Source organism: Bradyrhizobium sp. CB82 (genome assembly GCF_029714405.1).
Taxonomy (GTDB): domain Bacteria; phylum Pseudomonadota; class Alphaproteobacteria; order Rhizobiales; family Xanthobacteraceae; genus Bradyrhizobium.
In genome coordinates this window covers 1-115,343 of record NZ_CP121651.1, presented here as the reverse complement: position 1 = coordinate 115,343, position 115,343 = coordinate 1, and the positions used below count along the sequence as shown (strand labels likewise).

General features: G+C 60.3%; 89 protein-coding genes and 30 pseudogenes (1 of these 119 running past the window's edge). 51 read left to right on the top strand and 68 right to left on the bottom strand.

The window, feature by feature from the left end; genetic code table 11:
• Positions 1-303, top strand: the 3' portion of a protein-coding gene (locus QA640_RS44355; RefSeq protein ID WP_283043622.1) for a hypothetical protein. 69 nt of this gene lie to the left of the window's left edge; the window shows 303 of its 372 coding nt (coding positions 70-372); its start codon lies off the left edge, out of view; its stop codon occupies positions 301-303.
• A 532-nt stretch (positions 304-835) separates the two neighbouring features.
• Here QA640_RS44355 and QA640_RS44345 read toward each other — a convergent pair.
• On the bottom strand, positions 836-1,831 hold the full coding sequence (locus tag QA640_RS44345) for a putative zinc-binding metallopeptidase (protein ID WP_283043620.1): 996 nt from the start codon (positions 1,829-1,831) through the stop codon (positions 836-838).
• A 379-nt stretch (positions 1,832-2,210) separates the two neighbouring features.
• On the opposite strand from QA640_RS44345, the gene QA640_RS44340 reads away from it, so the two are divergent.
• Positions 2,211-3,020, top strand: a complete 810-nt coding sequence (locus QA640_RS44340; RefSeq protein WP_283043619.1) for a transglutaminase family protein — start codon at positions 2,211-2,213, stop codon at positions 3,018-3,020.
• A 91-nt stretch (positions 3,021-3,111) separates the two neighbouring features.
• On the opposite strand, the gene QA640_RS44335 is transcribed toward QA640_RS44340, so the two are convergent.
• The 3 genes from QA640_RS44335 to QA640_RS44325 all read right to left on the bottom strand — a co-directional run bounded on the left by QA640_RS44335 (position 3,112) and on the right by QA640_RS44325 (position 4,091).
• A complete protein-coding gene (locus QA640_RS44335) occupies positions 3,112-3,345 on the bottom strand; it encodes a hypothetical protein (protein ID WP_283043618.1) in 234 nt (77 codons plus the stop codon).
• Positions 3,346-3,535: 190 nt separating this feature from the next.
• Positions 3,536-3,832, bottom strand: a complete 297-nt coding sequence (locus QA640_RS44330; protein WP_283043617.1) for a hypothetical protein — start codon at positions 3,830-3,832, stop codon at positions 3,536-3,538.
• The gene (locus QA640_RS44325) at positions 3,825-4,091 is read right to left on the bottom strand and encodes a hypothetical protein (protein ID WP_283043616.1); all 267 of its coding nucleotides are present in this window, start codon (positions 4,089-4,091) and stop codon (positions 3,825-3,827) included. The genes QA640_RS44330 and QA640_RS44325 overlap by 8 nt, the downstream gene beginning before the upstream one ends.
• 345 nt (positions 4,092-4,436) lie before the next feature.
• Here QA640_RS44325 and QA640_RS44320 point away from each other — a divergent pair, with 345 nt between their 5' ends.
• The 11 genes and pseudogenes from QA640_RS44320 to QA640_RS44270 form a co-directional block, all read left to right on the top strand.
• Complete coding sequence (locus tag QA640_RS44320; protein WP_283043615.1) at positions 4,437-4,781, top strand: hypothetical protein; 345 nt, start codon at positions 4,437-4,439, stop codon at positions 4,779-4,781.
• Between the two features lie 833 nt (positions 4,782-5,614).
• The gene (locus tag QA640_RS44315) at positions 5,615-5,899 is read left to right on the top strand and encodes a hypothetical protein (RefSeq protein ID WP_283043614.1); all 285 of its coding nucleotides are present in this window, start codon (positions 5,615-5,617) and stop codon (positions 5,897-5,899) included.
• A 299-nt stretch (positions 5,900-6,198) separates the two neighbouring features.
• A complete protein-coding gene (locus QA640_RS44310) occupies positions 6,199-6,444 on the top strand; it encodes a hypothetical protein (protein WP_283043613.1) in 246 nt (81 codons plus the stop codon).
• A gap of 1,005 nt (positions 6,445-7,449) precedes the next feature.
• A complete protein-coding gene (locus tag QA640_RS44305; RefSeq protein WP_283043902.1) occupies positions 7,450-7,914 on the top strand; it encodes a helix-turn-helix domain-containing protein in 465 nt (154 codons plus the stop codon).
• The gene (gene istA, locus QA640_RS44300; RefSeq protein WP_283043863.1) at positions 7,869-8,759 is read left to right on the top strand and encodes an IS21 family transposase; all 891 of its coding nucleotides are present in this window, start codon (positions 7,869-7,871) and stop codon (positions 8,757-8,759) included. Before QA640_RS44305 ends, istA begins: the two co-directional genes overlap by 46 nt.
• Positions 8,759-9,530 (top strand): annotated as a pseudogene (istB, locus tag QA640_RS44295) (IS21-like element helper ATPase IstB); the annotation flags it as partial. The gene istA and the pseudogene istB, both read left to right, overlap by 1 nt.
• Before the next feature lie 706 nt (positions 9,531-10,236).
• Positions 10,237-10,623 (top strand): response regulator, encoded by a 387-nt coding sequence (locus tag QA640_RS44290; RefSeq protein ID WP_349253779.1) that lies wholly within the window; start codon positions 10,237-10,239, stop codon positions 10,621-10,623.
• A gap of 756 nt (positions 10,624-11,379) precedes the next feature.
• Positions 11,380-11,796, top strand: a complete 417-nt coding sequence (locus tag QA640_RS44285; RefSeq protein ID WP_283043611.1) for a hypothetical protein — start codon at positions 11,380-11,382, stop codon at positions 11,794-11,796.
• Positions 11,797-12,100: 304 nt separating this feature from the next.
• Positions 12,101-12,566, top strand: a pseudogene (locus QA640_RS44280) (transposase); the annotation flags it as partial.
• Positions 12,567-13,094: 528 nt separating this feature from the next.
• A pseudogene (gene ltrA / locus QA640_RS44275) lies at positions 13,095-14,353 on the top strand (group II intron reverse transcriptase/maturase).
• Between the two features lie 76 nt (positions 14,354-14,429).
• Positions 14,430-14,915, top strand: a pseudogene (locus tag QA640_RS44270) (IS630 family transposase); the annotation flags it as partial.
• A 687-nt stretch (positions 14,916-15,602) separates the two neighbouring features.
• On the opposite strand, the gene QA640_RS44265 reads toward QA640_RS44270, so the two are convergent.
• From QA640_RS44265 to QA640_RS44245, 5 genes and pseudogenes are all read right to left on the bottom strand, one after another.
• Positions 15,603-15,923, bottom strand: coding sequence for a hypothetical protein (locus tag QA640_RS44265; protein ID WP_283043610.1), 321 nt, complete (start codon positions 15,921-15,923; stop codon positions 15,603-15,605).
• Positions 15,924-16,042: 119 nt separating this feature from the next.
• Positions 16,043-16,560 (bottom strand): annotated as a pseudogene (locus QA640_RS44260) (TCP-1/cpn60 chaperonin family protein); the annotation flags it as partial.
• Positions 16,561-16,740: 180 nt separating this feature from the next.
• Complete coding sequence (locus QA640_RS44255) at positions 16,741-17,001, bottom strand: DUF1488 domain-containing protein (RefSeq protein WP_283043609.1); 261 nt, start codon at positions 16,999-17,001, stop codon at positions 16,741-16,743.
• Positions 17,002-17,527: 526 nt separating this feature from the next.
• On the bottom strand, positions 17,528-17,695 hold the full coding sequence (locus QA640_RS44250; protein WP_283043608.1) for a hypothetical protein: 168 nt from the start codon (positions 17,693-17,695) through the stop codon (positions 17,528-17,530).
• A gap of 140 nt (positions 17,696-17,835) precedes the next feature.
• A complete protein-coding gene (locus QA640_RS44245; protein ID WP_283043607.1) occupies positions 17,836-18,105 on the bottom strand; it encodes a hypothetical protein in 270 nt (89 codons plus the stop codon).
• A gap of 215 nt (positions 18,106-18,320) precedes the next feature.
• Between QA640_RS44245 and QA640_RS44240 the strand changes: the two genes are divergently transcribed.
• Together QA640_RS44240 and QA640_RS44235 are read left to right on the top strand one after the other, a co-directional pair.
• Positions 18,321-18,563 (top strand): hypothetical protein, encoded by a 243-nt coding sequence (locus QA640_RS44240; RefSeq protein WP_283043606.1) that lies wholly within the window; start codon positions 18,321-18,323, stop codon positions 18,561-18,563.
• Between the two features lie 304 nt (positions 18,564-18,867).
• A pseudogene (locus tag QA640_RS44235) lies at positions 18,868-19,544 on the top strand (Crp/Fnr family transcriptional regulator).
• Positions 19,545-20,012: 468 nt separating this feature from the next.
• On the opposite strand, the pseudogene QA640_RS44230 reads toward QA640_RS44235, so the two are convergent.
• Together QA640_RS44230 and QA640_RS44225 are read right to left on the bottom strand one after the other, a co-directional pair.
• Positions 20,013-20,383 (bottom strand): annotated as a pseudogene (locus QA640_RS44230) (signal transduction histidine kinase).
• A gap of 212 nt (positions 20,384-20,595) precedes the next feature.
• The gene (locus QA640_RS44225) at positions 20,596-21,264 is read right to left on the bottom strand and encodes a hypothetical protein (protein WP_283043605.1); all 669 of its coding nucleotides are present in this window, start codon (positions 21,262-21,264) and stop codon (positions 20,596-20,598) included.
• A 43-nt stretch (positions 21,265-21,307) separates the two neighbouring features.
• Here QA640_RS44225 and groEL point away from each other — a divergent pair.
• The 3 genes and pseudogenes from groEL to QA640_RS44205 form a co-directional block, all read left to right on the top strand.
• A pseudogene (gene groEL / locus QA640_RS44220) lies at positions 21,308-22,441 on the top strand (chaperonin GroEL); the annotation flags it as partial.
• A 724-nt stretch (positions 22,442-23,165) separates the two neighbouring features.
• Positions 23,166-23,762 (top strand): cytochrome P460 family protein, encoded by a 597-nt coding sequence (locus QA640_RS44210; protein ID WP_283043604.1) that lies wholly within the window; start codon positions 23,166-23,168, stop codon positions 23,760-23,762.
• A 64-nt stretch (positions 23,763-23,826) separates the two neighbouring features.
• Positions 23,827-24,203 (top strand): annotated as a pseudogene (locus QA640_RS44205) (nuclear transport factor 2 family protein).
• Positions 24,204-24,729: 526 nt separating this feature from the next.
• Here QA640_RS44205 and QA640_RS44200 read toward each other — a convergent pair.
• A pseudogene (locus QA640_RS44200) lies at positions 24,730-24,939 on the bottom strand (transposase domain-containing protein); the annotation flags it as partial.
• Here QA640_RS44200 and QA640_RS44195 point away from each other — a divergent pair.
• The 5 genes and pseudogenes from QA640_RS44195 to QA640_RS44175 form a co-directional block, all read left to right on the top strand.
• A pseudogene (locus tag QA640_RS44195) lies at positions 24,938-25,084 on the top strand (transposase); the annotation flags it as partial. The pseudogenes QA640_RS44200 and QA640_RS44195 overlap by 2 nt on opposite strands.
• Before the next feature lie 539 nt (positions 25,085-25,623).
• A complete protein-coding gene (locus tag QA640_RS44190) occupies positions 25,624-25,803 on the top strand; it encodes a hypothetical protein (RefSeq protein WP_283043603.1) in 180 nt (59 codons plus the stop codon).
• 313 nt (positions 25,804-26,116) lie between these two features.
• Complete coding sequence (locus QA640_RS44185; RefSeq protein ID WP_283043602.1) at positions 26,117-26,338, top strand: hypothetical protein; 222 nt, start codon at positions 26,117-26,119, stop codon at positions 26,336-26,338.
• A gap of 64 nt (positions 26,339-26,402) precedes the next feature.
• Positions 26,403-26,630, top strand: a complete 228-nt coding sequence (locus QA640_RS44180; protein ID WP_283043601.1) for a transcriptional regulator — start codon at positions 26,403-26,405, stop codon at positions 26,628-26,630.
• A gap of 1,250 nt (positions 26,631-27,880) precedes the next feature.
• Positions 27,881-29,224 (top strand): annotated as a pseudogene (locus QA640_RS44175) (IS5 family transposase).
• A gap of 228 nt (positions 29,225-29,452) precedes the next feature.
• Here QA640_RS44175 and QA640_RS44170 read toward each other — a convergent pair.
• The 7 genes from QA640_RS44170 to QA640_RS44140 form a co-directional block, all read right to left on the bottom strand.
• A complete protein-coding gene (locus QA640_RS44170) occupies positions 29,453-29,638 on the bottom strand; it encodes a hypothetical protein (RefSeq protein WP_283043600.1) in 186 nt (61 codons plus the stop codon).
• A gap of 575 nt (positions 29,639-30,213) precedes the next feature.
• The gene (locus tag QA640_RS44165; protein ID WP_283043599.1) at positions 30,214-30,861 is read right to left on the bottom strand and encodes a hypothetical protein; all 648 of its coding nucleotides are present in this window, start codon (positions 30,859-30,861) and stop codon (positions 30,214-30,216) included.
• A 105-nt stretch (positions 30,862-30,966) separates the two neighbouring features.
• The gene (locus QA640_RS44160) at positions 30,967-33,423 is read right to left on the bottom strand and encodes a hypothetical protein (RefSeq protein ID WP_283043598.1); all 2,457 of its coding nucleotides are present in this window, start codon (positions 33,421-33,423) and stop codon (positions 30,967-30,969) included.
• The gene (locus QA640_RS44155; protein ID WP_283043597.1) at positions 33,416-34,396 is read right to left on the bottom strand and encodes a toprim domain-containing protein; all 981 of its coding nucleotides are present in this window, start codon (positions 34,394-34,396) and stop codon (positions 33,416-33,418) included. Before QA640_RS44155 ends, QA640_RS44160 begins: the two co-directional genes overlap by 8 nt.
• A gap of 73 nt (positions 34,397-34,469) precedes the next feature.
• A complete protein-coding gene (locus QA640_RS44150) occupies positions 34,470-34,787 on the bottom strand; it encodes a hypothetical protein (RefSeq protein ID WP_283043596.1) in 318 nt (105 codons plus the stop codon).
• 78 nt (positions 34,788-34,865) lie between these two features.
• On the bottom strand, positions 34,866-35,057 hold the full coding sequence (locus QA640_RS44145) for a hypothetical protein (protein WP_283043595.1): 192 nt from the start codon (positions 35,055-35,057) through the stop codon (positions 34,866-34,868).
• A 139-nt stretch (positions 35,058-35,196) separates the two neighbouring features.
• Positions 35,197-35,691, bottom strand: coding sequence for a hypothetical protein (locus QA640_RS44140; protein WP_283043594.1), 495 nt, complete (start codon positions 35,689-35,691; stop codon positions 35,197-35,199).
• Positions 35,692-36,265: 574 nt separating this feature from the next.
• Between QA640_RS44140 and QA640_RS44135 the strand changes: the two are divergent.
• The 4 genes and pseudogenes from QA640_RS44135 to QA640_RS44120 form a co-directional block, all read left to right on the top strand.
• A pseudogene (locus QA640_RS44135) lies at positions 36,266-36,616 on the top strand (recombinase family protein); the annotation flags it as partial.
• Positions 36,617-36,622: 6 nt separating this feature from the next.
• Positions 36,623-37,972: a recombinase family protein gene (locus tag QA640_RS44130; RefSeq protein ID WP_283043862.1), complete on the top strand. Its 1,350-nt coding sequence runs from the start codon at positions 36,623-36,625 to the stop codon at positions 37,970-37,972.
• A gap of 142 nt (positions 37,973-38,114) precedes the next feature.
• Positions 38,115-38,759 (top strand): type IV toxin-antitoxin system AbiEi family antitoxin domain-containing protein, encoded by a 645-nt coding sequence (locus QA640_RS44125; protein ID WP_283043861.1) that lies wholly within the window; start codon positions 38,115-38,117, stop codon positions 38,757-38,759.
• On the top strand, positions 38,752-39,645 hold the full coding sequence (locus QA640_RS44120) for a nucleotidyl transferase AbiEii/AbiGii toxin family protein (protein WP_283043593.1): 894 nt from the start codon (positions 38,752-38,754) through the stop codon (positions 39,643-39,645). The genes QA640_RS44125 and QA640_RS44120 overlap by 8 nt, the downstream gene beginning before the upstream one ends.
• A 464-nt stretch (positions 39,646-40,109) precedes the next feature.
• Here QA640_RS44120 and QA640_RS44115 read toward each other — a convergent pair whose 3' ends face one another.
• Together QA640_RS44115 and QA640_RS44110 are read right to left on the bottom strand one after the other, a co-directional pair.
• Positions 40,110-41,507 carry an IS1380 family transposase gene (locus QA640_RS44115; RefSeq protein WP_283037453.1) on the bottom strand — a complete coding sequence of 466 codons (1,398 nt, stop codon included), beginning with the start codon at positions 41,505-41,507 and terminating at the stop codon, positions 40,110-40,112.
• 427 nt (positions 41,508-41,934) lie between these two features.
• On the bottom strand, positions 41,935-42,846 hold the full coding sequence (locus QA640_RS44110) for an SDR family NAD(P)-dependent oxidoreductase (protein WP_283043592.1): 912 nt from the start codon (positions 42,844-42,846) through the stop codon (positions 41,935-41,937).
• 563 nt (positions 42,847-43,409) lie between these two features.
• Between QA640_RS44110 and QA640_RS44105 the strand changes: the two genes are divergently transcribed.
• Complete coding sequence (locus QA640_RS44105; RefSeq protein ID WP_283043591.1) at positions 43,410-43,769, top strand: hypothetical protein; 360 nt, start codon at positions 43,410-43,412, stop codon at positions 43,767-43,769.
• Positions 43,766-43,909, top strand: a pseudogene (locus QA640_RS44100) (sarcosine oxidase subunit beta); the annotation flags it as partial. The gene QA640_RS44105 and the pseudogene QA640_RS44100, both read left to right, overlap by 4 nt.
• Here the strand turns inward: QA640_RS44100 and QA640_RS44095 are convergent.
• Complete coding sequence (locus QA640_RS44095; RefSeq protein WP_283043590.1) at positions 43,900-46,482, bottom strand: EAL domain-containing protein; 2,583 nt, start codon at positions 46,480-46,482, stop codon at positions 43,900-43,902. The pseudogene QA640_RS44100 and the gene QA640_RS44095 sit on opposite strands and share 10 nt — an antisense overlap.
• Before the next feature lie 385 nt (positions 46,483-46,867).
• Here QA640_RS44095 and QA640_RS44090 point away from each other — a divergent pair, with 385 nt between their 5' ends.
• Positions 46,868-47,671, top strand: coding sequence for a substrate-binding domain-containing protein (locus tag QA640_RS44090; RefSeq protein WP_283043589.1), 804 nt, complete (start codon positions 46,868-46,870; stop codon positions 47,669-47,671).
• A gap of 48 nt (positions 47,672-47,719) precedes the next feature.
• Here the strand turns inward: QA640_RS44090 and QA640_RS44085 are convergent, their stop codons facing one another.
• From QA640_RS44085 to QA640_RS44055, 6 genes and pseudogenes are all read right to left on the bottom strand, one after another.
• Positions 47,720-48,730 carry a 2Fe-2S iron-sulfur cluster-binding protein gene (locus tag QA640_RS44085; protein ID WP_283043588.1) on the bottom strand — a complete coding sequence of 337 codons (1,011 nt, stop codon included), beginning with the start codon at positions 48,728-48,730 and terminating at the stop codon, positions 47,720-47,722.
• Between the two features lie 146 nt (positions 48,731-48,876).
• Positions 48,877-50,481 (bottom strand): ethylbenzene dehydrogenase-related protein, encoded by a 1,605-nt coding sequence (locus tag QA640_RS44080; RefSeq protein ID WP_283043587.1) that lies wholly within the window; start codon positions 50,479-50,481, stop codon positions 48,877-48,879.
• 375 nt (positions 50,482-50,856) lie between these two features.
• Positions 50,857-51,018 (bottom strand): annotated as a pseudogene (locus tag QA640_RS44075) (transposase); the annotation flags it as partial.
• Positions 51,019-51,391: 373 nt separating this feature from the next.
• Positions 51,392-52,560 (bottom strand): annotated as a pseudogene (locus QA640_RS44070) (saccharopine dehydrogenase NADP-binding domain-containing protein).
• Between the two features lie 486 nt (positions 52,561-53,046).
• Entirely contained in the window at positions 53,047-53,268 is a 222-nt protein-coding gene (locus tag QA640_RS44060) for a hypothetical protein (RefSeq protein ID WP_283043585.1), read from the bottom strand.
• Between the two features lie 268 nt (positions 53,269-53,536).
• The gene (locus QA640_RS44055) at positions 53,537-53,725 is read right to left on the bottom strand and encodes a hypothetical protein (RefSeq protein ID WP_283043584.1); all 189 of its coding nucleotides are present in this window, start codon (positions 53,723-53,725) and stop codon (positions 53,537-53,539) included.
• Between the two features lie 152 nt (positions 53,726-53,877).
• Between QA640_RS44055 and QA640_RS44050 the strand changes: the two genes are divergently transcribed.
• Both QA640_RS44050 and QA640_RS44045 read left to right on the top strand, forming a co-directional pair.
• Positions 53,878-54,813, top strand: coding sequence for a recombinase family protein (locus QA640_RS44050; RefSeq protein ID WP_283043583.1), 936 nt, complete (start codon positions 53,878-53,880; stop codon positions 54,811-54,813).
• Between the two features lie 298 nt (positions 54,814-55,111).
• A pseudogene (locus QA640_RS44045) lies at positions 55,112-55,358 on the top strand (ribbon-helix-helix domain-containing protein).
• Between the two features lie 281 nt (positions 55,359-55,639).
• Here QA640_RS44045 and QA640_RS44040 read toward each other — a convergent pair.
• Positions 55,640-56,953 carry a glycosyltransferase family 87 protein gene (locus tag QA640_RS44040; protein ID WP_283043582.1) on the bottom strand — a complete coding sequence of 438 codons (1,314 nt, stop codon included), beginning with the start codon at positions 56,951-56,953 and terminating at the stop codon, positions 55,640-55,642.
• A 748-nt stretch (positions 56,954-57,701) separates the two neighbouring features.
• Here QA640_RS44040 and QA640_RS44035 point away from each other — a divergent pair.
• Positions 57,702-57,875, top strand: coding sequence for an ECF-type sigma factor (locus QA640_RS44035; RefSeq protein WP_283043581.1), 174 nt, complete (start codon positions 57,702-57,704; stop codon positions 57,873-57,875).
• 1,394 nt (positions 57,876-59,269) lie between these two features.
• Here the strand turns inward: QA640_RS44035 and QA640_RS44030 are convergent.
• On the bottom strand, positions 59,270-59,659 hold the full coding sequence (locus tag QA640_RS44030) for a hypothetical protein (protein ID WP_283043580.1): 390 nt from the start codon (positions 59,657-59,659) through the stop codon (positions 59,270-59,272).
• Positions 59,660-60,223: 564 nt separating this feature from the next.
• Here QA640_RS44030 and QA640_RS44025 point away from each other — a divergent pair.
• Together QA640_RS44025 and QA640_RS44020 are read left to right on the top strand one after the other, a co-directional pair.
• Positions 60,224-60,475 (top strand): hypothetical protein, encoded by a 252-nt coding sequence (locus QA640_RS44025; protein WP_283043579.1) that lies wholly within the window; start codon positions 60,224-60,226, stop codon positions 60,473-60,475.
• Positions 60,476-60,576: 101 nt separating this feature from the next.
• The gene (locus QA640_RS44020; protein WP_283043578.1) at positions 60,577-60,912 is read left to right on the top strand and encodes a hypothetical protein; all 336 of its coding nucleotides are present in this window, start codon (positions 60,577-60,579) and stop codon (positions 60,910-60,912) included.
• A gap of 327 nt (positions 60,913-61,239) precedes the next feature.
• Here the strand turns inward: QA640_RS44020 and mdoH are convergent.
• A pseudogene (gene mdoH / locus QA640_RS44015) lies at positions 61,240-62,879 on the bottom strand (glucans biosynthesis glucosyltransferase MdoH); the annotation flags it as partial.
• A gap of 147 nt (positions 62,880-63,026) precedes the next feature.
• Here mdoH and QA640_RS44010 point away from each other — a divergent pair.
• Positions 63,027-63,215 carry a hypothetical protein gene (locus QA640_RS44010; protein ID WP_283043577.1) on the top strand — a complete coding sequence of 63 codons (189 nt, stop codon included), beginning with the start codon at positions 63,027-63,029 and terminating at the stop codon, positions 63,213-63,215.
• A 166-nt stretch (positions 63,216-63,381) separates the two neighbouring features.
• Here the strand turns inward: QA640_RS44010 and QA640_RS44005 are convergent, their stop codons facing one another.
• Complete coding sequence (locus QA640_RS44005; protein ID WP_283043576.1) at positions 63,382-63,657, bottom strand: hypothetical protein; 276 nt, start codon at positions 63,655-63,657, stop codon at positions 63,382-63,384.
• 207 nt (positions 63,658-63,864) lie between these two features.
• On the opposite strand from QA640_RS44005, the gene QA640_RS44000 reads away from it, so the two are divergent.
• From QA640_RS44000 to QA640_RS43985, 4 genes and pseudogenes are all read left to right on the top strand, one after another.
• The gene (locus tag QA640_RS44000) at positions 63,865-64,725 is read left to right on the top strand and encodes a site-specific integrase (RefSeq protein WP_283043575.1); all 861 of its coding nucleotides are present in this window, start codon (positions 63,865-63,867) and stop codon (positions 64,723-64,725) included.
• A 6-nt stretch (positions 64,726-64,731) separates the two neighbouring features.
• Positions 64,732-65,911: pseudogene (locus tag QA640_RS43995) on the top strand (IS91 family transposase).
• Between the two features lie 951 nt (positions 65,912-66,862).
• Positions 66,863-67,805, top strand: a protein-coding gene (locus QA640_RS43990) for an IS630 family transposase (RefSeq protein ID WP_283043574.1) whose coding sequence is annotated in 2 segments (ribosomal slippage) — positions 66,863-67,198 and positions 67,200-67,805 — 942 coding nt in all. Because the reading frame shifts where the segments join, the coding sequence is not laid out codon by codon here.
• 322 nt (positions 67,806-68,127) lie between these two features.
• Positions 68,128-68,367 carry a hypothetical protein gene (locus QA640_RS43985; RefSeq protein WP_283043901.1) on the top strand — a complete coding sequence of 80 codons (240 nt, stop codon included), beginning with the start codon at positions 68,128-68,130 and terminating at the stop codon, positions 68,365-68,367.
• A 158-nt stretch (positions 68,368-68,525) separates the two neighbouring features.
• Here QA640_RS43985 and QA640_RS43980 read toward each other — a convergent pair whose 3' ends face one another.
• The 9 genes from QA640_RS43980 to QA640_RS43940 all read right to left on the bottom strand — a co-directional run bounded on the left by QA640_RS43980 (position 68,526) and on the right by QA640_RS43940 (position 76,871).
• Positions 68,526-69,209, bottom strand: a complete 684-nt coding sequence (locus QA640_RS43980) for a prolyl oligopeptidase family serine peptidase (RefSeq protein WP_283043573.1) — start codon at positions 69,207-69,209, stop codon at positions 68,526-68,528.
• The gene (locus tag QA640_RS43975; protein WP_283043572.1) at positions 69,206-70,438 is read right to left on the bottom strand and encodes a hypothetical protein; all 1,233 of its coding nucleotides are present in this window, start codon (positions 70,436-70,438) and stop codon (positions 69,206-69,208) included. The genes QA640_RS43980 and QA640_RS43975 overlap by 4 nt, the downstream gene beginning before the upstream one ends.
• 119 nt (positions 70,439-70,557) lie before the next feature.
• A complete protein-coding gene (locus QA640_RS43970; RefSeq protein ID WP_283043571.1) occupies positions 70,558-71,259 on the bottom strand; it encodes a FadR/GntR family transcriptional regulator in 702 nt (233 codons plus the stop codon).
• Positions 71,260-71,306: 47 nt separating this feature from the next.
• The gene (locus tag QA640_RS43965) at positions 71,307-72,065 is read right to left on the bottom strand and encodes an ABC transporter ATP-binding protein (RefSeq protein ID WP_283043570.1); all 759 of its coding nucleotides are present in this window, start codon (positions 72,063-72,065) and stop codon (positions 71,307-71,309) included.
• Positions 72,062-72,781 (bottom strand): ABC transporter ATP-binding protein, encoded by a 720-nt coding sequence (locus QA640_RS43960; protein WP_283043569.1) that lies wholly within the window; start codon positions 72,779-72,781, stop codon positions 72,062-72,064. The genes QA640_RS43965 and QA640_RS43960 overlap by 4 nt, the downstream gene beginning before the upstream one ends.
• Before the next feature lie 2 nt (positions 72,782-72,783).
• Positions 72,784-73,869, bottom strand: a complete 1,086-nt coding sequence (locus QA640_RS43955; protein WP_283043568.1) for a branched-chain amino acid ABC transporter permease — start codon at positions 73,867-73,869, stop codon at positions 72,784-72,786.
• On the bottom strand, positions 73,862-74,731 hold the full coding sequence (locus tag QA640_RS43950; protein ID WP_283043567.1) for a branched-chain amino acid ABC transporter permease: 870 nt from the start codon (positions 74,729-74,731) through the stop codon (positions 73,862-73,864). The genes QA640_RS43955 and QA640_RS43950 overlap by 8 nt, the downstream gene beginning before the upstream one ends.
• Before the next feature lie 148 nt (positions 74,732-74,879).
• Positions 74,880-76,085: an ABC transporter substrate-binding protein gene (locus QA640_RS43945; RefSeq protein WP_283043566.1), complete on the bottom strand. Its 1,206-nt coding sequence runs from the start codon at positions 76,083-76,085 to the stop codon at positions 74,880-74,882.
• Positions 76,086-76,214: 129 nt separating this feature from the next.
• Positions 76,215-76,871, bottom strand: a complete 657-nt coding sequence (locus QA640_RS43940) for an aldo/keto reductase (protein ID WP_283043565.1) — start codon at positions 76,869-76,871, stop codon at positions 76,215-76,217.
• Between the two features lie 670 nt (positions 76,872-77,541).
• Here QA640_RS43940 and QA640_RS43935 point away from each other — a divergent pair.
• Positions 77,542-78,024 (top strand): GNAT family N-acetyltransferase, encoded by a 483-nt coding sequence (locus tag QA640_RS43935; RefSeq protein WP_283043860.1) that lies wholly within the window; start codon positions 77,542-77,544, stop codon positions 78,022-78,024.
• 209 nt (positions 78,025-78,233) lie between these two features.
• Here the strand turns inward: QA640_RS43935 and QA640_RS43930 are convergent.
• From QA640_RS43930 to QA640_RS43920, 3 genes and pseudogenes are all read right to left on the bottom strand, one after another.
• Positions 78,234-78,901, bottom strand: a pseudogene (locus tag QA640_RS43930) (haloacid dehalogenase type II).
• 648 nt (positions 78,902-79,549) lie between these two features.
• Entirely contained in the window at positions 79,550-80,476 is a 927-nt protein-coding gene (locus QA640_RS43925) for a glyoxylate/hydroxypyruvate reductase A (RefSeq protein WP_283043564.1), read from the bottom strand.
• A 6-nt stretch (positions 80,477-80,482) separates the two neighbouring features.
• Positions 80,483-82,240, bottom strand: coding sequence for a dihydroxy-acid dehydratase (locus QA640_RS43920; protein WP_283043563.1), 1,758 nt, complete (start codon positions 82,238-82,240; stop codon positions 80,483-80,485).
• A gap of 416 nt (positions 82,241-82,656) precedes the next feature.
• On the opposite strand from QA640_RS43920, the gene QA640_RS43915 reads away from it, so the two are divergent.
• Positions 82,657-83,487, top strand: coding sequence for a citryl-CoA lyase (locus QA640_RS43915; protein WP_283043562.1), 831 nt, complete (start codon positions 82,657-82,659; stop codon positions 83,485-83,487).
• Positions 83,484-84,371 (top strand): annotated as a pseudogene (locus QA640_RS43910) (SMP-30/gluconolactonase/LRE family protein). Before QA640_RS43915 ends, QA640_RS43910 begins: the two are co-directional and overlap by 4 nt.
• Positions 84,372-85,042: 671 nt before the next feature.
• Here the strand turns inward: QA640_RS43910 and QA640_RS43905 are convergent.
• The gene (locus QA640_RS43905) at positions 85,043-85,468 is read right to left on the bottom strand and encodes a CoA transferase (RefSeq protein ID WP_283043561.1); all 426 of its coding nucleotides are present in this window, start codon (positions 85,466-85,468) and stop codon (positions 85,043-85,045) included.
• A gap of 306 nt (positions 85,469-85,774) precedes the next feature.
• On the opposite strand from QA640_RS43905, the pseudogene QA640_RS43900 reads away from it, so the two are divergent.
• Positions 85,775-86,911, top strand: a pseudogene (locus tag QA640_RS43900) (alpha-amylase family glycosyl hydrolase); the annotation flags it as partial.
• Here the strand turns inward: QA640_RS43900 and QA640_RS48500 are convergent.
• Positions 86,911-87,017 (bottom strand): annotated as a pseudogene (locus tag QA640_RS48500) (phosphohydrolase); the annotation flags it as partial. The pseudogenes QA640_RS43900 and QA640_RS48500 overlap by 1 nt on opposite strands.
• A gap of 304 nt (positions 87,018-87,321) precedes the next feature.
• Here QA640_RS48500 and QA640_RS43895 point away from each other — a divergent pair.
• A pseudogene (locus tag QA640_RS43895) lies at positions 87,322-87,723 on the top strand (DNA polymerase IV); the annotation flags it as partial.
• A 166-nt stretch (positions 87,724-87,889) separates the two neighbouring features.
• On the opposite strand, the gene QA640_RS43890 reads toward QA640_RS43895, so the two are convergent.
• The 4 genes and pseudogenes from QA640_RS43890 to QA640_RS43875 form a co-directional block, all read right to left on the bottom strand.
• Positions 87,890-88,108, bottom strand: a complete 219-nt coding sequence (locus tag QA640_RS43890) for a hypothetical protein (RefSeq protein WP_283043560.1) — start codon at positions 88,106-88,108, stop codon at positions 87,890-87,892.
• Positions 88,109-88,267: 159 nt separating this feature from the next.
• The gene (locus tag QA640_RS43885; protein ID WP_283043859.1) at positions 88,268-88,573 is read right to left on the bottom strand and encodes a hypothetical protein; all 306 of its coding nucleotides are present in this window, start codon (positions 88,571-88,573) and stop codon (positions 88,268-88,270) included.
• 183 nt (positions 88,574-88,756) lie between these two features.
• Positions 88,757-89,011 (bottom strand): annotated as a pseudogene (locus QA640_RS43880) (hypothetical protein); the annotation flags it as partial.
• Positions 89,012-89,286: 275 nt separating this feature from the next.
• Positions 89,287-89,718, bottom strand: a complete 432-nt coding sequence (locus tag QA640_RS43875) for a hypothetical protein (RefSeq protein ID WP_283043559.1) — start codon at positions 89,716-89,718, stop codon at positions 89,287-89,289.
• Between the two features lie 411 nt (positions 89,719-90,129).
• Here QA640_RS43875 and QA640_RS43870 point away from each other — a divergent pair, with 411 nt between their 5' ends.
• Positions 90,130-90,513 carry a PRC-barrel domain-containing protein gene (locus QA640_RS43870; RefSeq protein WP_283043558.1) on the top strand — a complete coding sequence of 128 codons (384 nt, stop codon included), beginning with the start codon at positions 90,130-90,132 and terminating at the stop codon, positions 90,511-90,513.
• Between the two features lie 270 nt (positions 90,514-90,783).
• Here QA640_RS43870 and QA640_RS43865 read toward each other — a convergent pair.
• The 3 pseudogenes from QA640_RS43865 to QA640_RS43855 all read right to left on the bottom strand — a co-directional run.
• Positions 90,784-91,257, bottom strand: a pseudogene (locus QA640_RS43865) (DDE-type integrase/transposase/recombinase); the annotation flags it as partial.
• 58 nt (positions 91,258-91,315) lie between these two features.
• Positions 91,316-92,844 (bottom strand): annotated as a pseudogene (gene ltrA / locus QA640_RS43860) (group II intron reverse transcriptase/maturase).
• Between the two features lie 661 nt (positions 92,845-93,505).
• Positions 93,506-93,921, bottom strand: a pseudogene (locus QA640_RS43855) (IS3 family transposase); the annotation flags it as partial.
• A 227-nt stretch (positions 93,922-94,148) separates the two neighbouring features.
• On the opposite strand from QA640_RS43855, the gene QA640_RS43850 reads away from it, so the two are divergent.
• Positions 94,149-95,531 (top strand): IS110 family transposase, encoded by a 1,383-nt coding sequence (locus QA640_RS43850; protein WP_283037969.1) that lies wholly within the window; start codon positions 94,149-94,151, stop codon positions 95,529-95,531.
• Between the two features lie 2 nt (positions 95,532-95,533).
• On the opposite strand, the pseudogene QA640_RS43845 reads toward QA640_RS43850, so the two are convergent.
• From QA640_RS43845 to QA640_RS43825, 5 genes and pseudogenes are all read right to left on the bottom strand, one after another.
• A pseudogene (locus QA640_RS43845) lies at positions 95,534-95,794 on the bottom strand (transposase); the annotation flags it as partial.
• Positions 95,795-95,981: 187 nt separating this feature from the next.
• On the bottom strand, positions 95,982-96,419 hold the full coding sequence (locus QA640_RS43840; protein ID WP_283043557.1) for a hypothetical protein: 438 nt from the start codon (positions 96,417-96,419) through the stop codon (positions 95,982-95,984).
• 349 nt (positions 96,420-96,768) lie between these two features.
• Complete coding sequence (locus QA640_RS43835; protein ID WP_283043556.1) at positions 96,769-97,194, bottom strand: hypothetical protein; 426 nt, start codon at positions 97,192-97,194, stop codon at positions 96,769-96,771.
• 280 nt (positions 97,195-97,474) lie between these two features.
• Positions 97,475-99,661, bottom strand: a complete 2,187-nt coding sequence (locus QA640_RS43830) for an ATP-dependent RecD-like DNA helicase (protein ID WP_283043555.1) — start codon at positions 99,659-99,661, stop codon at positions 97,475-97,477.
• Positions 99,662-99,980: 319 nt separating this feature from the next.
• Positions 99,981-100,925, bottom strand: a complete 945-nt coding sequence (locus tag QA640_RS43825) for a hypothetical protein (protein ID WP_283043554.1) — start codon at positions 100,923-100,925, stop codon at positions 99,981-99,983.
• A 1,156-nt stretch (positions 100,926-102,081) separates the two neighbouring features.
• Between QA640_RS43825 and QA640_RS43820 the strand changes: the two genes are divergently transcribed.
• On the top strand, positions 102,082-102,732 hold the full coding sequence (locus QA640_RS43820) for a hypothetical protein (RefSeq protein ID WP_283043553.1): 651 nt from the start codon (positions 102,082-102,084) through the stop codon (positions 102,730-102,732).
• Positions 102,733-103,025: 293 nt separating this feature from the next.
• Positions 103,026-104,198 (top strand): hypothetical protein, encoded by a 1,173-nt coding sequence (locus QA640_RS43815; protein ID WP_283043552.1) that lies wholly within the window; start codon positions 103,026-103,028, stop codon positions 104,196-104,198.
• 336 nt (positions 104,199-104,534) lie between these two features.
• On the opposite strand, the gene QA640_RS43810 is transcribed toward QA640_RS43815, so the two are convergent.
• The 4 genes from QA640_RS43810 to QA640_RS43795 all read right to left on the bottom strand — a co-directional run bounded on the left by QA640_RS43810 (position 104,535) and on the right by QA640_RS43795 (position 108,315).
• Positions 104,535-105,611: a relaxase/mobilization nuclease domain-containing protein gene (locus QA640_RS43810; RefSeq protein ID WP_283043551.1), complete on the bottom strand. Its 1,077-nt coding sequence runs from the start codon at positions 105,609-105,611 to the stop codon at positions 104,535-104,537.
• Complete coding sequence (locus tag QA640_RS43805) at positions 105,608-105,934, bottom strand: MobC family plasmid mobilization relaxosome protein (protein WP_283043550.1); 327 nt, start codon at positions 105,932-105,934, stop codon at positions 105,608-105,610. Before QA640_RS43805 ends, QA640_RS43810 begins: the two co-directional genes overlap by 4 nt.
• A 598-nt stretch (positions 105,935-106,532) precedes the next feature.
• Positions 106,533-107,519, bottom strand: a complete 987-nt coding sequence (locus QA640_RS43800) for a ParB/RepB/Spo0J family partition protein (protein ID WP_283043549.1) — start codon at positions 107,517-107,519, stop codon at positions 106,533-106,535.
• Positions 107,509-108,315, bottom strand: a complete 807-nt coding sequence (locus tag QA640_RS43795) for a ParA family protein (protein WP_283043548.1) — start codon at positions 108,313-108,315, stop codon at positions 107,509-107,511. The genes QA640_RS43800 and QA640_RS43795 overlap by 11 nt, the downstream gene beginning before the upstream one ends.
• Positions 108,316-108,697: 382 nt before the next feature.
• Here QA640_RS43795 and QA640_RS43790 point away from each other — a divergent pair.
• A pseudogene (locus tag QA640_RS43790) lies at positions 108,698-109,127 on the top strand (type IV secretory system conjugative DNA transfer family protein); the annotation flags it as partial.
• 143 nt (positions 109,128-109,270) lie between these two features.
• Here the strand turns inward: QA640_RS43790 and QA640_RS43785 are convergent.
• On the bottom strand, positions 109,271-109,684 hold the full coding sequence (locus QA640_RS43785; protein ID WP_283043547.1) for a hypothetical protein: 414 nt from the start codon (positions 109,682-109,684) through the stop codon (positions 109,271-109,273).
• 218 nt (positions 109,685-109,902) lie between these two features.
• On the opposite strand from QA640_RS43785, the gene QA640_RS43780 reads away from it, so the two are divergent.
• A complete protein-coding gene (locus QA640_RS43780) occupies positions 109,903-110,160 on the top strand; it encodes a WGR domain-containing protein (protein WP_283043546.1) in 258 nt (85 codons plus the stop codon).
• On the opposite strand, the gene QA640_RS43775 is transcribed toward QA640_RS43780, so the two are convergent.
• The 5 genes from QA640_RS43775 to repA all read right to left on the bottom strand — a co-directional run bounded on the left by QA640_RS43775 (position 110,133) and on the right by repA (position 115,343).
• On the bottom strand, positions 110,133-110,309 hold the full coding sequence (locus QA640_RS43775; RefSeq protein ID WP_283043545.1) for a hypothetical protein: 177 nt from the start codon (positions 110,307-110,309) through the stop codon (positions 110,133-110,135). The genes QA640_RS43780 and QA640_RS43775 overlap by 28 nt on opposite strands.
• A gap of 61 nt (positions 110,310-110,370) precedes the next feature.
• Entirely contained in the window at positions 110,371-110,682 is a 312-nt protein-coding gene (locus QA640_RS43770; RefSeq protein ID WP_283043544.1) for a DUF736 domain-containing protein, read from the bottom strand.
• A 1,000-nt stretch (positions 110,683-111,682) separates the two neighbouring features.
• A complete protein-coding gene (gene repC, locus QA640_RS43760) occupies positions 111,683-112,915 on the bottom strand; it encodes a plasmid replication protein RepC (protein WP_283043543.1) in 1,233 nt (410 codons plus the stop codon).
• A 197-nt stretch (positions 112,916-113,112) separates the two neighbouring features.
• Positions 113,113-114,132 (bottom strand): plasmid partitioning protein RepB, encoded by a 1,020-nt coding sequence (gene repB, locus QA640_RS43755; protein WP_283043542.1) that lies wholly within the window; start codon positions 114,130-114,132, stop codon positions 113,113-113,115.
• The gene (gene repA, locus QA640_RS43750; RefSeq protein ID WP_283043541.1) at positions 114,129-115,343 is read right to left on the bottom strand and encodes a plasmid partitioning protein RepA; all 1,215 of its coding nucleotides are present in this window, start codon (positions 115,341-115,343) and stop codon (positions 114,129-114,131) included. Before repA ends, repB begins: the two co-directional genes overlap by 4 nt.

The window sequence follows — 115,343 nt, the reverse complement described above, 5'->3', positions numbered from 1 at the left end:
GTAGCAACCATGGCGATTGGATTTGCCTGGGGCGGCTGGGTCACTGGGGAGACAGCTAGAATCATGCGCGTCACGGCGGAGACCAGTGGCCGGATGTCCGTCCTGGTACCGCTCTGTGTCGCCCAGTTCACTGCCGCGGACGGTGCTCTCGCCAAATTCAAGGCGGCCAGCCCTTATTCCAGGGAGAACGTCGTCAGCGAATTCGTGAAGAGTGTGGCGTCCACGAGCATGGATTACTCATTCGCCAAGGCTTGTGCCACCGGCATCGAGACAGAGCTCGCTAAGACGGCGACAAAGACCTGACGAGCCCATTCGTCGAGCACACGATCTGGAGAGCGAGTCCTGATGGCCCGTCAGACGCACTTTCTCGTTCAATCCTTTGACCCCGCGAAAGACGACCAGTTGAAGGCCGGTGCGCCGATTGTGTGCCGGACCGAGGAAAGCGCGCGTCGAACTGCCGAAAGACTTGCGTTGAGCAAGGCGGGGGTCGTTGCGTTCTCTACATGCTCGGATGCCGAGACTGGTGACTACGACGACAAGCCGATAGTGCTCTTTCGAGCAGGTCGGGTACCTCCTGAGTTCGATTCGATGCCTTGATGTCTATTTGACACCGCTTCTCCGGAATGCCTGCCGCATTTTCGGCGTTGTGCCCAGACCGGAATGCATTGCGGACGCCGCTTACGGCATTTTTTGGCTTATTGGCCTTCCGAATAGCCTGCGTATTTGCTTCGTAGCCGGCTTGTTGACCCACGATAACCATGCCTCCGTGCCAGCGAGATTGCTCGAGCCTCGGAAGCGCGAGCAGATCCGATAGATATCGCCTACAATCGACAACCTACCCGGCTGCCCTTGATCCTTGCCGATTTCTAAAAGCCGAAATCGCCATATGGACCAGGTGTAGTTTGCCTTTAACTGCGGGCGAAATGTCGAACGGGTACGCGTCGGCAAGACCCAGTGAACGGTTGAGACGGTTGATCGTCAGTGCGAGCGGACTCCACAACTCCAAAAGTGCACCAAAATCGACTTCGAGATAGGGATCGTTTAGCGTGTGCTTTGCGCGCGCGTCCAAAGACAGCGGAAGTCCCGCCAGGGAATCCAGGGTCGAAACGATATGTAAGAAGTGGGCGAAGGTTTCTGCCCAGTCTTCCCAGGGATGAGATGTCGCATACATGCTGATGTGACTTGTCGGGTCGTCAGACCGATCTTGACGGGCGTAATAGGCGGCAAGCGCAGCCTGGTAATTCTCGGTCTCGTCGCCGAACACCAGCCGAAAGGGCGATCGGAAGCCTCCTTCGTGTATCAGGGCATTCCAGTAGAAGTGCCCTATTTCGTGTCGAAAATGACCAAGAAGGGTGCGATAGGGTTCACGAAAGGAAACGCGCCTGATCTCGCGTTGCACATCGTCCGCCTCCGCAAGGTTGACCGTTATCAGGCCGGATTCGTGCCCCGTCAGGACCGGCCCATGCTCGTCGGACAGAATCTCGAATGCCAGCTGAAATCCACCCGCGGACGCGATGGGCAGGCGGAGCCGTCGCAGGTCGTAGATCAGTCTGCGCTTGGCTTCCTCCACGCGCGTCCAAAGCGACACATTTTGCGTATTCTGCGTGCTGGGAATGACCTGGGTCAGGGAGCAGGACAGGCAGTAGGGAGCCGACGCAACAGCGCGCCAATTGCAACCGATGATATTCCGGTTCACGCATTCAAGGGCACTTTCCATGCCGACCATTGCCATGTTCTCAGGATCGAACATTAACGGCTGCGTGCAGCCATTGCACTCGGAGGCCTCAAAAGCCGATAGCCGCCCGCAATGAGGACACTTGAAATCTCTCATGATCGCGCTCGGCCATTGAGGGCGATCAGCGCGCGCTGCCTCTTCAATGCGCGTTTCCTCAGAATGTCGGCGTCGGCCTCGCTCACAGTGCGACACTGGTGGGACGCTTTCTCGGACATAGGCCGTGCCAGCCAGGCCTGCGCCGGTTGAGTGGACATGGGTTTAAATTCGGATCGCATTTTCATCTTCAAGAAAGCCTTCAGTTTGAAGCGGGTTCCCGTCAGGTGTTGGACATGATCTCAACTCAATCGCGCACCCTGCTGGCCATCCGGGCTGCGATGTCATAGTGTTCGCGGTTGAGCGCTCGCGGCATTCATCGGTGACGATGCGCAGACAGGTCTTGCGACGTTCTCAATCGTCTCATTGGAGCCAGATCCCCATGAAAATCCGCGTTGGCTTCGAGATGATCTACGACTTTCCGCAACCGACACCTCTGATTGCAGTTGTCGGCACCCACTTCACGCGGGCATCCGACATCGTCGTGCCCGATCATCTTGTCAGCGAGCCGTCAGTACCGATCACGCCCTATCGCGACGGTTTCGGAAATTGGTGTAGCCGTCTTGTTGCCCCCGCCGGCCGCATGCGCCTCACAGCGGACGGCACGGTGCGAGACAGCGGTCTGCCCGACGTGATCGCATCATCAGCGCAGCAACATGCGGTGGAAGATCTTCCTCCGGACACTATCGTGTATTTGCTCGGCAGCCGGTATGTCGAGACGGACCGACTTACCGACGTGGCGTGGAAGTTGTTCGAGAAGACCGCGCCCGGTTGGGCCCGGGTCAAGGGCATCTGCGACTTCGTCCATAACCACATCGCTTTTGGCTACGAACACGCCCGCCCTACCAAGACTGCCTGGGAAGCGTTTAACGAAGGCAAAGGCGTCTGCCGGGACTATGCACATGTGGCTATTGCGTTCTGCCGCTGCATGAACATTCCCGCGCGCTACTGCACGGGCTATCTCAGTGACATTGGCATGGCACCTCCATATGCCGCCGGCGATTTTGCCGGCTGGTTCGAAGCCTATATCGGCGGGCGCTGGTACACATTCGATCCCCGTAACAACGTTCCCCGAATCGGTCGCGTGCTAATCGCACAGGGCCGCGATGCCGCCGACGTTCCAATCACCCAGACATTCGGACCCAACACGTTACTCAGCTTCAAGGTTTGGACCGACGAACTCGTCTGTTGAGCGCCGCAGCGGCGAGTTGGGCAATGCAACTGCCACCTCAGGCGCGGAACAGAATCCCTCACGGTTCAAACGCGCAACAAGGAGAGGTCTGTTACTTGGATTTATCGGCTTCGAAGATCAGTGCCGCCTGAAATAAGCGGCCCGCCTCCGTTCGGACCTCGACTGGAACGTCCGGGCGGTCTTCCTGACCCGCCAAATCACGTGCCAATCCTGCCAACGTGTGAGCCGCCTCCATCTCGGCCTCGCGCTGCGTGGAAAACTCTATTCCGTCTTCGTCGGGGTAGAGCTCCTGATCGTCTCTGATATCGAAGAAATATCTGATCATCATGAGCGCCCCGTTTTAGAGAATGTCGGCGCCAGCGCGAGAGGACCTGAACGCATATCCAGGTCTTCGCAGGTCAACGTCGCGGTTCGCTCCAGCTACATGATTGGGACCCGGCATGGCGTCCCTGCAATCATCGACTGTGGGCTTCCGCTCCCCCAGTCGAGCCGAGAGTGCTCGGCCGACGTTCGCCTTAGATCTCGTCCGACAGCCGAGCGAAATCGTCGAATAGCGCGGCCACCAGTGCGCGATGACGCGTATCCTCGGCAGGCAGACTTGCAGCATAGAGGTTGAGCACTTGGCGTGCCTTCATAGCCGCCTCCTGCCAGGACGCGGCAGGAACGGTCATCATGCGGTTTTCGAGATCAGCCTCGCACTCGCGCACCTCGCGCAGATTGGCCTCGACGTCAGCCAAGGCGCGGCGCAGGTCGGTGGCCTTCTGCGCGGCCATGCCGCGGCGCTTGTCGAGATCGACCGGCAGGTCAATCATGGGCGATACTCGCGTCCACAGCTTGTGCGTTCGCAAGACCGATCGAGCCGATCGACAGCATCTCAGTGGCGCCGCGGCCACTTTCGGCAGGAACGGTGATCATCGTAGCAATACGACGATAGGCTGAGAAGGTCAGCCCCTCGATCGTCTCCTCATCTGTGACGACCTCATAGGCGCCGGCCGGCAAGGCGCGCTCGATGCCGCGGATGCGGAACGGATGTTTGAAGGTGACGGTTGCTCGCCGCGAGCGGATGGTCATGCACGCTGCCTTTCGCAAGTGAAGCCCCAAACGATGCTGGCCGTCGCGACCATGCGCCGCTCGCGCGGCAATAGCCAGCACTATTGTGCCCCGCCCGCAAACGAAGATGTCACAGGAGCCGGCACCCGCGCGGCCACTTAACCCTCGCTATTGGTTCGGCACCGGCGTAGTGTCGCTGGCATCACCGCACTTCTCAACGGCTTTGACCGGTGACTGAGGGTCGGCTCCCGCCGAAGGCCTCGCAGGAGCGTTCGATGTCACATGGTCGCATCTCGGAGTGGATCGTGCCGCCGGTGATTGTTCCGCTGTTCCTGCTGCTTCTTGTGTGTGCGGCCGTTATCATCAATGGCTAAGCCAACACGCGTGTCGTATCTGGTCAGTGGGACCAACGAATATGGCAGCTCCAATATCGGCCGCGGCACCGCGAAGGTCGCGTTGCGCTTTGCGCTAAAATTGCTGCGCGAAGGCTACATGGACGTGAGGGTCTGCACTCCCCGCGGGCGGGTGCTGCAGTCCAACGAACTCGACGAACTCAAACTATTTAAGGAGAGTGACATGGCGAAGGGCCAGCAACGCGGCAATCGCGAAGCCAAGAAGCCGAAGAAGGAAAAGGCGAAAGTGATCGCGGCAGCGCCGAGCCGGAAGGATGCCGCTTGGCAGCCTGATTTCGGGCCTGCAAAGAAGAAGTAGTGGAACTGACACCCGGCAAGTGGAATGAAAGGCCTGCAATGGTCCTAGCGGAGGCCTTTCGAGCATGGGCCAGCAAAACCCGATCGAGGGGGAATTCAAATAGAAAGGACGTTCAGCATGACAATGGCTCGAACAGGTACATGGAGGGCCGCGCTTTTCCTCGCATCAGTGTTCGGTGCAGCGCCAGCGGCTTTCGCCGCGGAACCGAACTGCCGTTCAATCGAAAGCACCAGCGCGCGCCTCTCCTGTTACGACGCAGCCTTTCCTCCAAAAGCCAGGAGGCCCTCCGGGACCAGTGTCGACGCCTCGTCGGGGGAAAAGGACCCTTTCCTTACTGAAGAAGCCCGCACCGCAGCGAAGCTGAAGATTATTTGCCGTGGTTGCTGAGTTTCATGGCGGCCGGTGTATTCCAATAGCTCCAACTCAGAGGGTCAGTAGGATGACGCAGGACGATGCTAAAGGTCCTCGTCGCGTGGGCCGCCAGCGGAAACGTGCTCTTCACCTCGCTGGCACTGTGATAGATGAAAGAGCTGACGCCTCCGCGAGCTCCAAGGTCCAATCGACCAGAAAGCAGCGTCTGCTCGAAGGGCCCGCGGAGTTTCGAGCGGACCGCGTTGATCGTTCTAACGGGAGGTCCAGGGGCGACGAGTGATCTAGCCAAGTGCGAAGCCCTGGGCCAATTGGCAGATCGTGTGCGAGGGAATAAAACAAAGCGCTGGCTATGTCGCAGATAAAGGCGCAAGATCGCGCCGCCACCGAGCGGCCCGTAGCATCTATCGGTGGTGGATTGGACGCGAGTAGCGCTCCCGCTCAACCTGACAGCGGAGCACCCCATGTCGGCACGACCTATCCTGAAACAATCATCAACCTTCGAATACCGTCTCGCACAAGAGGCGATTAATTTGCGCCAACAGGCCAGCGGGATGCCCGCTGGCATCCGCCGCACGGAGCTCTTGCGAAAGGCTAAGCAGATCGATGTTGCAGGGAGGTTAACAAGTGCTGACCTTGCCGGGTCTACAGCCACCAATCTAAGCTTTTTCGGCAAAGCGATGAACCTCGACACCGCGCTGGACACTAATTCTCATCGGGATTTACTCTCACCCTCCCGGGGCTGGTAAGCCGCCGCCTGCGCTTTATTTAAGCGGGCGGCGTTTTTGTTGGTGTCGTAGTTTAGTCCTTCCAAAGAACCAGATGAGACCTGCGCGGCAGGCTACCTGCAAAGCCCTGCTAGGAACGACTCTCCGTTATCGAGATTTGGAAGTTGGTCTGTGGCGATACCGGCCTAAGGTCCCGCCATCCACCCGGGACGGCCCATTGTCTGACGCGCGTTGGGCGATGGGCCGGTTCTCGCAACTCCGTAGCGGCCTCAGCCGCTTAGTTCTATTTAGGAGTGGGCCGGTAGCGGAATCACTTTGTTATGGCAGAATCATTCGGGACTTCGTTTACGCTCGTTGACGTGACCTCGGACGACGGGGCAGTGCCAACCAAGCAGATGTGGCTCGCTTTTGCCAAGCCAAGTCAGGCGCTGACGCTAGTTCTTGCGGCCGTTCCCGAAGGCTGGACGGCGGACATCGTACCGGCGGTTCTCAATGAAAAGCAGCAAAGGCTATTTGACGAACTCAACCTAAAACCCGGTGAGATATACAAGCTCGCCCCAGAGTGAGCCGCTCATTAGGTCGCCGCTTTAAGCTGCCTTCTGCGGCGTGGTTGCACCGCCGGGCATTGCTGTCTGAATCATCAAAGGGTTCGCATGCCGCTCCAAGGTTGTTCACAATGGAAAACGGCAGTTCCTTTCACATCCTAGGCGACATCCCGGATATTCAGAGTCTGTTTTTGAAGACCATGGATCATGACCTCGGAACAATGTCTCCGGCGAGGTCGGCTTTATCGCTCATTCAGCCCTCGAACGGTTTATTAAGACCCGCCCGTCGATTTCCCGGGCACTCTGGCGGGAGACGCTGATAGACGCTGCTATCTTCCGCGAGTGGATCGTCAACATGGGGTACGACCAGCCGCGGCACGCATGGCACACCTTCTTGCCGAGCTGCGGCAGCGGATGGCCGCTGCAGCAGCGAGATCCGGCAGCCGTTCCATTCTGCCGTCCCCGTACCGCTGAACGAAGACGATGTTGCCGCCGTCGACATATCCGAGATCACGCAGGCCTTCCTGGAGCGCATGAAATAGCGACGCCACGGACTGGCCCGACGCACCCAGAAGAAAGCCGACCCGGTGCATCGGCGGTCTGAGCTGCGGTAGAGCACGCGACCAAAAAGCTGGCCCCAAGAGCGCCGCCGAACCTCCGTCGATTCATCATCGAACTAACCTCGTCGACGAATGGTGATCCGACTGCCCATCCGAGCGTGGGGCTTCATTCCGTCGCTGTCATCTAGTGTGGCCTGTTCTGTTCAAGAACTCAATTGCCCTGCTGAACCTAAGCGGACAGCGCATGGCCTTCGGCTGTCCGAATTTGACCGCTCATAGTTCTATTTACCGAATTTTGGCGCTCATAGTTCACCCTTATCATAGTTCAGTTCGGATCCTGGAACCGTCAGCTATAGTGGCAACCATCACCGGCAACCACGATGTCCGTTTGTCGCGCGCCATGGAAAACTGCCCCCTCGGCGTCACGAGGAATTGCCCCCTCCTTGGATAGCCGAGGAGAGAGCGAATGAACGAGGAACGAATCACGGAATGCTCGTCGTGGAGTGATCCACGGGGGCAGGTGATGAAGACGCCGGATGACGTGGCGGAGATGTTGCGCCTGAGGGCGTGCGGGTGGGGTCTGAAGCGGATTGCGCACCAGCTGGGCTGCAGTCATCACACGGTGAAGGACTACGTGGCGGCGGGCGGGGTGAAGCCGTTCAAGTCGCCTGAGCGCCCGAAACGGCTCGATGGCCTTGAGGGTTGGCTGCGCGAGAGGTTCATTCGGCATCGCGGCAATGCGGATGTGGTGCGCCAGGACCTGTTGGCCGAGCAAGGCGTGGCGGTCAGCCGGCGAACGCTGCAACGCGCCGTGCAGCCCTATCGTCAGGCGCTGAAGGCCGAGGCGCTGGCGACGACGCGGTTCGAGACGCCCCGGGCCGACAGCTGCAGATCGACTTCGGCGAGCGTCTGGTCGAGATCGGCGGGGTGAAGGTCAAAGCATTCGTGTTCGTGGCGACGCTCGGGCATTCGCGACGGCTGCATGTGCGTGCGTTCCGGGCCGAGAAGCAAGAGCACTGGTTCGCCGGGCTCGAGAGCACATTCACAACGTTCGGCGGCGTGCCGGAGGAAGTGCTGATGGACAATCCACGCGCGCTCGTGGTGCGCCACGACGCGGTGAGCCGGTCGGTTCAGTTTAACGACAAGCTCATCGCGTTCGCGAAGCATTGGGGCTTCCGTCCTCGCGCCTGCGCGCCGTATCGGGCGCGCACGAAGGGCAAGACGGAGAATGGCGTCGGCTACGTGAAGAAGAACGCGATCGCGGGGCATTCCTTCGCGAGCTGGGAGGCATTCGAGGCGCATCTCGCCGAGTGGGAGCGTGAGGTGGCGAACGTGCGTATCCACGGCACGACCGGCGAGGCGCCGATCGCTCGCTTTGCGCGTGACGAGGCACACCGGTTGAAGCCGCTTGGCGGGCAGCCGTCGTTCGGATCGTTGCGCGAACTGGCCCGCGTCGTCGGCAACGATTGTGCCGTCGAGGTCGACACGAACAGCTACTCGGTGCCGTGGCGACTGATCGGCGAGCGCGTGGCGGTGACGGTTGCGGCCGGCGAGGTGCGCATCCGCCATGGCATGCGCGAGGTTGCGGTCAACAAGCAATCGGAGGGTCGCCGGCTGCGGATCGTCGATTCCGCCCACCTCGACGGGGTTGCCGGTCGCAATGGCGCGGTCTGCCGACCGGCAATCGCGACACCGGCAGGGCCGGCGCCTTCTCCACTGCCCTCGTTGTTGCGCCCTCTTGCCGAATACGAAGCAGCGATCGGAGGGAGCTTCTGATGGCGCGCACAAGGAAGGCTACCGAAGCACCAATCGACCGGCTCGAGGCCATGCTGGCGCGATTGCAGCTCTCCGGCATCCGCGACCAGCTCGACAACCTGCTCGACGAGGCGGCGCGCGCGAACCTGTCGGCGCGTGAGACGCTGTTCCTGCTGTGCGAGCGCGAGATCGCGCGCAAGGATCATCGCCGCATCGAGATGGCGCTGAAACTCGCACACTTCCCAGCCGTGAAGGAACTTGCGGGCTTCGACTTCGAGGCGCAGCCGTCGATCGATCCGAAGCAGATCCGCGACCTGGCCGCGTCACGTTGGATCGCCAACGGCGAGAACGTGCTGCTGCTCGGCCCGCCGGGCGTCGGTAAGACGCACTTGTCGATCGCGCTCGGGCGAGAGGCGATCCTGGCCGGTTACACGGTGCAGTTCACCACGGCGACGACGCTGGTCGCTGGCCTGGCCAAGGCGCATGGCGAGCGGCGCCTGGACGAGAAACTGCTCGCGCTGGCGAAGCCAAAGCTGCTGATCGTCGACGAACTCGGCTACCTGCCGCTGGAGCCCGACGCGGCGCATCTGTTCTTCCAGTTGGTCAGCCGCCGCTACGAAACCGGCGCCATGCTGATCACGTCGAACCGCAGCGTTGCCGAATGGGGCACCGTTCGCCGATCCGGTGGTCGCCACCGCGATCCTCGACCGGCTCCTCCACCACAGCCACGTGCTGACCATCCGCGGCGACAGCTACCGGCTCCGTGCCAAGCGAAAGAGCGGCCTCATCCAGCCGCCCGCCGCTGACGGCCCTCCGGTCGGCTCCGCCTCCCTCCGTCCCGTCAGCGGCGGAGCCAACCTTCAACCGACATCACGAACCCGAGGGTGGGGGCAGTTCTTCATGACGCAAAGGGGGCAGTTCCGGATGGCGTTTGACAGTCCGTTAGGCGTCGGTGGCCGAGAGACCGGTTGCGCTCCCGCCTGCAGCATCAGGGAGCGCACGCCATGGGCGGAAGCAATCGGTACTACCAATACTTATTCGATACGAGAGCTGCGATTGTGCTAAGCAGGTGAAGACGCCCGCAAAACTCGTGGAAGCTTCGAAAGAAATACTGAACAGCTCCACGGTGGACACATTCTTCGGCCGGAAAACTCAAGAACCATTTCCAAAGTACACCGAGCGTCCGTTGAACCCAGGGGAGTGACGCCGTCATGCACCGCAACTATCGATCATTGGAGCAAGAGTGCCGCGTCAGGCGGCTCTGACGGGCCACGACAAGACTCGAAGAACTAAAGCAGATGGAGTAGGAGTACAAAGCGCTCGCTGATTCGCTGGAGCGTCCGCTGTCGTCAGAAGATCAGTAGGTGCCCTCCAAAAGGGGCTGATGCGGGACCCGCTCTATAGCCGCGCTGACGATCAGCAAGAGCGTTGTGTGCCGTCTCCTAGTCCTTCGCTGGGGAGAGGAACTTAGGTCCGATCTATCATGCTGGACATATTCTTGGTCGAAGACGAAGCGCTCATCCGAATGATGATCGCCGGGATGATCGAAGAGTTGGGGCACCGCGTCGTCGCCGAGGCCGGGAGCATCGAAGACGCTCAGCCGATAGCCGAGTGGTCTCAGTTCGATCTTGCCGTTCTCGATGTCAGCATCAAAGGGCACCTCGTTCTACCCATCGTCCATGCCCTTGAGCGACGGAAATTGCCGTTTCTGTTTTCGACGGGCTACGTGTCGCCCCAATTGCCCGAACATTTCCGCTCTCGCCCGGTGCTGCGAAAGCCATTCATGACGGAACAGCTCGGCAAGGCAATCGAGACAATCTTCCCTTCCCGCGGTTCGAGGAGTTCTCGCTGTCGCTCAATCCGGACAAGACCCGCCTGTAGCTGAGCGCTCAGCACCGTTTCTCGTTCCCCTTAATGGGCCCGTACAGTCCTTTCCAGCTCCTGCGACAGCACCTAGTCTAGCTCAGTGGTTTTGCTAGACCGTTCATGTCGCGTCGCTTCCGAAAGTGGACTTACATCGCCGTGCAAGCCTACCCAAGGAAGGGTACGTAGCTCCCGGCATGCAATCATCGACCACGGTCAAGATGCGGAATCGCGCCCTCAGTGAACCTGTGGTGGCCCAGTCCCGATCGCCCGCTTGCGGCCGCGAGGGCAACGCACCGCGGGATCGGACCCCTCAACGCCCCATAAATCGGCGTCAGTTAGCGCTAAAGCTTTGGAAATGCTAAAAAGGTCGACGCTGAGATGGGATTTTGCAGCCGGGTTCTCGGCCTATTTCGATTAATGCATTAACCGGGGCGATGGAGGCCAGCGTGAAGCTCACTCGAGCGCTGGAGATCGCGGGCAAGGCTCGGATCAGGCGGCGTATTGCGGCACCGAGTGATGCCGCCAGCGAGCGGGTGGCTCCGTCGTCTGAGCGGCCGAGTGCTGCGCGATAGCCACGGTCGTTTTCTAAAAGGCTGGATTGGTGGTCCTGGCAGACCACCGCGCGATGCTCTGCGAGAACTCTACATCGACGACCTGTTCGTGGCCTGGAAGCGGCATGGTCGGCGGGCGCTCCGACAAGTCTGCCAAGACGACCCGGCCACATATCTGCGCCTCATGATCGGCTTGGTGCGGAAGATGCGATCCGGTGACTGATATGGACGCGACACCGAACGAGCAGCTCGACGAGCGCATCGCCAAACGGAAGCGGCAGAACGTCCAGCGGGTACAGAGACATCGACAGCGGCGCCAGAACGGCGGCTGTGTCTTCACCGTCGATCTGTCCGGCGATGATATCAATCGACTGATCAAGGTCGGCCAGCTCTCCGCAAGTCATCGCGATGATCCCAGTGCGGTCAAGGTTGCGGTACTGCGCATGGCTGGTCTCGACGTCCATGCCAAAGATGGTGAACCACCGCCATTATCGCAGGAACCTGCAAAGCAGCACACGCTGTTGCCTCCTACTTGGTTTTCGGATCGTTGCAATCAGTGCCGACGTTTTGCTGGCCGCCTGGAGGCGTTTCCGGTCAACGGCCATGCTATTTCATGCCGAATGCTGGCAGAGCTGGCGTGACGCGCATCGAGACGTAGTGGCGCAATCTGGCGCAGTCGGACCAAGAGCAGAGTCGGCGTCAGCAGGCGCCATCACAGGCAAACGAGAGACGCAAAGGTGATCCTGTACAGGCAAGCTCTATCGGGAATGGCTGCGCGCCGCCGCAGACGAGCTTTCCTTCGCTGATGTCCTTTGCTGGCGGGACCTGAGAAAGCCAGGTACCGAGGGACTCCTAAAGCGGGATGGGGTTAGGTTGAATCGCTTTGGGATTCCCAAATCAGTGTGTTTCTGATTCACCATGCTGGCTGGAAGGAGGCCAGCATGGATGGGCAAACCTTATTCTCTGGATCTTCGCAAGCGTGTCGTAGCCGCGATCGAGGGCGGGATGTCCCGCAACCAGGCCGCCAAGCAGTTTGGGGTCGCGATCAGCACGGCGATCGGCTGGATGCAGCGGGTCGAGGAGACCGGTAGCGTCGAGCCTGGCCAAATGGGCGGTCACAAGCCGAAGGCGGTTTCGGGAGATCACGCGGTTTGGCTGTCGCAACGGATCAAGAACGGCGATTTCACCATACGTGGGCTCGTTGCCGAGCTTGCCGGACGTGGTCTGAAGGTGGACTACCACTCGGTGTGGGACTTCGTGCATGCCGAGAAGCTCAGCTTCAAAAAAAAGCGTGGCGGCTGACGAACGCGATCGACTCGAGGTCGCGCGGCGGCGAGCCCAGTGGACAAAATATCAAGGACGCGTCGAAGCTGAGCGGCTGGTCTTCATTGACGAGAGTGTGCTGCAGACAGCGGAAGGAGTTCAACATGAACTAAGACCGATGGTGAAGCTGCGTGAGAGATGGGGGCCGGCCCCCCGAGATCAGCTTTCAGGGGCGGGTCTCAAACCAATCCGAGCTGCTGCGGTAAAGAGCTGTGGTGGTGAGCGTCGGATCAGAAGTTCGGAATATACCGAGCAGGTGAGTGTCCGAAAGACGAACGAAAGTGAACCCTCCGAAGACGCGTCGTTATGAATCCAAGCGTCGTCAAAACCAGGACCGTCTCGTCATCCTGGGACAAGTCCGCCAGATGCCTGACGACTGGGCGGGCGGCGACCGGCGTAGAGGGGGCGTGAGTCGGACACAGGCTTTCGCGTGGAACTGCAGGAACCAGGCTCTTGATGCCAAGGGAGAAGCGCAAGCGGTGCCAACCGCGAGGCGAGAGTACCGATGCAAGAGACTGGGGCGGACCGATCCGTAGTAGCGTTGAGGGCCCTGTAATGGGGACGGAGCAAAGGGATCGGGTCAGGTAGTCGTACTCTTGGACCAACTGGAAACAGGATGACTTCGAACAGTGCGATAAACAAGCCGTTCTCAATTGAGAAGCGGCGAGTGTACGAAGCGTACAAGGCGGTCAAATCCAATCGCGGAGCGGCTGGAGTGGACGGACAGACCTTCGAGATGTTCGAGAAAGACCTTGCAGGGAACCTCTACAAGATCTGGAATCGGATGTCGTCGGGGACGTACTTTCCACCTCCGGTGCTCGCCGTCTCCATTCCAAAGAAGACGGGCGGCGAAAGGACTTTAGGTGTGCCCACTATCAGCGATCGGATCGCGCAGATGGTGGTCAAACAGATGATTGAGCCGGAACTGGAATCCATCTTCCTGCCGGACTCTTACGGTTACAGGCCGGGAAAATCGGCTCTGGACGCCGTGGGCGTCACGCGTCAGCGGTGCTGGAAATATGATTGGGTCCTGGAGTTCGACATCAAAGGACTGTTTGACAATCTCCCGCATGATCTTCTGCTGAAGGCGGTCCGGAGACACGTGAAATGCAAATGGGCGCTGCTCTACATCGAAAGATGGCTGACGGCATCAATGGAAAAGGACGGGAAGCTCGTTGAGCGGATCCGCGGAACCCCGCAAGGGAGCGTGATCAGCCCAATGCTGGCCAATCTGTTCCTGCATTATACGTTTGATCTCTGGATGGCGCGGACACATCCCGACCTTCCTTGGTGTCGGTATGCCGACGACGGACTGGTGCACTGCCGGACCGAGCAAGAAGCGGAGGCCTTTAAGGCAGAGCTTGGAGCGAGGCTGGAAGTGTGCGGACTTCAGATGCATCCGACGAAGACGCAGATCGTTTACTGCAAGGACAACAGGCGTCGGCGAAGGTATCCGAGGATCAAGTTTGACTTCCTCGGATATCAGTTCAGGCCGCGGCAGGTGGCAACGTCACAGCGGAAGGAGTTCTTCTGTGGATACACCCCGGCGGTCAGTCCGACAGCTTGAAGGCCATGCGAGCGACGATCCGAAGCTTGCACATTCCACGGCAAACGCCGGGGACGCTGGCTGAGATCGCCCAACAAATCAATCCGCTCCTCCGGGGGTGGATAGGTTATTACGGACGGTTCAGTCGTTCGGCGCTGTTCTCTCTGGTCGACTACGTCAATCAGAAGCTGAGGGCGTGGATCATGCGAAAGTACAAGCGGTTCCGGCTCCACAAAACCGGTGCTTCGCTGTTCTTGCGAAAGCTGGCTCGGAATAATGCGGAGCTGTTCGTACACTGGCAGTTGTTCGGAACGACCACGTTCACCTGATGGGAGCGGTGTAAACCGAGAGGCTCACGCACCGTTCTGCGAGAGGCCGGGGGAAATCCTCCGGCCTACTCACCCCTGGACCAGGACCGATATGGCGCCCTTGCGAGGATGGGCGCCGCGCGGGAGCAGACTTCACGCCAAGGTTCCCCACGGCCGCTGGAAGACCATGACTTTCCTGGCGGCCCTGCGTCATGACCGGATCGATGCGCCATGGTTCATCGAAGGGCCGATCGATGGCGCGAGCTTTCGCACCTATGTCGAGAAGGTCCTTCTGCCCGTCCTTCGACCCGGCGATATCGTCGTCTTGGATAACCTCGGCAGCCACAGGAGCAAAGCAGTTCGCCAACTCATCCGCTCCGTCGGCGCCAAGCTATTCTTCCTGCCAAAATACTCGCCCGACCTGAACCCGATCGAACAGGTCTTTGCCAAGCTCAAGCACCTGCTCCGCAAAGCCGCGGCGCGAACCGTCGACGCGGTCTGCGCCGCAATCGGCCATGCACTCGATGCCTTCACTCCTGAGGAATGCGCCAACTACCTCAAAAATTCAGGCTATCGAACTTAATGCCATCACGCTTAGACACTATGACGGTGCCAAAAAGGCAGGCGGCACCCCCGCGCTGTAGCGGCAAAAAAATGAGCCCAGTGTTGTGCTTGTGCTCTCTTCAACGACTAATTCGATCCCGATTGGTCCTAAAGCTTTGGAAGTGCTAAGCTATTGCGCTGAGGACAGGGCGATTTCGTAACCCTGTTCCTGTTAACGCATTACATTGGCGGTGAGGCCACCGTGAGGATTGATCGAGCGTTGCAGATCGCAAGTCAGGCCCGCGTCCGGCGATATGCTTTGCCGCCTGGGACTGGAGCGCCGACGCCAACATCGCCGTCATCCGAGCGTGATGCACGTGGTCGTTTTGCAGGGCCATGTTGGTGTGAGCCCTGGTCGGCCACCGCGTGTTTCGTGGGCGTTGAGCTTTTGCCGTGGGCTCGGTAGAGGCTCACTGCCTTGGAAGCTTTCTCGGCTACCGGCCGACCCCGTACAGAAGCACGACCCCGGCGAACGGATATCTCGCAAGTGAAATGACGGATTGACATATGGCCCGTTACAGAAGCGGAAGTTCCGCTCAATTGCCCTGGGCCAGGGGCGGCGCAAGCGATGGTCACAACAGCAATGCCGCTCACCGGCAATAGTCATGGCGCGCTCCCGTGCATGCGGGTCAGCTCGCGATCCCACGTCGCGGTGACAAACAATAGCTCATTTCGAGTTCAACGACGGCAGCTGGGCTTTGTTGAAGACTGTTACTGGCCGCACGTTGATCTTTGCGAGCTCGCGACGCTCCTCGTCCGACAACTGCCAATCCTCGCACTGACTGCAAAGCTGCCAGAAGACGTCATATAACTTGCTTCGAGCGACCTTGACGATTTCGGTGTCGTCGAATTCGCAAGAGTTCAGGAAGATTGGCAAGGCAAAACTGGTCTGATGGCTTTCGAATTGAAACGTCAAACGGATGTCCTCGCCTCGTTCGTTCGGCGAAATCATCTCAATGCGCGCGACCCTTATCTTGAATTTGCCCATTGTCTCACCTCGCTGGGTCGACCTTGATCGATCTTTCTGTATGAAATTATCACTTACGCTCTCAGACGTCGTGGTCTTCCTGCCGCAGGCGACGGGACATGAAGGAATCTCGTCGGGCGCAAGCCCTCGTTGCCGACCTTCTTCATGGCGTCGGAGACGAATTTGCCGATCTCGGCGTCGCCGTTGGCGGAGATGGTGCCGACCTGGGCGATCTCGTCGTTCGAGGTGACCTGGTGTTCTTCACGAGGTCCGCAACCACGGCGTCGACCGCGAGGTCGATACCTTGCTTCAAGTCCATCGGGTTCATGCCGGCGGCAACGGCCTTGGCGCCTTCCTTCACGATCGCAGCCGCGAGCACGGTCGCGGTGGTGGTGCCATCGCCGGCCGCGTCAGCGGACTTGGAGGCGACTTCGCGCACCATCTGTGCGCCCATGTTCTCGAACTTCTCCTCGAGCTCGATTTCCTTGGCGACGGTGACGCCGTCCTTGGTGATGCGGGGAGCGCCGAACGACTTATCGAGCACCACGTTGCGGCCCTTCGGACCGAGCGTCACCTTTACCGCGTTGTTGAGAATTTCGACGCCGCGCAACATGCGGTCGCGCGCATCGACGCCGAATTTGACTTCTTTGGCTGACATAGTGATCTCCGTTTTCAACTGGTCAGATCCCAAAGACCGCGCAACTTGCGAGTCCCTTGAGAGATGAGATTTAAATTGCGGGCCTCATCATTCGAGAACCCGGCTAGGCCGAATCCCCGGGGCAAGGAAAACTGGCTGGCGCTTACGCGGCCTTCTTCTTGGCGGACGTGAGTCTTCGTTTCAAAAATTAGCTGCGACCAGATCGTAAGAACCCCTGCTGCCGCGGACGTACGCCCGGGCAGCGGCGGCACATATCACATCACGATTGGAATCGAAGGCGTTCAGGAAACCCGATTCATTGGGGCGAGCGTCCGGTTGAAGTCGCCTCAGGGCGTCTTCCTCTATGAAAAACGATGCCTCCAACGCGCTATCGTATCCCCAAAAACGCACCGCATGCCGCGTTCGGTCATATGAACGACTATAATTTGGAAACTCGATCATGCTTGGATCCGATCAAGTTTACGCAACGGGAAGAGATGCTGAAAGCGGCCCGGCTGCGCTAAGCCGTAAATGGCTACTCTGGAATCGGATTACAACCTGCCCACGACAATTAAGTTACGACCACCCTCGTGATTCGGCGGAGCGTCATCATATTCCCCGTATCACCGCACGTCCCTGGCTGTTATCGGTGACTGAGAGTGTTGCGCTCCCACCGTTTTCAAAAGGCAGTCCCAATGTCCAATATCGATAGATTCGGTGTTCGTGAGTGGCTCGTTCCTCCGGTCTTGCTGCCGATCTTTTTCGGGCTGTTGATCGTTGCTGCAATGGTAATTCAGCGGTAGTCATCCTTATCGCATCGACCAAACAGCTAGTTGGCGCGGTGGAAATGACTAACGGGCTGAGTGTCCGACCGATCGCAGTTGGTGAAATGCTTTCACAAAGCGCGACCGTCGCGTGTACCTGCGCTCCATCCAAAAAGGGTGGCGGGCTTGTGCTCATGGCTGCAATCCACTTTCGTCGCCCTTGCCTAGTCGCGCGAGCTACTTTGCCAAAGCGTCACAGCCGCAACGAGCTCCGTGTAATCGGCGTCTTTGAATTCCCGATCCCAGCGCAGCAGCTCGTGGGCGATCTTATGCGGAGTGTGGGCGCGGAAGTTGAAGCCATCCGCGAGGTGCCGCGCGGCGGCGAAATCCATTGTTTCCTTCGTGAGGTCCTTCATAACTGGCTGGCGGCCCGCGATCAACTCAAGTTGCGCAAGGCGGTTCGTTGAATTCCAAAATGGCTGAAACCAGCCGGGGGCAGTTTTCCCAATGGCTGTCGAGATCTAGCGGTTCATCAACCATCGGATATGCCTGCGTCGATGCGCTGCGCGTCCGACAAATCGACCGGGCCGATCGGGACCACCTCCATCGCCAACCCGCGCGAGCCCTCCGTCGGCACCTTGATCATGGTGGCAATGCGGCGGAACGCCACGAACGAAAGGCTCTCGATCGCCTCCTCATCGGTGACGACCTCGTAGGCGCCAGCTGGCAACAGGCGATCGATACCCCTGATTCGGAAAGGATGTTTGAAGGTGACGACTTCACGTCGAGAACGGATGGTCATGCGCGCCCGCCTTTCGCAAAGACGCCAGCGCCGGCGCTGCCCGCGGAGCAGCATGCGCTCCTTCCGCCGCTATAGCCACCGCTTTCTTGCCCGTGGCGGATGAAATGCGCCTTCTCTCTCGTATCGCTGTTGCCACGGCCGGCCGGGTATCGCGCCGTCCACGAACTCTTCCAAGGAAACTTCTTCTCGCTAGCTGAGGCGCCGAGGCGAGGCTGTTGTTTTATCGGCATCTCGTCGCAGCTCTCACGCCCATCTGCGTTGAGAAGTTTCGACAAGCCGCTGATGCGTCGGCGAACTTGGTCGAAATGAAGAAGGCGACCTATGCATGGGACCAGAGCAAGTTCGTCGAAAAAGGTGGTTGGGCCACGATGCCGGGAAGCACTGAGCCAAACTCTGCCGTCGCAAAAGCTTGTGCCGAATCGCTTGGTAGCAAGAAAGCTGTGGAGCTGCGCGGATAGTCAGGCAAGTCGCGAGGCGGAAATCTGTCCACCCTCTCGACATGTCTTCATCTCGCGCCGTCGAGGGGGCGCTGCAAGGCGGACCAGACAGTCGTCGCTAGATGGTCATGCATCGAAATTCGTAGTATCGACTTTTGAACGAAGAACTCCGAGGAGGCCGAAATCCGTGAAGCCCACGGAACGCTTCCTCCTGTCATTTCAGTTCCCAATTTGCCCCACGCCACGCGTCTTCCAACAGGTGAACATCCGTTCAAACTGTGGTAGTATGACAGCGTTTTAAGGTCCAGCGAACGAGAGTCCTGCCTTGGTGAAAGCGGCGAAGGACTTGTTTGATCCAAGAGCCTTCCTTGCCAAGGTCGGGGCCGGAAAATCGATTTCTAAATTTGGCAAAGGTCAGAACGTGTTCGCGCAAGGAGATGTCGCGGACGCGGTATTTTACATTCGGGAGGGAAAGATCAAGCTTACGGTCGTTTCGGACCAAGGCAAGGAAGCCGTCGTCGGGATTCTAGAACCGGGACAATTCTTTGGCGAGGGCTGCCTCAATGGTCATCCATTGCGTATTGCTACTACTACGGCAATGGAGGCTTGTGTCATCACGAGAATATCGAAGACAGCGATGATTGCCGCGCTCGAAGGTAAGCCGAAGTTCTCTCAATTGTTCATGGCGTATTTGCTCGCGCGCAATAGCCGGATTGAAGAAGACCTGATCGACCAACTCTTCAATTCGAGCGAGAAACGCTTGGCGCGTCTGTTGCTTCTGCTGGCAAATTTCGGCAAGGAGGCCAGCTCGCAGCCCATTGGCGTCAATATCAGCCAGGAAACGCTGGCCGAAATGATTGGTGCGACCCGATCACGGGTTAGCTTCTCATGAATAAGTTCCGCAAGCTTGGCTTCATCTGCTACAATGGAAAGATCGAGGTTCATAGCTCGCTCCTGAACGCGGTTCTGCGCGACAAACCCGAGATAGACTGGAAGGACTGACCACCGCGCGGGCAAACCGGGCAGCGGGCCAAACGCGTGACATCACTTGAATAGCGCGCATTAGGGCGAACTGGACAAGCCGCCAGTTTGTCCTTGCTGGTCCAAGCGAATGACGGGCTAGGCTCTTTCGTCCAGATAGTAGATCATTTTCGTAATGGCCTCAGCACCGGCGATCCGCCTGCAACGTTGACGCTGCCGGTGAATATGAAACTCAACACCAAGGTGTCGATACTACCGGTGATCCGTTGACTATTCAGGGAAAATGGGAATCTCGCGTCCGAATGAAGGTCGGTCCCTCCGCCTTCCCTCCTACGCTCGACCATGTCGGCTACTCCCGCAAAACGCAGCCTGTAGCTGACGCTCCTTCGGGGGCGGCGAAATCGAATAGTCGTACTCTCCTCCTTGACGGGGCGATCACGACGGAGCCTGTTCGGCGACGTTTTTCGCCGCATGCTCGTGGTGCAGCTCTCAAGTCAGTCTATGAAATGCCGGCGGCAAAACCTCTCGCACGAGCTCACTTAGATCTAAAGCCTCGCCGCTTTCCGTAATGTCGAGAACAGAACCTCGATAGAAGGATGTTGCCGGCTGAACGCGGCTCCCCGCTGGTATTTTGCGCTCACAATCCGTTGGACCGCCGCAAGGTTCAGCTTCCCAAGCGCATTGTATTGGTCGCGGAGCAGACTTTGCCGTCCACCATGGTGCTCAGCAGATTCGGCCCAGACGTCCATCACTTTGCGGCCCTATGAACGCTTCGACGCGTTCAGTTCCATCCCGGGCAAAAAGCCGTAGCCCGTCCATGCTATGGGGCCGTCATCGACGATAAATTGTGTAAGTGACATCATGAGTCCCTTCCGCGTTTACTCACATCGGCAGTTCGTCCTGGACTGAGCCTCCCTCGTTTTCCCACCGCGACAGAGCGGCAGCGGCCGATCTCGCATCGCTAGGTGTATCCTTTGTTAAAGGCATCTTGTTGCAACCGACTTCATTCTTGGACCTGTGCTCCGTCAACAAGATGAAGTCGGCCCTCCAAGTCTTGAACTTACGGCTTTCCTCAGCGCTGGTCGAACCCTTGACGAGTTCGCCGGGCGCGGTTGCTCTTGCATGATGCTGCTGACATTTGAACATATGCAGAGCCCTTTCGTTTGAAGTCTCCGCGCATCCCGGCCAGTCTGATGATTGGGCAGGATAGACCTGGATATGGGGATCCAACGGCTGAATAACGAGCCCAGGAATAAATAAATAAGATTATCAAAAGCGCGCGCAAATAGGCTTCGCGTTCGCCCCCAGCCGGCTGGGCAAAAGAGCCGCTGCAGCGGATTGCAATCAGAAGCAATTCACTACCTTCTTCGACCGCATCGTAGTTGCGAGCGATGGCGTCGGCAGCAATTTGCCGCGAAGAAGCAAGCGCTCGAACAGCGACCGACCAGAACAAGCAGTCCCTCAGGCACGGTCTCATCGATGATGCTGACAGACAGAAACACCGCAATCGCGGCTCGGCGTTGGTTCGCATGCCGAGCTTTTGTTCTGTCGATCCAATCGTATTGGCGGCGGGATGGTAAATGAGATTGACTCGATTGGCCAAGAAAAGGATAGCAATTCGAGCAAAAGGCGTGCACCGTCCCGTGGACTTCAATTGCGGCGTCGGCGCGGAGCTGTATTTCAGCGTGACGCGCAAAGAAAATGGCTCCCGCGCCGTCCGCGTATCGCCGACGTCAATCAAGTTTGCAATCGAAGCAGTGTCGTCCGCAACGCTGAGTGGCACCGTCATCACTGTTGAAGAAGCCAGATCGCTCGAGACCGAACTCGAGGTCGTCGAGGGCATGCAGTTCGACCGCGGCTACATCTCGCCCTACTTCGTCACCAACGCCGACAAGATGCGCGCTGAAATGGAAGACGCCTATATCCTGATCAACGAGAAGAAACTCTCCTCGCTGAACGAATTGCTGCCGCTGCTCGAGGCCGTGGTGCAGTCCGGCAAGCCGCTGGTCATCGTCGCCGAGGACGTCGAAGGCGAGGCGCTCGCCACCCTCGTCGTGAACCGTCTGCGCGGCGGCCTGAAGGTCGCGGCCGTCAAGGCTCCGGGCTTCGGCGATCGTCGCAAGGCCATGCTGCAGGACATCGCGATCCTGACCGGCGGCCAGGCGATCTCGGAAGATCTCGGCATCAAGCTCGAGAACGTCACGCTCAACATGCTCGGTCGCGCCAGGAAGGTGATGATCGACAAGGAAAACACCACGATCGTCAACGGCGCCGGCAAGAAGGCCGACATCGAGGCGCGCGTGGCCCAGATCAAGGCGCAGATCGAGGAGACCACCTCGGACTACGACCGCGAGAAGCTCCAGGAGCGTCTTGCCAAGCTTGCAGGCGGCGTCGCGGTGATCCGCGTTGGCGGCGCGACCGAGGTCGAGGTGAAGGAGCGCAAGGATCGCGTGGATGACGCGATGCATGCGACCCGCGCGGCTGTCGAGGAAGGCATCGTTCCGGGCGGCGGCGTCGCCTTGCTGCGTGCCTCCGAGCAGCTCAAGGGCATCCGCACCAAGAACGATGTCCAGAAGACCGGCGTCGATATCGTGCGCAAGGCGCTATCTGCGCCGGCCCGCCAGATCGCGATCAACGCCGGTGAAGACGGCTCGGTCATCGTCGGCAAGATCCTGGAAAAGGAGCAGTACTCCTACGGCTTCGACTCGCAGACCGGCGAGTACGGCAACCTCGTCGCCAAGGACATCATCATCGACCCGACCAAGGTGGTTCGCGTAGCGATCCAGAACGCTGCCTCGGTCGCGGCGCTCTTGATCACCACGGAAGCCATGGTCGCCGAGGTGCCCAAGAGGAACGCAGGCGGCGGCGTGCCTGCGGGTGGCGGCGGCATGGGAGGCATGGGTGGTATGGATTTCTAAGTCAACCCGCTCATGGCCGAACGGCGGACAAGGAAAGGATGGACCGATTTCCAAGAGGCAGAACGACTATCTGCTCAAAAGAAAGGGCGCGTAAGTTGAGGCCCGCCTGCTCGCTATTTCTTGGAGCCCTAGCGTGGGGTCAGCCATCACCACATTCCCGCTAGCTCGACCAGCGACCGAGGCCGCGCGCGTTCCCGCCGCAAGCGCAGGAACGTTTCCTCGCAGCGTTTTCAGCTGGCCGATCGACTCCCGAACCGAAATGGAATCTGCTGTTCCCATCACCGCCCGGACCGTGGCTTTTATCGGTGACTGAGAACGCCGGTTTGCGCTCCCGCCCCACTCTAACAGGGAGCAACGCCGCAGCGGAAACGCCTCAAACAAGTCCAATCTCTTGAAGAACGACTATCCAACGAGGCGAAGCGCCTGCGTCAGGAAGCCAAATTGCTTCCGCTTGGCGCCTTGCGCGAAGCAGTTCTTCGGAAAGCGCAGCAGGTCCTATACGGCATCCCACATCAACCAATGGCTGGAGTCTCCGGGGCTAAGGCCGCCGACGTGAGCTGAGTATGTTGCCGATTCGAGGAAAGATTCGGCTAGGTCATGAAGAGCCCCGGCCGAGGCTTTTGTAGTGGGGACGGGACGGTCGAGCAAAAGCAGCAGCGCCAACTGGAGCACGGCTATCGCATTATAGCCCAGAGCGCTTGTGCTTGCCAAGAAAGGATCAGCCATGAAGCGCAAAAGCAAGTTGACGATTGCGATAGCCACGGTAGTGCTCGCCGGCCTGGGAGGCGCGGCCGTTTACGCGCAGGACAAGTACTCGCTCCAATCGCCGAGCGGGATCGCGTTCTCTGACTTCAAGGGATACGAGGACTGGGCGGTGGTCTCGTCTGCCCGGACCGATGAAGTGCTCAAGGTGATCGTCGCCAATCCGATCATGATCGAGGCGTACAAGGCCGGCGTTCCGGACAACGGCCAGCCCTTCCCGGACGGCTCGAAGATCGTGAAGCTTCCGTGGAAACCGAAGAAGAGCACGGAGGCGCCCTTCGTCGTGGATGTGCCAGACGTCTTCACGCAGGCTTTCGTCATCGAAAAAGACAGTAATAGCCGAAAAGCGGCGCATGGGGATACGCGCTGTTCAACTACGAAGCCGTATCCGACAAGTTCACGGCCGATCCCAGTCCTCAGACTGCGGACACGCGTGCCATGTGGCCGTGAAGGCGAAGGACCACATCTTTCACCCGTACCAGAAGCGCTGAACCGCGCGTGCCCCCCGCTGGAGTACACCTCCCATCGCGTGAAGCCCGGGAAATCTAGCGTTCGTTAGACGTTTCTCATTGACCGCCGCTACTGGCACTTGCATAGCCGGAAACGTTGGTGAGGAGATCGAGATGGATGATCGAACTGTGCGGCGAGCGTTGGAGCGCCATTGGGATGCTTCGGACGCGAGCGATTTCGGATCGAGCACGAGATATACCACGAGGGCGCTGTGCTTGAATATCCGCAATCCGGCGAGCGGATTTGCGGCCGGCACAACATTCAAGAGAGCCGGCTCGTCCAGCCAAACAAGAAGCGTTTTACGGTCCGGCGAATTATCGGGAGCGGCCATCTCTGGGTGACTGAATTCGTCCTTAGCTATGACGGCATCCCATCATACGCGGTGAGCATCATGGAGTTCCGCGAAGGACTGGTCGCCAACGAAACGCAATATTTCGCCGATCGGTTTGACCCTGCACTCTCGGCCCATCTTGATGAACGAGTGAGCTAAAAACCTTTTTCTTCGCGACTGCTCATGGCCCCAAGCAGCAGTTGGGGATCACTGCTATTCCGCCGCTGTCAGTGATAAGCAGATATCCGGCAAAACGGGCCAAATGATCGAGTGACCATAACGCGACATAGCGGCCCACTCGGCGCTATTGCAAAACACCTTTAGGCAACCGCTCAAGGGCGATCGGGTGCTGCGAGACGTTCAATCCTTCAACTCTGAGCGTGTTCCTAAGCGCCGGAGTGAGGCTTCTGGGATCGCTGGACGGTCGTATCTATCCGAGCTAGGCCGCGGACAGGGGCTCACCGATTCCACCGCTTGAGGAGTTCGGGATCTTCCTTGTGTGCATCCTGATGAGCTCCGTCAGGTTTTCGATGCCGAAGTCGGTGAACGCCATGACCTGGTCGTCACCTATGCCATAAACCCAGATGACGCCATCCTCTGTCCATTCCGTTGGCCACGTCTTCGCCGAGGTCTTTTGCGACGCGAACGATGGTGAAGACGGCATGAACCTTGTTGACGTGCATGGCTACGCCGCCTGGGCTGAGGACCTTGACGCAGGAGGCGTCCAATTCCAGGGCAACAACTCGTGCAGGCGGTTCTGCGGCATGTCGGCGATGCGCGCCAAGACGTCGGCAAGCCAGGCTTTCGGGTCGATGTCGTTGAGGCGCGCCGTCATGATAAGCGTGGCCATCACGGCAGCCCGCTCGGCGCCGCGATCAAAACCGGCGAACAACCATGGGCTGAGCGCTGAGGAGCGGCTGCAGATCCGCCAGGAGAGACGCGCGCCACTGCTGACCGACCTTGAGGCTTGGCTCCGGGCGGAATCTGCCCGGCTCTCGCGTTCGTCCAACGTGATTAAGCCGATCAACTATCTGCTTAAAGGTTCTCATAACAGATCTTTGGCTCTCGGGAGAAGCGGATGGCGTCGAACTAGCTCGTTTCGCCGGGGAGCTCCACAACCAACCAATTGTTCTTCTCCCTGATCTATCGAAATACGGGGACCCAGCATTGAGGCCGCCTCCGTTGGCAGTCGTCCCCCGCCGCACCCGCAGAGTTGAATTGACTCGACTGGTGGCCACAAAGGGAATCCGCTGTTTCCATCACCAGTCGGCCCGTGGCTTCTTTCGGTGATGAGAACGCCGGTTGCGCTCCCGCGGCACTCGAACAGGGAGCAGCTCCGTGACAGAGCGTTATCTCGCGCAGACAACCCTCATTAGAACAACGGCTCGAACAAGAGGCCGTTCGCCTCCGCATGAAAGCTCAGGGCAAGCCGCCCGGCGTCGAGCGCGAGCGCATAATGCGGAGGGCGCGACAAATCGAGAATGCGTGCGCATATCAACGAGTGGTTGCGATCACCAGGATTACGCCCTCCGAAATAAATCCCACTGAATCGCCCCGCGCCGCGCTGTCTCGATGGACCATGACCGAAATCGATGTAGGTCGCTTCCGCAAGGAAGCTGAGGAGTGCCGCCAACGGGCGCAGAAGACGATCGCCCCGATCGACAGGGAGGCATGGCTGAGGCTGGCCGCTGACTGGACCAAGCTGGCTGAGGATACAGAGCGCAGACGGAGCGCATTTGACGCGCATTTCGCGGGATAGCTGGTACGTCGTGGCTTCGCTCGTGTGGGCCGCTCTGGTGCTTGGTTGGCTGATCTTCGTCGCGGCGTAGAAACCGCGGCCGCCACGGCCGACGCATGGGAGCGGTTATCCTCGTGGCAGAGAGCGGCGGCCCAACGATGTTCGCCCGGGATGGGATGATGCGGGCGTTGAATGCGGGAAGCCGATTGAGGCCCGGAAGCGGCGGTGCCAAAGTATCAATTGATGAGGTGAGCCGTTCGCTTCCCCGAGTGGACAAAACTAAATCGGACTTGTCTGCCGGAACGTGCTATCGGCAGGGATGAAGAGATTGTTCGTGGCGCTGATCGTCGCATGGTCGCCCGCCACAGCCCAGACGATCGACCCGACTCCTCCGAAAGAGGAGCCTTCCTTCCGCGATCAGATTAAGGCCGCCCGCGCCAAAGAGAAGGCGGATGAAGCCAGTGGCCCTAAAGAACGTTGGTGGGACCGAGGCACCGATGGCCGGCGGCCTTGGGATACACCTGTGAAACCATCGGACAGGCTTCCAAAGCCCTGAGCGGGCGCCTTCCTGCGCCCAACCAAGCCGTTCCAAGCCGCATATCGAGGCCGGAGGCCATAGGATGAGTGACGATCGGGAACTTCGCCTAGCTGCCAAAGCGAACCGAGAGCGCCTTGCGGTCGCGCATCGCGAGGTGGTTATCCAAGAAGAGGTAAAAAATGCCGTTGATGTTCGCCAAAACATGGCGCGCCTCAAGGAACTGAGATTAGCCAAGGAAGCACAAGAGGCTCGGACGGAAATCTCCAAAGCAAACCAGCGCCCGGCACCCAAGCCGAAGCGATTCAGATAAATGGCCGCCTCATGTGTGGATGGCCCTCGGCTTGGCGGCCCGGGCAAAGCGGCAATCCTGCTGGTCGGCGGCCGGGCTCACGCAACAAGCTGAGCGAGGACTTTTTACTTCGGTTGCACGCAACGTGGTTGGAGCATGGAGATCGCGCTCTGGCGGCGATGGCGGTCAATGATCCCTCGAACTTTGTTCGCGTCGTTGCGAGCTTGATGCCGCGCCAGATCGATTTGAGTGTTGGCGTTGATGCCGAGCAGTTTGCCACGACCTTCCGGCAGGCGGTCGAGCTGCTGGCAACGAGCCGCCGATGTTGCCGCGAGGCAAGCGCGCGAAGGTCATCGAGGCGGAGGTGGTCGACGCAATAACCGAAGACCTCCGCCCGCGTCCGCAGCGGAGATAGGTCGTAGCGCTCACGGGGCTCATAACCGTCAGCGGCCACCTGATTTCGGCAATCTCCGCGTCACTGATCGTCGGCATCGAAGTCGCGCGGCAAAATAATTGGGATGAAGTCGAGGTGATCGAAGGTCGCTAGGCCCTGGCGAGAGGACGTGCGCGAGGTCGAGCGGGGGCTGCGCCCTTTGGGTTACACTGCAGTGGCTGATCATCTGCGCGAGAACGCGCGCTATCTGGAGCCGAAGCCGCACCGCCGATGGCCGCACCTCTCACACTCATCGCCGCCACCCAGGCCGGCGCAGACTTAGATCAACATGCGTGCCCGACGGGACAATCTTCTAAGTTTCGAGCATCCGGCGCACAAGCGGGCGGTGGCCCGGAAGTGCTCGCGCCGCTATCGGGCGCGTCAGCGGAATGGCGTCAAGTGCCTGCGTTCGAATTGGGCTGCGACGATCGACGCCTTTGTGCGAGCAGGCGTGCTGGCGGAGGAGCAGCGCAATGACGACCGGGCGATCGAGGCTGCCGTCGCTGTTTTATGCCGGCGGGGTTATCGCGCCATCAAAGGCGAACGAGAGACGCAAAGATGATCCTGTACAGGCAAGCTCTATCGGGAATGGCTGCGCGCCGCCGCAGATGAGCTTTCCTTCGCTGAGTCCTTTGCTGGCGGGACCTGAGAGAGCCAGGTACCTACCTAGTCGTCCGTGAACAAGCCTCTAAGCGATTGAGCGGGAGTCTGTTTTTCGGATGCGGAGGCATTTGAGATTGCAGGGATTGGGAGCTTGAGAAGCCCAAACCCTGCAATTTCGTTTTATGGATTTCCCTTCGCTGCGGACCATGATTCTGTGTTGCATCGGAGGGGGACGATGCGGCCGAAGAAGCATAAGACGACGGGATCGAACGATCTGTTCCGGGCACGGCTGGACCAGATCATCAACATGAAGCACGAGCTGGTTCTGCTCGCTGGCAAGGTCGATTGGGACTGGATCGACGGCGAGATCGCGCCGCTCTACAGCGAGAACGGCCGGCCCGGGATCGAGACCCGCTTCGTGATCGGGCTGCTGTTGCTCAAGCACATTTACGGGTTGTCCGATGAGGGGGTCTGCGAACGCTGGGTCCATGACCCGTATTTTCAGTTCTTCACCGGCGAAGAGTTCTTCCAGCACGTCTTCCCGCACGAGCGCTCGGACCTGAGCCACTGGCGCAAGCGGCTCGGCGACAAGCTGGAGCTTTTGCTGGCCGAGAGCCTGCGGGTGGCACACGAGGCCGGCGCGTTACGTGGCCAAGACCTCCAGCGGGTCACGGTCGACACCACGGTGCAGCCGAAGGCCATCACCTTTCCGACCGACGCCAAGCTGCATGCGGCCATCAATGGCCTCAACCGCCTGGCGAGAAGACACGGCGTCAGGCTGCGGCAATCCTATTCTCGCGTGGCCAAGGCCGCCGCGATGATGGCGGGCCGCTACGCCCATGCCAAACAGTTCAGGCGGCATCAGCGGCCAGTTGCGTATCTTGCGCAGCCGGCTGGGCCGGATCATCCGCGACATCCGCCGCAAGATCGGGGGCCAGCCTGTACTGGAGGAGGCGTTCGCCCTCCCGCTGAGCCGAGCCACCCAGATCCGCTCGCAGCAGCAGCGCCAGCGCGGCTGGAAGCTGTATTCCTTCCATGCTCCGGAGGTCGAGTGCATCGGCAAGGGCAAGGCCAGCGCACCTTACGAGTTCGGCGTGAAGGCCTCCATCGTCACCAACAACCGCCGGGCTCCCGGTGGCCTGTTCGTGCTGCACGCCAGGGCGATGCCCGATAACCCGTACGATGGTCACACCTTGCGGGACGTCCTTGACCGCACCGAGACGCTCACCGGCTGTTCGATCGAGCGGGCCTATGTCGACAAGGGATACCGCGGCCACGACGCACAAAATCCCCGTCGCGTCTTCATCTCCGGCCAGAAGCGCGGCGTCTTCGGTGTCATCAAGCGCGAGCTGCGCCGCCGCTCCGCCATCGAGCCCATCATCGGACACCTGAAGAAGAAGGTCACCTCGGACGCTGCTACCTCAAGGGCCGCGCAGGAGATGCCGCCAACGTCATCCTCTCGGCCGTGGGCCACAACTTCCGCCGCATCCTTGCCTGGCTCAGAGAACTCTTGTGCCTCTTCCTGTTCCAGCTATGGCGCATGCTCGCTTGTCCAGCCCCGCTCAATTCGGCTTCTTAACGGACGACTACCTAGGGACCCTCCGACTTGCCAGGTCCGGTGGCTTATCACGCTGGAGGGCATGACTTCTTCTGCGCCAGAAGTCGCCACCTTTGCCGGGCCATTCGGCTGCCGCGCTGGACTTCTTCTACCAAGAGCTAAGTTTCGTGCACAAGCTGGTTCAGCGTGCTCCTACTCGGTTGGCATAAGAGCCACGGTCGTTGTCTTCAGTGGCAAGCTGAAGTCATATCAGTGCAACGTTCGCCCCAACCGCGACCAGCCAGCACGCTGCATCCCCTCGCGGATAGCGCGCAAGACCAGCGCGAGGGTTTCAGCCTCGGTCAGCACTTCCACTTCGCCGTTCGAATGAATACGAAAGCCGACGCGTGGCTCACTCTCAAGCAACGTCTGGAGTTTCGTTTTCTTCTTTGTCATCATAATCTCCATTCGGCATTTCGCCGCCCTTACTCACAATGCCCGCAGCCGCGATCCGCGCGGCAGTCCAGCTCGGATCGGCGATCTCCTCAAGCGCCGCACGAACGGCATCGTCCACAACCTCGAAGCATTCTTCCTGCCGACGCATGGCAAGCAGGCGGTCTCGCCAGGCAGGTTGAGCAGTCGATTGCGCATGCCGACGAGAGTTTGCTCCAGATAGCGGCAGACGGATTCAAGCTGCACAAGTTGGCCTGCCTCGAAAGCGTCCTGGCGCTCCTCGCGGCGACGTTTCGCGGCCACAAGGCGCGTGCGCTCCTCAGTGAGTTTGCTACCGGCAGCTCCGCCACGACCGGCCGCAACCGAGCGGAGGTGCGCAAGGACCTCCCGACGCACCTGGTCGAGGTCGTATTTGCCGGACGACTGACGCGTAATCACGCCCTCTGCGATGTATTGATCGTACTGAGACCGCGAGCAGCAAATGTGGGCTGCCGCTTGCGCTATTGTTGCCATTTCCTTCCAACCCCTAATTTTGTACTGATCATTACAAAACTATTGCGGCCATGGCAACCCCGCTGTTACCCCCCTGCGAAAAGGACCCAATCTTTGCGAGCCAGCTGCATCTTGTGCCCGACCTTCGAAGAGCCATTGATCAAGATCCGGAAACCTGCGTTGCCCAGGCTCAATCGAATACCCCCGGCGACTTGCACCTTGCCGTAGGCTTCCGAATTGAGGCGACGCATTTGGATGATCCACTCTCGCCACGCTTCAGCTTCCGCCTCAGGGACTGTATGCAGCAGCAGCTCGGGCTCAACGACTGGACCAAATCCGAGGTCCTTTGTAGTCGACATGACCCGCAAAGCGGCTTGCTGTACCCGCTCAAGCGTAACGGATTCTGGAACGGCCAGCCGGTAACTCTGGCCCGCACGCACGAAAAAGCCAAGGTGAACCATCATCGCAAGTTCGACCGTCAGATCGCCCTCAACGTTCACGGCGATGGCCTGGTGCTGCTGTTCCAACTCGCCAAAAACGTACACGGCGGCGCATTCCAGATCAGGCACGAAATACTCGCAAAGAGGGAACACCCATTCCCGAAAGGAGGGATTGCGAAGCGCCTGCGACCAGAGGCCCTGAGCTTCTGCGGCCTTGACGAACCACGATCCGATGAATCGACAGTCGGGCTCACTTGCCCTTTCGATGACAACGTGTGCGATCTGATGCCCCATTCTTGTCCCCGTTTTAGAATATGAACTATGCAGCTGCCTGCGCTTCCCGGCACTCAGGCGGACCCTCTTGCATTCCTGCTCGCCACCGAGTTCGCCGGGACGCACTTACGTCTCCAGGCGCTGAACTAGCTTGGAAGTTGCTGCCAGCCCGACCCCAGACCACACTGGCCAGCTCAGGCTCCGCCTGCTCCTCATCCGTAACCAGCTCGAACGCTGCGAGCTCGCCCAATGCTGCTTCAATCCGTGCCCGCGCGTCGGCGAGGCTGGCGGCGTCAACCAACGCAATCCGAGATTTCTGCCCGGGCCTTTGGGTTGATAGCGGATCAGAGGAGTGTGACAGGCCCTTATAAATCTATATTTATAAGGGCCTGTCACACTCCTCGGGCGCGCGGCGGTGCCGTTGTCTTTATCAGAGGCGGTCACAGTCCTCCTGCGATTGCCCACCACGTCGAGGCCATCGCGGCTGTACGCCTTTCGGGCCGCCTGCGAGGTTGGCCAGAGGTCGGGATAGAGCTTCGCGGCATCCGCCGAGAACGCCGGAACAATGCCGCGCTCGATCATGTCATCGATCTTGTTCGGCTCCAGATCGGCAAACTCAGCCACGGCATCCAGCGCCAGCGGCACCACCGTGTCGCTCAGGATCATCCAGATCTCGACCGGATTCGCGGCTGACCGATTGACGCCGCGGGCTCGGCCGACGGCCTGCACGATTGCCGCCTCCGTCACGGCTTGCCTGATCAGCTCGGCTTCGGGCTGTTCGAACACCCGAGCGGTTAGCGTCACTTCAGTGCCGTTCTTCAGGCGAACGGCCCGCTCCTGGTCGACCATCGACTGCGGCCGGCCGCCAACGCGCTTCGGCGGCAGCGATCGCAGCGATATCGGCTTGCCCGTCAGCGCGGCGGCCATGTGCTCGATTGCATTCGGCGCCGGCAGCGGCCTGCCAATGGTGATGAGACATTCGACATCGCGCCACCGGTCGATGCCTTCGACCGCGTTGAAATGCGCGGTCTCCATGTTCGGCACCGCCCCGTCGAATTGCTCCTCGAGCTCCTTGTTCGTAATCAGCAGCGTACGACGGCCCGCAGCCAGTTTGCGGACCGTTTTGAGCAGGCGCTCCCGCTTGTTGCCGACACGTTTCTCCTCTGCGGCGCTCCGCTTTCCAGGGTCCAATTTTGATAATGAAGCCTTGCCGACCGGCAACCCGATGACTTGCGTCACGTGCTCGTGGGGCGCCATAACCTTCAGATCGAGTGCCACCTCGATTCGCGGGAAGAAATACTTCAGGATCTCCAGGTGGAGGGTCGCATCGAGCACAATGACCGGCAGCCCGGCGATCCGTTCATGGATGTCGCGACGGCCGTTGATCCGCAAGCAGAGTACCGTGCCGTCCTTGGTGTTCTTCATAACGATGCGCAGTCGACCTGTCGCCTCGTCGGGACCGGAGAGTAGCTCTTCGATGGCGCGCCACATTGCAGCGCGCTTGCCCAACTGCCCAAGAAACCGGAATTCCTTCACGCGAGCTTTGGCCGTCTCCTCACTGCTTTGCGGCGTCAGATCGACCTCGACCTTGCGCCGCCATTCCAGCTTCGCGGCAGCCGCACCCGACCCACCTTCGTACTTGTCGCCCGGCAGCAGGCCTGCCGCGAGAAGCGCGGCCTTGGTCAGATAGCCGTCCTCCCGCGAGTAGTTGCCGGCATCAGTCACCTGCACTCCTCGCGCCAGCGCGACCCCCAGCTTCAGCCGATCGATCAGGTCGGCCAGATGGGCAGTGTCGTCGCCATTCCTGTCATGGCCGTTGTTGCGGACCGGGAAGGTCTCGAGCTCAGCGTCGAGGGCATCGACTGCGATGTATGAGGACGAGAGCCCCGATTGCCAGAAGCTCTCGTCAATGACCACAAGCCCGACCTTCTTGGTCAGCGACTTGGGCGGCGCGAACAGATACTCATGCGCAAGGAAGATCACGTCAGCATGTTTCGCGGCTTCCTTCTGCGCTTGATAGCCGCACTCGTAATAAAACGGGCAAAGAATCGGTTCCTGGCCCCTGCGGCCCTTACGGCAAGCCGTCCGCTCGACGTTGGCCCCAATCGCCTCCGCGGCGGCAACAGCTTGCAGATTCAAGCACAGCGGCTCGCCGGTGGCGAGATCGTTGGCCTTCCGGGATTGCCAAAGAGCAGTTTTAATGCCCTCAGGCAGGCGCTGGCGCGCTTCCTCGTCCAATTTGTGGGTGGGAACGAAGACGAGAACTCGGTGCGGGATGCGCTTCCGTTTCTGCTTCTTCTTCCCGTCTTTTTTTGCCGCATACGTCTTCTTAGCTTGCTCGACATAACGGGCGATACCGGCGCGAGCTTGCTCCGATTTTCCGACGCCCGTGGGGACGCAGACCGCCTCCGGTTCCGGCACCGAACCGCCGTCGCTCCCGTGGAATCGAATTGCGCTCGTCATCTGCTGATCGATGATCTTGGCGCGCAGCATGTCGCGGGCAACCTCAACCGGCAGCGCATCCGACTGCTTGGCGGCATCCGGATCGAACTCATCGATGATCGCGCCGCGGAGCTCACGCATGCTCGGGCGAGCTCCCCAATTCGGCCAGCAGGAGGTCGTTGATGTCCTGACCAGGCGTGTCGGGCATAATCAGGCGAACGCGCTTGCCTGCGGCGAACCAGCGGTCGCGACATGTCGCGGCGGCGCGCTGCCCTGTCCCGCTCACGTCGTGATCGACGAGGATCGTGAGGCGCTGCACGGGCTCAAGGACAGGAAAGGTGGCGATTCCGTTGGCATCGAGCACCGACCAGGTCGGTCCCGAGCCAAGCAGCATCCCCGCGAGGCATGTTTCGACGCCTTCGCCGATCGCGAGGTCGGTCGAATTCGACGGCGAAAGCCGGATGACGCCGCCGCTCTTGGGGCCAAGGCTCATTGGCGGTCCGGCAGCGGCCGCATCGCGGGTCAGCTGCCGCCGGTGAACACCGACAGGCTCGCCCGTGATGATGTCCTGGATCAACGCGACCAGCGCTGGTGCCGTGGTGCCCCGCAACGGGCAGGCTGGATGGAAGCCCAGGACATCCAGCGCTTCATCAGGAACGCGGATGCCGCGGCGGCCGAGATAGCGCTCGGCCAGCGATCCGCGGAGCGGCAGCACGCCCGCCCAGATCTGGAGTGCACCACGAATCCGACCGGCATCATCGGCTTCCTCGCGATGAACCGGACGCAGAATCCGCGTGCTGGCGCCAAACGAAGGGCCCAAATAACGAAGAGCGTAATTGATGGCGTCGCCAATGGAACAACCAAGCTGACGCTCGAGAAAGCTGATGATGTCGCCACCACAGCCGTTCTCGTGATCGAACCAGAGGCCGGCATTGGAGCCCTGCAGGCTCAGAGCAAATGAACCGCGATTGCCCCAACGCATTTGCCGCGCAGTGCTGAGGCGGCGATTGGGCTCGCCGAGGAACGACTGAACGATCTCAGCTGCACGGGCGCGCAGTGCCTGACGCGCGCCATCGTCGAGCCTGCGACAATCGCGGACCGCGCTATTGCGCATGTTCACAGCCGGTGACCTGACCGCCCAGGGCGGCGACGATCTGATGAAACGCTGAGCGGGAACGTGTGTGCGTTCACGACTGCGTTCCCGGATGCTCGCGATCACGCATCAGGATCGCGTTACGCTCCGCCCGGCCACGGGCGCAATCCTCGCGGCGCTTGGCCTCAGCCTCGACGGCATAGGCCGACCGGCGGAGCTCGACCGCGATCTGGCGGATCGCGGCGATGCTCTTGGCGTCGTCAGACTTGGTGCCGCACACCGCGTGCCGCACGACAAACCTCATCTGCTTCAGGATCAGAGAGACATGGCGCGCAAGATCAATCGCGGGCGCGCTCCGATGAGCACGACCTTGCAGGCGATCGCCATCGAGAATATCATTTTTCCTGCCCATGACGGCCTCCTATGCCGCTCTGGTGACTGCTTGCATGAAAAACCGCCCCGGCCGGTCGCCGGAGCGGCTTTGATATGGCTAAGTTTGAAAGAGACGAGCGCGCTCGCAGTCGTAGATCAGCGTGATCCCGCAATAATCGACCGTCTTGAGCTTGCCGCGCTTGATATTGCCCCACGTCGTGACGCGGCCCGTGCCGGTCAGGCGCGACCATGCCGAAATCCGACAACCAAGCCGGACAGGCTTGTCGGACTTTTCCGTGTGGCTCGTCATCGCGACGTTTCCCTCCGTCAAGATCAATAACGAAAGGTCTCGCAGCTACGTGTGCTTTGGAAGGTTAAGTTGCGGACGATCTTCGTGGTCAGCGTAACGCCTGTTGCGCGCTAAGGTGCGGCCGAATGTCTTCCGAGGCTTAACGCCGCGTGCGCGAAGGCCGCCGCTGCATTGCCAATTGCTTCTTGAAAGCAAGCTCCGCTGCCCGAACGCTCCCATCCTTCGGCGGTTCAATTCCGGCGAAGGCGTGCAACTCGCGGATAGTTACAATCAAATGCCCGTGCTGATGAAAGCCGACACCATATTCCATCATCAAACGCATCAGGGGGTCCCACAGCTCTGACCGTTCGATGCTCTTCTTGTTCGGGTGCGTCAATTCCGGGTGGCTCACCAATGCTGATATGCTTGGAATGATCCACGATGACAGGGCGTTGAAATCGGGCAACTCTTGCAATTCTTCTGGAAACGTCCCCGCCTCTACCTGAACATAAGTCTGCGCCGCGCGGATCAAGTCGTGTAACCGTCCGGCCCTCCGCCATTTTGCATCGAAGTTCTTCGCGACAGGCTCAAGTGCCCTAAGCTCCTTGCGGCTGGCAGGCGGTGGCGGCGGCGTGTCGCGAGTGATCCAGTGCAAGATCACTATCTTATAAATTTTGTCGGAAAGTTCGCGCAGCTCTTCAGGCTCACGCTCGCCGAAGTGCCGTAAGATCGCTGGCAGGTGCCTGGGCGCAATCGATCGTGCGTGCGGCGTAGCCGCCGTGAACCACGCCGGAGGGGCCGGTGGCGCCGGTAGCGGCGCTGGCGGCTGGTCTCGTGGCGCCGATATCGGCGGCGGTGATTTTCTTCGGGCCATTGTCTCGACTAGCCCCACGGTGGAACACCTCGGCGTCAAGCCGCGGCTGATTTCGGCCGGAGCTTCACGCCGTCGACTATACGTTATGCTGCGGCGTGAGATCGTCCGCAAGTTAACGTGTACTCCATCTCAGTCGTGCGCCAGTTTCAAGCAGCGCGGTCGCTTACGTTCTGACCAGCGCCCATTCCACCGAAAACCCGCAAATGTCGCGCACGACTCCTATAATACCTCCGGATCAGCCCGAACCGGCCCTCCTTCGGTACGTGCGCGAGCTTGCAAAAAGGCTCGCGCGCGAGGATCATGAGGCCGAGATCACGGCCCGCCAAGCATCCCAACCTGCGATGAGCGAAGACACATGATCCGCGCTGTCATCTACGCCCGATTTTCATCCGACCGTCAGAAGGATCGTTCTATCGACGATCAGATTGCCATCTGCCGCGAGCTTTGTGCGCGCGAGGGCATGGCCGTGATCTCGACGTTCGAGGACCGCGCGATTTCCGGCTCAGCAGTGGTCAACCGCGCCGGCCTTCGAGGTTTGATGGAGGCGGCTGAATCGAGATCGTTTGACGTTATCGTCGCCGAGGACATGGATCGCATCTTCCGCGATCAGGCCGACTATCATAACGCTCGCAAGCGTCTCGACTATCTCGGGATCACTCTGCACACCGTCACTGGCAAGGTTGGCACGATCGACGGCGCCTTGCGCGCGCTCATGAGCGAGCAGTTCATCGAGAACCTGCGAGTGCATACCCGGCGCGGTCTTGAAGGTGTCTTGCGCGACGGCCGGCACGCTGGCGGACGCGCGTATGGGTATCGCGCCGTCAAAGATAAGCCCGGCGTATTGGAGATCATCGAAGAAGAGGCCGAGATCGTTCGCCAGATTTTTGCCGACTACATCTCCGGGAAGACCCCGCGGCAGATCGCGCATGATCTCAACGAGCGCAGCGTGCGTCCACCTCGTGGCAGGCTTTGGAACGGCTCGACGATCAATGGCCACGTCGCGCGCGGCGGCGGCATGATCTTGAACGATCTCTATGCTGGTCGCATCGTCTGGAACAAGGTCCGGATGCTGAAAGACCCAACGACCGGCAAGCGCCTGTCGCGTCCTAATGCGAAAGAGCAATACAAGACCGTTGAGGTGCCGCACTTGCGCATCATCGACGACACCACGTTCAATGCAGCGCAAGTCATCAAGGGCGAGCGCCGCCGCGACGCGACTCCGGCAACGGCACAACAGGGGCGCGCGCCGAAGCGAGTGTTTTCCGGATTGATCAAATGCGGCTCGTGCGGCGGCGGCATGTGTTCGGTCGGCAGCGATGCCAAAGGACTTCGGTTGCAGTGCTCGACGTATCGCGAAAGCGGATCATGCAGCAATGGTCGCCGCGTCTATCTCGACAGCATCGAGGCGCTTGCGATCAAGGGCTTGCGCCAGCACCTCGCGCATCCTGACGTAATCGCCTCATTTGTTGATAGCTACAATTCCGAGCGCAAGCGGCTCAAGAAAGAAGCGAGCAGCGAGCGCACCCGGCTGGAGCGGCGGTTCGGTGAGATCGGGCGCGAGATGAAACGGATCGTTGACTCCATCGTAATCGCGGGCATGCCGCCGCAACAGTTCGTCGCCCGGATGCAGGAGCTTGAGACCGAAAAGGCCAAGATCATGGCTGGGCTCGAAAGCGCCAAAGAAAGCGACAATATCATCGCCCTGCACCCCAAGGCGATCGACCGCTACAAGCGCGCCGTTGGGGAACTGGCCGACGAGTTGAAGCGCGGCACCCCCACCGAGTTTGCGACAATTCGCGAATTAGTGACGGCGATCATCGTGCATGCCAGCCCAAGCCGCCCGGGCGGTGCCGGAACCAAAGCCAATGCCGAGGATGATCGGAGCGTCCGGATTGACATCCGGGGCCGACTCGCTGCGCTCTGCGACAATCCGGCCCTGTTTCCGAACATGGCTATGTCGGGGGGATCGTTGGTAGCGGGGGGAGCATCTCGACCCCCGACGACACTGGTTTCTTCACGGTCCGCTGCTCGTCTATCCACCCCCCAGCGTGGAAAAGCGTAGTTTTGGTGCCCAGCAACCACCGACACGACGAACCGCTGTTTGTCCTTGTATGGTGGCGGTGGAGGAGCGGTATTACCCTGCCATGATACCAATTGTCGGGCAAAATGTGGACAAATCCGACATTTTGTATCATATTGCTACCATGCTGTCAGCCTCTGAGACCCAGCAAGATCGCGCCATAACCCTACTGAAGAAGCGGGGCATGCTTCGCCTTTCTGAATTTAGGGAGGCGGGCATTACGGCAGCAACCGTGTCGCGAATGAAAGAGAAGGGGCTTATCCTTCAACTCAGCAGGGGACTGTACCAGCTTCCAGATGCCTCGTTCGATACCCATCATGCGCTGGCTGAAGCCGCCAAGCTCGTCCCGAGAGGTGTTATCTGCCTCACCTCTGCGCTGGCGTTTCACGGACTAACCGATACGATTCCATCGCGCGTTTGGATGGCCATAGGAGCAAAGGATCGGCGGCCTCGAATCGAAGCCCCTCCCCTCCAATTTGTGCGTTTCGGGGAGAAGGTTCTAACCTCTGGCATTACACAGCAAAAGATCGAAGGTGTGCAGGTACGCATCTACAATCCCGCCAAAACAGTAGTTGATCTGTTTCGCTATCGGCGGAGCGCTGGAAAGCGCTATCAAAAGAGTCCCGGCCTCAATCTCGCGCTCGAGGGTCTCAGAGAAGCACTGCGGCAGCGCAAGGCAACCCCTGCCGAGATCGCCCGGTACGCAAATGAAGCAGGTATCTGGAAGGTCGTTCAGCCGTATCTTGAGGCTATGACCACCAATGCCTAAGAAGCCGAAACCTCCGATCAAGAACATGGGCGCGTCGGTTCGGGCGCGGTTGCTCAACCTCTCGAAACAGCGCCGTCAGCCGTTCGATTTGCTGCTCAACAACTACGTTCTCGAGCGACTCCTTTATCGCCTGAGTCAAACAAAGCATCACGACCGTTTCATTCTGAAAGGAGCGATACTGCTTACGAAGTGGTTCGAAGATCCGCTACGCCCGACAAGAGATTTGGACTTTCTGGCCATCGGCAATGACGATCAAGAGGAAATGGTGCGCATCTTCCAGGAGGTCTCCGCCGTCCACTTTAACGATGGCGTCGTTATTGATCCCGACAGCGTAAAGGTCGACCGTATCCGTGAAGAAACCGAATACGGCGGCCTGCGCATTACAGCCAACGCGATGATCGACAACGCCAAAATTCGGGTCGTGATTGACATCGCCTTTGGCGATTCCGTTGAACCGGGTCTTCAGGAAATGGACCTGCCGGTTCTTTTGGATTTTCCGGCACCACATCTTCGGGCCTACGCCCGCGAGACAGTTATCGCCGAGAAATTTCAGGCGATGGTCATGTTGGGCCGCGCCAATAGCCGCATGAAAGACCTGTACGATGTCTGGGTCTTATCGCGCAACTTCGAATTCAAAGACGGTAAACTCCCACGAGCTATTGCCGCGACATTCGCTCGACGCAAGACCGAAATTCCCTCAGAGATACCGGATGCGCTGACAACTGCCTTTGCGGAAGACCCAACGAAAGTTCAGCAGTGGAATTCATTCAGTGTCGACGTCGCGTTTCGGCCCGGCACGCTCGCTGACGTAGTCAAAGACTTATCCGCATTCCTAGTGCCTCACGCGTCGGCGGCACGCTCGCTCGGTGAAACAAGATCAGCGTGAGTGGACAATTCGCTCGCACACACGTAGCACGTTTCTCGCGCAGAGCAGTCGCTGACACCCGGAAACCCAAAGCGTGAGGCATGATGAAGGTCGGGTTGACGCTGGTCATTTGACGGTGTTGGTGTCGCTCATGGGGAGCTCCATCCTGGGTGAGGTTGACGGCACCTCGATTCTCAGGACGGAGCTCTCCAACGGCTATTGGGATCCCCTCGACTGACTACCGCCTTATCGGCTCTTGCCCCCGCGCAGCGGGCTGGAGCGCAGCGACTTTGTGCGTTGGCCCCGAATGCGACATCTAGCCCGCATTTCTCACATGGCCAATTGCTCTTTGACGAAGGAGAGGTGGATCGGCGGAAGACGATAAGGACCGTGGCGCCGAAGGCGCTGATAGCGATTTGGTTTTGAGTGTCTCCGTTGGGCCTTGGTGACGATGCCGCCGATTGAGCGCGTCGCAGCTTCGCGTGTCAGGCCGGCGAGGCGCGGGCTCGGGCGGCTTCGGCCAGGCGGCGCGCGGCGATGCTCCACTGTTGGGCGGCTGGGCAGGCCGAGGCCATGGCAATCTTGATGCGGCGGACGCTGATGCGCACCAGGGCCCCGATCTTGAGGAGCTTGAGGCGGATGGTGCCGCAGGTGGCATCCGCAAAGGTGGTTTCAGCCAGGCCGATGCGCCGCAGGGCACAGATCAGCACATAGGCCATCGAGGCGAACCACAGCCTGAGCTGATTGGCGCGCATGGTCGCTGCGGAAGTGCGGTCGGCGTAAAGGTCGAGCTGGCACTCCTTGATGCGGTTCTCCATCTCGCCGCGGGCGCAGTAGATGTCCTCATAGAGCTGTCGCGCGCCCGCCTCGCTGCGCTTGAGCGAGGTGACGACGAAGCGCGGATTGGCCTCGCCCTGCGTCCACTCCGCCTTGGCGACGACGCGGCGCCTTCGGCTCCAGGTGTCGAGCGTGCTCCACTGGAAGTCCTTGAAGCGGCGCGCCGGGCGGCCGGTCTTCTCGGCCGCAGCTTGAGCCGTTGCCAGTTCGTCTGCGATCGTGGCGACCAGGCGCGTGTTGCGGGCGAGCCCGAACAGATAGTCCACGCGGTTGTGCTCGCACCACGCCATCAGCGCCTCGCGCGCAAAGCCCGAGTCCGCCCGCAGCACGATGCGCACGAACGGCCAGCGGGCGCGGATCTGCCGGACAAGCCGCTCGACCTCCGCGATGCTGCCCGCGCTCGCGTCGATGTCGGAGGGGCGCAGCTTGGCCGCCAACAGATGCCGGCCGCAGAACACGTACAGCGGCAGATAGCAGTAGCAGTCGTAATAGCCGTGGAAGAAGCGCCCCTCCTGATGCCCGTGCAGCGGGTCGTCGGTGGCATCGAGATCGAGGATGATCTGCGCCGGCGGTCGCGTGTGCGCCTCCAGGAACAGCGTCACCGGCAGTGCCTCGATCGCCGCCGTGTCATGGGCGATCTTGTGATAGCGTGAAGGTTCGCTTTGGCTCAGCTCCAGCCGGTTCAGCGTCGACTTGCCGGCCACCGGTGCGCAGTCCCCGCGCCGGGCCGCAAGCTTGCCCGAAAGCACCGCCATCAGCGGATCGTGCCGCAATTCGTCATGGTCGTTGAGATCTTCATAGCCGAGCGCGATGCCGAAGACCCGCTGCCCGATCAACGTGCCGACCGCATGCTCGATCAGGTGCTGACGACGATGATCGCGAAAGCAATCCGCAAAGCGACCCACCAGATCGATCGCCCGATCCGTCGCGCCCAGCAGCAGCGCTCCGGCATCCGACGTCACCAGGCCAGCATCAAAGGCCGCTTCCACAGCCCGACCTTCAACCCTTCCAAAATCAAACTGCTCTGCGCTACACTCTGTTGGCATCGGGGCATTCCTTGAATCATCGCAAAGTCCTTCTCGCAAAAGAACTTTCGCTGATTCGCGCCCCGATGCGCCTCAACGCTGTGAAAAATGCGGGCTAGACCGCCCCGCGGGTGCTCCAGTCGTAGGGGCACACCGGAAGCGGCTCGCAGAGCGCGCGACCGACGCGTCGCCATTTTGCACTGCATGAGTCCGTTGCTGTGCCCATCACCGAAGTGGCGACACGCCTCATTGAGGTCCGTTCAACGGAGCATAGCTGACCGGATTGCTCGCGTTGAGTTCTTCTTGACCCTCAACTGATCCTCAGCAGGTCTGCTTGGGCGGCCAGTGTAGCTCCGCCGCTGGAGCGGCCCGCTGATGACTTGCGTAGAAGTTCATAGATTAACGCTGTCTGCCAGAGTCGAACGTTGCCATGACCTAACCTCGTTCCTCAAGACTTCGCCGTTGCGGGTATCTGACCGGGCTCGAACGGACCCGGCTCGAAGAAGCCCTCGATCGATTCGACCTTTGCGTAGTTCTCGGCGATGTTCTCGGGTGTCAGATGTGGATCATTGAAGCCGGGTCCCATGACGATAGCGATACGTTGGATTGCTCCAGCTTCCACGTTGTAGATGCGGTTCGTCTCTGAACAACCATCGCTTGCCAGCAAGACGATCGCTGGCGCAACAGCCTCAACCGGCATGGTGGCTTCGCTCTGCTTCAGCCAGGCGGGATCCGCAACCGCCGCCGGGTGCATCCTCGTATACCCGGCTGGCGAAATGGTGTTCACGAGAATCCCATGCTCGGCACCTTCAATTGCAAGAATGCGCATCAATCCGACGACTGCGCACTTCGCCGCCGCATAGGTGGCTTGGCCCCGTATTCCGAGCAGCCCGGCGACCGAAGTCGTGAGGATGATCTTCCCATAGTGCTGTGCGACCATGTACGGCCAGGCAGCCTTCACCGTGTTGACCGGCCCGCCGAGGTGCACGCGCCAATAGTGATCGAAATCATCAAGGGTGGCGTCCTCGAATAGCTGGCTTCCGCAGATACCAGCGTTGTTCACGAGAAGGTCTACTCTCCCGAAATGCTTGATGGTCGTCGCGATCAAGTCGCTGCCACCTTCAGGACTGGAGACATCGCTGTCATTCGCGATGGCCTCGCCTCCACGCGACCGAATGAGGTCGGCGACCTGTTCCGCTATCGTGGAGTCCTTCCCGAACCCCGATACGTCGGTCCCCAGGTCGTTCACCACGACCCGGGCCCCGCGTTCGGCGAGGAGTTCGACGTATGCCCGCCCCAGCCCGCGGCCTGCCCCGGTCACGACCGCGACCTTCCCCTCCAACGAAATTCGTTCCGTCATCTCGCTATCCTTTTCCGGCTAAGATTGAATGCGTCTGCGCGCAACCGTGACACCAAATGTCGGGGCGCTATGTCCCTTTGGCAAAGCCAGATTCACGTCCGCTTCCCCGGGAAGTTCCCTGATGTCCACACATGGCCCCGAGGGCGAAGTTGCACGCTCCTACGCTTGGGTCGGCTGTCGTTGGCGAAGCGGACCCATCTGCCACGAGCGCAATTGACCCCCAACAGACGGTTTGCCGGGTTAACTTTTGGTCTGGCGTCGCTCCGGTTCGGGGTGCACATTTGTTCTATCACCGCCCAGCACCGTGCTTTGATCGGTGGGAAGAACGCCGGTTGCGCTCCCGCCCAATTCAACAGGGAAAGGAGAGTGCCATGGGACGACGCTCACAATCCCGCATTGACGACGATCTGAACGCGGAAAGAGCCCGCATCATAGCGGAACTGGAAAATGCGCAGCCAGGACCGCAGCGTGATCTTCTAGACGCAAACTGCGTCAGCTCGAAACCACTTCTCGTATAGACGTGTGGCTGACATGATGATGCAGCAGGGTGGCGTTCGCGGTCGTTGGCAGTGTCGCTGGCGTCGCCCCCGGGCCAGCTCGAAATCAACCATTTTGAGCCAGTGATTGCGTCCCGCCTTTTCGATTCCATCGAGCTTCTTTCGAAGTCGACCAGGATTGTTGCCGATAAGTGCATCGCCGGCAGCCGACCGCGACCATTCGCTTCAGAACCTCATCCGGTCATCCGGCATGGCGACAGTTTTCGTTCCGAAACTGGGGTACGCCAGCGTCGCCAAGCTCGTGCATGTCTTGGTGGCGGAACGGCGGCCGTTCATCGATCTAGCTTTGAGCGGGGATTGCTGACGCACGACGAGGTGCTCGACGTGCTGCGCGAAAGCACAGAGTACCACGAGGAGGCCGCATGAGCCACTACTCGGCCCTCTCTATCCTGCGGCGCGGCCTGACGGGCAACCGACACTGGGCTCGCACGTGGCGCGAACCCCAGCTCTACGACGTGGTGATCGTCGGCGGAGGTGGACATCGTCTTGCCACGGCCTACCATCTGGACAATGAGCCAACGTCCGGACACGCAAGCTGTTGATCGCAGCCGGGCCCCGCTAGGACTCGGCCTGTGCCGTCGCCGACGCCTCTGTGGATCACAGTTCGCCGCTCCGCTCCGTCTCGCCTGGGCACCACTTCGCCCGCCGAAGCCATAAGGCTCGGCTGGAGCAGAACGGCGAACTCTTCGAGCGACAGCGGCGGAGAAAAAATGTAACCTTGCGCCATGGTCGCGCCGTTTTCGGCCGCGAACCGAAGATCTTCGGACGTTTCAACGCCTTCTACGACCGTTTCGAACCCCAATTCGTCTGCAAGTCCGAGCGCCAAGCGAAGGATCATCTGCTTTTCGCGATCTTCCGCGACACCCGCCACAAGCGTGCGATCGAGCTTCACGGCGTCGAAGGGGAGCCTTGCCATCGTCGACAGATTCGAATAGCCGGCTCCGAAATCGTCCATCGCGAAGCGTATGCCCAATTGCCTGAGCAGGCTTATTCTCTCGCGCACGACATCAGGATTGCGCATTGCGACCGACTCGGTGACCTCGATCTCGAGGTGTGGCGGCGGGAAGTCGGCCTCGCGAACGGTCGTGACGATATCCTTGATGAACAGCGGGTCCTCGATTTCCGTCGCCGCGACATTGACGGCGAGCACGAGGTTCGAGCCGGCCCGGATCAAGCCCCCGATTTCGGCGAGCGCGCGCCTGAGCACGAAGCGATCGATCTCCATGATGAGGCCGATCTCCTCCGCGATCTTGATGAAGCGCTGAGGAGGAATGTCGCCCTCCTTCGGGTGGTGCCAGCGTGCCAGCGCCTCCACCCCTAGGATGCGACCATCCACGCAGGACACCTTGGGCTGGTAATGGACGACGAGCTCTTCATTGCGGATCGCCAAGGCGAGATCGGTTTCGAGCGCATGGCGGGCACGCGCGACCTCTGCGAGATCCGGAGTGAAGAACGCGTAGGTATTGCGTCCCGAGTTCTTCGCGACGTACATCGCAAGGTCGGCGCGGATCAGCAGATCGTCATAACTTGTGCCGTGGGTGGGACAGATCGCAATGCCGATGCTGACGCCGATGGTCGCATGGTTGCTCTGGAGCTTGAAGGAAACTTGCAGCGTCTCGATCATCTCGCGGGCCCAGAGGCTCGCGGCCTCGACCGTCTTCACCCCAGCGATGATGGCGACGAACTCGTCGCCCCCGACCCGGGCGAGCAGACATTTGCCGGCAGGGCCCTTGGACGTCAGCAAATTGCTCAAGCGCTCGGCCACCATCCTGAGCAGCTCGTCGCCAGCCTTGTGCCCGAAAGTGTCATTGATTGACTTGAAGCCATCGAGGTCGAGGAAGAACAGCGCTCCGCCCTCTTCCGCGCCGATGAGCGCAGGCGCATCGACGCGCATCTTCTCCCGATTGGGAAGGCGGCTCACCGTATCGTAGAAAGCGAGCTGACGAATTCGTCGAGTACTAGCCTGCAAATGCGTCAGCATTCGCTCGAATGCGAGGCCGAGGCCGCGGACCTCGCCGATGCCCGTTGCGCGGAACGGCACGTCGAGATTGCCACCCGCGATTTCCTGTGCGGTCTTGGCGAGCGCTGAAAGTCCTTTCGTGAGGTGCCTAACGGCGGCCAATAGCGCGACGACCAAGGCACCGAGCGCCAGCGCCGCGGATGCCAGGAACTGCCACATCAGCGAACGCGTATGGGATGCGCCGATCTGGAACATCTGGTCGCGTGTCGTCGTCACGAGCGATGCGCTCGCAAACGTACACACCTTGAGCGTCGCCTCGTATTCGACACAGCGCGCGACGTAGTTGCCGTCATCCGACCGCTGCAGTCCGGCCAAACGCGTCTTGGCGCCGCTGAACCTCACCCCTTCAGGCCCCGCGGAAGACACGATCTCGTTGTCACCCGTGATGATGACCACGCCGGCGTTAGCTAACGAAGTGAAGTTCTCGAGAGTCCGCTCCGTGCGCCCGAGCGGTCGGATGGCGACAAGCGCACCGATAAGGTCGCCGAAGTCATCGAACACGGGCTCGATCGCGGTGTGCGCGATAGTGTGGCGCTGCGGCAGCCCGAGCGCTGACAATTCACGCAATTTGAGCTCATAGGTGCCTTCCTCACCCTGCGGGTGCGAGCGGCTATTGTCCTTGATGATCGCCCCAAGATTGACGGAGAGGGCGGTTCCCTCGAGCGCCCCGTTCAGAGCGAGGAGGTCGAGGGGCGTATTGGCACCGATCACGCGACCGGTTTCGTCGAAGGCGATCAGCCTTTCGAAGCCGGAGGTCGAAGCAACGATGCTGAGCAGCTCGCGGATAGTCACATCGTTGTTCGAGGCGACCGCCTTGGCGATATCGGCGCGCTGAGCGATCTGACGCAGGCGAGATGCGGTTTCCGCGCCCAGGACCTCGAGTCGCGCTCGCGCCAACTGCGCCTCGCCGTCGAGGCGATGAGCGAGCTGGTCTTCTGAGAGTTCACCCAGTGCCGCAGCCTGATGCCTCAGTTGCTGCTGCAGGCGTAGGGCCGTCAAGCCGCCGATGAGGCCGAGCCCAAGGACGCCGGTCGCGAGCACGACGGCAACAAGGCGCATGGCGATAGACGAGGGGAAACTCGGAACCCCGGACGGAACGGTCCAACGACGCCAGCGGGGTGGCGCCCTCGATGCCTTTGCCATATCCGTGTCAGTCGCCACCACTACCAGCACCCTGAACTTACGGGGGCTGGTCAATGTGCTCACTGAGGCCCCCAACTGAGCGTCTTCCAGGCGCCGATTTTAGGCGAGTGAAGCACCCTAAATCGTCTATTTATCGTCTATTTGTGGCGGGTTAATTAGCAAATGGTTTTTCGAAACCCTCAGATTTTGTGCTTTTTACATTCTGTCCGCCACACTGATGATTCCAAAAGGCACGGCGTTGCGACAACAGATGGTTTAGGTTTCTTTGCCAGATTGCGCACCTGGTTCGAAGGGGTTTGCCATGGCATTTTCGAGGATAACGGCAGCATTTTTGGGCCTCTGCCTTGCGGGGGTGAATGCCGCTAGCGCCGAAACACGTAGGCTCGACATCGTCGGGACCGGAGACGGCATCGATGTCCTGCGCGCCATCGCCGCGAGCTTCATGCAGCAGGACGGATCGGCACAGGTCGAGGTCCCGCCGAGCATCGGTTCTGGCGGAGGCATCGCGGCCGTGGGGTCCGGTAAGGCGATCTTAGGGCGCGTCGCACGCCGCCTGACCGACGCCGAAGCGGCTTCCGGCATCGTCTACAAGGCGATCGCCCGCCTGCCCTCGGCTTTCATCGTCCATCCCGGCTGTGGAGTGAGTGCCGTTACGAGCGATCAGCTCGTTGCGATCTATTCGGGCCGCCTTACGAATTGGAAGGAGCTGGGCGGAGCCGATATGCGCATCCGCGTCGTGCGGCGCGAGGACCAGGACAGTACTCTCACCGTGCTACGGGCCAGCATGCCCGGCTGGCATGATCTCGAGATCACCGAGAAATCGAAGACGGCAACAACCACACAGGAAGCGATCGAGACGGTTCGCGATGTTCAGGGCGCGATCGGCTTCGGTCCCTTCTCGCGGCCGTTGGAACAGGGGCTCACAGTGCTTCGCGTGGATGGCCACTACCCGACCGACGCGGATTATCCCTCGAGCGTGGTGCTGGCGCTGATCTATTTAAACACGTTGCAGGATCCGGACGCCTTGGCCTTTCTACGCTTTGCCGATGCGCAGAAGGCGGCCGACGTCATCACCAGCCTCGGTAGTCTGCCCGTCAAGCCGTGAGCCGGCCGGGGCTCGACGGCCGCCGGCGCTGCCGAGCTCGGCATCGGCTCACAGACCGGGGCGATGAGGCTGCTCCCGGCTTCGCCATAGACGGGTGATCTTGTCCATCAGCGATGGGGTTTGAGAGCTCGGCAGGAAAGGATCGGCGTAGCATTGCGCATTGGCCGAGCGCGCCTTGTTCTTCACGATCTCGACGAGACCAACGGGACCGGCGACGTAGACCGTATCCTCCAGCCCGAGCAGGGGCAGGTAGTGCGATGGGCGCCCAGGCCTGATCGGCAGGGTAGACCCGACCTCCGTCGTCGCAATGACGTCGCGGACACCGTCGTCAATCAGCCACTGCAACGAGGGAAGCATATAGAGATTATCGGCATCCCGGCTGCCGGCGACGACCGCCATCTCGCGGTTGCGCTGGGTCGAGCGCGCCGAGCGGGCGAGCGCCCAAATCGGGGCCCAGCCTGCTCCGCCGGCGACCAGCACCAGCGGTCCCTGGCCCTGTCGTAGATAGGCTTGTCCGAAGGGGCCTTGCACATGCGCCGCATGGCCGGGCCTGATGGCTTTGCCGAGCTGCCCCGACACCGTGCCGTCGGGCAGGCGCCGGATGTGGAAGACGAGTTCGACTTGCTTGAAGGAACCATCGAGCCTGAAGGTCGGACTGAACTCGCGTGCAGGATAGCCGGAAAACTTGACGCGCACATATTGGCCGGGCCGAAACTCGAGCGGCGCTGAGATCGTCAGCACGACTTCGGCGATCTCCGGCGAGAGCTCGTTGATCTCGGTGACGGCGCCCGCTCGCTTCATCGGTAGCGGCAATTCTTCGAATTCGATCTCAGCATCGCCCGCGACTGCGGCCTGGCAGGCGAGCACAGTGCGGCCATGGCCCGAACCGCCGTCATCGACCGAGCCCGAAACGACCGTCACCCGGCAGCTCTGACATTGTCCCGATCTGCAGTCGTGTGGAACGAGAATCGAGCAGCCGAGCGCCGCATCGATCAGGCTTTCGCCAGCGCGGGCTTCGACGAGCTTGCCGTTGATAACAAGCCGACAATGCCTCTTCATCGCGAGGCCTCTAGGCGCTGCGAATTTCTGCGAGCAGGCCGCTGCTGGCCGAGCCAAAAAGCGATCCGCGGACGAGCGCGAAGCCATGTTTCAGCGCGGCCGCGCCCTAGTGGCCTCTGGTCGAACACGTCGCCCCCATGAGACGTCTATTTCTGCGTGACGACACGCACCGGGCGGTTATGGCTCGCATGCCGCGTCTGTGTATGATCGAAGACAGCGACCCACATGTAGAGATCGTGGCCTGGCACGAACGCTTCGTCATATCTGCCATCGCTTTTCATGTTGCGCGTCAGCTCGAGTGTCCAATGTCCGTTGCTCCATCTTGACACCCCGGTGACATTGGCCCGCTCTCCGTCGTTGTCGCCGGCAATAATCACGCCGGGCAGGATCGTGCCAACGGGAATCCTCGCGTCGGCCTCTGGAGTGTAGCGTTCGCTCTCCCAGTCGAACATGTACCAGCGGCCGTTCTCGTCGTCGCTGCTGTTGGGATTAAGATCGAATTTGCCGAGAGCTGCGACCTGCGCTTTCCAGTCCTTGGGAAGCCGCAGAACCGTGACGGGCCCTTTGTCGTTCTTATGGATGAACTTGAAATTATACGAATAAAGAGAGCGACCAGGCTTGTTCCAATATCCCCCCTGGTAGCGGGCATCGTAATTTTGCTCGTCCAAGGTCGGGGCGTAGGGCGGGCCGATATATTGGCTGTCGACACGCCCGAGCATGCCTCCCCGCGATGCCTTCCATTGCCACATGTCTATGTAGCTGCCATCCGTCGTGTAGTGGAAGCCCCGGCCGTTGATCGGCATCGGTTTGCCGGGCAGCGGGTTGGCGCCGAGATCCGTCGCGCCTGCGCCGCCGAGCGATGGATTATCCGAGAAGATGACCGCCAGTTTATCCTCGTAGAAGTCTATGGCGTCTTGCAGGCCCGCACGCTCGTCGAGGACATGCCAGCCATCCTCTTTCTTGATGATCGGAATGCGGCGCAGGGAGCGCGTAGGATCCTCCCAGCGGAAGGCGAAATAGATCTTTTGACCGTCGTGCAAGGCGCGCACCTCCACGAGCGATTCGCCCGATCCGCCGAGATTGGCACCCTGCTGCGTGCGGATGAAGACGGGGCGCGCGCGCGACCAGGCGGGATCGCCCATGACGCCGTCCGGCTTGGGCGCGTCGCTCACCCTCGCGACGACGAGCGTATCGCGCGTCGCCCAGTCGAGCCCGGCGACGCCGCATGCGACTGCCAACCCGATTGCAGCGGCGACGAGAAGAGGCCTCGGCCGCACGGCCTTGGTAATCGCGAGCCGCGTCGGCCGAAACACGCGGAAAATTTGCAGCCAGCCGCCATAGAGATAATGCGCGGCGACATGCGCGAAAATATAGACGAGCGCGACGAAGGCGGCGGTCGAGTGGAGATAAGCCCACCAGCCGCCATACCCGAGATACATCATTACGCCCGTACCCGTGAGGAAGATCACGAGCGCATAGACGAACCAGTGCAGGATGATGTTGACAGCTCCCCACTTGAGGCGAGTCGGAGCGCGCATCGCGAGGATCCGCGTCTTCTTGGGGCTGTTGCGCTCGACGAGGCCGCTGCGCGCGAGGTAGGCAACATAGGCCGCCCCGCAGAAGAACACGGCGAGTCCCGCGAGGAAATGCCAGGAAAAGATCTCGCCCTGCGGCAGGACCGGAGCGAGCCATTTCGAGAAGGGGGCGTGCAGCGCGTCCGCTGCGATGCGTATGCCGGTAACGAGGCTCACGACGAACGCGAGCGCGGTCGCCCAATGGAGCGTTATCGTCCCGACATCCGTGCGTGGCGGGCCTTCTCGAGTCTTTGTTTGAGCGAGGCTTCTCTCGGTCAAGGCGTCGGCGTTCGTTCGAGCGGTGACATCGTTCATTGCATAAAGCTTATCCACGGTAAACCAGCAGAGCTACAGCATCCACCTTTTCGCTTCTGCCAGAAAAGCGGACTGCTGCGAACAAGCTACCTCGAGATATCATAAGTAACTTATCAAGTCTGGCGAGATTGCTCGTTTCGACAACTCGTCCCCAGTCGGCCGTCCTTTGGACGTTCGAAAAGGCGCGAGCATCACGAGGTTTCTGCGGGATTTCTGGTGGGCAGGTTTGCTTCCCTTGGTGACACCCTGCCGGTCGAAGACGATCAGGCGGCTGTTGGCGATGGCAACGCGGTTGGTGTAGCGCGATAGATAGGCGAGCATGGCCTCGGGCCCGGCCGAACGGCCGCTTGCGTAGACACCCCACTCCGCCTTGCGCAGTGGCGCCAGAAACGCTGCGAAGCACGAGGCGCAGCAGCCTAACTAACGAATTAAGCAAACGGCAGCTTTACGCTATGCTAGCTGAGGAGGTCAGAAACACTGGCTAGGAGCTCATCGCGACATCGTTGCGTCCGTGAGCGGTTCAGGTCGAACGCGTGCAGCTATTGTCGACAATTTCGGGGGTGTTGGTCAGGTTTACGCTAGCAGCTGCCCTCCTCGCCGGCTCGCAGTTTGACCCGTTGCAGACGTGGCTTTGTCTGTCGATATCCGTCTTGGACCAGCCGTAGGGAAGTTCCGCGCCCTGATCGAGTGGTCGCTATCCCGATAATCGGACATTCTCAACGCAGCCAAGAGGGGATGTCTCAAACACGCCGCTGCAGTTCTGAGCATTACCTCAACGCGCGCTGAAGGTGAGCCCGGCGCGCTCCTCCAGACGCTTGCGCAATGCCGGCCCCATCAGCGCCCCCGGCGTCCAGATGCCGCCCTCGCCCTGCACGTCGCGCACGAGGCAGAGAGCGCTCTCGGCGATCATCTTGCTGGTCGAGCCGTAGCCCGGATCGCGGTCACCCGTGACGACCGCCTCGACCCGTCGGCCATCCGGCAGCTCGCCCAGGAAGAGGATGTCGTAGAAGCCCTGCTCGCGTTCTTCCCGAGTCGGCCCTCTGCCGGGTTTGAGACCGCCGGTCCCGAACAAGGAAACCACCGTGGCAAACGTCTCGGTCGTCACGCGACCGATTTCCCCAAATCCCGGCGCGACCATCATCTCGTCGTAAACGAAGTTCGTGCCGTAGAGATGACCCAACAGGAAATTCGTGCGGTGCACGTTCTTGGTGTTGATCGGCGCCATCGGGAACGGCACGAGCCACGCGTTCATGCTCGGGTCGTATTCGGGGATGAGGCCGGACGGCTGGGACGGCCCGGTGAACCCCGGCGTCAACGCGAAGGGATCGGCCAGCAGCCGGATTAGGGCCGGGTCGCGCGCCGCGGCCGACAGCGTCGCCCGAGCGCTCGCCGCGGTGCCGCCCGACATGCCGCCTTTCACCTTGCGCAGGCGGGCTTTGACCCGCCGCGCCGGGGGCCGAATTTCTCGCGCGCCTTCTCCTGCAACGTGAGCACGCCGAGATCGAACGGAATGGAATCGAAGCCGCAGGAGAAGACGATGCGCGCGCCGGTCCGTTTCGCCTCTTCGTGATGGGCGTCGATCATGCGCCGCATCCAAGCCGGTTCGCCGCACAGATCGACATAGCCAGTGCCCGTGGCCGCGCAGGCCGCTACTAGCTCGGGACCGTAGAGCTGATAAGGCCCGACCGTCGTGATAATCAGGGCCGCACGCTCGCACATCGAACGTAGGCTGGCCGGCTCGCCGGCATCCGCCTTCACCAAAGGCAAATCGTCCGGTGCACCGATGTCGGCACGCACCTTCTTGAGCTTGTCGGTCGAGCGTCCCGCGATCGCCCAGGACGGCGCATCGTCGCCGCGACAGGACGTCGCCAGATACTCGGCGATGAGACGGCCGGTGTAACCCGTCGCACCATAGACGATGAGGTCGAAGTCCCGCTTCACGACGTTGGTCCTCCTCGAGACTGGGGAGAGCGCTGCCCCTTTACTATGACACCGTCAGGGAAGGGGCCCGACTTCGCCGGAACGATACGTTCGGAACGAATCTTCGGGCCACCGCGAGCACGCGGCCCTCGCAGCTTTCCAGCGCGATCTTCTGGGCGAGCATGATGTCTCCGATCGGCAGATCGCCAATCGGCAAGAAACACAACCCAGTCTTCAGGCGATTTCTCTCGTCGAGCTCGCACACGTTTGTCGCCGAACCCGGGTAAATCCTGTAGAGCTTTCCGCTCTCGCTCCCGATGACCTCGAAATATCCATTCTCCGCGAATTGCTTTTGTTGGGACGGCGACAGCCACTGCCGCAGAAGTCGCAGCGACCGGCCTTCCGGCGTCGATTCGGCGCCGTGTCTGATTAAGAGGGCCCCTATGGCTCTCCTACGCGAGCGTTCACTCGCCCGAAAGGGCGTAAAGCGCAACATGGCGCGGCCGGTTACCCGCCGACTAACCTTGGAAAGAACAGAGTTTCTTCTGCATTCGGGTCGAACGATCGGATTTGCGAGACCTGACCCGGCCCGGTCCTGACCGCGGCGGCGAAGCCGATATTCGTCAGCTCGTCGAACCGCTGCTCCGCCTTCGATAGTTCCTGTGCGTCCTTCGGGTTGAAAGGGTGACGGCTGTCGCCGGTGCGGTCCATCACGATCTGGATTGCCATGATTGCCCTCCCTCGCATTGCTGGATGACCAAGGACCTTGGCCGAGTATCCGGCGGAAATCTGGCAGTTTCAAGAGAAGAAGACGCCGTCGCGAACGTCGGGCTTGCGTCCATAGCGAGGCTGAAACCGAATAGAAGTGCTGTCCCGGTGGCACCCTACCGATGGTCATGAGTTTCCTTGGATCCATTTTTCCGGCGATCGGTGCCATCATGGTCGTTATGGGTGCGAGATGTCTCGACTGCGGGCCGCGTCGGCCTAAGGCGCTCCGTCAACCCAAGATGATGGCGTTCAGTTTCCGGATTTGAGTTTCCGCCACGATGTCGGCCTGGTCTCCAACCAACGGACATAGTCCAGCATTGGCTTCAGGTCCGGAGACGGCCAAAAAGGCAGCCTTGCTCTGCTCCAATGGCCCGAGAAAAGGCTTGATCGGCCGCAGGGCGTGAATGGCCAAAACCATCCACCTCACAATCGGCGAAATCATTTAAGTTTACCGAATGCGCCACGCCATCTGCTGCGGCGGAGCAGCCAAGCTTCGCCGGCGCAGCACGCGGCTGCCGGGACAGGGGGTATCGGGAGCAGGCCAGGAGATTGGCGGGATTATACATCAGAATGTCCAACATCGCCTCGACCATCGCGATCGCAGTCGAGCAGCAGGGATCTGCGACCCAGGAAATTGCGCGTAGTGTTCAGACCGTTGCTCAGGGCGCCGAGGAGGCGGCCTCCAGCGTCAGTCAAGTTAATCGTGGAGCGACGGAAACTGGTGTCGCCTTTCGGCGGCAAGGGGCATTCTGCCCGCTGGCATCGAACAAATGTAAATTCGTCGCCTACTACCGCGTATCAACCGATCGCCGAGGCAAGAGCGGCTTGGGCCTCGAAGCGCAGCGCAAGGCTGTCGAGAACTACCTCAACGGCGGCCCAGATCGTCGGCGAATTCAAGGACGTCGAGTCGGGCAAATACTCCGACAACCGGCCGGGTCTGGAAGCTGCCTTCACGGCCTGCCGTCTCATCGGGCAACGCTCATCATTGCCAAGCTGGATCGCTTGTCGCGTGATGCCCATTTCCTGCTATGGCTGCAGAAGGTCAAGGTGGACTTCATTTGCTGCGACGACCCGCACATGACACCGCTAACGCTCGGCATCCGTGCCGTCGTGGCGCAGCACGAGAGAGAACTGATCTCGACGCGCACCAAGGACGCGCTGGCTGCGGCGCGGCGCAAAGTCAAGAAGCTTGGCGGCCGCCGCTACAAGCTTGAACGTGATGCCAAGGGCGAGGTCGTCAAGGACGGTAAGGGTAAGCCGATCTACAGCCGCGTGCTGGCTAAGGGCTCAGCCAAGGCTCGCGCCGCTGATACACGGGCGCTGCAGGAACGTGCAGCGATGCGGGCTGCCGATATCGCACCGGCGATCAAGATCCTGCAGGAGGCTGGCGCAACGACACTGCGAGCCATTGCCGATGGATTGAACGCACGCGGCATCCCCACGGCGCGTGGACCAGGCGATTGGTCGCCGACGCAAGTGAGGCGCGCGCTCGAACGCCTACAATAATCAAAATAGTACTCGCTACCTCCCCTAGGTACCATGCCTACGTCGAATATAGGGAGTACACCCCCTGCAATGAGCATGGGACAAAAGTTCTTGCCCCGCCAGAGTGGCAATCCCTGTGGGCGGCGGCGACGTTTGACCGAAGCCTTCATTTCTGATTTTCAGGCGATCTGGGAAACAGCGCGTGGTGAACGTGTCGCACATCTGAACGTGTCGCACATCTGTTGTCCAGCGCGTGCTTGCGGCCGCCTAAGCCCTCGGCTCAAATGAAAGAGGCCCTAGAGGCGTTCGAGGACCATCTATGAAATCGCCCGTCGTCAAACGATCGATCGTCGTCGCCGGCCACAAGACCAGCGTCAGCATCGAAGACGCCTTCTGGAACGGCATGAAGGAGATCGCCGGCGCGCAATATGACGCTGTCGGAGCTAGTTGGAGAGATCGACGGCAATCGCCAGCAGGGCAACCTATCGCCAGCGATACGCCTGTACGTCCTCGACTATTTCAAGAAACGCGCCGTCGCCTCACCAAATCATGGACGCGATCATTAGCAAGCCGATCGCTGCCAGCGACCAGGTCAAGTGTGTGCAGCAGCCACGGAAAGTCGCGCGTCATGGGTCGTCCCCGTCCGAGAAAGGACGGCCCGGCGAGCCCAAGCCGGGAGTCGCAGCCAGGCTTCGCCAGTGAGAGAAGATGCCCAGGCGCGAAAACGGTGGGCGGCCAACGCCCTAGAAGGTTGATCCAAATCAAGGTAATCCCGCGGGAGCTGCGGGCGCGCATCGCCCATGCCGCGGCCCAGACTGGCTCCGATCCGCAGATCGCGTCCCCCTTTTCACCGCACCAACGAAGCAGCGGCGGGCTGCAATGCATCGGCGCCGAACCCTTCTGGCGGATGCCTGATGTGCCAGACCAGCGCAGCGGCGAGAACAATGGTGGCCGCGAGATTGTTGCCCCAGGCCTGCAAGACCAGGGGAAACAGCGGCAGCGACAGCAACATGAGAAGGCCCGCAACGGCCAGGGGCGCGCGCGGGCGCTCGTCGAAGGCGGCGCGATGCATGAGTACCGTCATCGGGAAGAACAGCCACATGAAGTAGTATTGCCGCGCCAAGGGTGAGGCCACCGTCATCAGGCAGAACAGGATGCCGAGCTCCTCGGCATCCGAGCGTGGCGTGCTCAACCGCTGTGGCGGCATCACCGCGAGGAAACCAAGCCCGAGCGCCGCCGATACCGCGAGCACGATCCAGTTCGCGGTCTTGTAGTCGACGTTGATCAGATTCATCGTGCGCGGCGGCTTGCTGGGCTCATCCTGATTCCAGTTGACCGGCCGCACCAGACGATGGGTCATGGCGATGATAGACTGATTGACCCACGACCAGTTCTGCTCGTTGCGCTGGCCAAAGCCCTTTTCCGAGCTCGACCCGACCATGCCCTGATACCACATCGCAAGTTCGGCCGCGTTGCGCTCGAAGCCGCGGATCGGCGCCGGCGCGACATAAAGAAGGATGCCGGTGAAGGCGATCGTGCTGACGATGGCCGCCCACTTCTGCCGCCAGATCAGATAGGGCAGCACCGCAATTGGAAACACCTTGATAGCGGTGGCGAGCGCGAACATGAAGCCCCCGAGCCAGGACCGCTGATGCTGCAAGCACCAGAAGCCCCACAGCATCATCGCCAGCAGGACGAGGTTCGGCTGGCCGAGGTCGAACATGTCGAACACGAAAGTCACGGTGACGAAGGCCGGCAGCGCTTCGAGCCAGGGACCGGGCTTGCGGCCCGATCCCGTCATGGCATTGGAGAGTATCCCCGTGTACCACCATGCCGCTACATTCAGGATCGACAGGACGGTGTAGAGCGCGATCTTGCCGAACCAACTCGGGAGCGCCAGCAGGATCGCCGGCAGGGGCGGATAGATGAAGTCAAACTGCTGATGGATGTCGCTGGGATAGAGCGGTCCACCGTGCAGCACCTGCTGCCCGGCCCAATACCACAGCGCATAGTCCTTGGTCTTGCCATGGCCGAAGATTTCCGGACCGAGGACGTCGACGGTCAGGATGAAGCAGCAGAACAGGAAGAGCAGGTCGAGCGGCGCACGCAGCGACAGACGCCTCGGCGCATAAGGTTTGGGTAACTTGTCGGTCGAAAACACGGTGTGTGGTCCAGCCCGGTAATGGCATAGGGACGTAGCAGACCGAGGGAGGCTCCCGCAAGGGTCGACCCGGCGCTGGCCGCGGCGCGGCTTCATCGCCCTTTCAACGTGGTCGAAGGCCCAGCATAGATCGCGGGTGTTCCTTTGTAACACCCCGATGCATCAAGATTCGTGCCACCCCGGCGCCGGTCAACACGGCCCCCTCCCAAAGGGTATTGCTGTTCATCCGGCCGATGGCCGTTACAGCCTCTTGCGCCTCATGCAGATTGTAAGCGTCTCGAATGCCGTCCCATGCGGTGCCGCGCTTCTTCCTGGTCATGCCCGCAATATGCCGTCGGAATCAGACGGGCCGCAACCTTGGCGGCCCGTTTTTGCGTTAGCCGGACGGCCCTCTTCAGGCGCGCCGACGTGATCGCTGTCCCACGATCAACGCCGCGTAGGCGATGTCCCGATGCTGTCGACAACCAACGTGTAAGTTTCCAATAGTCCATCTCCTCGCGGCCAAGCAGCCCGGAGACTAGTCGAGTCTCACCCGGGCCGGTCCGCACCTGAACCGGGAAACCGGAAATCGGGTCTGTGCGTTGTGTGCCGGGGTATCCCTCCTCGCCAGAGGGCATCCCCTCTCACTGGGCCCCAGCCGAATCGCAACGCCGGCTGGCTTAATTGGCGACAACACAACGCCGCCTGTTCGAAATAGCTACAGGCGGCGTTGTCCAGCCCCGGGAGGGAACTAACAAAATCCCGGACGATGGTCAGCCTGCACAGAGTATGCCAATCTTTTGTGACACTCGCGGACCCCGGCCAACGCCGTAAAATCGCCGAGCGCTATGCGGCTGGCGAGACCATGGCTGAGTTAGCGGCCGACTGTGAGGTCGGTGAAGCGACGATCTGGCGCGGCTTCAGCCGGCCGGCTAGACTTTAACACCATCTGAGTTGAGCTATTCGGATCACGCGTCGCCGCGGTGATTCCGACACAAAGGCCTCAGCTGGCGCCAGCCCCTAGCTGAGGCCTTTTCGTTGGAACCAATGTCCACCTTGGCACTTACGTGACTCGACTCCGGAGGAGCCGGGCCGTGGCCGAAGAGAAGGAAGCGGACCTCCCAAAACAACAGACGCAGGACCACGGCCCACGTTGCCCAACCTGCGCGGCCTTCCCCAAACTCACCCATACAATTTTGGACACTCGCAAGGGGGTCACCGTTCATCTGTACCGCTGCGACAAGTGTGGCGAACGCATCTGGAACGATTAAGACCAAATCGCCGCTCTCTCAGCTTTCCCCTCGGCTATTCCAAACACACAGGTCGCTCGCACTGATGTGACCCAGAAACAAAACGACCCCAGCCAGGGGGAAACTGGGGCCGTAGGAGTTCAACCCGCCTTCGGTCATGGTGTCAGGCAGGACCGAAGCATGAGAACGAACACCGCCCATTGCCACCTGTTCCTGGTTGCCACGACGAACGAGGGGTACCTCTTTAGGGTCGCTGCAAGGTAGTCTCTTCACACTCGCAGCACCGCGACCATCCCGCAGAGGAGCCTCAGCAGCGCCGGTCAGCCTAACCTACGTTAATCTCGGAGTTGAAACCGAAGGCGTGTATTCATTTTTGATCCGCGTGATCAAGGCCGCAAGGGCGTGTGCTTTACGCTGCACAGGCACCGATCAGCGCGGCGCGAATTATGTCTTTCATGAGCAGCACCCGTGCCCTCCGATATCGCAGATTAGCGCTCGCTTCTGGCGACAAGGCTAACACCGATCTGTTGCTTAAGCTCGCGGACGAATGCGATCGGGGGATTCTCTGCACCGCTGAATGGAGGTCAGCCCGGCTATCCTACAGTAGCTGGCAGCCGCCAAAAGAGGATGACGAGCAACGGTTTGCATGGGGCCCATTGAATTACGGTTGAAAGCCGTCCGAGCAAGGCCGCCCCGACGAATCGAAGCGGCCCTGTCTTTTGTTACCGCCTTAGCCGGCGGCATGTGCCGCCGGGCCATCTCCGATGTGAACGGTTCGTAAAATTCCTACCGCCGGTCTATGCGTTCGGCCGGTCTTCGCGAGCAATTTTCGACGAATACGCAGAGGTCTGCACACCGGATCGAAAGCACGGCGGATCACCTGCGATCCGCTCGGTCGGAGGTCGAAATGAGCTTGTCGGCGGTATTTGTGCGCAAAAGCGCAGCCCAAAGAAGCTTCGTGGCGCTCCGTTGGTTGCAAAAAGTGCGGGGTGCAAATTGCCATTCCAAACCGAACCACGAATTCAGCATAAAATGCACCGCCTGCGACCACCGCACCTTCTATAGCGAGTCCGATGTTGTCGTGATGCTAAAGAGGACTCCAGCGTGAGCTGGCGTAGAAGCTGGTCGTAGCCTTATCACCATCCACAGAAAAGCCCGCCGGATCACGTCCGGCGGGGTCCGCTCCGGCTTGGCCGTTGAGCGGATTTTTTGTTTTCTGGATGAGGTCGATCACTGGTGCGCGTCCGCTATTCTTGCGCTCGCCCACCGCAAGCTGGGGAAAACTTGCCGGTGCGTCAGCGCATCTGCATTTTTCGAATCGGCAATCCGTGCTCGCTCTGACGTAAAGGCTTTGAATTTCTGGGCATGTACGCGTGAGCCAGTTTGTCTCAATGCTTTTGCTTGCCACTGCCCTGTTTCTGACCTTGTGCGCCGGGGTGGCAGCTTGGCGCCTTTCGATCGAGAGCAACGTCGACATCACCGGCACGATCCCCCATCAGGAATACGGCTGGAGAGCGAGGACGAACAACTGAACGCCCTTTGCGCGCTCAACAACGGAGGTGCCAATTGAGCATCCTCTCCGAAATGCAATATCCGCACTGGCTGATGGTCGCCGGGACAGTTACTGGTTCTTCGGGTTTATCGGTCTAGCATTTCGACGCAGGCGAATGGGGAATGAGATCGGCTGATGACGGGTCGATGTCGGGCTGTAGGCGAAGATCAAATGACTCATCAACCCATCGCATCCCGCTTCGTCTTGAGAAAGGGCGCGGTGAAGGGGAAGTGGATGATCTGGGACAGACAGATTCGCGGGCCCGCCAGGTTGGAACGCGGCTTAGCTTGCGAATTGTCAGAAGAGCAAGCTCGGCAGCTGCTGGGACAGCTGAGAGGGCCCCGTAACAGCTCCGATCAGGCGGAATGAGATCCATCCCCTCCGGGGCGCTTCGGCGCGTCTATCCCGCGGGGAAAACAGCCGCGCTGCATTTCCGAATCAGCGAAAGCAGTCCTATTCCAATGGGCTGGGCTTCCGTGGGATGGCATCATGCAATTCAGCCGCATCATCAGTCCCCTGAAGGATCTGGAAGTGTGGAGCGCGAGCAGCGGCGGCTTCTCGTTCGTGATCAGCCATGAGGCCCCCACTGGCCCCGGCTTTCACGGCAGCTCCGGTTACATCGCAAGCTGGCGTCCCCTCTACGAGAACAAGTGCGCGATCAAGGTGGGCGGTTCGCCCTTCAACACCTTCGCCGATGCCGAGAATGCGTGCGAGGCTTTCCTGATGCACCTGACGCGATGACAAACGCCCGCAGGTTGCGGAAAACTGCCTCCGCTGGGGGGAAACCGGATATGTACAAGTTTGGAGTTGTTGCGCTGGCTGCGACACTGGCCGGATGCGCATTGCAGCGCGCGGAGATCGCTCAAGACGCGCGATCGCAGATGGTCGGAATGAGCAAAGAGCAGGTTTTGACCTGCATAGGCGCGCCAGCAAGCAAGGCCGCCGAGGGCGCCACCGAGGTTTGGGGCTACAACTCCGGAAACGGGATGACGGTTGTCGATGCGAGCTATGGCCGCTACGGCGGCACAACGGTCGGCACGAGCCGATTTTGCAACATCAACGTCGTGTTTGTCGGCGGCCAAGTCTCAGCTGTGAACTATACAGGGCCAACCGGCGGTCTCCTCACCGCTGGCGAGCAATGCGCCTACGCGGTCAACGCGTGCGTCAAGAAACAGTAGCTGGTCGTGGTCGGGCTGAAGGCGAAGGCCAAATGACTGACCAGCCCACAGTTTCCCGCTTCGTCTTGAGAAAGGGCGCGGCGGAGGGGCAGCTGACAGGAACAAGTAGCAGCTCCGATCGGGCAGAGTGAAATTCATTCCAGGGGGCGCTTCGGCGCGCGGGAACGTTTTGGCCAAACGGCGCCTCGCCGGCACGAGGCCAGCCGCTCTCATCCAACTCGTTGCGATCGGCGCCACTCGCAGGTCGTCAGCGCCTTTGCAACGACTCTATGCCGAACTCTACAGAACATAGTGAAAGGACGCTCCGCCAGACCGCGCCCGAGGCTACTATGACTGCCGCGAAGGCTTGACGGATTTCGATGTGTTTTGCCTTTCGGACATCCGCCCTTCCGCCATGGGCATACCGAGCGGCATTCGCATCGCATATTCCAGCAGTACCAGGTCCTTCAAAATCGCCAGCGTCTCGCGTGAAGACAGGCCACTGACCGCCTCCTCAAAAGTGTCGCTTTCCTCAATCCTTGCGCGCGCAACCGCGAGGTCAACATCGACCGTCCCGGACTTGCGAGGCCGCGGCACCAGCGCCTTTAGACTAGATGGCGCCTCAGGAGTTCAGGATTCTCTCGCAGGTCGGCCAGCGCACCAGCCGACTTGAGCGGGGCGGACGCGGCAAGCTCACTCGCCCGGGCCAGGACTGTGGGCGGAATATTGTCTTCCGGCGTCGCAAACAGCCGTGCCATGCTCGTCGATGCCGACGTGACAATTCCGATCGGAATGGCGAGCACGAGGCCCAGGATCATCGGCGACATCCAGAGCAACAACGGAACTGAACTGGCCGCCATCGCGATCCCGCTCAACGTCGGCACCGCCAATTTGCGATAGATTTCCTGCCGCGCGACGCCGCGATCGCTGCGACGCTGGACCTGCCAGCCCGCATCGTGGCCGAGCAGGATCTCCATCACCGCCGCGGACTGGAAGATCATCATTGACGGTGCGATCAGCGCGGCAAGCAACGTTTCTGCAACTACCGCCAGGAGGACGCGAAGCCCGCCACCGAAGGCACGCCGTTCCGCGCGCCGGACGAGCAAAGCGAGATATGCCAAGAGCTTTGGGAGAATGAGGAGCCCCATAGTTCCCGCAAAGACCCAGGTCGCACGCACGGGGTCCTGTGCCGGCCAGGTGGGAAACAGCGCAAACCCCTTGGGGAAGTATTCCGGTCGCACGAAATAGGCCTGCAACGAGATCATGATTCCGAGCAGCAGAAAGATAAGCCACAGCGGCGCCGTCAGATAGGCGCCGATCCCGGTTAATAAATGCAGCCGCGACACCCAGTGCAGACCGCGCGCTGGCAGGACGGTGAGGTGCTGGAGATTGCCTTGACACCAGCGCCGATCACGCGCGGCAAAGTCCAGAAGTGACGGTGGGACCTCCTCAAAGCTGCCGCCGAGATCGGCTGCCATGAAGATCCCCCAGCCGGCACGCCGCATCAGTGCGGCCTCGACAAAATCATGGCTCAGGATATGCCCGCCGAACGGCTTGCGGCCGTGCAATTCGGGAAGTCCTGCAGCTTGCGCGAATGCCTGCACGCGAATGATCGCGTTGTGCCCCCAATAGTTGCTTTCGCAGCCGTGCCACCAGGCATTTCCAGCGGCAATCAGCGGACCATACAACCGGCCTGCAAATTGCTGGAGGGGGGCGAACAGGGTGCGTCCGTTGACTATCATGGGAAGCGTCTGGATGAGCCCGGCCTGCGGATGAATTTCCATCGCATGCACCAGCCGAACGATGCTGTCCTCGCTCATCACACTGTCAGCATCGAGGATAATCATGTGGTCGTACGCACCGCCGAAGCGCCCGACCCATTCAGCAATGTTGCCGGATTTCCGGGCGGTATTGTCGGATCGGTGCCGATAGAAGAGATGGCCGGCGCCACAAGCCCGCTGCAACTCAAAAAATGCGAACTCTTCACCGGCACCAAATTGTGGGCCGGAGATTGCGTTGCCGCCTCAGAACTGCATGGTGCCGTGACGGCGGAAACGTCGTCTTTGTCTGAGCGCGCTTCTGAAGCCATTCCGCCCGATCCCAAGCAGTGATGCCCGCCATGGTCGAGATCGCGCATGGCGAAGGAAATCAAACGGTTGCGTAAGCAGGCTAAAAAAGCTGCGCGCGCCGCAAAGGCAGTCGCAGATCCCGAAGTTTCCGAGCAACTGCAGGCCCTGTCGCGCGCCTTCCAAAGTCAAGCCGACGTTCTGAAATCGAAAAAGAGAGCAGGCAAGAAGCGCTTAATCCGTGAAAAACGGCCGTAGCACGATGGGCGATTGGTTGGCTAGACAGGCTTCTTTCACCGATTTTCCCGTCGAAAACTGGATGCTATTGGCCTTCGCCGCTGCCGTGGTTGGAATCGCTTTCATTTGTGGCCGGTGACTGCTTCTGCCTGGCGACAGCCGGCAAGCAGACCCCTTCAGGGGCCATCTACGGGCCGTCTGAGATTATCCGATTGAGGTAGACGGCCGCAAGCTGGTGACGCTGCGCGACGCCGGCTCTCTCTATTCGAGCGGTTGATCGTCCTCCGTGGAATGTGAACGAGCAAATGTCACCGCCGCCGTAATCCTCCTCGGGCAGTGGTTGCTGCCGCTTATACCCGAGCGCGGAACGACAAACCGATTCCCAAGCGCCAGAAATCGCACGGTTGATGAAATAATCGACCGCAACAATCGTGCGTTCTACCAAAGAAGCTGAGAAGTTCATTTGCGATATCCACACTCGCTGAGATGGCCCAGCGTTGGTCCGGCTGGTCCGAGACTGTGGTGCTCTAAGGAGCATGTTGTTTTTGACTGGAATCGGGATTGAACGAAGCCGCTGGCGCGGCATGTAGGGAGGCATAGCAAGGATTGCCTCCTGTCTGAGAGGATTGCGGGTTTTCGCAGCCCAACCCTTTAGACAGGAGGTTTTCCGATGGCTGAGATCAGCCCACTTCGCCGCCGCATGATCGAGGACATGACGGTCCGCAATCTGTCACCGGCGACGCAGCAATCCTACCTCAACGCCGTAGCGAAGTTGAGCCGATATTTCGGTCGTTCTCCGGACCGCCTTGACCTGGAGGATATCCGTGCCTTCCAGATTCATCTGGTTGCGACAGGGATGTCCTGGCCGGCGCTGAACCAGATCGTCTGCGCGCTGCGGTTCTTCTACGGTGTGACGCTTGGTCATGACGCCGTTCCGGAGCGCATCGCCTATGCGCGTAAACCACGCAAACTGCCGGTCGTGCTAAGCGCCGACGAGGTCGTTCGCTTCCTGGAAGCAATCCCGAGCCTCAAGAGCCGTACCGCGTTGACCACCGTCTATGCCGCAGGCTTGTGCGTATCGGAAGTGGTCCTCTTGAAGGTTGTCGACATTGATAGCCAACGGATGTTGATCCGGGTCGAGCACGGCAAGGGCGGCAAGGACCGTTACGTTATGCTCTCGCCGCAGCTTTTGAGGATTCTGCGGACGTATTGGCGGCTCACTCGGCCAAAACGATGGCTGTTTCCCGGCCGCGACGACGAGCGTCCGCTCGTCCCCAACGTGCTGCACGCCGCCTGCCGTTCAGCCTGTGCTGCGGCCGGCTTGAGCAAGTCGGTGACAGTGCATACGCTGCGGCACACATTCGCGACCCATCTCCTGGAGAACGGGGCCGACGTGCGCATCATCCAGGTGCTGCTCGGCCATGCCAGTCTGGCCAGCACGGCGCGCTATACCCAAGTCGCCACAAAGACCATCAGCAATACGCCAAGTCCACTTGACCGGCTCCGCCTGGAGGTCGTGCCGCCCGGCTGAGCGGACCTGATGGCTCCGGTTCTGGAAGTGGCGGATATCTTCCGCCGCCACGGCGAAGCGTTTCGGCAAGCCCGTGCCGGGCATCTGGGCCGCGTCGAGCGGCGCATCATGGGTGCGATCACGTCGTGCCGGACGGCTGTGCTCGGTGGCCACCTCGAGCAATGCGACGACTGCGGTGCCACCCGCATCGCCTACAACTCCTGTCGCAATCGGCATTGCCCGAAGTGCCAGGGCTCGGCGCGCGCGCAATGGCTTGCCGAGCGACAAGCCGAACTCCTTCCCGTACCGTATTTCCACGTCGTCTTCACCATGCCGGCCCCCGCTGGAGAGATCGCCTTCCAGAACAAGGCTGTCGTCTATGCCATCCTGTTCCGCTGCGCGGCCGAGACGCTCGCCACCATCGCGGCCGACTCCAAGCATCTTCGGCGCTCAGCTCGGCGTCACCGCCGTCCTCCACACTTGGGGCCAGACCCTGCAACACCATCCGCATATCCACTGCGTCGTGCCTGGTGGTGGACCTTCGCTCGACGGCACGCGCTGGGTCGCTTGCCGGCCCGGCTTCTTCCTGCCAGTGCGTGTCCTCTCCCGGCTATTCCGCCGCCTATTTTTGCAAGAGTTGCAAGTTGCCTTCGCGGCTGGCGAGCTGGGCTTCTTTGGCGCTCTCGCCCATCTTGCCGATCCCGCTGCATTCGCCGCGCGCCTCAATCAACTTCGACGGATCGACTGGGTCGTCTATGCCAAGCCGCCATTCGGCGGGCCCGAACAGGTGCTGGCTTATCTCGGCCGCTATACGCATCGCGTCGCCATCGCCAACAGTCGGCTGATCTCGCTTGCCGACGGCAAGGTGAGCTTTTCCTGGAAGGACTATCGGCAGAATCGTAAAGCCAAGGTGATGACGCTTAAGGCCGATGAGTTCATTCGTCGCTTTCTCCTGCACACCCTGCCGGACAGCTTCCACCGCATCCGCCACTACGGCTTCCTAGCCAATGGCGGACGCAACGATAAAATCGCTCTCTGCCGTCAACTCCTTGCTGTCCGCAACGCTCCGACGGATCGAGAAGCCGGCGACGATCCCCTCACCAAATGTGAGATCCCCGTCTGCCCGCATTGTGGCGGCACCATGCGGCGCGTCGATGTCGTCCCGCGAGCCTGCCACGACCATCCGTTTCGTTGTGATACGTCATGACCAGCGCCTGCGCTGTCCACCCCTTTCGGGATCACCTTCGCGGTGGCAACGTCCGAAGTCGCCGTGGCCGCGCTCGTCACCGAACACCTCGCCAATCGTTCGGCCACGCATCCCAGCGCAGCAGATCGCTCGCTGGATCGCGCCCTTGGCCCGATCAATCGGGCCGCTCACATCCAATGAATGTCTCGCCGACGCGCGGCGACCACAGCCGCGCATTCCCCGCAGCAGCACCCGCGGCACTATCCCCATAGCGCCCACAACTTCGCGGCTTCGTTCAATCCGGCTTCTATGAGGTCGCACGCTACGACAGGCGCGCGGCTGGCCTTTGCCCCGCGACTGGCGGACGCAACGATAAAATCGCTCTCTGCCGTCAACTCCTTGCTGTCCGCAACGCTCCGACGGATCGAGAAGCCGGCGACGATCCCCTCACCAAATGTGAGATCCCCGTCTGCCCGCATTGTGGCGGCACCATGCGGCGCGTCGATGTCGTCCCGCGAGCCTGCCACGACCATCCGTTTCGTTGTGATACGTCATGACCAGCGCCTGCGCTGTCCACCCCTTTCGGGATCACCTTCGCGGTGGCAACGTCCGAAGTCGCCGTGGCCGCGCTCGTCACCGAACACCTCGCCAATCGTTCGGCCACGCATCCCAGCGCAGCAGATCGCTCGCTGGATCGCGCCCTTGGCCCGATCAATCGGGCCGCTCACATCCAATGAATGTCTCGCCGACGCGCGGCGACCACAGCCGCGCATTCCCCGCAGCAGCACCCGCGACACTATCCCCATAGCGCCCACAACTTCGCGGCTTCGTTCAATCCGGCTTCTATGAGGTCGCACGCTACGACAGGCGCGCGGCTGGCCTTTGCCCCGCGACCTCACAGAACCCTCAAGATTCCCAGAAGGGTTGATTTCTGATTCAAAACTCCGTGCTGGGATACGGAGGCCAGCATGGATGACGCGACCGTACTCGGAAGACATTCGCGAACGGGCCTTGGCACGGGCTGACGCGGGCGAGACAGTTCGTTCGATCGCAGAGGCGCTCCAAATCAGTCCCTCCTGTGTGACGAAGTGGAAGAACCTGAGGCGGGACACCGGAAGCCTGGCCCCCGGCAAGATCGGCGGCCACAAGAAGCGAGTTCTGTCGGACGCCAACGCCGACTGGCTGCGCAAGCGTATTCGCTCGGGGCCATTCACCTTACGCAAGTTGACGCAGGAACTGGCCGCACGCGGGATCAAGACAGACGTGCGGGCGGTGTGGACTTTTGTTCACACCGAAGGGTTAAGCTTCAAAAAAAACAATTCATCCCACCGAACAAAACCGTCCCGACGTCGCCCGTAAACGGACCCGCTGGAAGGCGCATCAAGGCAGGATCGATGCTTCGCGCCTGGTCTTTATCGACGAGACCTGGATTAAGACCAATATGGCGCCGCTGCGCGGCTGGGGACCCTGTGGGCAGCGCCTGCAAGCATATGCACCTTTTGGTCATTGGAAGACCATGACCTTCATCGCGGCGCTGCGTCACGACCGCATCAGCGCGCCTTGGGTCATTGACTGTCCCATCAATGGCGAGCTGTTCACGCTCTATGTCGAAAAGGTGCTGGCGCCCACCCTGACAAGGGGCGAAGTCGTCATCCTCGACAATCTCGGTAGTCACAAGGGCAAGTCGGCCCGCGACGCCATACGCGCCAAGGGAGCGCATCTGCTCTTCCTGCCGCCCTACAGTCCAGAGCTTAATCCGATCGAGCAAGTCTTTGCCAAACTCAAACACCTGGTCCGAACTGCCGAGCCTCGTGACGTCGAGGCAACCTGGCGAAAAGTCGGCGAACTCCTCGACCTCTTCTCTGCCGAAGAGTGCGCCAACTATCTCAAAAACTCAGGCTACGTTTCCGTATAAAAACATCACGCTCTAGGTCACGGGCCAGGTGGGTCACGGGCCAGGTGGGTCTGGAACAGGCAAAGGCGCTCGCTGAAGCCGCGTTTGTGCCAGGCTTGCGGCAAGCGCAGCGCCATCCTCAGGGGCGGGAGCGAGCCGAGAACGCGACAGGCGACGAGAGCCCGTTGCAAATTGGCAGCGGGCTTATTGTTGGGCGATGAAGCACACCTTCAATCGCGAATTGACGTGACAATCAGCACAGTTGGCTAAGTCAGATCGGCCTACCCTTAAAGGCATAGCCTGAGGAATGGTCCTCATCAGAAGGCAGCATCTGGAGACTGATATGGGCGAGGTCGTCCGGTTCATCCCGAAATCTGATCGCGGAAAGCAGCATCTCGAGACGAATATGGGCGAGGTTGTCCGGTTCATCTCGAAATCTGACCGCGAGCGACTCCGCCTCACTCGAGAAGCCCGTGCGATATACGACAGCGTTTTCCGACCGGCTGATCCCGCCGACGAACAGCAGGACGTCGCGCCAATAAGTCGCGCGAATCCCTTTTGCAGCGACGAGGTTCTGTCGTGATCAAGAAGCCGCGGAACACGTAGAGGTCGCCACCGAGCGGGTCGCGCCCTAAAGGCTTCCTGCACCAGCAAGGCCAGCGAGTTACAGGACTGCGCATGTCTCCACGACTCTCGCCACGACCTGTCGCGGGTAGGCTCCGATGCCGCAAATGTGCGACATCACGATGTAAGTGGGGCCCGTGTCAAGTTCATGGAATAGAACAGGAGCTCCGCTTCAAGCGCCTGGCGAAGATGTGCGGACTGACGAAATCCGTGCTTCTCGTCCTGGAATATAAGCAGACAAGTCGGGACGTTTCGGCGTTGAAGCGCAGAGTACATGCTTTGGGCCTGATTGATCGGCACAACAGGATCATCCTTACCGTGAAGAAAGATCACTGGGGCGGAGAGCCTGTCGGCGAAATTGATCGGCGAACGGTCGTGGTAAAGCGCGCTGTCGGGCATAAATGGCTCAATGAGCCAGTCGGTGTAGTGTAACTCGAACTTGTGCGTCTCGGTGGCGAGTGCAACCAGATCACTGATTCCGTAGTAGCTCGCACCGGCGGCAAACTCGGTATGAAAGGTGAGCCCGCACAATGTCGTATAGCCGCCAGCGCTGCCGCCCCTGACCGCTAGCTTTCCGTCGTCGACATCGCCACGAGCGGCAAGGAATTTCGCGCCCGAAACGCAATCCACGACGTCAATGACACCCCACTGGCCGTAAAGCCTCTCCCGGTATTTCCTTCCATACCCGGTGCTTCCGCGATAATTCACGTCAAGAACACCGAATCCCCGACTGGTGCAGAATTGCGCCGAAAGATTGAGCGCCGAATCGGTCGCGGTGGTTGGCCCGCCGTGGCTTTTCACGAGTAACGGAGGCTTTTTTCCGAGGCTGGCGCTCGCCAGTCTGGATTGTAGGGAGGATAATAGAAGGCATGGGCAATTTCGCCATCGCCTGTTCGAAATTCGATCGATTGCGGCGTCGAAAAGTAGTTCTGGAATTCTTGCAAGCTGGCTGATGAGACCAGGAGCTTGATCGGCGAAACCGCTCCCGTGTTCACATCGACGGTCGCGATTGCCGGCGGCGATGTCATGGTGGCATAACGGATCACTATAGTCGTTGCCGTCGCATGCACACCCGACAAGGAAGAAAATTCCATCGGATAGTCGTGAGCGATCAATGTCGGCAATTCTAGTCGGCCCAGGCGCCATCTACCGTTTTGGACAAACGAGTAGATCAGAATGTTGGGTGACATAAACGCGTAGGTCGAGAGGCCGAGCAGCCACTGAGGGACACCGAATTCCACGTCTCGAGCCAAGATGTGCTCCACGCCAGAGGTGTTCCAACGATACAGGTTCCAGAAATCTGTGCGGTCGGAAATGAAGTAGAGCCTCCCGTCCGGCGACCATTGTGGCTGAAATATCGATTCGGAACCGCCCTGGACTATTTGTTTGTCTGCCAGCGTGCCTGCCTGATCGAGACCTGCGACATTCAGATAGGTGGAAGTCCACGGCATGTTTGGATGTTGCCAGCTTAGCCACGCAAGTTTTGACCCATCGACGTTGAGCGTCGGCGACGAGTAGAAGTCACATCCGCTGTCGAGCGTTGCTTCACGGCCCGTCGCGATGTCGATGGCGACCAGCGTATGGATCGCTTTGATGATGTCACCGTTCGGGCGTTCCTCTTTGATCGCGATTAGCCGATTTCGAGCGGCGTCGACGCAAATGTCTGCAAACAAGCAATTCGCACTCGACGTGATTTTCGTCGGAACGCCGCCCGCAACCTGCTGGTAGATTTGATTGTCGCCGAAATTGGCGAAATACACGACGTTGTTGCTGACGGCATAGGCGCCCCCACCGTAGCTATAGACCTGCGATCTCGCGTCGAAGGTGGACGGCGTAATGTCTCTGATCGTGCCGTCGGCGGCTCTGGCCACCACGGCGTTGCGGCCCTTCTCGAGGGGTCTCCCCTCGATCCAGTAGATATTGTCGCCGTCAATCCGCGGCTCCGAGAGTGATCCGGTTTCGGCCACAGCCACGCCGGCTGTGATGGGGGAGGTCCAGGATCCGAAACTACTGATCTGCTGACCCACCATGAAGCTTCTCCGTCGCAGTTGGGTTTATGACTCGCATTAACGGTCGCTCCACCGGATAACGCATCTGAGCTATGCCGGCACGAATCAGGGCCATCGCGGCTGCCGAGAACCCGACCTCCTTAACGGCGACCTTCAACCAGGCCCAAGCGCTCCATGGCGTTCGCGATGTGCTGCCTCATGCACTTTCGCGCGCGTACGACGTCCTTGTCCTTTATTGCTTCGTAGATGGCGGCATGCTCCTGCTCGTTGGTGCGGGCGCGCGTAGGGCCGTCGATGCGTTCATTGGCCTTGGCGATGCTTGTGCGGACGTGCTCGGAAATGAAATTGACGAAAGTAGCGACATACGCATTGTCACTCGCGCGAGCGATCGCCCTGTGGAACTCAAGATCTGCGTCGACTGAGTACCCTAGAGCCTGGGGACGCAGCTCCTGCAGCGCCTTTTTTATTTCGGCAAGCTGGCTCCGAGTGCGGCGGGCCGCGGCCAGCCCCGCAGCCTCGACCTCCAGGATGGACCGCAATTCGAGGAGATTCGAGAACAGTCTCGTGTCACGCCAAATCTCGGTGTCGATGCGCAGCGCCAAGTGCGCCTTGTTGCCCAGCACAAAGACGCCGGACCCTTGGCGGGGCTCCACCGCCCCTTCGAATCGCAATTTGGCGATTGCCTCGCGAACCACATTGCGGCTGACGCCGAACGTCTCCGCGAGTTCGCGTTCCGTCGGTAGACGATCGCCTGGTTTGAACCGACCGGCCAGAATTTCGTCGGATATCAGGCGGGCGACCTGCGAAGGGAGACTCGGGGCCCGGCCCACAGTCTTAACCAAGCTTGAACTCGCCGGTCTGCGGGGGCGACTGCGCGTGGTTTCCAAAGTCATCGCGCCGCTTGTGGCTTGCCCTGTCGGTCCCGTCGGCCGTGGCGATCGCCGAGATAGGTTTCCCGGACCAAGTCCAAATCCCTCAGCTGCTCGATGAGGCCTTCGGCGACGATGCGCCCCGTCTGCATGATGTAGCCGCGATCGGCGACCGCCAACGCCAGACTTGCGTTCTGCTCGACAAGTAGCACCGCTGCGCCGAACCTGTCGCGTACGGACTTGATGATCGTACTGACCTCATTCACGACGATTGGCGCCAATCCAAGCGACGGTTCGTCAAGAAGCAGAACGCGCGGCTTGGCCATGAGACCTCGCGCGATGGCCAGCATCTGCTGCTGGCCACCACTGAGGTCGGACCCCTTCGCTTCCCGCTTCTCCAACAGCACAGGAAAGATAGATTCCATGACCGCGATGTCTTCTTCAACGCCCGCCGGGTCGTAGCGGGCGTACCCGCCGAGACGCAGGTTGTCGCGGACGGTGATGTCAGGGAAGATACGGCGGCCCTCGGGCACGAGAACGACGCCGATCCGGGCCATCTTATCGGCGTATAGCCCGGTGACGTCCTTCTCCCCAAGGCGAATGGAACCGCTCTTCGGACGTTTCAGCCCCGCTATTGTTTTGAGCAGCGTTGACTTGCCTGCGCCGTTAGAGCCGATGATCGTCACGATCTCCGCCTCACCCACTGTCAGCGATACACTGCGGTTGACCACGATGGGTCCATAAGCGGTCCACAGGTCTTCCACGCGGAGGAGGCTCATTGTCGTCCCCCTAGGTAGACCTCGATCACCTTTGGATCGTTTAGGACCGCATCAGTCGGACCGTCGGCAATCTTGGTCCCGAAATGCAGCACAACCAGATGGTTGCAAAGCTCGGACATCATGCCTACGTGGTGATCGATCACGCAGACGCCGACGCCCAGCTGGTGCGCGCGGCGAATGAGTTGAATGAGTTCAACACTCTCGCCTTCATTGAGCCCTGCGGCCGGCTCGTCCAGCAGCAATTGCGATGGGTACGACCCGAGGGCGACGGCGATGCCGAGCCGACGCAAATTGCCGAACGGCATGGAATTCGCGCTGTCCTCGGCGAACGCTCCTAGGCCGACGAAGTCAAGCAGTTCGTCCGGCGAAGTCCATGGTCGTATCCCATTATGCCGCCGCCTCGACCCGTGCTCGATCGCAATCTGCACGTTCTCGCGGGCCGACAGAGCCGGGAAGGACATCGCCTGCTGGAAGGTGCGCCCGATGCCTAGGCGGCCAATTGCGAAAGCCGGCCTGCCGGTAATGTCGGTTCCTTCCCAGCGCACGGTCCCGCCGTCAGGACGATAGACGCCGCATATTGAGTTAAACAGTGTCGTCTTGCCGGAGCCGTTGGGTCCGATGACGCCGAGTATCACGTCGGACTTGATTGTCACATCGACGCCGGCGAGCGCGACGACGCCGCCAAATTTCTTTCGGAGGCCGATGATCTCGAGCACGGTCACCTCGGGGCGCCTCTCAAGCTCGAGAGGCGCCGGCTCACTGACGTTCGAGCGCCGTGAACAGCGGCGACACCCCACTGGTAGCCGCGCTCAAGCACCGCGATGATTCCTCCCGGCAGCAGCATGATCACCGCGATAAGGGCGAGGCCATAGGCGATGCGCGAATCGACCGGATCGACCCGCATCACTTCCGGCAGGAACGTCACGATCACGGCTCCGGTCAAGGGGCCGAAAATGGTCCGCGGTCCGCCGAGCATTACCATGAGGGCGAAGTAGAGACTGGTCGCGCCGCCGTAGAGGTCCGGCGAAATGTGGCGAAAGTTGTAGGCTTGCAGATCGCCCCCGACGCCCGCGAACAGGCCGCTCAGCATGAACGCTCCGACCTTGTACAGGTTGGTGTTTATGCCGACCGATCTCGCCAGCTGCTCGTTCTCGCGGATCGAGCGCAACGTCCGCCCGTACTTCGAGTTCGCAATGAGGTAGGCGATCAGCATGCTTGCAAGCATGAATGCCGCCACGAGCAGGTATGCGTTGCCCAACTTGTTGAAATTAACGCCCAGAACGGTGCCGACCGGCGGCACGTCAAGCCCGGTCGCCGCGCCAGTGAACTTGCCGCCGTTGATTAGAGAAATCCGCAAGAGCTCGCACATAACGTAGGTCGTGATGGCGAAGTGGTGCCCACTGATCCTAAGCGAAGGGAGGCCGAACAGCCCCGCGCACACCGCCGCAACGACGGCCGAGAATGGCATCGCCTCCCACATGTTCATGCCGAAGTCGCGTGAAAGGATGGCCGCAGTATAGGCGCCGAAGCCCATGAGACCGGCGTACCCCAAGGACATGATCCCGGCCTGACCGAACGGAATCGCCATCCCATAGAGCACGATCGCTGTGACGCCGGTGGTAATGGCGAACGATAGGATTCGATAGCCGGGATTGAGCCAGGGCAGAACCAGCACCCCAAATACGACCAGCGCGGCTACGACCATCAGCTCGCGCGACGGCCAGAATTGGCGACGCCGCTCCTGGATCGGCCGGCGGGTGGACGCTGTCGCAACGGCGACTGCGGATGAAGCATCCTTATTCAATCGCCGGCCCCATCGTGCCGCCAAACAACCCTTGCGGTCGGAAGATGAGGATCAGGATCATCAGCCCAAACGTATAGGCGTTGGTCCATTCCGGGGTCCCATACGCGCCGCTGAGCCCGTTGACGAGTCCCAGGATCAGTCCAGCTCCAACGACGCCTGCGACATTGCCAAGTCCGGCGATAAGCGAGACAGCGAACCCAAGCATGATCATCTCGGATCCGACGAACGGCGTAATCGGGAACAGGGCGATCGTAAGCGCACCGCCGAGACCGGCGATGGCACTGCCATAGGCGAAGATCACGGTGATATAGCGCCGGATAGGGATCCCCATCAGGGCCGCAGTCTGTCGGTCTGCCAGGCTGGCGCGGAGCGCAAGCCCGTATCGGCTGCGAGAGATCGTGAAGAACGTGACTGCGACGACGATGGCGGTGATGACGACAACCACCACGCGCATCTTGATGAAGCGTATCTCACCGATCTGCCAGACGCCGGGCAACGGTTCCGGAATGCTCTTCGAGAACGAGTTCCAGATGCGGATGACAACGTGCTGGATCACGATCGACAGGCCGAGTGAGGCCATGAAACCATTGTTTGGGCGGAGCAACGTGAACTGAAAAAGCCCCCGCTCCAATAGGAACCCGAGCAGGCCAACGAGCGCGACCGCGATCAGAACGGCCGGAACGTAGCCCACGCCATTTTCGACGAGAACCCAGACCCCGATGCCCCCGAGCATGAGAAATTCGCCGTGGGCGAAATTGATGATACCGGTCAATCCAAATATGAGCGTCACGCCAATGCCCATCAGAATGATGACGCTGGCGACAGAAAGGCTGTTGACCAATTCCTGGAGGAAAGTCTCCATGGCCTTACTCTAGGATCCAAAGCACTTTTCGCAACGAAAACCTCTGGACCTTGAGGCGAATCGGCGATTTGCGGTCCGCCTCAGGTCCTATCGCTTTTCGTAAGGTGATCGGCGACTGCTTGTGAGCGCCGTGATTTAACAGTGCGCCTCAACCGCCAGGATCGCCTGGAGGCGGGGTCTCCGGCGGCTGTTCGACGGCGCATTTGAACTGATCCGAAGTGTTGGGCATGACGAGACACACCTCGGTCGCAAAGGTCACCTGATGCTTGTCGTTGAAATACAGCGGAACCTGCGACACCACGCCCTGGTATTTCATCTTCTCAAGCTCGGCGACGATCTTGTCGGTGTCGTCGACGGTGCCTGCGGCTTGCATAGCCTTCACGAACATTCCGACATAATCGTAGTACAGCAGAGACACCGAGGACTGGACACCTTTCGGAGCGCCGAGGGCGAAGTACTGATCGAAGTAGTCCTTGGCTCCTTGGAAGGGCGGGGCGCCCCAACATACGGGAACGCAGCTCAGGGTGATCGGCACTGTGGATTTTAGGTTCCGTTCCTTCCAGACCCCTGGATCGACGCCGAATAGGAAGTAGGAAGGCGCGACGTTGAGCTGAACCGCCTGGGGATAGGCGATCATCACGTAATCGCCGTTGTACCAAATGTGCACGACATCGGGCTTATTCGCCTTTACCCGGGTAAGCAAGGGTGTGAAATCCTTCGTCTCCGGCGGATACCTTATCAAGTCGGTCTGCTGCCCGTTGGCCTTCAGCGCCAGCTCATAGTGCGACGAGAGGTATTGCCCGCCCGCGTCGTCTTGGACGAAGACGACTGACGTTTTTGGCTTGTATCCCAGCAGCGGCTCGAGAAGCGTCAGCACGCCTTTGGCGGTGCTGCCGCTCCGCTGAAACTCCTGCGGCTCGGTCTGGAAGGTATAGTGCAGCGCGCCTCCGGGTTTCGTCGAGTCCTCGGTGAGGCAGCAGCCGAGCGAACTGTTGCCGGTAAACTGGATGACTTTCGCCGGATTGGTGATCTTGGTCATGGCGATCGAGAAATCGTGGCTCTCGGTGCCCCAGATCGCCTTGACGCCGATGTCGTCCACCAGCTCCCGTGCGTTCGCAATTGCCGTGTTCACGTCCGTGCGATTGTCTCGGTAAATGGGCTCGAGTTTGTAAGTCTTGCCATTCACCACGAAGCCGCCGGCGTCATTGATCTGCTTAACAGCCAACTTGACACCGTTGTGGATGGTGTTGCCGGCCGACACGAACGTCCCGGTCAAAGCGGCGTTGACCCCGATTTTGACCGTGTCCTCGGCCTTGGCTCCAGTGGCGGCGACGAGCGCCGCGGCCGCGACCATGCTCCATAATGCTCGCCTCATTGGTCGTCCTCCCTCGGACCGTATAACGCAACGGCCGATTAGAGTCAGCCTATGGCCCTACCAATTTGGAGTCAAATGTCTTCCGAAGAAGGATTGACTCGTCGTGCCCTAGGCGGGCGATGGCGCATCCTCTCTAATGAGCCGTTCCTCCTTGAGGCGATCCCAAAGCGCCGACGGAATCTTCATCGAGCACCAATTCAGGTTCTGCCGGATTCGATCAGGTTTGCTCATCCCCAGGACGACGGTCTTGACAGCGGGGTAGCCTCGCGGAAATTGAATCGCCGCTGCTTCGATCGGGACATTGAACTCGCCGCAGATCGCTGCGATGCGCCTTGCACGGCCGACAATCTCGTCAGACGCAACCGCATAGTCGTAAGTGACGTCTTTCGCGGTCGGTTTCGCCAGCACGCCCGAGTTGAACACCGCGGCCATGAACACATCCACACCGCGTGATTTCGCCAATGGCATGAACACATCGAGCGCGCTTTGATCGAGGAGCGTGTACCGCCCGGCGAGCATGACGCAGTCGAAGTCGCCTGCCCGGAGAAAATCGGCAGCAACGTCGGCTTCGTTTATCCCAACGCCGATCGCCTTGACGGAGCCATGCTTTCGCAGATCGTCGAGCGCACGATACGCCCCCTCCATCGCGGCTGCAAACGTGCGAGGAAAATCCTTCCCCTGCGTCCAGCGATCAACGTCATGAATGAAAAGTACGTCGATTTGCTCGAAGCCAAGACGTATCACCGATTGCTCGATCGAGCGCATGACGCCGTCGTAGCTGTAGTCGAAAACCGGAAGCAGCTCGAGCGGCCCCGCCCAATGCATCTTCGGAAGCGCCGGCCAGCCTAGAATCGGTCTTCTTTATTCGACAATTGATAGTGAGCGTCGCGGCGACCAACCCCGGACAATCCTCAGTTTGCGTTGCGGTGCGTTGTCAGCCGAGAGGGGACGCCCCGGGATTAGCTCAGTGCTCCGTTGTGTCCCGCTACCAGTCGGGCCCCTCATTGGCACAAGCGATAGACCTCTATCCCGGCAAGAGACCGTGGCAACGGGAGCAGCGTGACGGGCTCAAGCCGGTTATGCGATGGAGTGCCGAACAGCGCGCTGCGGACTAGATGCCGTTCTCCTCGCTCCCCAAGAGCTTAGCCGATGCACTCTGCAGTTGCGAGGCGATCCAGACGTCGCGGCCGTAGAGAAAGGAGCGGAACGTATAGAGTATGCCGCGGTGCAGACCGATGCTGATCGTGCAACCGAATTGCTCCTGATGCCGAATTGCTTTCCCGTTGATGCTTGCGGATGCCGGTGCGCGCGTATATCGATGTGAACGACGCTCTTGTCGCGGGCAAAAAAAACCACAAGCGAAGCCCTTCGGATCGACAATCCGATCAAAACAACGCAGCCGCGGCGACGAGATAGTTTAACATCGGAGGATTGGTTGAATATTCGACAGGCGACGCAACGCGATCCTGAGGCCATTTGGGAGATCATCGGCCCGGTTATTCGGGCAGGCGAGACCTATGCGTTGCCAACCGACATGACGAAGTCAGAGGCGATACGTTACTGGACCGGTCCCGACCGGGACGCCTTCGTAGCCGAGGATAATGGGAGCTTGGTCGGCACCTACTACCTGCGAGCCAATCAACTCGGCGGCGGGTCCCACGTTGCCAATTGCGGTTACATGACGCGGGCCGAGGCTCGCGGGAAAGGCGCCGCCCGCGCAATGTGCGCGCATTCGCTTGAGGAGGCGCGCCGGCGGGGCTTCCGCGCCATGCAATTCAACTTCGTCGTAAGCACAAACAGCCGGGCCATCATCTTGTGGCGTGGAATGGGATTCGAGGAGGTAGGACGATTGCCGGACGCCTTTCAGAGACCGTCCGGCGAGTATGCGGATGCACTTGTCATGTTTCTGAAGCTGTAGCGGCGAATCGCCTGGCTCAATGCTGTTATCCGGACTTCGCGACCCACGTTTACCTGTCGGAGCTTCTCCGAACAGGATGTTTGAATGTGACCGACGGCTGTCTGCTCGCGGTGGATCCGCAGAGAAATGATAATGATGTGGCATTGGCGCCCTTCACCAGTCCCGGCGCCGAACGGCGGCGCCGTCGAACTGCTATGACGCCTTGCCTATCACAAGCCGACCACCGCCGGGAGGCATCCGATGTGGGGAATCTCCAAGTCACGGTAAAACGGGCTGGAGGGCTCGTGCCCGCGCCCGACGAAGACTCGTACGCCGATGCCGAGATCGGTTGCTGGCTGCTGATCGTAGCGGAAGCTCGACGAGACGTGCATGATATCCTTCGGATCGCAGCCAAGCTGGTCGAACATATATTCGAACGCTTGCGACCTCGGCTTGTAGGCTTGCGCCTGCTCGGCCGTGTATACCGCGTGAAAGCGGGCGCCCAGCAGACGCACATTGTCGTGAATCTGCTCGTTCATGGCGTTCGACAGGATCACCAGCGGGATTTTGTCAGCGATCCTCGCCAGTCCATCCGGCACGTCCGGATGCGGGCCCCAGGTCGGAATCGATGGTAGACACGCAGCGCCTCTTCTGGGCGGAACTCGACGCCCCAGCGTTTGCACGTCCGCTCGATCGAATTGTGGACCACCTCGCGGTATGGCTTCCACGCGCCGAGCACTTCATCGAGACGGTAGCCGGCGAAGTCCTTGACGAACGCCTCCATCCGGTCTGCCGGCACGCGGTCAGGAAAGATTTTACGGGCCATCTCGGCCATTCGGAAGTTGGTCAGCGTTCCGTAGCAGTCGAAGCTGATGTATTTGGGCCGGTAGATGGACATGGTGTCTCTCCCCAATTGCTGCGAAAGCGAGCTCGCGAGTTCACGTTCAATCACACTCCGAGCGAGGTGATTACTCTCATTTCAGACGCGAAATTTGCTGCCGATGAAGTTGCCTGGCCTGCACACAAAAGCTCTTTTTGCAACTTTGGCCAGCACAACTGCCCCAGCGCCTCGCTCTTCCCGCGCGTGCGCACCACCTCCCGGCACACAAATTCCAAATCTCGGAATCAGCCGAAAAACTGTCCGTGGTCTCTACCGTCCGCGGAATGACCAGCGCACCTTCAGTCTTGGTCGCTCAGTTTTCCCATCTCATCGCTGGCTCGCCAGAAGGCGACGGAGTCCTGCGTTCGGTAGCTTGGCTGGTTTTAGCCCGCCGATGTCCATTTGGTCGCCTCGGTAGACATCCGTGCCAATGTAGCTGCGCTGCTCGGCGTAGGACGGCATAGGATTCGTGCCCAGTCGCGTTGCTAAAACGCCCTTTGCGGGTCTTTGCCAGCCCAGCCGAAAGGCCGGTGTAACCGGCACCAACGATCGCCACATCGACTGGTGCGCAACCGGCTGCCGGGGCAGTGACCTCAGCGGCGCCGCTTCCCTCTAATATGGCGCGTTCTTCTGGGCGATCAGCGGTTTGTGCATCGGATGCTTGCCTCAATAACCGCGGGACCGGTCGACGACGTCCAGGAGCGGTTCGCCACGCTGGTGCCGGCGGAGGTTCTCCAGCAGGATCGGTGCGGCCGTCTCCGGCTGGGTCATGCTGGCGACATGCGGGGTGACGAACACGCGCGAGTGCGCCCAGAAAGGGTGGGCAGCGGGCAGAGGCTCTGGATCAGTCACGTCGAGGATCGCGCGGGACAGGTGACCGGAATCCAGCGCCTCAAGTAGATCCGCCTCGACCAGATGCGGTCCGCGACCGACGTTGATCAGTGCCGCACCGGGGGGCAGTGCCGCAAAGGTCTTCTGGTTCAGAATTCCACAGGTGGCCGGAGTCAGCGGGAGAAGGCAGACCAAAACATCGCAACCCGCGAGAAAGGGCTGCAGCTGATCGGCACCGGCGAAGCTTTCGACTCCAGCCATCTCGCGCAACGAGCGGTTCCAGCCTCGCAGCTGGAAGCCATAGGTCCCCAGCCGGCCGAGGACAGCCTGACCGAGCACTCCCATCCCCATGACGCCGATCCGGCGGCTCGAAGCTGGCGGGACCTCCAGCGGCTTCCAGATGTGGGCGGCGTTCGCCGCGGCATAGTCGAACCAATCGCGGTGAAGGGCGAGGACGGCCAGGCTGACATATTCCACCATGCCGTCGATGATGCCCGGCTCGACCATCCGTACGAGGGGGATATGCGCCGGAACTGCCGACAGGTCGACGTGGTCGATTCCGGCTCCCGAGGAGAACAGCACCTTCAGCCCGGGCAGCGAGGCGATGAAGTCCGCCGGCGCCTGCCAAGCGATCAGATACTCGACATCGGCGAGGTTGCCCGTGTCCGGCCAGACCCGAAATTCCAGGTCCGGGGCATGGTCGGCAAAGTAGCTTGCCCAAGCCTGGCCGCGCGCCTCATCGGATCGGTAGAGGATGCTCATTGTCGGCTACCAGCCTCCGACCCAGCCATCGAAGAGCCCCTCCGGCAAGCTCTCGGCATCGGCCCCCCGGAGGAAGTCAAAGTCGCAGCCGCGATGCGCTTGCTCGACATGGCGATTGTAGAGGTCCCGATAGCCGCGCACATGCCTGCTCGCCGGCGACTTCCATTCCTGTCGCCTGCGCTCGAGTTCGTCAGCTGCGACGCAAAGCTCCAGCCGACGGGCGGGGACATCGAGCTCGATGATGTCGCCGTTCCGAACGAGGGCAAGAGGACCGCCGATCGCTGCCTCAGGGGACACGTGCAGCACGGCGGCGCCGTAGGCCGTGCCGCTCATTCGCGCGTCCGAAATGCGGAGCATGTCACGAATGCCGCGTTCGAGCAGCTTGCGAGGGAGGGGCAGCATCCCCCATTCCGGCATCGCCGCACCAACGGGACCGACGTTGCGCAGAATGAGCACGCTGTTTTCGGTGATTCCGAGCGCGGGATCATCAATATGGTCTGCGATGGTCTGCACGTCCTCGAAGATCACCGCAGGACCGCGGTGGCGGAACAGCTTCGGATCGGCAGCGCACGCTTTCATGACCGCTCCATCCGGAGCAAGGTTGCCCTTTACCACGACCAGCGTCTCGCCTGGCTTCACCGGCTGATCGAGCGGTCGGATGACATCTGGATCAACAATGTCAGCGGAGTCGATGATCTCGCCGATCGTGCGCCCCTCGACCGTGGGCGAATCGAGGTGCAGGAATGGCTTCAGCCGCTTGAGGATGGCCGGCACGCCTCCCGCCGCCATCAGGCGTTCGGTGAGATGTTCGCCGGCAGGCTGAACATTGGCGATCAGTGGCACTCGGCGAGCGATCTCATCAAAACGATCCAGCGTCAGCGGCACCCCGACGCGCCCTGCGAGCGCCAGCAGGTGGATGATGACGTTCGTCGATCCGCCTACCGCGCAGAGGAGCGCGATGGCGTTGTCGAACGCCCGCTCGTCCAGGATCTCGTGCGGGCGCGTGGTTCCTTCTGCTGCCATCCTAACGCTCTGGCGGCCGACTTCACGGGCGATGCGATTGCGATGGCGGTCGAATGCTGGAACGAGGCTGCTGCCGGACAAGGCCAGACCCAAGGCCTCGCAGATCGCCGACATTGAAGAGGCGGTACCCATCTCGGCGCAGTGCCCTGGCGTTCCCATGATGCTGCGTTCGAACGCCGCGAAGTCACTCTTCGATACTTCGCCGGCCCGCAGCTCGTCGACAAACCGCCAGATACCGGTGGCGGTCGCGAGGTGCCCACCAGTTCGGGAACGCGGCGTGGCCGGACCGCTGGTTAGGAAGATCATCGGGACGTTGGCGCTGGCTGCGCCCATGAACAGCGCCGGCTGCGTCTTGTCGCATCCACCGAGGAGCACCACCGAATCGAACGGGTAGGCCCTGATGCACTCCTCCGCGTCCATTGCGAGCAGGTTGCGGAATGGAAAAGAGGTCGGCTTGATGATGTTTTCGCTTATCGACATCAGCGGCACTTCGAACGGAATGCCGCCAGCCTCCAGGATTCCGATCTTCACGTCCTCGGCCAGAGCGCGGAGGTTGAGATTGCACGGATTGATGTCGGACCAGGTGTTGAGCATCCCGACAATCGGACGCTCCATCAGGTCTTCGCGGCTCCATCCGGCAGCTGCCAGAGTCGAGCGGTGGACGAAACCAGGCAGGTCATCTTTGCGGAACCAGCGCCCGCTTCGCTGCGGTCGGCCACGCGACATCTCACCTTCGCCCATCTGTTCACCTAGTCAGAACTATGTGGGACCATGATACTCCCGAACCTGAACCTTATCTGCCGTTTGCGCCTTCGGCGCAGCACGAACTTGCGTGTCCTTTCGCTGACTCAGTGAGTTCTTCTGTGCACAGAAGCATTGCGGAAGAGTGGCGGCCCGGTCGGGTTTCGGCTGGCACAGTCATGACGCACGGCGCCGCGGACTTTCGGCAAGCGCATTCAGCGGTTGCTGAAGCGCGCCGCTGCGGACGACCAAAGCGAATGGCAAGCGCGCGAGGGGTCCGGCGCCGCCAGTAGTACACCGCTTCGCGGCGAAAGATGTGGAAAGCCATGAATCGGGCGCATCCTGTGCAGCAGGAATGTGTCGCAGAGCTGTGCCTCAGCTCCCCAGCAAGGCCGAATTCCATTAAAGGACCGACGATGACCGAGGCATCCACACTAGAACAGGCCGCCGCGCAATGGTGGCGGACATCAATCTGCGATATCGCTCCGGGGCGCATCGCCTATCGCGGATATCCGATCGAGGAATTGATCGGCCGCATCTCGTTCCCGGCGATGATCTGGCTGATGCTGCGCGGTGAACTGCCGACACCGCAGCAGGAGAAGCTGCTGCAGGCCGCGCTCGTCGCATCCGTCGATCACGGGCCGCATGCACCGTCGATCGCGATCGCGCAGATGGCCGTGAGCTGTGGCCTGCCGCTGAACGGCGCGATGGCATCAGCGATCAACACGCTCGATGACGTGCATGGCGGCGCCGGCGAGCAGGCAATCGAGCTCTATGACTACGTGCTCCGCCGCAGCCAGGCAGAAGAGATCGACGCGGCGGCGGCAGCCGCTATAGACCACTTCACCGCGACGCGCAGCAAATATCTGCCCGGATTCGGTCACCGCTTCCATCCTGTCGATCCGCGCGCGGCGCCGCTTCTGGCGCTTGTGGATGCGGCCGTCGCAGACGGCAGCGTCGAAGGCGACTATGCCAAGGCGGCGCGGGCGATCGAACGCGTGATGCAGCGACGCAAGGGCAGGCTCATTCCGATGAACATCGACGGCGCTACCGCAGTCATCTATGGCGAACTCGGCTTTGCCGCGCCGCTGGCTCGTGGCATCTTCTGCCTGTCGCGCGCCGTCGGTATCCTGTCCCATGCCTGGGAGCAGGCCGGACGTAAGGACCGCAACAAGGGGCCGATGCCCAAGCTGTTCGGCTACAAGTATGAGGGCCAGCAGCGCCGCCATCTGGATGTCGCGCCATGATGTATCTGGAGCAGCCACCGAAGCTCGTCCCGACGCGGCTGTTCTCGGCTATGCCAGAAGAATTCCGTCGCCGCGGCGTACGTTCCGCCTGGGCGGACGCCAACAAGGGCGGTGCACCAGTCGACTGCTTCATCGAAGGGCCCGCATTTGATCGCGACGGCAATCTCTACATCGTCGATATCCCGTTCGGACGCATCTTCCGGATTTCGTCCGACGGTGCCTGGTCTCTCGTCGTAGAGTATGACGGCTGGCCCAACGGGCTGAAGATTGCCCGTGACGGAGGCATCTTGGTCGCCGACTACCTGAACGGCTTGATGGAAGTCGATCTGCAAGCGGGCGCGATCCGACCGCTGCTACGGCATCGCAATTCGGAATCGTTCAAGGGATGCAACGATCTCCACATCGCTTCAAACGGGGACATCTACTTCACCGACCAGGGACAGACAGGGCTGCATGATGCGACCGGGCGCGTCTATCGCCTGCGCGCCGATGGCCGGCTGGAGTGCCTGATTGCCAAACGGACCAAGCCCCAACGGCCTCGTGCTCGATCGTGAAGAAGCGGTTCTCTTCGTGGCAATGACACGCGACAATAGCGTCTGGCGCGTTCCGCTCACGAATGATGGTGGAGTCGCAAAAGTCGGGCGCTTCCATACTTTCTTCGGAACGAGTGGCCCTGACGGATTGGCGATGGACACTAATGGCTAGCCCATGCCTCGCTCGGTCACGTCTTTGTCTTGCAGGCGAATGGCGAATGCGTTGCCCGCGTCAAATCCTGCGCAGGTCCGGCCTGTACTAATGTCGCGCGGAATGCGGCTAATGATACATTGGCAATAACCGAATCCTCGACGGGTACAGTGCTTATCGCCGACATCGCGCATGTTTGATTTTCTTCGGCGAAGCTCAGCTTTGTTCCCGTTGCGAGGCCCGGCCTGCGACTTTACCAAGCGCGCTCTTAGTGAAGCGGACCATCTGCCAAAAGCAAGAGCGCACCTTTCGGCTGCTCGTCCGGTTTCCTCGCTGCCGCATCCTATTCTACGATGGATACCCAACCGAGCTCCACCGACTAGTCTGCGCTATATTGGATGAAGGCCCCGGAGATAGGCCGACTGGCGAGGCTTAGCTCGCATCGTTGGCTTCGCGGACCGCCGACCGCCGTGGTAGCTATAGTCGATCTGTTGAGCGCGCTCCTTCGTCCAGCCGAGATTGGCGGCTCTGGAGCAGTTGTCGGGCAAGAGGGTCAGCGCGCAGCCAGAGCGCTGGAACGAAGGCGACATCTACTACCTAAAACAGAACCTTCCCTATATGTCCTTGCGTGCTTGGAGGCTCTCGCTCCGTCCGACATCGAATGCTTCGCCAGATCAGAACGACGACGGATTTAGCAAGGTGCTTTAGCAATTCACCTTGCTTCTTTTGTCGCGTGCGACTGGGTCGCAGTCGATATCGTCAGGGTGATCAACTTCGAGAACCTGGTGCAGGGACTGCCTTCACGGGGATTGTCGCAGCCGAAGACGAGGCCGCCAAGGCTGCGCGATACTATCTATCACCTGAAGGCCGGCTAATCCGTCGTTAGTCCAAATGCTCCTGCCCGGGCAAGGCCGGCAATTGCCTCCGCCGACAGGCCGAGGACGCGCGAGAGCACCTCATCGCGATGAGCGCCAATCGCGGGGATTTCTCGCTGCATTGAAGTGGCCGCGGCGCCCGACATTTTCCAAGGCGCATTCACTCCCATGAACTCCCCTGCCCCGTCAGCAATCGTTGCGAATATGCCGCGCTGCAGAAGATGCTGATCGGTGAACGCCGCGCCAGGATCGCGATATTCGGCGGCGGGCACGCCGGCCTTACCGAGCGCGTCCATGCATTCGCGGACGGAATGCCGCTCGGTCCATTTCTCGACGACCTGCATCATCGCGGTCCAGTTCGCGCCGCGTCCCGGCACGGTCTTGAAGCGGGCGTCATCGGCGAGCTCGTTCTGCCTTGTCACCTCGCAGAGCGTTGCACCGCGAGATGAATCGCCTGTTCGACGACGTCTTTCGCGGTCTCAGCGGCACCGGCCTGTCGCCGCTCATTGAGGGATTGAGGGACTCTTCGGCTGGCCAAAGATCGAGCTCAGCGACACCGAGAAAACGCTGACGATCTCGGCGGAGCTGCCCGGCATGACGGAGAAGAACGTCCAGATCGAAATCGCAAACCCGACGGCAGGGCTGCCGCAGCCTACCAAAAACAGGAACTGAATCGTCTGCGAAAGGCTTAGCCATCGGAGCGCGTAAGCGAGGCTGAATGACCGCAGATGCAAAAAGCCCCAAGGAGTTGGTGGAAATCCGCCGTAATCTATGAGATCGCCCCCATCTCATTCCAAGACTCAAATGGCGATGGCAAGGGAGACCTGCCGGATCTTCTATCGAAACTCGAATATCTTAACTGGCTTGGCGTCGACGCCGTTTGGCTGACGCCCATCTATAAGAGCCCGTTCCGCGACCTCGGCTATGACATTTCCGATTATTGCAGTGTCGATCGGACCTTCGGCACCCTCGAGGACGTCGATCGGCTCATCGCGAAGCTGCATGAATCGGGCATACGGCTGATTCTTGATCTCGTGCCCAACCATACGTCCACCGACCATGACTGGTTTGCTGAAAGCCACAGTTCACGCGAGAACTCAAAGGCTGATTGGTACATCTGGGCCGAACCGGCCGATACTGGCGGCCCGCCAAACAACTGGCTGAGCCGCTTTGGCGGCAGCGCCTGGGAATGGTGCGAAGCGAGAGCCCAGTATTATTATCACTCCTTTCTCGTTGAACAACCGGACCTAAACTGGCGTAATGCCAAGGTTCGCGCCGCCATGGCGGACGTGATGCGGTTCTGGCTGGACCGAGGTATTGACGGATTTCGCGTGGATGCCAGTGCCGTCCTGATCAAGGATGACTTGCTCCGCGACAATCCGCCCAATCCGGAAAGCAAGCACAAGCCGCCGCCGCAGCGGTTCACAACCGTGTTCACCGACGACCGACCACAAACGATGCAATGTCTCGAGTTCATGCGCGAGACGATCGATAACTACGAGGGCCGACTGTTGTGCGGCGAGGTCCAAGGCAAGACGGACCGCATCGGCCATTTCTATGGCAACGAACGGCCGCGCCTCCATTTGCCACTCAATTTCGCGTTGCTAGATGCTCCCTGGGATGCGCTGTCGCTGCAGGCTGCCATCGATTCCTATCTGAACGCTCTGCCCCAAGAGGCTTGGCCCGTATGGGTGATCGGCGGACACGACAAGCACCGCATCGCGAGCAAGATCGGGCACGAGCAAATGCGCGTGCTGGCAATGCTATTGATGACGCTGAAGGGTACGCCATTCTTCTACATGGGCGATGAGATCGGTCGTAAACGCGTTTCTATCCCGGCCAATCGCGTTCAGGATCCATTCGAGATCCGCGGATAAAGAGCCAGGGTGTCGTCGATCAGCGATGACGGAAATTCCTCCATCCGAAATCCCATGACGTCACGTGCGCGCCGAAATGGACAAGGGCCACTTCTTTTGCGCAGATGACCTCTCAAGTGCGCGACAGCGTGGCCAACAATTACGAAAAAGATATCGCACAAAGCGCGACTCCTAGACTGCTTCACTGGACCAAGCTTTAGCCGATCGATGAGGTCTAGCTCGCACGGGACGAAAAGGTAACCGCTGATAACGCGCGCGAGATGGTTTGTAGATCACGACCGCCGGAACCGCCGCTTGAGCCCAAGGGCTGTGGCGAGCAAAGCTTCGGCGATGCCGGGTGCCACCACCGCGCGATGCGACTCAGCTTCAATCCGGATGCTCGCTGATTCGCGCTCGTGGGCGCCTACTACTACTGGATTTCGCGCGGCATCGACGAAAGGCCGGTTCGAGCCAACAGCATCCGGAAATCCGTCGGCGCGGAGAATACGTTCTCGACCGACCTTACCGTATTCGATGCCATGGTCGCTGAGCTTGAGCTGCTGATCGACAAGGTCTGGCAGCACCGCGAGTCTACGGGCACTCGGGCGCGAACGGTGACGCTTAAAGTGAAGTTTGCCGATTTCGAGATCATTGCCGGCAGCCGGTCCGTCTCTTCGGCTGTCGCGAACCGTCGCGAGTTGGCTATCGGCCTGCTGCGGGACAACATGCCTCTGCCGAAGGCGGTGCGCCTCTTGGATGTGTCGCTGTCTTCCCTCCAAGTCGGGGATCACGCGGAGCCGCAACTGGATTTTGGGCTCTGAGCCAGACTTGGCGTGGTTCAGTCGACGCGGACGTCTGCTCCATCTTTAAGAGCGGCACTAAAGCGTATCTCACAACAGGTTCGAGATGGGCCCGGCCACAAGCCGATAGGTCACGCGCGAGCGTTGCCCGGTCGGGACGCCCTTAGCTGCAACATGGCGCGTCTCGCTACCCCACGACCAGCCTGGGAAAAAAGACGGTCTCATCGGCGAGCGCGTCGAACGATCGAATCTGCGAGACCTGACCTGGACCGGTCCGGACGGCGGCGGAGCCTTCATTCGTCAGTTCGCGGAAGCGCTGCACCACCCTCGCCAGCTCCTGTGCGTCGTTCGGGTCGAAACGGTGCCGGCTGTCGCCGTTGCGGTCCATCACGATCTGGATTGCCATGGTAGTCCTCCTCGGATTGCCGATACTCAAGGACCTGGATCCGATAATCCGGCCGAAGCCGCGAAGTTTCAAGAGGCTCTGATGGCGCCGCGCCTACGGCCACTCGACTGCGATGACCTTGTTGGCTGCTCGTTCGTTCTAGTTCACTAAGAACTTGGTTCAGAGAGATCGGCTGCGGAGCAACTCTCGGTTTGGCGAAATCCTGTTAGCTACTTTTAACGCGCTGTGCTCGTCCGTCTCCAAGGCAATCTTTTGGGCAAGAACGACATCCCCCGCCACCAGGCGGCCAAGAGGCATGAAACACAAGCCCATCTTGGGGCGGCCCGCATCATCGATCTCGTAAACGTTCGGCGAAACGATTCCATGATAGATGCGGTATCTTTTTCCGCTGTCGCAACCGACGACGTCGAAATAGCCTGAGCCATCGAATTGCTCTCGTTGGACTGGCGATAGCCACTCCCGCATAAGTCGCAAGCCGCGCGCTTCGCTCGTATTTTTCCGGTACAGCTTGCGCAGAGCCTTGATGCGCGAGCAAGCCGCCACTGGCGGGGAGGTTACGTGAAACAGCCCGATCTTCGTTGCGTGCGATTGGTTGAACATCCGGATCGCCTCGGGGGTTGGCTTCAACAGGACCTCGCAGCCCTTCCGTTCGAAATAGGCTTCGGCTTCCGGTGATAGGTGGAGGTTGCCCATCTGACCGGAGCCGATGACGACCTGGTCGCACCCTTTCTCAAAGAGAAATTTCGCCTCGACTTTTGAAAGTACGTGCGAGGTACCATAGAGCTTCTTTGATAACTTCTTTTTCCGCTTCACCACCTTGCCGGAAAGGCGAATGACCACGTCGTGCTCATAAGTCTTTCCATTAATCGTAAACGCGCCAAATGGGGTGCTCTCAATCGTCATCGCGACCTCCACTCAATCAGACTTGTCAGCCCATCAGCAGCTTGCCAGTCACCTCGCGTCCCATCATTGTGATCTGATCTTTAGTCAGGCCGGCCTTTATCAGGTCGGTGACTGCATATGGCTGTCATGAGTTGCAGCCAACGTCCGCCGAGCGACCCTTGGGCCAAGAAGCGGAAGCACTCGGCACCGGCCCAGTCAACTGGTGCAGACGACCTCTTTATCTCAGGCGTTCGGCGAGCCCTCGATATGCTCCCCCTTGTATTTGTCCCCCGCGCTTACTCGCAGTCCTGATCGGCCGCACCGGCCGTCATCTTCTCTGATTTTTCAGGAGGCGCGGGACGGGTCTGCTCCGCCGCACCGGCCGTCATCTTCTCTGATTGTTCAGGGGGCGCGGGGCTGGTCTGCTCGCCGGTGCCGGCTGTCCGGTCCGGTGACTGCGCAGAGGGTGCGGGGTGGGTCGCCTTTGATTGTTCCGCAGCAGTGGGCGGGCTCTGCATCTGGCGCCGCGCATCTTCCGACGACGTTGCGGTATTCTCCGAGGCTTTGCTCATCGAAGATGTCGGCGGCTGCTGCTTGGAATCAGTTGCTGTGGAACCAGTGGTTTGTCCGGTATAGCCCGGGACATTCCCTGATCCTGCATCGCGGCTCGCCGTGTTGCAGGGACCGGCATAGCCGGAGCTGGCGCTGAAGGCGAGCACCGCACCCAAGATCATAAGTCTGTTAGCGATCATAGCTCTTCTCCTTTGAGCTCTCTGAAGATTGAACAAAAGGGTGGGGCCTTCCGTTCCGGACGCTCCAACATTGACGAGTGGCTGAGTTCACCGGGCTTAAAATCCCCACCTAAAAATTCCGCTCAGTTGGCGGCCTTTGCCAACTTCGCGTTCCACCAGAAGGCGAACGCGACCAGCGGAGCCTCAGGGCAACTTCGGCCGGCTAGGTTGGATTGAGGACTTTGATAAAGGTTTTTCGCCATAGGGCCATCGGAGCTGGAGGTTGTTAGAATCGATGTCGGCGACGATAGATTGATGATTGGCGTGCGACATGTTCTCCGAAGCCAGGAACGCCCCTGTAGCGGCCGAGTTAAGCCGACAAAACCCACCTGTGAGGGAGACGAAGCCATGGCCCGCGCAACAGCTCATCCGGATCATCAATGCATCTCAAGCGAAGACATTCAAGGAACCAAGGTTTATGGAGCCGATGGAAAGAATATCGGTGAGATTGATCACCTCATTATCGACAAGGTGTCAGGTCGCGTGGCTTATGCCGTCATGAGCTTTGGCGGATTCGTTGGATTGGGCCACAGCCATTATCCCATTCCTTGGGCCGCTCTGACCTATGATACGTCGCTCGGTGGTTTTCGAACCAATATCACCGAGCAACAGCTGAGGGACGCGCCTGAGTTCAGTGATGACTCGTGGCAGGATCGAGACTGGGAAACGCGAACCCACCAATACTATGGGACGCCTACTTACTGGGAGTGGCAGGGGCGAGGTGGCCTATAACGCGATGTCGCTGACGCTAAGGCCGCGGCATCTCCAATCGTGAGTGCCAGCGGACGCATCGAAGCACTGATAGACCAGCCCCCGGATCAGTGCGAGGTGGCCGATGTTTGGGCGGCTGCTCGTGTTCGGGACGTCCCAAAAGCAGGCGCGTGAGTTGTTACAACAGTCCCAATTTGCAACCCTTGATCTCCTGCGCCGCGCACAGGGACTGAGGTGGTCCCGGTCGTCTGAACAGCAATTCCGCGTCGATAAGTGGAGCTTCTGCCAAAGTTAGGCTGCCGCGCGGAACGGCAGCGGGTTGAAGTAAGCTTGATCCGGGGTGCGGCCGTCAAGGCTCGAGTGAGGACGCCGGCCATTGTAAAAGTCGAGGTATCGGCCGATCGAGGCGCGGGCGTCGGATACGGTGTCGTAGGCGCGCAGATAGACCTCCTCATATTTGACGCTGCGCCATAGCCGCTCGACGAACACGTTGTCGCGCCAGGCGCCCCGGCCGTCCATGCTGATGGCGATGCCGTGACTGGCGAGCACGCCGGTGAACGCGGCGCCCGTGAACTGCGAGCCCTGGTCGGTGTTGAAGATTTTCGGCTTGCCGTGGCGAGCGAGAGCATCCTCCAGCGTCTCGACGCAGAATGCGGCTTCCATCGTGATTGAGACGCGCCACGACAGCACCCGGCGGGTCGCCCAGTCGAGGACAACAGTCAGGTACACGAAGCCGCGCGCCATCGGGAGTGGAGTAAGAAGCGCGAGCGCGCTTCTCCTCCCCGAACCGTACGTGCACCTTTCAGCGCATACGGCTCTCTGTTCAAGCTTGGCCCATGGCCATAGCAACATCATGATAGTGCGAGGTGACAGTGCTGCGGGCTTCCTTCGGAGGATGTATGGATTTTCCTCCGGATTGCGCCGCCGGAACTGCGCCTTCGGGCTTGAGACAAGCCGGTAAAGTGCTTTTCCGTCGGTCCCGCCGCGTTCATTCCGACCAAACACGAGCCAGGTTTTCGCCTTGCCCGGTTCCGGGGTTCGGTACCATTTCCGCATCAAAGGTTTGATGCGAGATCGGTATTTGTGCCCCAGCCAATGCGCCATTTTCCAGAACACGACATGGTCGATGCGCCGGAATACGTACGCGGTGAAGTCGGTGAACTTGTAGAACGCTGCCCATCCCGCCAGTTGGCGGTTCAGGCCGGCGATCATGTCGACCGTGCTGACACTATGATTGCCGGAGAGGGTTTCAGTGAGCCTGCGAACAAACCCCTTCGCCTTTTCCTTGGGTATCGTTGTGACGACGGACATGCGCCCGTGCGACCCTCGTTTGCGAATGATCCTGTGCCCCAGAAAGACGAAGCCGTCATTGACGTGGGTGATATGGGTTTTCTCCATATTCAGCATCAATTTCAGCTTGCCTTCCAGAAAGGCGCGGCATTCCTCGCGGATTTCCTCTGCTTGAGCTTTGGTCCCTTTTACGATCACGACAAAGTCGTCAGCGTATCGGCAGTAAGCAACCGCCGGCTTCCATTGCCGGTTCTCTCGAACCGTAATAGGGCGGCCCAGCTTGATGCCGAAGTTCCATGCCCAGCGGTCCTTGCGGGCCTTGTCGCTCAGGTATTTCGCCTCCAGCCACGCATCGAACTCATGGAGCATGATGTTGGACAAGAGCGGTGACAGCACGCCACCTTGCGGAACACCCTCGCTGGAGGCTTTAAACAGGTCACGGTCAATGTGACCTGCCTTCAGGAACCGCCAGAGAAGATCAACAAATCGCCCATCCTGCACTCGTCGCCGCACACATCTGATAAGCAGCCGGTGATGGACCGTGTCGAAGTAGCTTGCCAGATCACCTTCGATGATCCAGCGGCCCCTCGTCGTATCGGCTCCATCCTGAAGCTGTATCTTCACGGTGCGGACGGCATGGTGCACGCTCCGTTCAGGCCGGAAGCCATAGGATAGGCGATGGAAGTCGCTTTCCCAGATTGGCTCCATGGCCATGAGCATGGCTCGTTGGACGATGCGATCCGTCAGAGTCGGAATACCCAGTGGGCGTAGCTTGCCGTTGGTTTTCGGGATATAGATTCGCTTCACCGGCTGGGGGCGATAACTCTCGTCCAGCAGGCTTTTCCGCAGGTCATCCAGATGCTGATCCAGTCTGACCTGCAGTCGTTGCTTATCTATTCCGTCGATGCCCGGTGTTCGTGCGCCACTTGACGCCAGAACAATCCGAGCGGCCTCGGCAAGCCATTCCCGGTTGGCAATCAGCCGAAGGAGGCGATCGAACCTTCGGTTCGGGTCGCTCTCGGCCCATGTCGCGAGCTTGTGCTGCATTTCACTGATTATCAAAGGTCTTCACCTCGTTCGGTCAGATAGTTTGCAATCCAAGCAGTTTGAACTGCTCCCCTTCGCCATGTGGCAGGCTTTCCCTGCCGCGGACTACTACGGGAACTCCGCCAGCATGGTGGACATCAGGGTCAACTCCCTTGCGACGCAAAGCATCGTTGGCATTCCATCATGCCTTCCCTCGTTCATATACTGGACGTCATCGTATTGGTGAGGCTGCCGGTCGCAGTCTTTTCCCTTGCTTTCCGCAAGTCGATGCCGATGCCATGGTCTGGCTGCGTTCTCCCCATGACTACTCGCGAGCGTCCTTACATCTGGGCTCGCGTTCGGATGCCGGCCGTCATATCTGTCCGGCGACATCATCAGCATTCCACCTGTTAAGCCGTGTAGACGGAGGCGACATTTCAGCCCTTAGATGCGGGTAAACCGGTTCGTGTTCCTCAACCTTCCAATACTTCAGCCTCGGGGACCATCTCGGCTTAACGGCTTCGCCTCAATCCCCTTTACCTGCGGGCTACGTCACCCTGCCAGTTGACGACAGGTCACCGCCGCTTGGGCTCATGTCCCCTCACAGCAGGGGACAAGTCATTTTGTTTTCTCCCAATCCTCCTTTCTCTTTTGCATTCCAGTCATACGCTACCCCAACTGTGGGGCGAGGCGCACTGTAGGTGATGTCCATCGCCCAGACCTGGTTCGGGCGTGTGATCTCCATCCCGCGCAGCAGATACGGATAGATCTTGTGTCCAGGCTCGGGCTTGGTGGTACGCGGCCGGCGGTAGAGCGCCTCTATCCCCATCCGCCGCATCAGCGTTTTAATATGCCGGCGGCCGATCTTGCACCCTCGGCAGCCAACAGGTCTCGCAACATTCGCGAACCGGCGAAAGGAAACTCCAGATGCAGCCGGTCGAGCCGTCGCATGATCGCGAGGTCGGCGGAAGGCACTGGACGCGGCAGATAATAGACACTGCCACGGCTGATCTTCAAAACTTCCGCCTGTTTCGTGATCGGCAGGTCGTGCTCACGGTCGATCATCGCTTTGCGCTCAGCAGGCCGGCTTTGCTGAGCGCGCCTTCTAAAAAACTGAGCGGGGCGCTGCGCGCCCCCTGTGGGATAGAAACGGGTAACCGCTAGACTGCGGCCGGAAGGGAGCGGCCGATACGATTTTGGTGGCACGTGACCCCGTCAAAAAACCTGGTCCATGGGCTGTTGCGCACTTGAGAGTGGTGACGCCATCTCGGCGATCCCGTTTAGGAATTTGAATGAATTGCGCAGCCCAGCCCTTCCGCCGGAGTCAGGAGGAGCTACAGATGAATCCCAAAAGATCGAAGTCGAAGGACGGCGGTAAGATGCCGATGGTGCACCCGAACGCGGCTGCCATCGACGTTGGCGCCACCATGCATATGGCGGCCGTTAGGGCAGATCGCGCACCGGAGCCAGTCCACAGTTTCGGTACCTTCACGGCCGATCTGCATCGGCTGGTCGACTGGTTTACGGAATGCGGCGTCGAGACCGTCGTCATGGAATCGACCAGCGTCTACTGGATTCCGATTTTCGAGCTTCTCGATGCCCGGGGATTTACCGTGTTTCTTGTCAACGCGCGCGATGCCAAGCACGTGCCGGGGCGTAAGACCGATGTCAGCGATGCGCAATGGCTGCAGCGGCTCCATTCATTCGGGTTGCTGCGGGCCAGCTTTCAGCCCAAAGGGCAGATTGCCGAACTGCGAGCCTACGTGCGTCAGCGCGAGCGTCTGCTGGAGTACGCGGCCTCACACATCCAGCATATGCAGAAGGCCTTGACGGAGATGAATCTTCAGCTCCACCACGTCGTCGCCGACATCACCGGCGCGACCGGCCTGCGTATCATACGCGCGATCCTTGCCGGCGAGCGCGATCCCGAGGCGCTGGCGTGCTTGCGCCACTACAGTTGCCACGCCAGTGCCGAGACGATTGCGAAGGCGCTCACCGGGAGCTACCGAGCCGAGCATCTGTTTGCGCTCGAGCAGGCACTTGCGCTTTACGACACCTACCACGAGAAGGCATCTGCCTGCGACGCCCGGATCGAAGCCGTGTTGAAGGAACTGAGCAACCATCGCGGACGTGGCCATGGACCAGCACCGCCGGCCTCGCTGCGTCGGAATCGAACCGATCAGGCGAACGCTCTAGCTTTCGACGTCCGCGAGGCGCTGTTCGCGTTGCTGGGAAAAGACATCACCACGATCGACGGCCTCGGTTCTTACCTCTCGCTGAAGCTGATCGCTGAATGCGGTGACGACCTCTCCTCGTGGCCAAGTGCAAAGCATTTTACCTCCTGGCTAGGACTGGCGCCGAGCAACAAGGTCTCCGGCGGCAAAAGGCTCTCGTCCCGAACGCGCCGATCCGGCGGCCGGGCGGCGGCGCTTCTGCGCCTTGCTGCCGTCACCGTCGGACGCACCGATACTGCGCTCGGCGCCTTTTACAGGCGACTTTCATCGCGCATCGGTAAGGCCAAGGCAGTGACCGCCACGGCCCGCAAGATCGCAGTTCTGTTCTACAATGCTGTGCGATACGGAATGGACTATGTCGATCCCGGGGCCTCGTCCTACGAGACGCGCTACCGGACGCGAGTGGTCAACAATTTGCATCGGCGTGCCAAGGCATTCGGCTTCGTTCTCCAGCCCTTGGAGCCGAACGTCGGCGATGCCGTTTCTTAGGAATCGTTCTCCAGCGTGAGCTCCCCGATCTTGGCGTGCAGCGTTTTCACGTCCACCGCGGGCTCGCTCGTTCTGTTGCCACCGCCAGGACCAAATACCTCGGCCGCCGCTTCCTGAAGCTGTGACTTCCACTGCGTGATCTGGTTCGGGTGCACGTCGAAATGCTCAGCCAGCTGGGCCAGCGTCATCTCACCCTTGATCGCGGCTAACGCCACCTTCGCCTTGAATGCCGGTGCGTGATGCCGACGGGTTCGTCTGCTCATCGTCTCTCCTGATTCGCGGGACAATCTTGCCCGCCGTCAGGCAGAAACTCCACTTATCGCCCCGTCCAGAATTCCGGAGCCAGCTCTGAAACCAGTTGTTCTCGAACCGGCTTGCACAGCTCTGGGTTGGAGCATTTGGGTGGCGAGGGGTAACGAGTGTTGAGGTCTCCGGGGGTAACGTAAAAAACTACCGAGCGTCCTCGGCTGGAAACGCGAACTCGATCGCGCTGAACTGTTTAAAGCAGCTCTCCAGCCTCTTTCGCATCGCCTCGTCGCCGTGGGCACGATCGGGATGCAGCAGGCTCAGCACCTGCCGGTGCAGCGCTTTCGACATCTTCAGCGGCTCCTTGTTTGCCAACCAACTGAGCCTTTCCTCGAGGTTTCTGATTTCGGCATTACGTGAATCCAGAAGCTTCTCCGCGCATTCCACCTTGTCGCGCAACTTCTCCAGCGTCTTCTCCCTACACGCTTCCAGCTCGGCAACGCGCTTGCGAAGGTGCTCGATCTCGGTCCCCGCCTTGATCAGTTCGCGCTCGCGCGCCTGCCGTTCCTTGATGAGGAAATCAATAACAGCGTTCTTTGCGATGGCTGCTTGCCTTGCCAGTGCATCGCGCTTCTCACGCAAGCGCTTCTGACTTTCGGCATTGCTGAGAGCCATGACTAGCTCCGTTGCGTAAGGCGCGATGCAGGCATATGACGTAGATGCCGGTGATCCGGCAAGCCGATCGTGTGCGCCCGCTCTCATGGCACTGGAGCATGCTTACCGGGTGGCGTTCATCCTTCCGGCTCGCCTTGCCGCGCGCATGCACAGCAAGGCGCTCACCTCCGGCGACAAATGGCTCCGACGTGCGTGGGGATGACGTTACGATCACCGTCATGCGATCGAAAAGAGATCGCCCGAAGGCGGTGTGACCGTCCCCAAGTCGTGAGACTATGCCCTCTCAGACACCGGTTCTGCGGTCGCAGCCTCCTTCTTAGGGCAACGCGACTTGCGCCATTCTGCGCTTAACCTGTTCGCACGTCTTGCGGACATCTTCGGTAAAGAGCGCGCATTCTTCGATGCGCTCGAAGATCTTCCTGCCTTCTTCCCGATATCCGGCCGCCGTTTCGCGCATGAAGGCAATCGCATCATGCACCTGGGCCGTCATAGCCTCGCATTTTCGGGCAGCGTCGATCAACTCGGATCCCATCGCTTCCATCTCTTTTGCGGCGGATTCGTAATCGCGAACGACCGCCTCTGCACTGAGGGCGCCTGCGCGCGTGACCCCATCCGTGTGTTCGACATAATCCGGCAATGCAATTGAAGCTAGTGGTCTCCCTGGATGAACGGCTCCAATGTCCGCCTCAAGTTGAACCAAATTCACATCTTCCCTTCTTCGCAATTGTTCAACACTCGCCATGGTCAGACTCTCCCCGATACAACCCCGAGCGCCCAAGAGCGGCTAGTGTATTATGGGGACAGAATGTATTCCAACTTCATGTTTGGTTGACAGCCTTAACTCTGCCACAGTGCTGGAACCGCTGAAGCGACGCGCCATCTCCGCCCGGAAAATCGCGTGTCCCGTGCATCGTGCTTGCCGCACCCAAGAGGTTCGGGCGGTGTACGAACGGCACAGAAGCTTCGATTGACGGTGCTACCGTTTCACCTTGTGATCGGCACACAATGAACATTGGCTGGAGTTACGTCGATCCAGAATGCAGCCACTCCGCCAGTTTTGACCACCGCCGTCTGCCTGAGATGTTGCGCACCGCGATTGCGGTAGCCTTCTTCTGTCCAATCAACACGACCAGCTTCTTGCCTCGCGTGACGCCGGTGTAAAGCAGGTTCCGCTGCAGCATGGCGTAATGCTGAGTGAGTATCGGGATTACGACCGCGGGGTATTCCGAGCCCTGGCTCTTGTGAATGGTGGCAGCGTAAGCGGGCACCAGCATGTCGAGTTCGCCAAATTCATAGGTGACAATTCTGCCATCGAAGGTCGCTGTGAGCACACCTTCGGAGGTGTCGACCTCATCAATCATACCAATGTCGCCGTTGTAGACCTCTTTGTCGTAGTCGTTTTCAACCTGCATGATTTTGTCGCCTGGAGCGAATGTCCAGCCAAACCTGTCGATCTTGCGCTCGCCGGCCGGATTGAGCGCGGCCTGCAGTTCGATGTTCAAGGAACGGGCGCCCACACCGCCCCGGTTCATCGGGCATAGAACCTGGATGTCGCGGATGGGGTCGAGCCCGAACCGCTTGGGAATACGTGTCTTGACCAGTTCGATGATGCGAGCGACCGCCGTTTCCGGATCTTCGGCCTGTACGAAATAGAAGTCGCTCGCATTCTCTGGCGGGCTTAGATCGGGGATCTGGCCCTGGTTGATGCGGTGGGCGTTGGTGATGATCCGGCTTTGGGCGGCTTGCCGAAACACATAGGTCAACCGCACCACCGGTACGGCGCCAGACGAGATGATGTCCGCCAGCACCTGGCCAGGACCAACCGACGGCAGTTGGTCAATGTCGCCCACGACCAGCAGGGCGGCTCCGTCAGGGACCGCCTTCAAGAGAGCCTGCATCAGCATGACGTCGACCATGGACGCCTCGTCCACCACCAGCAGATTGCACGCGAGCGGATTGTCCTCGCCACGTTTGAACCCGCCACTTTTGGGATCGACCTCGAGTAGCCGGTGAATGGTCTTCGCCTCAAAACCGGTTGCCTCAGTCATCCGCTTGGCGGCGCGGCCAGTCGGGGCGCAAAGCAGAAGCCCGGTCCCCTTGGCTGCGAGAATACGCAAAATGGCCCTGATTATGGTTGTTTTACCGACGCCGGGCCCGCCAGTCATCACCACGACCTTGGACCGGAGCGCAAGCCGGATAGCGGTAACCTGGCTCTCCGCAAGGGTGAGCCCGATATGCTTTTGCACCCAAGGCAGCGCCTTGTCCGGATCGATCCAGGGCCACGGCAGCGCGCCGTTTGCCAGTCGCATCAGTCGTCCGGCGATGGCGCGTTCGGCGTGGTACAGACCCGCTAGGAATATGCAGGGCGCCTCGCCAACCCGATCGGCGATCACGTTACCCTCACGTAGCTCGAGATCGAGGGCGGTGCGGACTAGTTCCTGGGGTACCTCGAGTAGCGTTTCGGCAAGCGGGACGAGCTCATCGGTTGGTAACCCACAGTGCCCCTCGTCCATGGATTCAGTGAGCGCGTAGGAAATTCCGGCTCTCACCCGCATCATAGCGGTCTTCTCAATCCCGAGTTTCATGGCGATCGCGTCCGCCGTCTTGAATCCAATACCGCGGATGTCGCGGGCAAGCCGGTAAGGATTTTCGGTCATGACCTGGATCGCGTCGGAACCGTAGGTCTTGAAGATGCGCACCGCCCGCGCCGTACCGACACCGTGGCTATGCAGAAACACCATGATCTCGCGCACGGCTTTCTGCTCGGCCCATGCCGCGAGTATGCTCGCCGCGCGGACCGGCCCGATACCGTCCACCTCCTGCAGGCGCTCCGGTGTTTCCTCGATGATCTCGAAGACCTTCTCGCCAAAGGCCCGCACTAACTTCTTCGCGTAGACCGGCCCCACGCCTCGTATCATGCCAGATGCAAGATATTTCTCGATCCCAACTGCCGAGGTCGGCGCTGATGCTCGCAGGAATTTCGCTTTGAACTGCTGACCGTGGGTGCGGTCGTTAACCCATTCACCAGACGCCGTGATCCACTCGCCGGCGGCAATGGTTGCCGCATGCCCAACGACGGTCACGATATCACGGTGCCCGCGCGTCTTGGCGCGCAGAACGCAGAACCCATTCTCGACGTTGTGGTAAGTGACGCGCTCGACGAGGCCGGCCAGGACTTCCGAGGTTGATGGTTCCGGCTGAGTTGGCATTCGAGTCGTCACGTTATCTGTTTCGAACGAGGACCGAACCGAGACGAAGTTGGCTGCCGCTCAACGACCTACTTGGGAGAGAGGAAGGCCAGGACCATGGTCGCGGGGTCCGAGCTTGTGCCGTCCCCACACACAAAGAAGCTCGATAAAACACCATCTCTCATCCGCGGGCTATGTCTTTGGTCTAATCCGGCAAAACGCATACAAGTCGGTCTGCCTTGAAATGTGGACCAACCCGCTAATTGCTCTGACAGCGCTCGCTTGCCCTGATCGGGTCGACGTTCACTGACCCGGTTCCGTTGTGACACAGCACCGTTGGCTACGCGGCGCGCCGTATCATTTCTGTCAATGTTGCGCGCCCGTCATCGGTTAGCAAATATGGCGCATGTGAGTCATTGCCGGTATTTGCGATCAGTCGCTTGCGCTTAAGATATTGGAACAGCGCGTTCAATGATTGATGCGGGATCCCGAGTCGCTCTGTCGCACCCCTGATCCGCAGTGATCCATTGTCTCGAATAATCGACAGCACGATGCGAACGCGGTCGGACTCGACAGGCAGGCGCGGTGCTCTTGCACGATTCCCGTCAGGCACTCGTTGCGGATGTTTCAGGCCGGCCGAGGTGATCCGATAAGTTGGTGAGCTATCCAATCCCTGGACTGTCTTCACCAGTGACTCAACAATCAATTCTTGAAGGATGCCCTTCACCTTGCCCGCAGACATGCGTCCGGCAAGACTTATCTTCTTGACATCGGTCGCATAGTCGTCCGGAAGGACTGACAATACACGTTCTGCATCGCGGGACAGAAAAGGTGTCTTGTCACCCGCCTTCATTACCAGCCATGAGGGCCGAGCCGGATCCGCGAAGCACACGTGGCCCAAGGCATGGAGTTTGATTATCAACTGATGCGCTCTCTGCTGACTGACTCCGAGTTTTTCTGCAATCAGGCTCTTTCGCATCGGGCTATCGAGCATATCGAGCAGACGGCTGGCTCCAGGACCAAGCACAGCGCCGTTGCGGCGCGGTCGATTGGGAGCGGTCTCATAACGGCATGTCTTGCCCCGCGCCGTGACATGCCACTTGCGATTTTGGTCCTTTTTTGCAAGCCCGAGAAGGGCCAGCCGATGCAGCTCGCGCGCGCTCGTGACGAGACTAAGCTTTGTTTCGATAGCGATCTCGCTCTTGAGGAGTTTGCGACCCCGAAGCGCACCCAGGCACGCAGCTTGAGCGCGGGTGAGAACAAGGCGTTTTTGTGCAGGAGCCATGTCGACCTCTAGTCGATTCGCGTCGGCAAAGTATGCGCGATCTGTCTCGGATCAAACCAGAGATATCCACAAGATTGATTGACGAAGACGTTCACCACAATCGTCTAAAGCAGCGACCTTTAGCCTGTGGTCTGGACCACCTAGGCGCCACGGAGGCACTGCGGCCGCCCCTTAGGAGCAATTCGGCGACGGGCAGCAAACTCGCGTCCGGGATAGTGATCGGCCTTTATTCGATGAGCTTCACGATCCACGCGGCGAGCGCAGTTTCTCTACTTTGGTTCGGTTTCAATTTCGCGAACTGCCTCGACCGGCACCCCGTAGTAGTCGGCTCCAGCCGATCTGAACTTCTTGGCAAGCTCACCCGCCTGGCCAAAAGCCTTCACCGTACCCGCGAGAGCTACCTTCTCTCGCGCTTTTCGGCGAGATCTCCGACCCGTGGCCGCCAGGGCAAGAGGCCGACTTGCCGGCCGAGTTTCAGGACTGGTCCGAGTTTAAGTGAGGCCCTCCGGGGAATTTTCATTGAGTCATCGGATCGAGGACGCTCGCTCGCTGGCTAGATATGGCGCGATGCGCCCTGACAAAACGGAGCCGTGACCCAGACCTAGCGTCTATCGCCCACGCCCAGTGCAGGCCTGAGGCCCTAGGGCATGCATAGGGCTTGCTGGGCCACGAAGTGTGTGCCTAGCGCGATTCGGCTCGCGGCACCACTCCCAGGGGTAACTCTGCCGCCGCCTGTGGCGACTGCCATCGTGAACGTAGATGCGTTGCGGGCGCGGCTGACGCGAAGTCCGCCGACCTCGCTCCGGTCATCAAAGAGCTACAGGCGGCCGAGAAAACGAGTCTGAGGGCCATTGCCGCCGGATTCAATGACGCAGGTATCCCGAGTGCGCGCGGCGGGAAATGGTCGTCACCGCACTAATGCGGATGCTGGAGCGCCTTGATCCCTTTCGCGAAGGGGAAGCGGCGGCGGCGAGTCATCGAGACCCCGCCACATGGCGGAGATATTCCAAAGAGCATTGATAGCAGAGTCATGGACCACATTGGCGGCGGAGGCCAAGGCAAAGTTGCGTTCGACAGAGCTTACCCTTCAGTGACTCAGAAACGACCGCTGGTGAGTCATTTTCCGATGGCTAGGTGGGTAGCTATGCAGGACCGAATGCTTGTTACAAGCGGTCATCGGCAAATTACTGGGCGAGGTCGTTCTGCGCGCAGTTCGCCTGCGGATGCCGCAGCTCTCATACTCGCGGTGGTGGCGACGCCCCTATCAGGTCCGGGAGTCAAGGAGACCGCTCTTCACTATGAAAGATATTCTCGCCTCGTCGCAAAAGACGAAGGAGGAGAGCCTGCCAATTGGCGATTGAAGCGGTTACGCGAACTCGTTCCCGGTCGCACGCTGGGTGAAGCGCTTACGGCAGTTATCGAGGCGATCGTGGACGAGCCTAGGCAGGCTTGCGATCTCTTCGAACAAGCGCTGCCAAATTCGGCGGGTACATGGACTGAATTCAGCATCGCTATTGAGCTTGAGGCACCTATGCCGACCGCGAGCATTCGCATCTCAGCGCAGCAGCGGAAGGAGACGACACTCGAGCATCCGGGACGTCCGCCAATTTCAATAGCTGATGTCGTCGCCGAGTTTTCCGCCCACGTGCACTATGGCCCCACCTATGAGTCGGCACGGGACTATCTGGAAACTCTGCCTGAGCTAGCTCCGGGAGCGCGACGTGGTTCCGATCTTACGCAAATACGACGATTCACCCACAACACTTTGAAGCCTGTGGCCGATCTGTTTTCGGTTCGAGACAAATAGAATGAAACGCGAAGTGCACTATCCGGAAGGCTGTTGGCCGATGGAGATGACTTCAGGGACGGCCGCAGCGTATTGCGACGAGCCGTCTTCGACGCGTTCCTCGATAAGGTTCGCAAAGGAATCTATTCGGCGCCGGCTTGCACGCCCCATTGCCGCGACAAGTGGCATAAGCACAAACTAAATATGGATATCGCACGCCGACACAATTTGCGGTGGACAAGTGCCCCTGTTACCGAAGATGCGGCAGACTTGATCGCATGAAGACTTGCAAACCACTTGGATGGCCGAAACTAATGGTGGCGAAGCGCCTGAATCATGGCGCCGTCGCGTACTACTGGGATATCCCGACTTGGGCAAAAGCCAAAGGTTGCCCTTTCAAATCAGAGGCTCTCGGCAGCGATTATGCCTCGGCAAAGACACTCTGCGACACCGTTCTCAATCCCCAATTTGACGATTGGCGAACGGGAGCTGGCATCAAGCCATCCTTGCCGAGTGCGCGAACAGGTAGCTTCGATTGGATGATCTCGGTTTACAAGCAAGCTCCGCAGTACAAGAAGCTCTATGAAGGCCACAAAAATGATGTCGATTGGCTTCTTAGCCTCGCATCGAAGCATCCACTGAAAGACGGCCGATGCTTTGGCGCCCTCCACCTTTCGAGCATCAATCCGGGCGCCGCCGATCTCCTTTATTCAAAGCTACGGACTAAGCCGGATGGTTCCGAGCGCACGCGCACTGCCAAGGGAGTTATGGTTGCAACTAGACGCGCTTGGTCGGTTGCTTATCGATCCCAACCGACCGTTGTGCCCGCTCAGAATCCATTCTCTAAGATGGAGATTTCTTACTCGGCGAAGCGTACTCGCCCTGTCACCTACCCGGAACTTCTGAAGTTCGTTGAAGCTGCGGACAACTCCGGCATGGCTTCGATTGGCACTGCGGCGCTGATCGCGTTCCACTGGCTCCAACGTCAGGTCGATATTCTAAATCGTCTCAGTTGGAGTCATTACAAGCCGGCCGATGCGCCACACTGCGTCAGGATCTTCCATCACAAAACAAAGGTTTTGTTCGACCTGCCGCTTTACGATGAGGATGGCACTCCGCTTTTTCCGGAGCTGACGTCGCGATTGGACAACACTCCGCGCTTGGGCACGCTCATCGTGACGCGCGAAACACTCGATCGAACTCGCAAAATCCATCTCCCGTGGCAGGCGGATTACTTCCGCCATAGCATCGCGAAAATCAGACAGCTCGCGGGCATAGATGAGAACGTGAAGTTTATGGGCATCCGGCACGGCGGTAATGTCGAGGGGGCCAATGCTGGTCTGACGGAAGCCCAACTGCGCTCTCTGAGCGGCCACAAGAATGCGGGCACCATGATTCGGTACGCGCAAGAGACACCTGACCAACAGCGTGCAGGCGCCCGCAAGCGTCTTGAAGCGCGAACAAAGAAGGGGAATTTGTCGGAATAAGAGGAGCAAAGGTTGTCGGAATGACAACGCTTCAATCCTCTAAGTGCTTGATTTGCTTGGTGGGCGCACCAGGGCTCGAACCTGGGACCCGCTGATTAAGAGTCAGCGGCTCCATCCCGTGATGTTGCGTCGGTGATCCGCCGACCCGGGGGATGGATCATTGAGAGGTCCCTCTTTTCGGAACTCCAATCGTGGCCCTGAGCTAGACTACTTCGAAGCTGGCGTCGATCCGACTCCCCTTTTGCTCCTTTGAAGTAAACGGAATTTGTTCGAGGCGTTCCGATAGCCGCGAAAGATCCGATTTTGCTCGAAGAGTATTTGATCATTCGGGTCCAATCATCTTGTCCGCTCATCGTCGCGCTTGTAATCGCGCACGTCGTCATTACCGCCCTGCTCTGCCTCGCGGCGCCGTGTATTGGCAAGCTCCGAAAGCTCGTTCTTCAGCGCATGCCGACGGGTTTCGACGGTAGGCATGTCGTCGACGAATTGCCGAACTTGGCGAGCTAACTCGTGATCTGCTGCCGCTCCAGAGCGCTGCAGCTCAGCGGCATAGTCGAGATATCGCCGTCGGATCGCGTCCTGGCGTGACTTAATCTGTTCGTCCCAAGGGTGTTTGGCAGTCCTGCCGCCCCTCACTTCCGAAAGCACCTCCTTTCGGGCGAGCCGATCGACATCAGGCGTGGTCTTTCGCATGCGCATAGCGAGGACCGCTCCGCGATCGGCCTTTCGAACGCGTCCGCGGGTTCGCCGCGGCGTTGCCTCCGCCGCGATCCCGCGAAGCCGGAGTTCAGCAGCAAACCGTTCGCGCCAGGCCTGAAGATCCGCCTTGCGAGGGTTGAGGCGCTTGCCGTCATTACCTTGGGACCGAACGGTCAAGTGTACGTGGGGATGCTTGTCATCGAGATGCTGGACGAAAACGTAGGCGTGATTGCCATCGAACGTCTCGATGGCAAAAGCCCGGGCTGAATCCTTGACTGCGACGGCATCGGTGCCGGCTGGCATCGACAGAATGATGTTGATCGAAAGCGATGCATCACGACGGCGCTTGTCGTCGAGACCGGCATCATCCTCCCAGCGCTGCTGCAAATCTTTCAATCCGGAACGACCCGCCAGTGTCGCGCCCTGCTCTGTTTCCGCATCGAGGTCGCCGTTTCGCGTGATGTATGCGAGATGCGATTTGAGATGCGCCACGCCCTTGGTGCGACCGGTGATCTTGACCATCACCTCTGGTGCGCGGCGCACGATGCGTTCGAGCTTTGCACGCATCGCCGGCGTAAGGCGGCCAGGAACGGCCGGATCGGGGATGTCCCACTCGGCCCGTCGTGGGCGCCGATTGGGCGTTTCCCAAACATACGAGATCGGGGGAAGTTCGGAGGCCAGGTCAGTCGGCCGCGTCGAGTAGCGTCGACTCATCGCCGTCCATCCCAATAGTCCGCATTTCCGTGCAGCGCACTACGTAGTTGCGCGAGTTCCGCTTCGATGACCAATTTGGCCTCTTGAATTACGGACAGATCCGGCTCAACCGCCCTGCCCTGCAGCACACTGGTGTTTGCGGCCCGCGCGATCTGGTTGATGTTGCCGCCGATCCGGTTGAGCTCGCGAACGATCGCGCGAAGCGCCTCGTGCTCGTTCGGGGAATGCTGCACTGGCGACCCCAGCCGCGAGCGCACCAGCGCGACGATCCAACCGGTTCGCGTCATCCCACGGTGATGTGAAATTTCCGCGAGCTGCCGCATCTCGCTGTCGCGAAATCTCACCGTCACCTTCTCCGGTCGTCCGACTGGCAATGCCGAGATACGCGGCCCTGGTGCAGCTAGTGCATCAGCAATGAGACGTCGCAACAGCGCGGATTTCCCGCCCTGGGTAGCTGCAAGAACTGAGAACTCCGCCGCGACTTCGTCGGAGATGCGAAGCGAGATCAGAGCCATGCACTCCAACCCCAATCGCGATGTAATACATCGCTGGCGCGAAGCCTATCCTGCACTAGAAAGCAAAAAAATTTGCCCCTTGATGTTGGTTCAAACCAACACTCTCCGCATTCAGCGCCCGCCAGGGTAAAGCGATCGAGGGCCCCTGCTCTCTGTGCCGAATTCTGCTCGCGGCGGTCACTTGGCGGATTAGGCATCGCAAATACCGATCCGCCGGCAAAAGCTCTAACTGACACCGGGACTGTGGGCCGCGACTTTCCAGCAGCCTGCGGCCTCTCTACGGCGCTGTGGGGAGGGCGTTCGGCCTTCGGCTGCCGCGCTAACGCGCCACCCTTCGGATGGGAAAGTCGCTCCGCCGGCGCACACCGATAGTCTGCCGCCGCGGCAGCGAAAGTGTCGAACGAGTTCATCTCGACAGGATCTCCTCGATTGTAAGCGCCGATGCTGGAACTTCTTCTTCGTGGTCCGCGCCGTCGACCAACACCACAGCGTGACGGGAGCCTTGGGTCGCGAGCCGATCGACAACAAGCTGACCGAGCCGGTTCTGGTATCTAACCCTGATTGCCAGCGATGCTGCCGACCTCGATTGCGAAACGACGCGGGTTTTTGGCGGCTGATCCTCAGTTGCCGCTTCGCGGTCGTTCACACCGTTGCGCGGGAGCACTGCTTCCGGGAGGAGATCGGATTTTTCGGATCGAGGTCGTCCAGCAGGCAAGTCATTCCGGGGAATGGCGCCGCCGGCTTGCGCGCGCACGTCCCGGGCCAGCTGCCGAGCCTGCGCGTCCGTAAAGCTCTCCTGCCTTGCACATAGCCGTTCGATCTCGTCAGGATGCGTGCGCCAAGCCTGGTAGAGTTCATAAAGAGCACGGATCGAACTGCCCTCAAGTCGCGCCCGAAGGAATTCCGGCATGCTTTGAACCGAGGCGTAACGCGACACCCAGTCTCTTGGCTTGCCTAGCTTGCGCGAGATCTCCGCCTGGGTATCGCCGGCATCCAATCGGTCTGCGATGAACCTCGCGATCTCAGGCGCGCGCAGATCATCGCGCTGGATATTCTCGATCATCTGAGCGTATCGGTCTAGCAAATCGACGTCTTGAATGAACGCGGGCTTTTCACGCAGCCCGGCGCGCTGCGCGGCGCGATACCGGCGCGCGCCCATGGCGATGACGTAGCGTCCATCTTCACTAGAACGGCGAAGCATGATGGGTTGCAGTACGCCATGTTCGGCAATCGATTGGGAGAGCTCCTCCAATTCCTGTTCGCTGAAGGTGCGGCGTGGTTGATCGGGGTCTTCGTCAATGCAGTCAATCGCGACCAGGAGCGGCCGCCCGGTTGCGTCGCCAGGGTTTGCCGCGACATCGACGAGCTCCTTGAAGCTGAGATCAAGCGTCATTCGTCGTCTCCTGATCGAGCCGTTCCACGATCTTCGCGAGAACCGCACGGATTTCCCGACCGGCTTCTTGCGCCGAGCGACGCTTCAAGCTCCACACCGGCACCCGCTCCGCAACGGCTTCGGCATAGCCGTCCCGTGCAACGATCTGGCCTGGGAACACGTACTTGCCCGCTTCGCGCAACAACTGCTCCAAGTGTGTTCGTTGACGCGGCGACTTGGTATTAAAGTTTGACGGCAGCAGGCCGAGGAATCGCGTGTCCTGACGACCGTAGCGTCGTTGCACACCGATCACGGTCTGCATCAGCGCTCTGACGCCCTTTACGGAATAATCTTCCAGGTAAATCGGCGCCAACACATGCGAAGCGGCGACCAAGCAAGCGACGCTGCGAAGGCCAAGCGATGGCGGGGTGTCGATCACGCAAACATCGAACCGGTTGGCGGCATGGGCGAGATTCTGCTGCAGGGTCATGACAGCTGCAGCATTGCCGCGATCGATATCCGTCAATGAGCTGTCGGCCGGCGCCAGTGTGATGCCGTTGTTTTCCCCAGCGACAAAACGGGTCGCCGGCCTGAAGAGGTCGGCCGCCGCAATCGACCCTGTATGCTGCTTGAGCGTGTCGGTCGCGTTGCCCTGCGCATCGACATCGATCATCAGAACCCGGCGGCCCGCTTCCGCCATGAACCAGGCCAGATGCACGGCAAGCGTCGTCTTGCCGACGCCGCCCTTTTGGTTGTTTATGACGATCGTGTTCACCGGGTCGACCTTGGTGCAACCATCTGCGCCCGTTTCATCCATGTTCCTCCAGACCGTGCTTCGCCTACCGGCTCAGTCCTGATTTGACCGGCCTCTTCAACCTGGGTGTTGGTTTGAACCAACGCCCACTGCGAACCAGCACGCGGCAGAATCCTGAAAGCCAGGCACAAAATCCCCTGCCAGAAGAGTCAGGTGGGCCGAGCCACATAGGAACGAGGCGCTCAGTCGAAATGAGTTCGCGTCGATTGGGCAGACGCACACCGGAGTTGAAGCAAGACAACGAAAACCAAATGCGTAGCCGTGTTGGTTCAAACCAACAAGTTCTGAGGCAGCGCCACCTCGCAATCTCCGCATGGTGTGGGAAGACGAGACGGAGCCGGCGCCCACCAAACCTGGACGACGGTAAGAACCGCGCGGCGCCCTCGGGCGCAAATACGGCATCAACCTGGTGATGCTCTACCAGTTGATCGGCAAGATGCGCGAAGCCTATGGCGGCCGCGATGCGACGAGCAAATGGTTCGAAAGCGGCGTCCTGGATCTCGTTCTCGGCGATCAATGATCCCGAGACAGCGGACTATATGTCGAAGCGCTGAGGCGACACGACCGTGGAGGTCGATCAGCTCAGCCAGTCCTCGCAAATGTCGGCTTCGTCGCGGACACGATCGAAGCAACTCGCCCGCCGCCCGCTGATCATGCCGCACGAAGTGCTGCGCATGCGAACCGACGAACCGATCATCTTCACGGCCGGCAATCCGCCGCTGCGATGCGGCCGCGCCATCTGGTTCCGACGCGCCGACATGCAGGCGTGTGTCGGTGAAAACAGGTTCTACCGGAAACAAGGCTCCGGGACTTGATTGACGCTCGAAAGATGTGTCCACGGCCTGCGAGAGGATCGTCACGCGCATGCGCGGAGGCCGCGTGCGGGCTCCGGGAGCGCCGTGTTGGCGGCGCGAGTAGAGCCGTCCCCGAATGGGCTCGCCCTATGCCCTCGGAGCGGTTATCGCGAGGAAGATGGTTCCGGGAAATTGGCGCGCAGGTACTCGGTCGGCTCCTCCGCCGTCGCGAACGAAGCGAGTTCAAGCATCTCCTCGTCAGGCCGCTGCGGCTGCCGGACCACCGTCACCCGTCCTTCGTCAAGACAGGTACAGGGCTGCTCGCGGAACCGCAGCCATTCGGCCCGCTTGGCTTCGGCCAATGCGCAGGCACCATCGTAGTCATCCGCAATGCCGAGATGGGTCGAGCGGTCCCATGCTCCGCCGTTCAGGCACCGAACCTCGATGCAACCATCCGGACGGGTGAGGCCGTAGGGACGATCCCACCATTGATCGAGCTGTGCCTTGCTCCGCGCTTCGTTCGGCGTCGCGTCAAAGGCCTTGGGCAGTTTCGGGTCGAGTGGAATCCGGCTCGGCATGGCGTGTCCTCTGATCGGACGGAAAAATGCCAGAGAACGGGCCAGAATGGGAGCTGAATCTGGCCAGGCCGGCACGCCAAATGGCTCATACTCGGGGCTCGCCGGCGTCGCATCGCGCGTGCACCTGCAATCGGCCTATCGGGAAAATGAATCGATCGCCCTTGTTCGATACAACAATCCAATTGGACACCGATTCCGGATGACCCGAAAATCGCTGCATGCCTCAGCTTCCGCCGGACCCTGTCCATCTTCGTCGTATCGACGCAGCCCGCAATATGCGGCGGTTCTACCTGCTGTCCTTACAGCCAACATTGTTCGGTGACGTGGCGGTGGTCCGCAACTGGAGTCGGATCAGCACGAACGGTCAGACGATGATGCAAACCTTCGACGACAGCGCGAGAGCCGACGAGGCGTTTGACCGGCTCAAGCGAACAAAGCGACGCCGGGGCTATGCCCCGGCAGTGGAAAACCGCTGATCGGCGGGCGATGCGTCGCCGGACGTGGTTGGCTGGTTGCGTTGCCGGATCAACTTGGCGAGTTGCGTTTCGAGCGCCTTGCGTTCCGCGGGGCTGAACATGCAGTCGCGCAGCTCGGCGCGCAGTTCCTCGATGTTGTCGACCGTCATGAGCTTCTCTCCGTTAAGGGAAGAAAGGCCCCGCCTCGCGGCGGAGCCTTGTTTGGGAGGCTCAGTCCCGGTTCGGGCGTGACCAGATCATCTGGAGGCCTTCCTCGCCCTCCACCTCGATGAGGGTGGCGTAGATCGGAGCGGGGAAGCTCGGATCGTCGAGCTTGACGGAGAGGTAGTCGCGCTCGGTGTCCTTGGCGGTCTTCTGCCAGGCCGCACCTAACTCGACGTTGCCGGAGTAGATGCGGAAGTGCGGACCCTTGTCGGAGGGCGTCTCGACGCGGACGAACTTGGCCTTGACGTTGAGGTTGAGGGTCTTGATGGCGCCGGAGAAGCCGTTGTCCGTGGCGGTGAAGTTGCCGATGGTAGCCATTGTCTCATTCCTTTTGTTTTCTCGGGCCGCGCCCATCGCGACCTCGATGGCGGTCGTGAGACCGGAGGCGATCGACCCGCACCCGAAGGGCCGAAACGAAGTGGAGGGCGGCCGGCAGCGACTTTCTTGTCTCGCGAGGAATGGCGCGCAGCGCCAGGGGAAGAAAGTCGAAGACGGCCGTTGCGGGGACAAGATCGAGGGCCGCGCAGCGGGACCTTCCTTCGGTCAGACCAGCCGTAATCGAGGACGCAGATGGGCTGCCCGTCGTGAAACAGTTGGACTGAAGACAGGCCCTCGGCAACATCACGTCGCGCGGTCACGAGCACGGGCGACAAGATCCGATGTCCTGGCGAGGCCGGCTGAAGACCGCATATCCCCGCGCAAAGGGGTCCGGGGCAGCAGCAGATGCGAGTCGGAGTTCGCCGCCGCCGCAAGGTCGACAAACGACACCCGCCGCCGAACTTGTTCTGCGCAGACATCCTGCCTCTGCTGCATCGATGCTGCGATCTTCGATGAGGGCAACAGCGTCCACGATCCGGCCGGAGCATTGCGGACGATAGCTCCGGAGATTTGCGCCGCGAGGCCGGGCGCGCTCGGTTGGCACGTGCGGACGGAGTGCGTGACCCAAACTGGACCAAAACGGAGTCGAAGCGCCGTGCCACCGGATGTGGCGATCACGCTACGCCCGGGTGGCAGACGCCACACTGCTTTCGCACTCGTTCGGCCATAGATCGAGCCGGCCACCGTCAGCATCCGTCGAGCGGATCGGCCTCTCCAGCGGCGCGCAGGAGCGATGCAGAAAGACCTGACCGCGGACACCGCAGCGCCCGAGCGAAGCGCACGATCGGCATCGACGGCGTCGGTCCCGGCTTCGGGATCGTGATCGCGGATGTGTCGTGAAACGGACAGCCGATGGACGCGCTCTTCAGCCGGATCGGAGAAGGCAACATCGTCTGCTCGCGCCGAACGACATCGCTGCGCGGCCGGGTTCACCCGTCGCTCACGCTCGTCGCCTTTCGTGGCGCTGGGAGTGGATCTGCGACATCAGGATAGGCCCAAGAGAAAATTCTCCGACCTCCGCTTTCCGCGTCAGCCCGCGCAAGTAGCCGCCAGCTGATCTGATCGTCGTGCCACGCTGCAGGATGCAGGCGACGACGACCGCCGCTTGCATTTCACCCAAAACGGTTTGCGCCTCCTCCCAGGCGCTCGGGCTGATCCCCAGCATTGATCTCACAACGGCCGCGGTGGCAAGGAAATCGCGCCAGTTCGAAATTCCACCCTTGGCATAATCGGCGATGTCCGGGCATGCACTCAGGACCATTCCCAACGGATACGAACTCTCGGCGACTCGCGATGGTTGAGGTTTTGGCTCAGCTCTCGCCGCCCTGCCTTCTGGAAGGCTAGGTTCAAGATCAATAGGAGCATCTGGATTTGAATTCTGTATGTGGCGCTCAGAATGGGACTCATTGGCGCTCGGATTCTTGGATTTGATATGTGCTTCCAGAAGATTGAGCACATCGTCAGCAAGTTGCGACAGCTCATCGGCGATCGGCTCGAGCTGCTGGCGCGTGGCTGTGCGCGGAATCTGAGCGACCATTGTGCGGAAGGCGGCATGCACCTCCTGCCAATCGGCAGGCCCCTGCCCTGCCCTTCGCGTCGGGACGCCTTCCTCGATGCCGGTTGCAATCATCTTCGCGATGTCGCGCCGGCACAGCGTGATCCGCTCACGCACCAGCTTGAGTGCACGGGCTTCCGCTTCGATATCGGCCGCCAGGCTCTCGAACTCTTCCGAGCGTACGACCAGCGGTGAAAGATCGAAGCCGAAGGCGAGCTCGATTTCGCCGGCATCGTCCTTCCGCGCATACCGCTTCCCATTTGGACTGTCGCGCCGAACGATCAGTCCCGCGTCGACCAGCACTGCGAGGTGGCGCCGCAGCGTCGATGCCGGCATGCCGTGCGCCCGCCGACTGAGCTGATGGTTCGACGGAAAGACGATCAGATCATCCTCTCCTGTGAGCGCGGTCTCAGGATGGAAGGTCAGGAGCGCGTTTAACACCGAGAGCGAGCGCTCCGATACGCCAAGGCGCGGCCGGGCCGTGCAGATGGCGTGGAAGATCTTCCATTTGTGGACGATCTTTTCGGGAGGGCGTTCGGTTGCGACCATTTGGCTTGCCACATGGGCAAGCGTCAGCGATCGCCGCCCGAAGGGCGTCGTTGGAGAGTGTGACTGCATGTCTTTGCCTCAGCCGGGCAAAGAAAACCTGCTCGCCGAAACGACGACAAAATCGCGTAGAAACTCTTGACTGCGATTCGCGAAAGTGATTCTCTGTCAGTCGCCAAACTTGAAGAGAAGGGCTTCCGGAACTCCGTTTCGGGGGCCTTTTTCTTTTGCCTTGTCTGCTCCTGGTTCGGGTTTACGGGACGTGGCCGTCAGGCCTCGCTAGTTTCCTGACCGCCGCTCGTTTTGGAAAACGCATCGAACAGGGCCGGGATTTGGTCGACAAGAAATGCCGCAAATGTCGCCGAGACATTCTTGTCGAGGGTGAGCTTCAATTCGCGCTCCTCGTGACGCACCTGCGCAATCTTGTCGCCGGATGCGGAAAAGACCGGTTTCTCTTCCGATCGCTTCGATGTCCCTGCGGAAGATGGACGATTTGCTGCTGAGAATGCTGCAACGAATCGAGCGTCGGTTTCTCGCTCTGCAAATTTGGATTCGGCGATCGCCGCTCTGACTCGTTTGAGCGCCGCGGCATCCTTGATCAATTCAGAGAATGACTGCCAGCGGCCGCGGCCAACTTTCGGAGCCTTCCCGATTGCTTGAATTACATCGGTTGGGACCGACCGGGCCACGGCAAGAAGTTTCGAGGCCTCCGCTCGATCAATCGACAACGCATCCTGCACGACTGATCGGCTATGCCCGGCATCTTCGATATGCATCGCGAAGGTGGCGCGCTCAATGAAGCTCAGATCTTCGCGTGGTGCGTTCTCGAGTCCTTGCGCCACGACAAGCGCTTCATCTGACAGCGCACGCAGGATCGCTTTGACCGAAATACCTAGTTCGCGTGTAGCGCGGACGCGGCGATGACCATACGCACTCTGATAGCGTCCTTTTGCTTCAGGATGCTCCCGAACGAGAATGGGCACCTCTTGACCACGCTGTGCGATGGACTGCTTAAGTGCCTCGAACGAACTATCATCCTGATCGCGAAACCTGTCGGCCAGCGGGGACGGATCGATAAGCGCGGGGTCGATTTCAAGGATCATCGCCCCGGATGCGATTCTTTCGCGAAGCTCCTCGTTCTCTTTCTCGACTTCGGAGAAAGAGTCTTTCAACGAGCGGACCGAGCCCGACGAGACCCGCGGCAGGGCACCGGGCATGTTGTCAGCTGACAACGCAGTTGATTGCGGGGCCGTGAAAAGGCTCTTGATGGTGTCAGTACGTTTGCTCATCGACCCCACACCTTCTTGAGAAGTTGCGCGATTTCGGCGTTGACCGCGTCGACCGATTCCAATGCCCGGTCGTAGGCGCCCCGCCCTACGGCGCCGCGCTCCAGCTCATAAAGTGATTGCTTGGTGAGACCAGCATTGGCGATTGCGGTCGATTTCCACACGGTGGCCTGCAGCACATCCGATCCAAAAAGGGTCCGGAGGAGAGCCACGATTTGAGCTTCGGGCACGTCATTGGGATCGTGACGCGTGATGACGTACCGGATGAAATCGTGATCGAGTCGCCCGCCAGCTTCCTCGATGACGGACATGAGGTCCGACGTCATGAGGAGAAATTGGCTCATGGATGCGACATCGACCATCTGCGGGTGGATGGTCACGAGCATTGCGGTCGCCGCGTTCAGCGCGCCCATGGTCAGGTAACCGAGTTGGGGTGGGCAGTCGATGACAACGACGTCATAGTCGTCTGCAACTTGGTCGATGGCGCTGGCGATGCGGCGAAAGAACAGGTCGTGGCCGCGTTCACGCCGCTCGACCATTGCTCGGGGCGTGGTGTGCTCGAACTCCATAAGCTCGAGATTGCCTGGCACGAGGCCTATCCCGTCAAAATAGGTCGGTCGGACAACCTCGTGCATTGGCCGCCGGTGTTCGTCATATCGAATGGCGCCGTAGAGGGTTTCGTTCGCTGCGATGTCGAACTCGGGTTGATACCCGAACATTGCTGACAACGAAGCCTGCGGATCGAGGTCAATCGCGAGGACGCGAAAGCCGGCAAGGGCGAGGTATTGCGAAAGATACAATGCCGTCGTCGTCTTGGCGGAGCCGCCTTTGAAGTTCGCAACCGTGATGATTTGGAGCTTGTCGCCTGGGCGCCTGCGCGGCAGAAATTCCAGTGCTTCGCGAGGCCGTGCGGTGGCTAGATACCCGCGCAACTCATGAATCTGAGCCAGGGTATAAGATCGCCGGCCGCCGATTCCCGTTGTTGGGCTCGGTCCAAGTCCGTCGAGAGAAAGTTGTCGAAGATACCCATCGGAAACGCCCGCAATTCGGGCGACTTCCCCAGAGGTGAACGAGCGCAGAGACTTGCTCGCCGAAGGCGGGAAAAGCGTCGTCGCAAGTGAGCGAAGCTGGCCGGAAAGAATGGCGGCATGCCGAGCGATCCGCGCGGACGTAGTCTCGCTCATCGTGACCGAATCTTCCGCTAAGCTATCCAT

Bases quoted from the DNA above. Each gene is read 5' to 3' on its own strand.
- QA640_RS43785 (WP_283043547.1), bottom strand. From the start codon at position 109,684: ATGCCGAGCCGGATTCCACTCGACCCGAAACTGCCCAAGGCCTTTGAC.
- QA640_RS44150 (WP_283043596.1), bottom strand. From the start codon at position 34,787: ATGGGCAGGAAAAATGATATTCTCGATGGCGATCGCCTGCAAGGTCGT.
- repB (WP_283043542.1), bottom strand. From the start codon at position 114,132: ATGAGCAAACGTACTGACACCATCAAGAGCCTTTTCACGGCCCCGCAA.
- QA640_RS43775 (WP_283043545.1), bottom strand. From the start codon at position 110,309: ATGACGGTCGACAACATCGAGGAACTGCGCGCCGAGCTGCGCGACTGC.
- QA640_RS44265 (WP_283043610.1), bottom strand. From the start codon at position 15,923: ATGGGCAAATTCAAGATAAGGGTCGCGCGCATTGAGATGATTTCGCCG.
- QA640_RS43780 (WP_283043546.1), top strand. From the start codon at position 109,903: ATGCCTCAGCTTCCGCCGGACCCTGTCCATCTTCGTCGTATCGACGCA.
- repA (WP_283043541.1), bottom strand. From the start codon at position 115,343: ATGGATAGCTTAGCGGAAGATTCGGTCACGATGAGCGAGACTACGTCC.
- QA640_RS43945 (WP_283043566.1), bottom strand. From the start codon at position 76,085: ATGGTCGCGGCCGCGGCGCTCGTCGCCGCCACTGGAGCCAAGGCCGAG.
- QA640_RS43810 (WP_283043551.1), bottom strand. From the start codon at position 105,611: ATGAGTCGACGCTACTCGACGCGGCCGACTGACCTGGCCTCCGAACTT.
- QA640_RS43835 (WP_283043556.1), bottom strand. From the start codon at position 97,194: ATGGCGAGTGTTGAACAATTGCGAAGAAGGGAAGATGTGAATTTGGTT.
- QA640_RS44050 (WP_283043583.1), top strand. From the start codon at position 53,878: ATGTCCAACATCGCCTCGACCATCGCGATCGCAGTCGAGCAGCAGGGA.
- QA640_RS44285 (WP_283043611.1), top strand. From the start codon at position 11,380: ATGGACGCGACACCGAACGAGCAGCTCGACGAGCGCATCGCCAAACGG.
- QA640_RS44030 (WP_283043580.1), bottom strand. From the start codon at position 59,659: ATGTCGACGTTGCTCTCGATCGAAAGGCGCCAAGCTGCCACCCCGGCG.
- QA640_RS43825 (WP_283043554.1), bottom strand. From the start codon at position 100,925: ATGGCTCCTGCACAAAAACGCCTTGTTCTCACCCGCGCTCAAGCTGCG.
- QA640_RS44145 (WP_283043595.1), bottom strand. From the start codon at position 35,057: ATGACGAGCCACACGGAAAAGTCCGACAAGCCTGTCCGGCTTGGTTGT.
- QA640_RS43770 (WP_283043544.1), bottom strand. From the start codon at position 110,682: ATGGCTACCATCGGCAACTTCACCGCCACGGACAACGGCTTCTCCGGC.
- QA640_RS44120 (WP_283043593.1), top strand. From the start codon at position 38,752: ATGCCTAAGAAGCCGAAACCTCCGATCAAGAACATGGGCGCGTCGGTT.
- QA640_RS43820 (WP_283043553.1), top strand. From the start codon at position 102,082: ATGCTTGTTACAAGCGGTCATCGGCAAATTACTGGGCGAGGTCGTTCT.
- QA640_RS44115 (WP_283037453.1), bottom strand. From the start codon at position 41,507: ATGCCAACAGAGTGTAGCGCAGAGCAGTTTGATTTTGGAAGGGTTGAA.
- QA640_RS43920 (WP_283043563.1), bottom strand. From the start codon at position 82,240: ATGGGCGAAGGTGAGATGTCGCGTGGCCGACCGCAGCGAAGCGGGCGC.
- QA640_RS44110 (WP_283043592.1), bottom strand. From the start codon at position 42,846: ATGACGGAACGAATTTCGTTGGAGGGGAAGGTCGCGGTCGTGACCGGG.
- QA640_RS44340 (WP_283043619.1), top strand. From the start codon at position 2,211: ATGAAAATCCGCGTTGGCTTCGAGATGATCTACGACTTTCCGCAACCG.
- QA640_RS43850 (WP_283037969.1), top strand. From the start codon at position 94,149: ATGAATCCCAAAAGATCGAAGTCGAAGGACGGCGGTAAGATGCCGATG.
- QA640_RS44170 (WP_283043600.1), bottom strand. From the start codon at position 29,638: ATGACAAAGAAGAAAACGAAACTCCAGACGTTGCTTGAGAGTGAGCCA.
- QA640_RS44165 (WP_283043599.1), bottom strand. From the start codon at position 30,861: ATGGGGCATCAGATCGCACACGTTGTCATCGAAAGGGCAAGTGAGCCC.
- QA640_RS44125 (WP_283043861.1), top strand. From the start codon at position 38,115: ATGCTGTCAGCCTCTGAGACCCAGCAAGATCGCGCCATAACCCTACTG.
- QA640_RS43815 (WP_283043552.1), top strand. From the start codon at position 103,026: ATGGTGGCGAAGCGCCTGAATCATGGCGCCGTCGCGTACTACTGGGAT.
- QA640_RS44245 (WP_283043607.1), bottom strand. From the start codon at position 18,105: ATGACCATCCGTTCTCGACGTGAAGTCGTCACCTTCAAACATCCTTTC.
- QA640_RS43870 (WP_283043558.1), top strand. From the start codon at position 90,130: ATGGCCCGCGCAACAGCTCATCCGGATCATCAATGCATCTCAAGCGAA.
- QA640_RS44210 (WP_283043604.1), top strand. From the start codon at position 23,166: ATGAAGCGCAAAAGCAAGTTGACGATTGCGATAGCCACGGTAGTGCTC.
- QA640_RS44155 (WP_283043597.1), bottom strand. From the start codon at position 34,396: ATGCGCAATAGCGCGGTCCGCGATTGTCGCAGGCTCGACGATGGCGCG.
- QA640_RS44335 (WP_283043618.1), bottom strand. From the start codon at position 3,345: ATGATCAGATATTTCTTCGATATCAGAGACGATCAGGAGCTCTACCCC.
- QA640_RS44035 (WP_283043581.1), top strand. From the start codon at position 57,702: ATGGTCAGCCTGCACAGAGTATGCCAATCTTTTGTGACACTCGCGGAC.
- QA640_RS43985 (WP_283043901.1), top strand. From the start codon at position 68,128: ATGGGCGAGGTCGTCCGGTTCATCCCGAAATCTGATCGCGGAAAGCAG.
- QA640_RS43940 (WP_283043565.1), bottom strand. From the start codon at position 76,871: ATGCGCTCGATCGAGCAATCGGTGATACGTCTTGGCTTCGAGCAAATC.
- QA640_RS44345 (WP_283043620.1), bottom strand. From the start codon at position 1,831: ATGAGAGATTTCAAGTGTCCTCATTGCGGGCGGCTATCGGCTTTTGAG.
- QA640_RS43805 (WP_283043550.1), bottom strand. From the start codon at position 105,934: ATGCGGCAGCTCGCGGAAATTTCACATCACCGTGGGATGACGCGAACC.
- QA640_RS44190 (WP_283043603.1), top strand. From the start codon at position 25,624: ATGACCGAAATCGATGTAGGTCGCTTCCGCAAGGAAGCTGAGGAGTGC.
- QA640_RS44250 (WP_283043608.1), bottom strand. From the start codon at position 17,695: ATGGATTTCGCCGCCGCGCGGCACCTCGCGGATGGCTTCAACTTCCGC.
- QA640_RS43915 (WP_283043562.1), top strand. From the start codon at position 82,657: ATGACCGAGGCATCCACACTAGAACAGGCCGCCGCGCAATGGTGGCGG.
- QA640_RS43975 (WP_283043572.1), bottom strand. From the start codon at position 70,438: ATGGTGGGTCAGCAGATCAGTAGTTTCGGATCCTGGACCTCCCCCATC.
- QA640_RS44160 (WP_283043598.1), bottom strand. From the start codon at position 33,423: ATGCGTGAGCTCCGCGGCGCGATCATCGATGAGTTCGATCCGGATGCC.
- QA640_RS44305 (WP_283043902.1), top strand. From the start codon at position 7,450: ATGAACGAGGAACGAATCACGGAATGCTCGTCGTGGAGTGATCCACGG.
- QA640_RS44330 (WP_283043617.1), bottom strand. From the start codon at position 3,832: ATGATTGACCTGCCGGTCGATCTCGACAAGCGCCGCGGCATGGCCGCG.
- QA640_RS44085 (WP_283043588.1), bottom strand. From the start codon at position 48,730: ATGAAGAGGCATTGTCGGCTTGTTATCAACGGCAAGCTCGTCGAAGCC.
- QA640_RS43800 (WP_283043549.1), bottom strand. From the start codon at position 107,519: ATGACGCTTGATCTCAGCTTCAAGGAGCTCGTCGATGTCGCGGCAAAC.
- QA640_RS44095 (WP_283043590.1), bottom strand. From the start codon at position 46,482: ATGCGCCTTGTTGCCGTCGTGCTCGCGACCGGCGTCCTTGGGCTCGGC.
- QA640_RS44325 (WP_283043616.1), bottom strand. From the start codon at position 4,091: ATGACCATCCGCTCGCGGCGAGCAACCGTCACCTTCAAACATCCGTTC.
- QA640_RS43965 (WP_283043570.1), bottom strand. From the start codon at position 72,065: ATGAGCCTCCTCCGCGTGGAAGACCTGTGGACCGCTTATGGACCCATC.
- QA640_RS44025 (WP_283043579.1), top strand. From the start codon at position 60,224: ATGCAATTCAGCCGCATCATCAGTCCCCTGAAGGATCTGGAAGTGTGG.
- repC (WP_283043543.1), bottom strand. From the start codon at position 112,915: ATGCAGTCACACTCTCCAACGACGCCCTTCGGGCGGCGATCGCTGACG.
- QA640_RS43830 (WP_283043555.1), bottom strand. From the start codon at position 99,661: ATGCCAACTCAGCCGGAACCATCAACCTCGGAAGTCCTGGCCGGCCTC.
- QA640_RS44320 (WP_283043615.1), top strand. From the start codon at position 4,437: ATGGCTAAGCCAACACGCGTGTCGTATCTGGTCAGTGGGACCAACGAA.
- QA640_RS43925 (WP_283043564.1), bottom strand. From the start codon at position 80,476: ATGAGCATCCTCTACCGATCCGATGAGGCGCGCGGCCAGGCTTGGGCA.
- QA640_RS44315 (WP_283043614.1), top strand. From the start codon at position 5,615: ATGTCGGCACGACCTATCCTGAAACAATCATCAACCTTCGAATACCGT.
- QA640_RS44005 (WP_283043576.1), bottom strand. From the start codon at position 63,657: ATGAACTTCTCAGCTTCTTTGGTAGAACGCACGATTGTTGCGGTCGAT.
- QA640_RS43885 (WP_283043859.1), bottom strand. From the start codon at position 88,573: ATGCGGGAGTGGCTATCGCCAGTCCAACGAGAGCAATTCGATGGCTCA.
- QA640_RS43890 (WP_283043560.1), bottom strand. From the start codon at position 88,108: ATGGCAATCCAGATCGTGATGGACCGCAACGGCGACAGCCGGCACCGT.
- QA640_RS43795 (WP_283043548.1), bottom strand. From the start codon at position 108,315: ATGGATGAAACGGGCGCAGATGGTTGCACCAAGGTCGACCCGGTGAAC.
- QA640_RS44255 (WP_283043609.1), bottom strand. From the start codon at position 17,001: ATGATCGAGTTTCCAAATTATAGTCGTTCATATGACCGAACGCGGCAT.
- QA640_RS43950 (WP_283043567.1), bottom strand. From the start codon at position 74,731: ATGGAGACTTTCCTCCAGGAATTGGTCAACAGCCTTTCTGTCGCCAGC.
- QA640_RS44180 (WP_283043601.1), top strand. From the start codon at position 26,403: ATGAGTGACGATCGGGAACTTCGCCTAGCTGCCAAAGCGAACCGAGAG.
- QA640_RS44130 (WP_283043862.1), top strand. From the start codon at position 36,623: ATGAGCGAGCAGTTCATCGAGAACCTGCGAGTGCATACCCGGCGCGGT.
- QA640_RS44310 (WP_283043613.1), top strand. From the start codon at position 6,199: ATGGCAGAATCATTCGGGACTTCGTTTACGCTCGTTGACGTGACCTCG.
- QA640_RS44010 (WP_283043577.1), top strand. From the start codon at position 63,027: ATGGCGAAGGAAATCAAACGGTTGCGTAAGCAGGCTAAAAAAGCTGCG.
- QA640_RS44090 (WP_283043589.1), top strand. From the start codon at position 46,868: ATGGCATTTTCGAGGATAACGGCAGCATTTTTGGGCCTCTGCCTTGCG.
- QA640_RS44060 (WP_283043585.1), bottom strand. From the start codon at position 53,268: ATGGCAATCCAGATCGTGATGGACCGCACCGGCGACAGCCGTCACCCT.
- QA640_RS44000 (WP_283043575.1), top strand. From the start codon at position 63,865: ATGGCTGAGATCAGCCCACTTCGCCGCCGCATGATCGAGGACATGACG.
- QA640_RS44055 (WP_283043584.1), bottom strand. From the start codon at position 53,725: ATGGTTTTGGCCATTCACGCCCTGCGGCCGATCAAGCCTTTTCTCGGG.